Below are 115,343 nucleotides of genomic sequence, written 5' to 3'. Positions count from 1 at the left end.
GCAGCTCAATTGAAGGATGCTGATTGGATTATTGAAGTCGTCGTCGAAAATCTTGACGTAAAAAAACAGATTTTCTCACTCGTTGATGAATACCGGAAACCGGGAAGCATCGTGTCGAGCAATACGTCCGGTATCTCCGTCACAAAAATGGCGGAAGGCCGATCTGCCGATTTTAAAGCTCATTTCTTAGGAACCCATTTCTTTAATCCGGCCCGCTACTTAAAGCTTCTGGAAATCATTCCGATTCAGGAAACAGATCCTGACGTGCTGGAGTTTATGACTTCATTTGCAGAAAACACGCTCGGGAAAGGGGTCGTCATCGCAAAAGACACGCCTAACTTTATCGCCAACCGCATCGGTACGTACGGCCTGCTGGTCACGGTAAGAGAAATGCTTTCTTCCGGCTGCCGCATCGGCGAGGTGGACACGGTGACCGGGCCTTTGATCGGCAGACCGAAAAGCGCGACCTTCAGAACCCTTGACGTTGTGGGGCTTGATACTTTCGCCCATGTGGCAAAAAATGTGTATGATAAAGCCGACGGCGCTGAAAAAGACATGTTTAAGCTTCCTGAATTTATGAATGACATGCTGAAAAACAATTGGCTGGGCAGCAAATCAGGCCAAGGTTTTTACAAAAAAGAAGGTAAAACAATATATGAACTCGATCCGCTGACCATGACATACGGTGAGCGCTCGAAAATGAAGACACCCGCTTTAGAAGCCGCCAAACAGGCAAAGGGTGCCAAAGGCAAAATGAAAGCGCTTATATACTCTGATGACCGCGCCGGGCGCCTGCTTTGGAATATTACATCGCAAACACTCTTATACTCAGCCCGGCTTTTAGGTGAGATCGCTGATGATATCAAAGCAATTGATGACGCCATGAAATGGGGCTTCGGATGGGAGCTCGGACCGTTTGAGATGTGGGATGCCATCGGCGTCAGAAAATCAGCGGAGCGGCTCGAAGAAGAAGGCGCAGCACTCCCCGGCTGGGTGAAAGAAATGCTTGATCAGGGCCATGAAACATTTTATATGAAGGAAAACGGAACACCATTTTACTATTCAGACGGCCAATACAGGGCTGTGAAAGAAAATCCGAAACGGATCAGCCTGCAAACGTTAAAAGAAACAAAAGGCGTTATCACTAAAAACAGCGGAGCAAGTCTGATTGATCTCGGCGATGATGTCGCGCTGCTGGAATTTCATACGAAAAGCAACGCGATCGGCTTAGACATTATTCAGATGATTGACAATGCGCTTGAGGAAACGGAGCGGAATTATAAAGGTCTTGTCATCGGTAACCAAGGCAGACATTTCTGCGCGGGGGCAAACCTTGCGATGATTTTGATGGAAGCTCAGGATGATAACTTCATGGAAGTCGATTTTGTCATCCGCCGTTTTCAGCAGACGATGCTGAACATCAAATACAGCGCTAAACCCGTTGTCGCGGCGCCATTCGGGATGACACTCGGCGGCGGCACGGAAGTCTGTCTCCCGGCGGCACGCGTTCAGGCGGCGAGCGAATCGTATATGGGTCTTGTTGAAACCGGCGTCGGCCTTATTCCGGGCGGCGGAGGAAACAAAGAGCTGTACATGAATTATTTGGACGGCGGAAGTGAACTGATGGACGCAGCGATTAAAACCTTCGAAACAATCGCGCTTGCCAAAGTGTCCGGTTCGGCACACGAAGCCCGTGATATGAAGATTTTGTCCGCGGCAGACCGTATCAGCATGAATCAGGATCACCTGCTGCACGATGCGAAACAGCTGGCTGCTTCCTTATATGACAGCGGATACCGCCCGCCTGCCCGCAAAAAAGTGAAAGTCACCGGGGAAACCGGATGTGCGGCATTACTGCTCGGAGCAGACCAAATGAGACGGTCGGGTTATTTATCCGATCACGATATGAAGATTGCGAAGAAGCTGGCCCATGTCATTGCCGGCGGAAGAGTCCCGTTCGGCACGGAGGTTTCAGAAGAATATTTACTTGAGATTGAAAGAGAAGCCTTTTTAAGCCTCGCTGGCGAGGCGAAATCTCAAGCGAGAATGCAGCATATGCTCGTCAAAGGCAAACCTTTACGGAACTAGGAGGGTGTTTATGAGAGAAGCAGTCATTGTGGCCGGTGCGAGAACCCCGGTCGGTAAAGCGAAAAAAGGATCGCTTGCAGCCGTTCGTCCTGATGATTTAGGCGCGCTTTGTGTAAAAGAAACGCTGAAACGGGCAGGCGGATATGAAGGAAATATCGATGACTTAATTATCGGATGTGCAACACCTGAAGCCGAACAAGGATTAAATATGGCGCGGAATATCGGTGCGCTGGCGGGGCTTCCTCATACGGTGCCGGCCATTACGGTGAACCGCTACTGCTCTTCCGGGCTCCAATCCATCGCTTACGGTGCTGAAAAAATCATGATCGGCGCGGGTGACACCGTCATTGCGGGCGGTGCGGAATCCATGTCGCAAGTTCCGATGATGGGGCATGTGACCCGCCCGAATATCGTTTTGGCGGAGCATGCGCCTGAGTATTACATGAGCATGGGGCACACAGCGGAGCAGGTAGCCGAAACGTACGGCGTATCCAGAGAAGACCAGGATGCATTTGCCGTCCGCAGCCATCAGAATGCCGCAAAAGCCCTTAAAGAAGGGAAATTCAATGACGAAATCGTGCCGGTTGAAGTATCGCTGACAGAAGTCGGTGATGACCATAAGCCGCGGAAAAAACAATTTACCTTTTCTCAAGATGAAGGCGTTCGTCCCGGCACATCGGCTGACGTCTTGGCGAAGCTCCGTCCGGCTTTTTCTAAAACGGGAACCGTGACGGCCGGGAACTCTTCACAAACAAGTGACGGCGCGGCGGCTGTCATGCTGATGGATCGCGAAAAAGCATCGTCGCTCGGGTTGGCCCCGCTTGTCAAATTCCGTTCCTTTGCCGTAGGGGGCGTTCCGCCTGAGGTAATGGGGATCGGTCCGATTGAAGCCATCCCGCGGGCGCTCAAGCTTGCCGGACTCGAATTGCAGGATATCGGGCTTTTTGAATTGAATGAGGCCTTTGCTTCACAGGCCATTCAAGTCATCAGATCGCTTGGGATAGATGAAGAAAAGGTGAACGTCAACGGAGGCGCCATCGCGCTCGGACATCCGCTCGGATGCACCGGAACGAAGCTGACCCTGTCACTCATTCATGAAATGAAACGGAGAAACGAGCAATTCGGCGTGGTGACGATGTGCATCGGAGGCGGCATGGGCGCTGCCGGCGTATTTGAACTCATTTAAAAAAAGGGGGAAACGAACATGAAACAGGAAACGGTCAACGTCAAAAAAGGCGGCAGCTTTCTGATTGAAGAGACGGGATATGATCAAATATTCACTCCGGAGGACTTTACAGACGAACACAAAATGATCGGCAAAACGACAGAAGACTATGTCGTAAACGATGTGCTTCCTTATATCGATGAAATTGAAAACCATCAGTTCGAGCATTCGGTCAGACTGCTGAAAAAAGCCGGAGATCTCGGCCTCCTCGGAGCAGACGTGCCTGAAGAGTACGGCGGAATCGGCCTGGATAAAATCAGTTCAGCCTTCATTACGGAAAAGTTTTCACGTGCCGGCAGCTTTTCGCTGTCTTACGGCGCCCACGTCGGGATCGGCTCATTGCCGATCGTGTTCTTCGGAACGGAAGAACAGAAAAAAACCTATTTGCCGGACTTGGCTTCAGGACAAAGAATCGCGGCATACGCCTTAACTGAGCCCGGTTCAGGTTCAGATGCCCTCGGAGCGAAAACCACGGCTGTTTTGAATGAAGCGGGCACACACTATATTCTTAACGGAGAAAAGCAATGGATTACAAACTCCGCCTTTGCAGATGTCTTTGTCGTCTACGCTAAAGTGGACGGAGATAAATTTTCCGCATTTATCGTAGAAAAGAACTATCCGGGCGTGTCAACGGGCCCGGAAGAGAAAAAAATGGGGATTAAGGGTTCATCGACAAGAACGCTGATTTTAGATCAGGCGGAAGTCCCGAAAGAAAACCTTCTCGGCGAAATCGGAAAAGGACATGTCATCGCCTTTAATATTCTTAATATCGGGCGCTACAAGCTTGCCGTCGGCACAATCGGCGCTTCAAAACGGGTGATTGAGCTGTCTGCCGCTTATGCAAACCAGCGCCGGCAATTTAAAACGCCGATCTCAAGCTTCACGCTCACTCAGGAAAAGCTTGCGACGATGTCAGCTCGGCTTTACGCGATGGAGAGCTCTGTATACAGAACAGTGGGCTTATTCGAAGATAATATGAGCAGACTGACGGAAGAGGAGCAAAAAGACGGACGCGAAGTCGCGAAGTCAATCGCCGAGTACGCGATTGAATGCTCGCTCAACAAAATGTGCGGTTCTGAAACGCTTGATTATATTGCCGACGAAGGCGTTCAAATTCACGGCGGTTACGGATTTATGCAGGAATATGAAGTGGAACGCGCCTATCGCGACTCAAGAATCAACAGAATTTTTGAAGGCACAAATGAAATCAACCGCCTGATCGTAACGAGCACGTTCCTGAAAAAAGCCGTAAAAGGTCAGCTGCCGCTCTTTGAAAAAGCAAAAGCGCTCCAAGAAGAACTCATGATGCTGATGCCTGAAGAGCCGGGCTCAGAACCTCTTGAACAGGAAAAATACATTGTCAGACAGGCGAAAAAGATCGCCCTCTTGACAGCGGGTCTCGCGGCGCAGAAATACGGCAAAGAGATCGAAGGCGAGCAGGAAATCATGGTGAACATTGCCGATATTGTCAGCGCGCTGTACGCTTTGGAATCAGCCGTCCTCAGAACGGAAAAAGCAATTGCGGCGGACGGTGCCGAAAAAGCCGCGCAGAAGCTGTTATATACGGAAATCTTTGCCCAGGAAGCCCTTCAGAACATTGAAGCGCACGCCAAAGAATCACTGATCGCCATGGAGGAAGGAGATTCCCTCCGCATGATGCTTTCCGTGCTGCGCAAACTGACGCGCCTGACGCCGAAAAACCTCATTCAGAAAAAACGTGAAGCGGCAGCCGCCGTCTTCCGTGAAGAAAAATATACGGTCTGATCACATGCTGAAAGCGCTCCTTCATCAGGGGCGCTTTTTCATGAAGCAACGTTATAGGTTTTTACAAGTGATTGTGTTAAAATAACGACGATCATTTACAAGGGGTGAAGAAGATGTCGTTAAATTTTTACTGGTACCCTAAATGCGGAACGTGCCGTAATGCGAAAAAATGGCTGGAAGACCGCGGTAAGGAAATAAACGAAATACATATCGCGGAGGAAACTCCGTCGAAAGAAGAAATTAAAGACCTTTATGAAAAGAGCGGTCTTGAGCTCAAAAAGTTTTTCAACACGAGCGGAATGAAATACCGCGAGCTGAACTTAAAGGAAAAACTGTACCACATGTCAGAGGATGAACAGCTTGAACTCCTGGCATCAGACGGTATGCTCCTGAAACGCCCGATTACGACAGACGGCGAAAAAGTCACTGTCGGCTTTAAAGAAGACCAATTCGAAAAATATTGGATGTAATGCCAGGTTCAAAGAATTATGGTATCTTCTTATTATAAGAAAAAAATGGAGGGATTTAGATGAGCACACCGAAAGATATGCGTTATTCCAAAGAGCACGAATGGGTCAAAGTTGAGGACGGAAAAGCCCGCATCGGGATTACACATTTCGCGCAAGCCGAACTTGGCGACATCGTCTTTGTCGAGCTTCCGGAAGTCGGCGCCGAAATTAAAGCGGACGAGCCATTCGGCAGCGTGGAATCCGTCAAAACCGTATCCGAACTGTACGCACCGATTAACGGAACGGTGACGGAAGTGAACGAAGACCTTGATGACAGTCCTGAATTCGTAAACGAGTCTCCGTATGAAAAAGCGTGGATGATCGTCGTGGAACCGGCTGATGCTGAAGAAATCGAAAACCTCATGACTTCCGAGCAATATGACGAAATGACACAGGAAGACTGATCGGATAGCAAAGGGGCCATTTGGACATTCTATCTGTAACGGGAGGTGTCTAAAATGGCTTTTGATAAACAAAAGGTCGATGTGACGGAGAACGTTACGGGCCGCTTTCAAAACGGCCGGTTTTCCTTGTTTCATGAAAATGAAGCCATCGGCGAGATGACAGGCATAGACCAGTACGAGCTCAAACAAGGCTTTTCATTTGAAAATCAAAAATTTTATAAAACAGCCGATGTCATAAACGGCAGCGATCCGAAATATGTCGATTGCGATTATGAGAATGGCTGGTGTTAACAGTTGGCGGTGAATTTCACTGCCTTCTTTTTCAATCTCACGCTAAAACAATCGGCAGGTGACGCGCTTATGTACAACGGAGATGAAAAGGTCATTATCGTAGAAGGAAAATCTGATAAAATCAAAGTCAGGGAAGTGCTCATCGAACCCGCGGAAATCGTCTGTACAAACGGAACGATCGGCCAAACCGAACTGGAAGATTTGGCGGACCGCCTGTTTGACAGAGACGTCTATATTTTAACGGACGCAGATGACTCCGGAGAAAAATTAAGAAAACAGCTGAAACGGGAGCTTCCCGAAGCGCGCCATATTTATATAGACAGAACATACAGGCAAGTCGAGTCGTGCCCGGGCCATCATCTCGCATCTGTGCTGATCAGAGCCGGCTTTGATGCTGACACTGTATTTTTGAAAAAGAACGACCTGAGGTGGTAAACATGAAAGAACTCCAAGAAAATGAACTCGAATCGATTCAGGATGACGTTTATCTCCTGTATTTGTACACCCCGTTTTGCGGCACATGCCAGCTGGCGTCCAAAATGCTTACTGTCGTCGAAGAAATGCTGCCCGGCGCCGCCTTCTATAAAAACAACGTGAATTATTCCCCCGCATTCGCCAAAGCCTATCAGATTGAAAGCGTTCCGTGCTTTTTGCTGTTTAAAGGCGGAGAGCTTGTTGAGAAAGGATACGCCTTCCGCTCCGTTTCCTATTTATATGAGCTGATTAAACAAAAAACATCGCAAACGTTCCCGATGTGACAATATTTACAGGAAAATGTCGTGCGGTTTATAAAGGGTTCTGTCCGTTAAAAAGAGAAAGTGTATGTATGGCCATTAAAACGGGAGGTTATACGAGTGGAGAAAATAGAAGTTTCAGAGAATGACGGACAGCATCTGTTTTTGAAACCGCTATTAAACGCCTCAACGCTGCTGATTACATTCCAAGGAGAAACAGAAGCCTTAACGGTCTCAATTAACGGACAGGGAGAAATGAGAAAAACGTCGGTTTCAAAGGAAAAATCTAATTTGACCTTTTACGGAAACCAGACGGAAATCATCCATCTCCTGCATGGTGATGTCTCTTTGCAAAAGCTTATCCAAAGCGGAAAACTCAAAGTGAAAGGATCATTCAGAGCTCTGCTGAAGCTGGAGGCCATCCTCTGGCTGACAAACGGATTTTTTCAGGCGATCAGTAAACGGCCGTAACTGCCAATCTACTATGTGACAATAGCTTCCAATATTTATTTTATTGACTTTTTATCATTCGCCGTGCTATTCTACAGTAAGAATTTCCGGACGAAAATACGATATGTTTTCTCTTATCAAGAGAGGTGGAGGGAAGTGCCCTATGAAGCCCGGCAACCATCAACAATGTTGAAATGGTGCCAATTCACTCGAAGCGGTCTGCTTTGAAAGATGAGAGAAAGGCCTTTTTCAATAAGCCTTTCTGCTCATTTTTGCAGAAAGGCTTTTCTTTTGCGGAGAAACCCGGAAGATTTCTTAGAATAGTGTAAGGCGGGTGATTGCTTTGATCCATCTTCAAAATGTTTCAAAAATTTACAAAGCGAAGCATGGGGATGTCAATGCTGTCCAAGATGTCACTCTTGATATCAAAAAGGGCGAAATATTTGGAATTATAGGATATAGCGGAGCTGGTAAAAGTTCCTTAATCCGTCTCCTGAACGGCCTTGAAAAGCCGACGTCGGGAACCGTGGAAGTCGCGGGGACGGAATTAAATAAAGTAAGCAGCCGGGGGCTGAGAAAAGCGCGCCAGGAAATCAGCATGATCTTCCAGCATTTTAACCTTCTGTGGTCGCGCACCGTTCGGGAGAACATTATGTTCCCGCTGGAAATCGCAGGCGTGAAAAAAAGCGAACGGGTCCGCCGAGCTGATGAATTGATTAAACTGGTCGGATTAGAGGGGAAAGAAAAATCTTATCCGTCGCAGCTGAGCGGCGGTCAAAAGCAGCGTGTCGGCATCGCCCGGGCGCTCGCCAATAATCCGAAAGTCCTTCTGTGCGATGAAGCGACATCAGCGCTTGATCCGCAGACGACTGATTCAATTTTGGATCTTTTATCCGATATAAATGACAGACTCGGTCTGACGATCGTGCTCATTACCCATGAAATGCACGTCATCCGTAAAATCTGCAACAGAGTCGCCGTCATGGAAAACGGGAAAGTCGTTGAAGAAGGCGAAGTACTCCAAGTTTTCAGAAACCCGCGCGAACCGATGACCAAGCGTTTCGTTCAGCAGGTGACAGAACCGGAGGAGACGAAAGAAACCATCCAGCATTTTCTGCAGGAAACAGCGACAGGAAAAACGATTCAGCTTTCATTTGTCGGGCAGGCCGCTGAGCAGCCCCTCATTACGGAAATGATCCGAAACTTTGATGTGGACGTCAATATTCTGCAGGGGAAAATTTCACAGACGAAGGACGGAGCCTACGGTTCTTTATTCATTCATATTGACGGTCAGGAAAAAGAAGTAGAAAACGTGATCCGGTTCATCAAAGACAAACAGGTAGAAGCAGAGGTGATCACAAATGTTTGAAAAATGGTTCCCGAACGTTGATATAACCGAGCTGTGGACGGCCACATACGAGACCCTTTATATGACGGTCATCGCATTAGTTTTTTCATTTGTCATCGGAGCGATTCTCGGTCTTCTGCTCTTTTTAACGGGCAAGGGAAGCTTATGGGAAAATAAAATCATTAACACCGTGATTGCGGCGGTCGTTAATATTTTCAGGTCTATTCCGTTTCTTATTTTAATTATTCTGCTTCTCGGCTTTACTAAGATTTTGGTCGGATCGATTTTAGGACCGAACGCCGCATTGCCGGCGCTGATTATCGGCTCCGCGCCGTTTTACGCCCGTCTTGCGGAAATTGCGCTCCGGGAAGTCGATAAAGGAGTCATCGAAGCTGCCAGATCAATGGGAGCAAAGACATCGACGATTATCTTCAAAGTGCTGATTCCTGAATCAATGCCTGCTTTAATTTCAGGCATCACCGTTACAGCCATCGCCCTGATCGGATCTACCGCCATTGCCGGCGCCATCGGTTCAGGCGGACTCGGAAACCTTGCATATGTAGAAGGCTACCAGTCCAATAATACGGATGTAACGTTTGTAGCGACAGTATTTATACTCATCATCGTCTTTATCATTCAGATTATCGGTGATGTGATTACAAATATAATAGACAAAAGATAAGGGAGGATTTACATTGAAAAAGATTGTATTAAGTGCGCTGCTGCTTGTGTTCGCGGGAGTTTTGGCCGCCTGCGGATCAAACGGCTCAAATAAAAAGGAAATCGTCGTCGCCGCGACCAAAACACCGCATGCTGAAATCTTAAAAGAAGCGGAACCGCTCTTGAAGGAAAAAGGCTACACATTAAAAGTAAAAGTGCTGAACGATTACAAAATGTACAACAAAGCGTTAGCTGATAATGAAGTGGATGCGAACTACTTCCAGCACGTTCCTTACCTTGAACAGGAAATGAAAGAAAATAAAGATTACAAACTCGTGAATGCCGGAGCCGTTCACCTTGAGCCATTCGGAATTTACACGAAAAAATACAAATCACTGAAAGACCTGCCTAAAGGCGCGACCATCATCATGACTAACAATGTCGCTGAACAAGGCCGTATGCTGGCGATGCTTGAAAAAGCCGGACTGATCACACTTGATCCGAAGGTAAAAACGATTGAAGCCACTACGAAAAACATTACGAAAAACCCGAAAAACCTGACATTCAAAAAAATCGCCCCTGAATTAACGGCGAAAGCATATAATGAAGAAGAAGGCGATGCAGTCTTCATTAACGTCAACTATGCGATTCAAAACAAACTGAATCCGTTAAAAGATGCGATTCAAGTGGAATCAACGAAAAACAACCCGTACGCAAACATCATCGCCGTACGCAAAGGTGACGAAAAATCAGAGAAAATCAAAGCGCTTATGGAAGTGCTTCACTCTAAGAAAATCAAAGACTTTATTGAGAAAAAATACGACGGAGCCGTGCTTCCCGTATCTGAATAAAACGAAAACCCCGGATGAATCATCCGGGGTTTTTTTCGGGTATTAATCAGAGAACTGTCCATAATAAAAAGGAAGGTTAACTTATTGGAGGGAATGGCAGTGGCTCAATACCAGGATAACGGAAAAAGCGTGCATGACGCATTGAAACAATATAAAGAAGGTTTAGGCATATTCGAGCAAAAAATGCCGATGATGGGGCGGAAGTTTAATGAATTTACTGAACAGTGTTTCTCAGCGGATTCATTAACTGAAAAAGAGAAACAATTAATCGCTCTGGGCATCAGCATCAGCGCTCAAGATGAATTTTGCATGATTTATCATACGAAGGGCTGCCTTGACCAAGGGGCGACAGAAGAAAACATTCTTGAGGTCATCGGCGTCGCGGCGGCATTCGGGGGCGGTGCGGCTCTCAGTCAGGGAGTGACCCTCGTGCAGCAGTGTATTCAGGAATTCGGACATACGACGCATTAGAAAGAGCAATCGTGTGAATACCGTTTTTCAGATAAAGCGAGCGCCGGATTCCGGCACATTCGAAAGGATTCAGGGGCACACTCTCTTTGGCCGGAGCAGCGGATCATTGTTACAATAGAAACAAATAGATGAAGGGATTGATTCATTATCTGCACCAGCCACGAGAGACTGGACCTTGACTATACGCCTGAAATGGAAAAAGCGATGCAGAAGTCACACGGCATCGGCTACGAGGAATACGGACGGCGTCTTTCAAAAAGGATGGAAGTCGAACGGCAGAGGGAGCTTGAATATCAAAAAAGCAAGTTCCTCGCAGCGCAGCTTAATGAGAAAATCGGTCAGTAAAAAAGGGTGGATTTCCGCCCTTTTTCTGTTTCAAACAGCTTTAATTACGCCTTGATCTTTGATAAACTTTAGGAATGTTCCGGGTAATATAAAAAGTTGTATTTACTTTTCATTTGTTATAAAATTAGAATGAGAATAAATTGAGAATAATGATTATATATTTTGGAGGTATAGATATGGCTGCTTCAACATTAACGATCAAGGATCTTCACGTTGAAATCGAAGGAAAAGAGATCTTAAAAGGTGTAAACCTTGAAATAAAAGGCGGCGAATTCCACGCTGTCATGGGGCCGAACGGTACGGGTAAATCCACGCTTTCAGCAGCGATTATGGGACACCCGAAATACGAAGTTACAAAAGGCAGCATCACGCTTGACGGCAAGGATGTACTGGAAATGGAAGTGGACGAGCGCGCTCAGGCGGGTCTTTTCCTGGCGATGCAGTACCCAAGCGAAATCAGCGGTGTGACAAATGCCGATTTCCTTCGCTCTGCGATTAACGCACGCCGTGAAGAAGGCGATGAAATTTCTCTTATGAAATTCATCCGCAAAATGGACGAAAACATGGAGTTCCTTGAAATGGACCCTGAAATGGCGCAGCGTTACCTGAACGAAGGTTTCTCAGGCGGGGAGAAAAAACGCAACGAAATCCTTCAGCTTATGATGATCGAGCCGAAAATCGCCATTCTTGACGAGATCGATTCAGGTCTTGATATCGATGCGCTTAAAGTCGTTTCTAAAGGAATCAACAGAATGCGCAGCGAAAACTTCGGCTGCTTAATGATCACTCACTACCAGCGCCTTCTGAACTACATCACGCCTGATGTCGTTCACGTTATGATGCAGGGACGCGTAGTGAAATCCGGCGGCGCGGAGCTTGCACAGCGCCTTGAAGCGGAAGGTTATGACTGGATTAAACAAGAACTAGGCATTGAAGACGAAACTGTAGGCCAAGAAGCGTAAGCGTTAGGGGGATAATCATGACATTGGAAACGAAACTATCCGTAGATCAGGAATATGTCAAAGGCTTTTCTGAAAAGCATCAAGAACCTGCCTGGCTGAAAAACCTGCGCTTACAGGCTCTTGAAAAAGCTGAAGATCTGCCGCTGCCTAAGCCTGATAAAACAAAAATCACAAATTGGAACTTTACAAAGTTCAACAAGCATACAGTAGAAAATGCGCCGCTTGCTTCTTTAGAAGATTTAGCTGATGAAGCAAAAGCGCTGATCGATATCGAAAACGAAGACAAAACGTTATACGTGCAGCGTGACCAAACGCCCGCTTTCCTATCTCTTTCCAAAGAACTGAAAGACAAAGGCGTCATCTTTACGGACATCTTAACGGCTGCCCGTGAGCACAGCGACCTCGTTGAGAAGTATTTCATGAAAGACGGCGTTAAGGTCGACGAACATAAACTGACTGCGCTTCATGCAGCATTAATGAACGGCGGGGCATTCCTTTATGTTCCTAAAAACGTTCAGGTGGAGACGCCTGTTCAGGCCGTTTACGTTCATGAAAGCAATGACACGGCATTGTTCAACCACGTGCTGATCGTCGCTGAAGACCACAGCTCCGTGACTTACGTTGAGAACTACATCAGCACGGTGAATCCGAAAGAAGCTGTATTCAACATTATCAGTGAAGTGGTCACAGGTGATAATGCCAGCGTGACGTACGGCGCCGTTGACAACCTGTCAGCAGGCGTCACAACATACGTCAACCGCCGCGGAGCCGCGCGCGGACGCGACAGCAGAATCGAGTGGGCGCTCGGACTGATGAACGACGGCGACACGATTTCTGAAAACACGACAAACCTCTACGGAGACGGCACATACGGCGATACGAAAACCGTAGTTGTCGGAAGAGGAGAACAGACGGAAAACTTTACGACGCAGATCATCCACTTCGGTAAGGCTTCTGAAGGCTATATCCTGAAGCACGGAGTCATGAAAGATGCCGCATCTTCCATCTTTAACGGAATCGGCAAAATCGAGCACGGCGCGTCGAAAGCAAACGCTGAACAGGAATCCCGCGTTCTGATGCTGAGTGAAAAAGCACGCGGAGATGCAAACCCGATTCTTTTAATTGATGAAGACGATGTAACTGCAGGACATGCGGCATCTGTCGGCCGTGTGGACCCGATCCAGCTTTACTACTTAATGAGCCGCGGAATTCCGAAAGAAGAAGCGGAGCGCTTAGTCATCTACGGATTCCTTGCTCCGGTGGTAAAAGAGCTTCCGATTGAAGGAGTTAAGAAACAGCTCGTCTCCGTCATCGAAAGGAAAGTAAAATAATGAATATCACCGATATTCGTGAACAGTTCCCGATCCTTCATCAGCAAGTGAACGGACATGACCTCGTGTACCTTGACAGCGCGGCGACTTCCCAGAAGCCGCGTGCTGTCATTGAAGCAGTGGATCAGTATTACAGCAAATACAATTCCAATGTCCACAGAGGCGTTCATACTCTTGGCACGAGAGCGACAGACGGCTATGAAGGTGCGCGTGAAAAAGTCCGTAAGTTTATCAATGCGAAATCAATGGCTGAGGTCATTTTCACAAAAGGCACGACAACTTCACTGAATATGGTGGCGCTGAGCTATGCCCGCGCCAGCTTAAAACCCGGTGATGAAGTGGTCATCACCCAAATGGAGCATCATGCGAATATTATTCCGTGGCAGCAGGCAGTAAAAGCAACCGGCGCGACTTTAAAATATATCCCGATGCAGGAAGACGGCACGCTTTCGTTAGACGACGTCCGGCAGACTGTCACAAGCCATACGAAGATCGTGGCAGTCGCTCATGTGTCAAACGTGCTGGGCACGATCAACCCGATTAAAGAGATCGCCAAAATCGCTCATGACAATGGCGCGGTCATCGTGGTAGACGGGGCGCAAAGCACACCGCACATGAAAATCGACGTTCAGGACTTGGATTGCGACTTCTTCGCGCTTTCTTCCCATAAAATGTGCGGCCCGACGGGAATCGGCGTGCTGTACGGCAAGAAAGAACTGCTTGAGAATATGGAGCCGGCCGAATTTGGCGGCGAGATGATCGACTTTGTAGGGCTTTATGAATCAACTTGGAAAGAGCTTCCGTGGAAATTTGAAGCAGGCACGCCGATTATCGCAGGCGCGATCGGATTGGGAGCCGCGATTGATTTTCTTGAAGAGATCGGACTCGACGAGATTTCCCGGCATGAGCATAAGCTTGCAGCCTATGCGCTTGACCGTTTCGAGCAGCTAGACGGCGTGACGGTATACGGTCCGAAAGAGCGGGCGGGACTTGTGACATTTAATCTTGATGAGGTTCACCCTCATGATGTCGCGACTGTCCTCGATGCTGAGGGCATTGCGGTCAGAGCCGGACATCATTGCGCCCAGCCGCTCATGAAATGGCTGGATGTATCTGCTACTGCGAGAGCGAGTTTTTATCTGTATAATACAGAGGAAGAGATCGATAAGCTCGCGGAAGCCCTCCAAAAGACAAAGGAGTACTTTACAAATGTCTTTTAATGCAAATTTAGATACATTATACAGACAAGTGATCATGGATCATTACAAAAATCCGCGCAACAAAGGGGTTTTGGATGACAGCATCGTCGTCGATATGAACAACCCGACTTGCGGCGACCGGATCAGACTGACAATGAAGCTTGACGGCGATACCGTTCAGGAAGCGAAGTTTGAAGGGGAAGGCTGTTCTATCTCCATGGCTTCAGCTTCCATGATGACGCAGGCGATTAAAGGAAAAGATATTGATACCGCCCTTTCCATGTCTAAGATTTTCTCAGACATGATGCAAGGGAAAGAGTATGACGACTCGATAGATCTCGGGGATATTGAAGCTCTTCAAGGCGTTTCGAAATTCCCGGCCCGGATTAAATGTGCCACCCTTTCATGGAAAGCACTTGAAAAAGGAGTCGCTGGCGAAAAAGGCGGCAATTAAAAGATTGGAGTGAAAATGGATGGCTAAAAAAATGCCTGAAATTGGTGAATACAAGTACGGTTTTCACGATAAGGACGTTTCCATTTTCCGTTCAGAGCGCGGATTGACAAAAGAAATCGTAGAAGAAATTTCACGCATGAAAGAAGAGCCTCAATGGATGCTTGATTTCCGCCTGAAATCTCTTGAGCATTTCTACAACATGCCGATGCCGCAGTGGGGCGGGGATTTAAACTCTTTAAACTTTGACGAAATTACGTATTACGTAAAGCCGTCTGAGCGTTCAGAGCGTTCTTGGGATGAAGTGCCTGAGGAAATTAAACAGACATTCGACAAACTCGGTATTCCTGAAGCTGAGCAAAAATACCTTGCCGGTGTTTCTGCACAGTACGAATCCGAAGTTGTTTACCACAATATGAAAGAAGATCTTGAAGAGCAAGGCATCGTCTTCAAAGACACAGACAGCGCGCTGAAAGAAAATGAAGACATTTTCCGCGAGCACTGGGCGAAAGTCATTCCGCCGACTGATAACAAGTTTGCGGCGCTGAACTCAGCTGTTTGGTCCGGCGGATCTTTCATCTACGTGCCTAAAGGCGTGAAGGTTGAAACACCGCTTCAAGCTTACTTCCGCATCAACTCTGAAAATATGGGTCAGTTCGAACGTACGCTGATCATCGTTGACGAAGAAGCAAGCGTTCATTACGTAGAGGGCTGTACGGCTCCTGTGTACACAACAAACTCGCTTCACAGCGCGGTTGTTGAAATCATCGTCAAAAAAGGCGGCTACTGCCGTTATACAACAATTCAAAACTGGGCGAACAACGTTTACAACCTAGTAACGAAACGTACGGTTTGTGAAGAAAACGCGACGATGGAATGGGTTGACGGAAACATCGGTTCTAAATTGACGATGAAATATCCGGCTGTCATTCTGAAAGGTGAAGGCGCGCGCGGAATGACGCTTTCTATCGCTCTTGCGGGTAAAGGACAGCATCAGGACGCAGGCGCGAAAATGATTCACCTTGCACCGAATACGTCATCCACAATCGTATCAAAATCGATTTCGAAACAGGGCGGAAAAGTAACATACCGCGGTATCGTCCACTTCGGACGGAAAGCGGACGGCGCCCGTTCAAACATCGAGTGTGATACGCTCATTATGGATAACAAATCAACTTCTGATACAATCCCTTACAATGAAATCCTGAACGACAACATTTCATTGGAGCACGAAGCGAAAGTATCAAAAGTTTCTGAAGAACAGCTTTTCTACTTGATGAGCCGCGGTATTTCTGAAGAAGAAGCAACAGAAATGATCGTTATGGGCTTCATCGAGCCATTCACAAAAGAACTTCCGATGGAATACGCAGTTGAAATGAACCGTTTGATTAAGTTCGAAATGGAAGGCTCCATCGGTTAATAGTAAAACCCCGCCATATGGCGGGGTTTTTTGTTTATTGAATAGTGAAATTACCGTATTCGCTTGACCGGACATGAATCGGCCCGTTTAAATTGTAGTTCTTCTCTTTGACAATATCGCGGAAAACGTCGACACGGGCAACCGATTCTCTCCATTCATCCTGGGTGTCCTCATCTGACGGATTCATCAGATCGTCATAGCGCACATCCAAGAATTTATTGAGCCATTTCTTCTCGTCAGTTCCGTCTTTCGGTGACCCGCCCATTTTTTTGTTCGTGCGTTTAATCAGGGCATAAAAGGAGTCTGGATCATCGCCGTCGCCATGCTGAATCACCGTATCGTACATCACTGCTTTTGCCAAGGCCGTTTTCAGTCCGGCATTTTCTGAACGTTCCATCGCCGGCTGATAATACAAGCTGTCATTTACCTTATCCTGGGCAGCGCGGAAGGCTTTATCATTGCCAAGTGAGCGCCAGGCAGAAGCGAATCCTTTCAAATTGCTGATGTCATCGCTTTCGTCCTTCGCAAGACGCCGCAATTCAGGCAAATACTTTTTCAATTTGTTATTCGGCACCGCTTTCGTGTATACTTCGACTACTTCCAGCGCATCTCCGGTAGCCGTCGTAAAGCCGGCCCGCCCGCAAGTGTAACCTCTTCCATCATCCAACGCTTCAACATATCCGTATTGGATTTCCGTCTTTCCGTTTTCAAAGATGCTGGTCAGCTGTTCCGCCCGGCGCTTCTGATCCTTATTCAGCCCGGCCGCAAAAACCGTACCGCTCATCATCAGGGTAAAAAACATGGTGAAAATAAGTGACGAAACCGCCGTCTTCTTCCAAAAACCTGCTTTTTTCTTCAAGCTGATTTTCATTGCCATACCCCTTTCATATGTAAGTTACGCACTCAGTATACATGAGGGGGTTGTTTTTTTGTTGAAAACACACGAATTTGTCAATATTTTGAATCCTAAGCCCTATCCGGCGCTTCATAAAAAGAACGCACCTTCATCAGACAGACAATCCCGTTCTCGCGTCATTCTCATCTGTAACATAGTCAACGCGGTGAAACCCGCATTGTACAGCCTGCTGAAAAAGGGCTTCGAGCATGTCAGGGTCTTTGCAATATAACGTTACATACGAGCAATCTGCAATGAGAAGCACAAGTTCACAGGAACTCTCCAAATACTCCTCGTACGTATTGATTTCCGTTACCATCCCGCCCGGGAAAGCTTTCAATTCAGCAAAAATCATATAATAAGGGTATCCTTCCAGACGCTGACGGAGTTCTTGACCCTGAATGATGCGTTGATTTTGCGAAAACAGGTCTGTATCGATGCCTTCTTTGAATTCCGTATACGCCTCTCCATCACCGATAAACCACGTATAGGAAGAGATGGGGAACGGTTGTAATATATCTGCCGCAAACCGCCCGAATTCATTTGGGATGTCAAAAGTAATGCCGCGTTTCATATGGTCGTATCTCCTTTCGGCTTTTGCTAGAATAATATGGTATACCATTTGGATAAATATTGAAAGGGGTGGGTGTTATGACAACACGATACGGCATTGATGCGCCTTATGGAGCGTTTGGATTTATCTTTCTTGCGCTCCTTTATGCCGCTGCCACGTTATGCGGTATGATTCCTCCTTACTGGGGCTGGCTGACGGGCACCTTGTTTTTATTGCTTGGTCTTTGGATGCTCTTGTATTCAACGGCCATTAAACTTTTACACCGCCATCGCATTCTTGCGCTTTCCGGTTTAAAGCCGGACATGAAGGTGCTTGATATTGGGACGGGGCGGGGGCTATTAGCCATCGCCGCGGCTCAAAAAGGCGCTGACGTCTCAGCGATTGACAAATGGTCAGGCTGGGATCTGGGCGGAAACGGGAGAGACGCATTCGAAAAGAACAGACGGGCAGAAGGAGCGCCGGAAATTGATTTGTATGACGGACTCGCGCAAGACATGCCGTTTCCTGATAAAACGTTTGACCTTGTCATTTCGCATTTTACCGTACACAACATTTCAGGCAGAAAAGAGAGGGAACGGGCGATTGCGGAAATGGTGAGGGTGCTGAAGCCTGGCGGCACATTGGCCGTGTCAGATATAAAAAATACATCACAATACAGAGCAATTCTTGAGGAAAACGGCTTTCAGACAAGAACGTATTCCTTTTATTATACGTTTCCGTTTTCGAAACTCATCATTGCCGTCAGGACTCCGGTAGGAACCGGGCGCTCCATTTGTTAAAATAAATAAGACAAAACAGATAGAAAAGGTGTTACACATGAAGTCTTATTTGATTATCGGGGCCGGAATTCTCGGTGCGTCCGCGGCTTATCACCTCGCAAAGGCCGGGGCGGAAGTAACAGTCATTGACCGGAAACACCCGGGGCAGGCGACTGACGCCGCGGCGGGGATCGTCTGCCCGTGGCTGTCGCAGCGCCGCAATCAGGCATGGTATGCGATTGCAAAAGGCGGAGCTCGTTATTATGAACGATTGATACAGCAGCTTGAAGCTGACGGAGAAACAGAAACCGGTTATCAAAAGGTCGGAGCCGTCAGCCTCCATACGGATGAAAAAAAGCTCAGCCAAATGGAGGAAAGAGCTTATAAAAGAAGAGAGGACGCCCCTGAAATCGGTGACATTACAAGACTGACTCCGGAAGAAACGAAGGCGCTGTTCCCCGCGCTGTCGGAGGAATACGGGGCGGTTCATGTCAGCGGCGCGGCCCGGGTGAACGGGAGGGCGCTTCGTAAGGCGCTGTTAAACGCGGCCGTTAAGCACGGCGCGGCGGTTTACAATGAAGAAGCGTCAATATTGACAGAGGACGGTGCCGTCATCGGTGTGAAAACCGCAGAACGCACGCTTACTGCCGACCAGGTTCTCGTAACGGCCGGCGCTTGGGCGAGAGAGCTGCTTGAGCCGCTCGGCATCCGTTTTTCAGTATCATACCAAAAGGCACAGATCGTTCATTTAGAGCTTCAGGGAGAGGATACGGGCGGCTGGCCCGTCGTCATGCCTCCAAACGATCAATACATTCTCGCCTTTGACAGCGGCAGAATCATAGCAGGCGCGACTCATGAAAACGATACCGGCATGGATTTGCGGGTGACGGCCGGCGGTCTCCGCGAGATTTTTGCCAAAGCATTAACCGTGGCGCCGGGGCTTTCAGACAGTACTGTAATAGAGACAAGAGTCGGTTTCAGGCCGTTTACTCCCGGTTTTCTTCCCGTCATCGGCAAAGTGCCGAATATCAGCGGACTCCTCGTTGCCAACGGACTGGGCGCCTCAGGACTGACGAGCGGGCCGTATCTGGGGGCTGAACTGGCGAAACTCGCGCTCGGACAGCAGACGGAAATTGATTTAAGCCTTTATGATCCGGCCGGGGCGCTTGAATAAAAAATAGCTTTTGGCGCATTCTTATGATAGGATGGAGCTTTAATGAATAAGAGGACGTGACCCATTTGATAAAAATAAACCTTCCTGCTCCTGATGTAACCATTACGGAACGGCAGCAGTCACCGTCGGAGAATGAACCGGCGATTAAAGCGATTTACGGTTTCATTGATTTTCACCAAATTCCGAGAGACAAAGGCGGCATCTTTATGTTTTATAACATTCATGATGAGCTGCTGTTTGTCGGGAAAGCCCGTAAATTAAGACAAAGAATCAAAAAGCATTTTGAAGACAATGTGTCGCCTGTTAAACATCACAGAGACGAAGTGTATAAAATTGAAGTATGTGTCGTAAATGATCCGATGGAAAGGGAGATTTACGAAACGTACGCGATCAATACCCTTCAGTCGAAATACAACATTGAGAAAGTATTTTATAAATAAGAAAAACCGGAGCTTAAGGGCTCCGGTTTTCTTTATGTTTACAGTGCCAGCCACATCACGGCAATATGCACGATCAGCAGACAGTAAACGACGAGGAATAGCTGGACGACCTTTTTTCTGAATAACATGCAGATCATCATGAGCACGGGAAAAATCAGGACGCCGGCCGTTTTATTGATTGATGTATTCGGACGGTTCGACACGTCATAGTGAATGGCCATATCAGCAGGAAGAAACGGATAAAACACAATCGACAGAATAAAGGCGAGAACTACAGCTCCCCACAGCACTTTATCATTCATCAAAAACATATGAACACTCCCTTTATTTAGTGTGAAAAATTTCATTAGTTTCAGTATTTATCTTATGGGTGTTTCCGATCAGGTGATCGCTGATATTAAAAAGTCATCGCCGGATTATTTTAAAGAGTTGAAAGCGGCGGTCTACAGCGGCGATTATGAGAAAGTGAACAGCGTCATTGATCAAGGTTCGCAGATTATGGCGAAAGTGCTGAAAGAAGAGTTTGACAAAAAGAGCATGGACAAAGGAAAATCAACGGCCATCGGCCAATGCGCAACGGCTGTATGGGTATTTTTAAACGCGGCGGCCGCCATTGAGACGATCCTCTTGCGGTAGCGGCCATCATTTTGACAGTAGCAAGCGTTGACGAAGATTCCGACTTAGGAAAAGAGCAGCTCATCGCTAATGTCGTTGACCGCATTAACGCGCAACACTGAGGCTGAAGAAAGAAAACGCTAAGGAAACGAACCTTAGCGTTTTTTTGATTGAAGCATCTGTTTTAAATATGCTTCTGAATCAAAGCCGAGTTCCTCGTCGGCTTCTTTTTTCAGTTCAAGCTGAAGTCGCACGTACGTGTCATATTTTGGGCTGAGCTTTTGAAGAAGATTGCTGAAAGGCGATCCCTCCTTCAGCGCGGGCAGATCAGAAGCTGATTCTCCGACCTTGATCAGGCTTTCCCTGTATTCTTCATCTGTCTGCACTCTTTTCACAAGCTGAATGATGATGTTTTTATGAGTGTCCCAAGTGGCGGGGTCTCTCTCCAAAATCCGCTCGATAAATTGATCATGCTGTATTTTGTGCTGCTGGAGCTGAGCCGGATCCTCCTTGCCGACCAGCTGCATCATCGGGTGTGCAGCCGGAACTTCTTCCATATCATCCAATACTTTAATAAGCTCCGCCCATATCGTTTTTTTCTCATCTGTATCAATAGAAAAGTCGAGGAACGGTTCAAACAGCGCGGCGATAAATTCTCCGAAATCTCCCGGGAACAGTTTTTTCAGCTGAAGTCCCATATACTTCGGTTCATCTATTTTGACCTCGCCGATATCATGCAGAATTGAATCGACATTTTCCGCATCTTCCACGCGCTTGATCAGCATTTCAGTCAGTTTCCGTTCCTGCTCAAGCTCTTCAATCTGCCGGCTGAGCTTTTGATGCTGCCGGCGCAGTATATCATGCAGACTGCTGCCCTCTAAGAGGAACGCTTTAATATCGCTTACAGACAGTGCCAGCATTCGGAGGGCGGCAATCATTTTCAGCGTATTCACGTTCTGAGCGGAATACTCACGGTATCCGTTATCAGGGTTTTTGCTGACGGTGATTAAACCTTCCTGCTCATAATATTTGATGGCTTTTTTCGTGAGACCCGTCTGCCTGGCGGCTTCTTTTATATTCATTCTGAATCACTCCCTGCTTTTCATTCTAAACGTGTCTCTAAGGGTCAGGTCAAGAGAGGGCGGGAAATAAGACGGGTTTATTTTATATTTTGGAAATTTCAGAAAATATGATTGACAACGCACCTTTGTTGCGATTAATATAACGTTATATAATGTTATATAACATTATATAATAAAATACTGAGGAGTGAAGGATTTGAGTCAAACTGCCGCACAAGTGAATCACAAGGTTCAGGCTTTCTTGGATGATCTGAAAGGAAAAACGATTGACCACGTCTTTTTCGTCGCTTGCGGGGGTTCTTCAGCCATTATGTATCCGAGCAAGTACGTGTTTGACAGAGAGGCGAAAGCCATCAGCTCTGATCTCTACAGTTCAAATGAATTTATTCAGCGCAATCCCGTTCAGCTCGGAGAGAACTCTCTCGTGATTTTATGTTCTCAGTCAGGCAATACGCCGGAAACGGTGAAAGCCGCCGGTTTCGCCAGAAAAAAAGGCGCGCTTACGATTGCGATGACCTTTGAGCCTGATTCGCCGTTAGCGAAAGAAGCCGAATATGTCGCGGTGTATGACTGGGGTGAGAACGCACAGGCGATAAATATGAATTACGGGGTTCTGTATCAAATCGTGTTCGGCGCTTTACACGTGCTGGAAAACCATCCCGTGTTTGAACAGGCGATCGACGGACTCAATAAGCTCCAGACCGTATATGACAAAGCGCTCAAACAAGAAGCGGATCACGCAAAGGCATTCGCGAAAGCCCACGAAAAAGAAGATATCATTTACACGATGGCAAGCGGTGCGAACTACGGCGTCGCTTACTCCTACAGCATCTGCATTCTCATGGAAATGCAATGGATTCATTCCCACGCCATTCATGCCGGAGAATATTTTCACGGACCGTTCGAAATCATTGATGAATCCGTTCCATTTATTATCCTGCTCGGCTTAGACGAAACAAGACCCCTTGAAGAGCGGGCGCTTTCCTTCTCAAAAAGATACGGCAAAAAACTGACTGTGCTTGATGCGGCAGCATATGATTTTTCCGGAATTGACGATTCTGTAAAAGGCTATCTGGCTCCTCTCGTATTAAACCGGGTGCTCAGAAGCTATGCGGATGCGCTGGCGGAAGCAAGGAACCATCCGTTAAGCCAGCGGCGTTACATGTGGAAAGTCGAATATTAAGAACGCGCATTATATTTCACCGGACTATAATGATATATAACGTTATAGTCCGGTGACAAAGGAGGAAAAGCACCTGAAAAAGCTCATCTGCCTGTTCGTTCTGTTAGCCGTATGTCTGTCAGCCGCCGCCTGTTCAAGCCAAAGCAGTTCCTCTGACGGAAAAGTGACCTTGAAGTTTTTTCACAGGTGGCCGAAGGAGCCGGAAAAAAGCTATTTTGAAGAAGCGGTCAAAGAATTTGAAGCAACTCATCCGGATATTCATATCCAAACGGAAGCGGTCTTAAACGATTCTTATAAAGACAAGGTGAAAGTCATGCTCGGAACAACGAGCCCCCCTGATATTTTTTTTTCATGGAGCGACCGGTTTGCTTATAAATTCATCAAAGGAGATAAAGCCCTCGATCTGTCGTCTTACTATCAGCAGGATAAAGATTGGTCCTCACAGCTGGTGCAGTCACAAATCAAACCCTTTACGCATGACGGAAAACAGTACGGTGTTCCGTGGCAAATGGACGCTAAATCATTCTTTTATAATAAGGACATTTTTAATACATTACATTTGAAGCCCCCGGCGACATGGGATGAACTGATCACAGTCTCTGAGAAATTGAAAGAGAACGGATATATTCCGATCAGTTTCGGCACAAAAGCGCCTTGGACCATTTCTCATTATATCGGGACGCTGAACCAGCGTATGGTGGATGAAAAAACGCGGGCGAAAGATTACAGCCCGGAAACCGGGGAGTTTACGGACGAAGGCTATGTCAAAGCGCTTGAAAAGCTTCAGGAACTTCTGCCGTACTTTACAAAGCACGTGAACTCCGTTGATCACGAATACGTGCGCCAGCAGTTTACGAGCGGCAAAGCGGCGATGATTTATGCGGAAACGGCAGAAATTAAGCTCGTCGAACCGGTCAATCTGGGCTTGTTTCCTTTCCCGAAAATCAGCGGCGAAAAGGGATCTCCCCGTGCACTGACCGGATCTCCGGAAGGATTTATGATTTCCTCAAAAACGAAGCACCCGAAAGAAGCCATGGAATTTCTTCAGTTTTTAACCTCGAAAAAAATGGGAGAGAAGCTGATAAAAGACGTCGGTAAATACAGCGCGGTTCAAGGAACGGCGACAGAAAACAATTCCGCCCCGATCCAGCGCGAAGCCGTGCAGGATATCGTCCGCGCCGAAACAATGGTGCCGTGGTTTGATATGGATGTTGACGTTGAAATCGCCGATGTGTATGCGGCAGGCGTTCAGCAGATGCTCGGCGGCACAATGACACCGCGCGAGGTGATGAATTCCGTGCAGAAAGCGGCGCGTCAGGTCAAAGCGTCATCTGAATAGAACAGATTTCTTTGGAGAAAGGAGATGAGGATTTCCTTGGTCAGCCGAAAACGTTTCATTCCGTATCTGTTTCTCGCGCCCGCGCTGATTTTTCTGCTGTTCGTTTACATTCCGATTATTGAGAATGTGTTTTTCAGTCTGTTTGAATGGAGCTCATTTCAACCCGAAAAGACGTTTATCGGTTTGAAAAATTATATTGACCTGTTTCACGATCCCGTGTTTTTTACAGCACTCCGCAACAATGTGCTGTATGCGGTCATATCGCTGATTTGCCAGGTTGGCGGCGGCTTAATTCTGGCGGCCGTGCTGGAAGACAGATTGGTAAGAAAATGGTCGCCGTTTTTCCGCACGGTCTTTTTTCTTCCGGTCGTCATTTCCATGACCGTCATTGCGCTGTTGTTTGATTTTATTTATAACCCGGAAATCGGGCTTTTGAATCAGCTGCTGGAAGCCGTCGGACTTGATGAACTGACCCGGGCGTGGCTGGGCGATGAAAACACCGCTATGCTGTCTGTCATCTTTGTGTCTCAATGGCAGTCTGTCGGTTACATCGCCATGCTGTATATTGTCTCGATTCAGAGCATTCCCGCTGAATTATATGAATCGGCGCAGCTGGACGGAGCCGGAAAAATCCAGCAGTTTTTTCACATTACGGTGCCGCAGACGAAAGAAATGTCGTTTGTTGCTGTGGTGATGACGCTGACCGGCGCATTTACCGTATTTAATGAACCGTATATTCTGACCGGCGGAGGGCCGGGCAATGCTTCAGAAGTGCTGAGCACATTTTTGTATAAGAGTGCTTTTACAAAGGATATGATGGGCTACGCTTCTGCGATCGCGACGGTGGTGCTTTTGCTGACGCTTGCTCTGTCGCTTATTCAGATGAAATTCTTTAAGACCGGAAAGGAGGAGTAGCCGATGCTTCCTGAAAAGACGGACTTGCGTCATGCCCGTCAGGCCGTCAGAACAGGCGGAAAACCGAGAAAATGGTATGTCGGGGAAACGTCTGTGTGGCTGTTTCTCTTTATCTACCTCATTGCCGTTGCATATCCGCTGTTATGGATGGCGGTCAGCGCCTTTAAAAGCTCGGATGAGATTTTTGAGCACAGCTGGTCGCTGCCCTCTGTCTGGCATCCCGAAAACTTCGTATCCGCATGGAACCAAGGGATTTCCGCTTATTTTATGAACAGCGTCATTGTGACCGTGCTGACTTGTCTCATCACCGTATTTGTGAGCGCCTGGGCGGCATACGGGCTGGCCCGTTTTCAATTTAAAGGAAAAGGGTTTGTGCTGATCATTTGTCTTGGCGGTTTGATGCTGACGCCGCAGGTCAGTCTTGTGCCGCTGTACTCCATTATCCAGTCATTGGGACTGTACAATACGTATTGGGCTTTGATTCTTCCGTACGCAGCCTACCGTATTCCGTTTACCGTGATTCTGATCCGTTCCTATTTTTTGTCGATTTCCAAAGAGCTTGAGGAAGCTGCCTATCTGGATGGATGTACAAGTTTCGGAATATTTTTCAGAATATTCTTACCTATGAGCGTGCCGATTCTGGTGACATCAGGCATTTTGACGGCTTACCATACATGGAATGAGTTTATGTTTGCGATTATTTTTATCGATGATGAAAATTTACGGACGATTCCGGCCGGGCTGATGCAGTTCAGAGATGCGCTGCAGACGGATTGGGGCGTGCTGCTGGCCGGGCTGACGATTTCTGCTGCTCCGATCATCGCGCTGTTTTTATTGATGCAGAGATATTTTATCCGCGGCATTGCTGCGGGAAGCGTGAAAGGATAAGGAGGATGAAAAGATGAAACTGATAGCTGCCGGAGATAATGTAGTAGATTATTATCAGGATCAGGAGACGTTTTACCCGGGCGGAAATGCGTTAAATGTAGCCGTGCTTGCCCGGCGCTTAGGCCACGAAACTTCTTATATCGGGATTCTCGGCAGTGATGAAGCGGCGGATCACGTATTGAATGTGCTGAAACTGGAAAAGGTGAATGCCGATCTGATCCGCCGGGCATACGGAGAAAACGGGATGGCGGTCGTCACGCTTGATGAAAGAGGGGACAGGATATTTGCCGGATCAAATAAAGGCGGCGTGCAATCGCGTCTGACGCTCGCTTTTCAGGAGAATGACATCTCATTTATTGCCGGACATGATTTGCTGCATACGAGCGTATACAGCAGGATAGAACGTGATCTTCCGATGCTGAGCGGGCATGTGCCGATTTCCTTTGACTTCTCTGTAAAACGTGACGAAGCCTATTTAGAAGCGGTCTGCCCGTACGTGACGTATGCGTTTTTTTCCGGGAGTGATTTGAGTGAAAGTGAATGTGTGCGGCTTGCCGAAAAAGCCCGCGGTTTCGGAGCGAAAATCGTCTGTCTGACAAGGGGAGAATATGGCGCGGTGTTATCGGATGGGGAACGCGTCTATCATCAGCCGGTGGTAAGAGCTGATATAATAGATACATTGGGCGCGGGTGATTCTTTTATCGCCGGGTTTCTTACCGATTTTTTCGAGCATCAGGATATTCGGCGAGCGCTTACTGCGGCCGCCGGGACGGCTGCCAAAACATGCGGAGGGTTCGGAGCATTCGGTTACGGGCATCCCTACAGGCCGGGCGGCGGGAAAAGCAGTGAAAAAACGAGAATACGATAAGCATTGTCTCGTTTTTTATACTTGTTACGCATAGGGACTGTTAATGGTAAACGTGACGCGGTCGGTATGCATTAAAAACAGCGAGCTGTATATCGGCTGGTCTTTTGACATAAAAGCAGTTTTGTCAATTTCAAAAAGCGCATCCCCGATATCACAAGCCAGATAGCGGCTTTCTTCCTGCTTGGCGTATACGACATTTAACAGCTTCGTATTATGGGTGGGCACCACCTGATAGTGCTGTTTCAAAATGTCATGCATCGACACGCCGCCTTTAATATGCTTGCCGATGTCGGGAAATAAACTGAGCGGATAGTGGGCGATTTCGAATGAGAGCGGCTGGTCGTCGTGAAATAAAATGCGTTTTAATTCAAGAACGGGACTTTCGGAAGCGACGCGAAGTTTTTGGGCGATGGATTTAGGCGCTTCAATGATTTCATGGGAAAGAATCTGGTGTTTCGGTTTTTTCCCCGTTGATTCCATAAATTCAGAGTAGCCGTTGACCGCGATGAGCTCCCGCTTCAGTTTAGGGCTTTTAACGAACGTTCCCTTTCCCTGCTGCCGGACGAGCCAGCCTTCTTCCACAAGATCAAGGATGGCCTTCCTGACCGTTATGCGGCTGACGTTGTACGTTTCGCACAGCTCATTTTCGGTCGGCAGTTTTACGGACGGCGAATAAACGCCCTTCTTGATATCGTCCGCGATAATTTGTTTCAGCTGAATATATAAAGGTTTCGAGCTCCCGTTATTTAACAATGGGACGGACCTCCTTTGTCAAGTAGTAGTACTATTATATGTATTATGACGTTATAATACAAATTTGCTTTTCATTTATGAATCTGTCAGAAACCCCGAACATTTTTAACATAACAGAAAGATGTGGCGGTTTCCAGTATTGGAGGAGGTTTCGAATGGCATCATTAACATTTGACCATATCAAAAAAACATACGGCGCCCAATCGGCGGCAGTGAAGGATTTTCACTTAGATGTAAAAGATGAGGAGCTGCTGGTGCTTGTCGGGCCCTCCGGCTGCGGCAAATCTACGACACTCAGAATGATTGCCGGACTGGAGAGCATTTCTGAGGGGAAGCTTTATATCGATGGAGACGCGGTGAACGATCTGCCCCCGAAGGATCGCGATATCGCGATGGTTTTTCAGAATTACGCGCTGTATCCCCACATGACGGTGTTTGATAATATGGCGTTCGGTTTGAAGCTCAGAAAGCTGCCGAAAAAAGAAATCGCAGAGCGAGTCCGGACGGCCGCCGATATTTTGGAAATCGGGCATCTGCTCAAGCGGAAACCGAAGGCTCTTTCAGGCGGACAGCGGCAGCGGGTTGCGCTCGGCCGGTCGATCGTGCGGGAGCCGAAAGTGTTTCTGATGGACGAGCCGCTTTCCAACTTAGACGCGAAATTGCGAGTGACGATGCGCGCCGAAATCAGCAAGCTCCATCAGCGTTTGAAAGCGACCATCGTTTATGTGACGCATGATCAGACGGAAGCGATGACAATGGGCGACCGGATTGTCGTGATGAATGAAGGAGATATTCAGCAGGCCGCAAGCCCCCATGAGATTTATCATTATCCGGCGAATCTGTTTGTGGCGGGTTTTATCGGTTCTCCGAGTATGAATTTTATAAAAGGCGCCATTGAAGAAGGTCACGGGCAATGGTATTTTGCCGGTTCGTCCGTTCGTCTGCCCATTCCGAAAGAAAAAGCGGCCGTTCTTGTGCAGAAAGGATACAGCGGTAAGGAGATGATTGCGGGGCTGCGTCCGGAGCATTTGACGCTTGCCGGACAATCAGAGCACCCGCCTGAAGCGGTGTGCCGCGCTGTGGCGGAAGTATGTGAAAACTTAGGCGCGGAGATGTACGTTCATGCGGTGAGCGGAGATGACCGCATGACGATCCGTCTTGACGGCGCTTCACAGGTGAAACCCGGCGATGCCATTCTGCTTGCGGTCAATATGAACCGGGCCGTCTTTTTTGATGTCGACACTGAAAACGCCGTATATTGAAAAAGGGAGCCTGATGATCGGGGCTCCCTTATCACTTCTTATGATACGATTACCAGATTTCGTCCGCCCATTCCGGATGGTCGATAAACGGATTGCGGTTATGCTGATAGTCTTCGTAAATGATTTCGTTCCGCCGTTTTTCCTTACTGTCGACGGGGTCTTGTTGATTCCATTTGAGCAAAACGGACAGTTTTCCCATGTAAGGAGCTGAGCCGTTTCCGGTTTTATCATTCAGCTCAAGGTCAGGATACCCGTCGTCTCCTTCATAACGCACCGCCATGTAAAGCAGCATGCGGGCGACATCTCCTTTGACCTCATCGCGCGGCTCCCAGGAATCACCGTCGTAATAATTGCCCGGCGCTTTCGGGTATTCTGAGCCGCCGTTATCAAAATCCATGTTTCCTCTGGCACTGTTCACCTGGACGTCCGCAGGGCGCAGATGATGAATGTCCGTCCCAGGGCCGGCAGCTGTTCCGAAGTTTCCGTGTGACTTTGCCCACACGTGTTCACGGTTCCAGTCCCCGACGCTGCCGCCGTTTTTACTTTTGGCCCGTGATTCCTGGGTATAGAGCAAGATGACATTGTTCGGGTTTGCCGGATCTTCGTCAGTTTCCTTCAATGCATTCCATACTTGGCTGTAAGACAGCTTTGTATGTCCGCTGATGATGCGGTGCAGGGCGCTCTTTAAGGCTGTTCCGCTTTTTCCGGAAGCTTCTTTGTAATATGTGTCCGTATCCGCAGACGGAGTGATGACAGCTGAGGCAGTTTGCGGAAAAAGAGTTGTGCCGCCGGCAGTTGAAACCGCCATCCGGCTGTACAGATTCGTGTCAGCCGGCGCGCCCGCAGAGGCTGACGGCGCGGCCCATCCAAAAATGAAAAACAGGCAGACAATCGGCAGAAACCAAAGTTTTTTTGTCATGACTTGCCCTCCTTTACCTCTATTATCCAAAAAATAAATCTAATATTCTATCTTTTTTGAAAAATGGTTCCTTCGGCTTATTGGTCAAAGTATCCGGAAAATCATTAATTTTTTGGAAGATATGATAATGAACTCGTTATGCGCTCCTTCTATAATGAAGATCATCTTGTCAGTTTTTCAGTTTAAAAGGAGGGCGTGTATGGAACATCAGCAGCTTTCGGCGGCGAATATCGGGATTTCCGATGACATACAATGGCTGTCTCAATTCGGCGCTTCCGCTTCCGGCGGAGTGACGAGGCTTTTATATACGAAAGAATGGATGGACGCCCAGCTTGCCGTCAAAAAGAAAATGGAGGCGTTCGGGCTGGAAACGGCATTTGACGATGTCGGTAACGTATTCGGCCGGCTGAACGGCACAGAATCGCCTGATGAGGTGATTCTGACCGGGTCGCATATTGACACTGTTATTGACGGCGGCAAATATGACGGTGCGTTCGGCGTGCTGGCGGGCATGCTGGCGATCCGGCATTTGCATGAGACGTGCGGGCGTCCGAAAAAAACGCTGGAGGCTGTGTCGCTCTGTGAAGAGGAAGGGAGCCGTTTTCCCATCACCTATTGGGGCTCAGGCAATATCACCGGTGCTTTCTCGCTTTCAGATGCGGAAACGCCGAAAGACGCGTCCGGCATTTCTCTGAGAGAAGCCATGCGGCAGAACGGCTTCGGTGCAGGCCGTTATCCAGCACCGCTGCGCACTGATATCAAAGCCTTTCTGGAAATTCATATTGAACAGGGGCAAACGCTTGAACGATCAGGAAAGGATATCGGGATTGTCACCGGGATTGCCGGACAGAGACGCTATACCGTTACGCTTGACGGTGAATGCAACCATGCCGGCACCACTTCGATGAAATGGCGGAAAGACCCGCTCGCCGCGGGAAGCAGCATCATCCACGAACTCATGCTCTCAGCGGAAAGACAGCCGGAAGAGCTCCGCCTGACGTGCGGGAAAATGACGGTTGAACCGAATATGGCGAATGTCATTCCGGGCCGTATCCAGTTTTCCGTTGATATTCGCCACCCGGAGGAAGACGTGCTGGCAGCCTTCCATCAGAAACTGGTGTCGATTGTTGAAAACATCAGCCGCAGCAAAGGAGTCAGGCCCGTTATTGATGAATATATGAGGATAGAGCCGGTTCAAATGAATCAGACACTGACGCGAACCGCAGCGGAGGCTGCAAAAGAACAGGGGGCGGACCCGGAGAAAATCGTAAGCGGAGCGGGACATGACGCCCAGATGCTCGGCAGAACCTTTCCGGCCTGCATGCTGTTTGTGCCGAGCCGTGGCGGAATCAGCCACTCGCCGCTTGAATTCACACCCGCACATCAGCTTGAAACCGGCGTCCTTACGCTGGCGAATGTATTACATAAACTTGCCTATTAACGTAAAGGGGGAATCGGCATGCCGACCAGAAAAGAATTGTGCATTCCGCAAAGAACCATTATGACACCGGGACCGACAGAAGCTGAACCGAGAGTGCTGAGGGCGATGGGCGCTCCGATCATCGGCCAGTTTGACCCGGCATTTACCGGCATCATGAACGAAACGATGCAAATGCTCCGTGAATTGTTTCAAACGGAAAACCGCTGGGCCTATCCTATTGACGGTACATCAAGAGCGGGGATTGAGGCTGTTCTCGCAAGTGTGATAGAACCGGGCGACAGCGTGCTCGTTCCGATATACGGACGCTTCGGATACCTGCTGACTGAAATCGCCGAGCGGTACGGAGCGGACGTTCATACGATCGAGTGTGAATGGGGAACGGTCTTCCGGCCTGACGAGATTATCAGCGAGATGAAAAAGATTTCCCCGAAAATCGTCGCTATGGTGCACGGAGAAACATCAACGGGGCGGATTCACCCGCTGAAAGAAATCGGGGAAGCGTGCCGCGCCCAAGACGCACTCTTTATCGTGGATGCCGTGGCCACGATCGGAGGCTGCGCCGTAAAAACGGATGAATGGAAGATTGACGCAGTCATCGGGGGAACGCAAAAATGCCTATCGGTCCCCTCCGGAATGGCTCCGATTACTTATAATGACCGGACGGCAGCTGTCATTGCCGCGCGTAAAAAGGTAGAACGGGGCATTGCGACGGCAGCTGACGGCAAAATGCTGTCCGGTCATCGGCCGATTACGAGCAACTATTTTGATCTGAGCCAGCTCGAGGATTATTGGAGTGAAAGAAGGCTAAATCACCATACAGAAGCGACAGCAATGCTTTATGCGCTGCGGGAGGGTGTGCGTCTTGTCCTGGAAGAAGGACTTGAAGAACGGTTCCGCAGGCATCGGCGTCATGAAAAAGCGCTTATGGCGGGACTTGCAGCGATGGGCCTTGATTTATTCGGCGATCCGGAGGCGAAGCTGCCTGTCGTCACATGCGTGAAGATTCCGCCGGAAGCAGACGGCGAATCGATCAGAAGGATGCTTTTGTCTCAATTCGGAATTGAAATCGCCAGCTCATTCGGTCCGCTGCAGGGGAAAATTTGGAGAATCGGAACGATGGGCTACAGCTGCAGAAAGGAAAATGTGCTGTTTGTGCTGGCCGGACTTGAAGCGGTTCTGATCAGACACGGTGTTGCCGTTAAAGCCGGGGAAGCGCTGCAGGCGGCCCTTAACATATATGATCTGCCGGCTGAAACCGGTGTGCTGTCATGAGACATGAAAACGAGATTGAAATCATCTGGACTTTTTTCCCTTTTGCCCGTTATACTGAATGGTATAAAAAATGACAAATATGGAATGATCATCTGTTTGTCTGGGGAGAAGGTAAGAAATCATGGCGTACATAGGCCGATTGTCAATTTTAATGCTGAATATGTTTATTGCGATGCTTGGAATCGGATTGATTATTCCGATTATGCCCACCTATATTACCGAATTCGGAGCGACGGGCAGCACGATGGGTCTGCTTGTTGCGGCGGCGGGGCTTACACAGCTTTTATTCGCGCCTATTGCCGGGGAAATAACCGACAAATACGGACGGCGGAAACTGATTATTTTCGGCATCGCCGCCTTTGCCGTGTCACAATTGATCTTCGCCTTTGCCGGAAGCCTGTGGCAATTGTTCGCATCCCGCCTTTTGGGCGGAATGGGCGCGGCGTTTTTAATGCCGTCAATGTTCGCTTACATAGCGGATATTACGACCGAAGAAGAACGCGGGAAAGGAATGGGGCTGTTCAGCGCGGCGATGACGCTCGGTGTCGTCATCGGGCCCGGTGTCGGAGGCTATTTGGTTCATTACGGCATGTCTGTGCCGTTCATCGTGTCTGCAAGTCTTGCCTGCTTTTCAAGTGTGCTTTCATTTTTCTTTCTGCCCGAAACGCTGGGACGTGAAAAGCAGCTGGAAGCCCGGGCAAAAACGGAAAAACGTGAGCATCTGTTTAAGCAAATGTCACGCGCGCTCAAATCGCCGTTCGCGTTTATGCTGATTCTGGTTTTTGTGCTGAACTTCGGAATTATGAACTTTGAATCCGTTTTCGGCCTTTACGTTGACCATAAACACGGATTTAAAGCCTCTGATATTGCCTTTATTATTACGGCTGCGGGTCTCATCGGCGTGTTTGTGCAGGCGGTCGGCGTCAGTTATCTCGTCCGCAGGTTCGGGGAAAAGCGCGTCATTAACGTGACGTTGATCGGGGCTGCTGCAGGACTTGTGTGGTGCCGGTTTGCGGGTTCATATTGGGCCGTTTTTGCCGCGGCAATCTTTTTCCTGACGCTGACATCGCTGCTCCGGCCGGCGGTTAATACGATGCTGTCGAAGCTCGCCGGTGACCAGCAGGGGTTTGCCGGAGGGATGAACACCTCATTCATCAGCTTAGCGAATATCGCCGGACCGTCAGCCGCCGGTTTTCTCTTTGACGTAAATATGGAATTTCCGTATATGCTGGGAGCGGCCATTCTCACCATCAGTTTTCTGGCCGCGCTTGGCTGGGGCAAAAAGACACAGACCCGACCGTTCACGCAGCAAGGATAGAATCAAAAGCCTCCGGGTATCCGGAGGCTTTTTGCTGATTGCTGTTTATTCTTTGGCTGTCTGTAATGAGGATATGAAGCAGGCTGACAGTAATAAAGTGGCCGAATACACCTTTTTGGTGAGTTCCGTACCCACGGCTACATCCGTGATTTTCTGCAATTCCAGAATACAAGCAGTCGAGAAATAAATAAGGCAGAAAGTTGACACGGCAACAGAAGCTCTTGGAAAGCCAATAACAGATTGATACGCACAGAAAAAACGGCTTTTCGGCTAAAAAATCACAACAAACTCCATCATTTACCAAAATAAATGAGAACTGAGGAGAAAATGAGGAGGAGGCTTTTGTTCTTATCAGATGTCGTTTTTAAAAGTTATTTAAAAATTTCATACTATGTCTTTTTAAAACTCATCGTATTCTTATCTAGTTTTTGCAACCAAAAGATTATTTAGTCTTTAAAAATCGGAAAATATGGGTTAGAATGTATAATAGTCTTGTGTTTACAAGTATAATTATTAATGGAGGGATTTATCATGAGAAGTAAAACTAAGAATATTCTAGCAGTATTGTTAGCAGGTATTATGACTTTTGGCCTGATTATAGGATTAAGTCAATCAGCGCAAGCAGTAAGCAAAACAACGAGCTTTACTTACAATACTGGAACTGTTTCTGCAAAATCATATATACATACATCAGATAACTACAAAAACGTTAATGCCACAGTTGAATTGGGAAGATCAGGCACATGGGAGACCGCAGCTTATTGTAAATTATACCTTCAGCGGTATACAAGCGGTTCATGGAAGACTATTGATACTGCTTCCGGTAATGCATCATACGGAAAAAAATTGAATGTTACTTTTACAAATATCGCTAAAAAATCTGCTTCAACTCGTGTAAAAGTGAAACTTTATAACAATTGGAAACACTCAGAACTAATTCAAACTGTAAATTCAAGTAAATGGAAACGCTAATATCTAAAACTTGATTTCGACTGATTAGTAATAATTATTCTTCTAAATTAATTAATGTTTAGAGGCTGAAAATTTTCTAAATGTACTTAGGATGCAGGGGACCCCTGCATCCTTTTCATTGAGTATTACAACCTGATAGCCAAATAGGATGAGCAGGAGCAGAATGTGGTAGTTCTTTAATGCGTCATGGTGTGAAAATGCATGGAAAGCCCAAGCAGGAGAAGCGAGCACCCGTATGATTCCATCTTTCTCCGAGCTGCATCTGTTCGCTGAGAAGTCGAGCCGCCCGTCTTCGTTTTTCCTTCCGAACATGGAATCTCACCGACGACTGTATCCCATGTATGATTTTGAGATTGGAAGGTAATGTGAAACAGCTAGGGAAATCTGCATCTAAACCAGATTCGGTATCGAGGGGGCTTGTTTGTGAAATACAGAAGCGGCTATGTCACGAACCTGTTCCGCGGCACTATAGTCTTCGCGCGGCTCTCCGTACGATCCTCTGTCCCGCCGATTTATAAATGGACAAATAGCAGCTGGCTGCTGTCATCTCGCAGGACTGTATATTCATTCCAGTGATGGAGATCAGGCGGTAATTATCATTAAGATGCAAAAAATCTGCCAAGCATAGGCCGATACCGATTGATGCGCCCCACATGGTTTTCAGCAAAGTGGCAGGGCCGCACGTCAGTAAATCAATTGTTAAAAGGCAAGAAAGCTCATCGGGCCTCAAATTTATTACGCGCCCGCCGAATAAGGCATTGTAATCGCTCTTGCATATATGGCAGCTACATACTGTGAGCTGATTGTAAGCATGGCTAGTATTATTGTTTTTCTCTAATTTCAACCCCTCATTTTTCCGAATGTGATGTTTAAAACACGTTAGTATGCGGAAGACGGGGTGGCATCAGGCTTTATCACTGAAATATTCGTATTTTTTTGGCGGAAACGCCAATGAGAGTGGAATTCATTTGAGGGTAGCAGCAATTCCTTAACCGATCAGCCGCTGCATTCTCAGCGCGAGCCGCAGGCGCATCGTCGTCTCCGGATCTTTTAAGCTTTTGCCGAGCAGTTCCTCGCATTTTTCTAAACGATAGATCACCGTATTTCGATGGACGTACAGGCGCTTAGCCGTTTCTGAAATCTGGCAGTGGGTCTCCAGATAAACAGACAGCGTATGAAGCAGGCTTTGGTCCTCCTTTTGCCGGTCGGCCAGGCTTTGGAGGGTGGCTTGGTAAAATTTCTTCACATCTTCCGCCGGAAGCAGGCGGAGCAGCTCCGGCACGTCTTTGGCATGATAGATTTGAATAAACTCCGCGCTTCTGGACAAATGCCCGGATGAAATGGCGTCTGAAGCTTCAGTAAAAGCGTCAGGGACGTCGATCAGCTTTTGGCATATGTTTGAGATGCCGAAGGAGACAGTCCGTTTAAACTGCGTCCGGACCTGCTTTTGAAACTGCTCCAAAAAGCTGATGACAGACGCGTGCATTTCATTCCAGCTGTCTGTCGCTTCAATTAAAAGAATACCGACATTTCCTTTAATAAAGAGATGAGGGGGAAATGGGAAGGATGACAGCTCCCCTTCAAGCAGATCAAATACATGATCGGAAACGAGCTGATTTTCGGTAAAGCTGATCGTTTTCTCATTTCGGTCAAGCTTTCCGCAAATGCACATGTATTTCTGATCCCAGCGGAGCCGGAATTCTTTGGCGCGGCTTTTGATTTCTTCATGGCCGGTAAACGAGCGGTCGATGAAATTGCTGAAAAATTCATTGCGCGCCCGTCTGCTGAATTGTTTGACGGCATTTTCTTTCAGCAGTTCAAAGGAAATGACGTTAGCCGCCTGTTCAATAGTCAAAATCATGCCTTTATCAGCGGTCTGCACCAGCTCCGGTATCACCAGATAACCGCAGTTTTTTTCAACATTCAGAATCGGCAGGACAGAATACGCCTTTCTGTCGGACAGCATGGAAAAGCAGGTGAAATAAGGCCCGGAAAGGGAATAACAGATGTTTTTCAATAAAGACGTGTCAATGGGTATGCGGTGGGACGATGATAAGAGTTTTGTATGCTGATCCAAAAGCAGCACGGGAAGCCGGAGAATGTCTGAGAGCTTCTTAAGCAGGGATTGCAGCCCTTTGCCGCTCATGATGTGGTTTGTGAATTTTTTATGGGCGTAAATGGCCTGCTGGAGCTCATTTGAACGCATATCAAGAATATGGCTCAGTGTGGCGTTGACGATATCTCCGAGCCTGATGTCTTCCGGCAGCTCAATAATCGGAAATTCATACCGGTCGGCAAGCTCCGCGGCATCTTTCGGAATGACATTAAGATAACGCTTCGTTTTGATCCCCAGTCCCGCGCAGCCCCGTTTTGCCATGAGGCGGATCAAATCTTTCAACAGCTGCGGGCGGTCCTTCAAGTGGTAAGCCGTCGTGACGAGCAATTCGTTTTTATGTAAAAAATCAGCGATGTCCGGCGCATCCATCATGTTGACGTGCTGCACCTCCCTCCAGCCGCCGGATTTGCCTGCGATTAATGCGGCCCGCTCATAAGCGGGAATCTTCATCACGTCATAAATGTTCATCAGTCAGTCTCCTTTCAGGTTCTAAAGACAACCATTGGTTAATATGAATAAAAATCATCAAAAATTATAGCGGTTTTGCTGATGTATTACGATCATAGTAGCAGTAAACTGGCAATCATAGACGCATGTTGTGATAAAAACTGACAGAAAATCGTCATCCTTACAGGGAGGAAGATAAAATGGCCTATGACGTAATTGTAAAGGGTGCGAAAGCTGTGCGAAAAGGCGGAACAGAGCGGGCTGATATCGCCGTCAAGGACGGGAAAATCGCCTTGATCGGGCCCGGCATTGACGAAAACGCGGAACAAGTGGTGCAGGCGGACGGCATGTATGTGTTTCCGGGAGCGGTCGATTGTCACGTGCATTTCAATGAACCCGGCCGCGAAGAATGGGAAGGCATTGAAACCGGCTCAAACATGCTGGCTGCCGGCGGCTGTACGTCTTATTTTGATATGCCGCTTAACTGCATCCCTTCGACGGTAACTGCTGAAAACCTGCTGGCAAAGGCGGAAATCGCCGAACGGAAGTCAGCGGTTGATTTTGCGCTTTGGGGCGGTTTGATGCCCGGATATACCGAACATATCCGGCCGATGGCAGAAGCGGGGGCAATCGGGTTTAAAGCGTTTCTGTCTAAATCGGGAACGGATGAATTTCAATCAGCCGATGAACGGACTCTTTTAAAGGGAATGAAGGAAATCGCGGCGTGCGGCAAGGTTTTGGCCCTGCACGCAGAAAGCGACGCCCTCACCCGATTCCTTGAAGCCGAGTACGCGCTCCAAGGGAAAATTGATGTCCGCGCTTACGCTTCCTCCCGTCCGGAAGAGGCCGAATGCGAGGCTGTGCAGCGGGCGATTGAATATGCAAGAGCGACGGGATGCGCGCTTCATTTTGTACATATCAGCACGAAACGGGCCGTGCTCTCCATTCAGCAGGCGAAAAAAGACGGATTGGATGTCACCGTTGAAACGTGTCCGCACTACTTATTATTCAGCTTTGAAGACTTCCTCAAAAAAGGGGCGGCCGCCAAATGCGCTCCGCCGCTCCGCTCAGAGGCTGATAAAGAGGAATTGATCGGGGTTTTGGCAGAGGGCCTGATTGATATGGTGTCTTCGGATCATTCTCCCTGTCATCCGTCTTTGAAACGCGAGGATAATATGTTCCTGTCGTGGGGCGGGATCAGCGGAGGCCAATTTACGCTTCTCGGCATGATTCAATTAGCGATCGATCATGGGATTCCGTTTGAACATGTGGCCCGATGGACGGCCGAAGCACCTGCCAAGCGCTTCGGGTTAACGAATAAAGGCCGGCTTGAAGAAGGATTTGACGCTGATTTTGCCATCGTCCGGCCGGAACCTTTTACCGTCACAAAAGAAACGATGTTTTCCAAACATAAGCAAAGCCTGTATGAAGGCCACACCTTTCCATACCGAATTGCTGCAACCTACAGTAAGGGGCGCTGTGTGTATCAGGATGGCGGCCGTAAGCAGAGCGGGGCTTTCGGAACATTCCTGAAGCCTTCTGAAATAAAAGAGCCGATTCTCTGATGAGAATCGGCTCTTTTTTGTCGTTTGGAAAGCGGGTCTCGTGGTATCTTTTTATAAAAAGGAGTAAAGCACATTGTATGATCAAATCTTGAACATATTAACGGCATCCTGGCCGCGCAAGACTAGTACAAAATGGACGGAAGATTGCCCGGCCAAAGGCCAGTGCGGCGTAACGGCTTTAGTCATCCAGGATGTTTACGGCGGTGACATTCTCAAAACAAAAACCGGCGCAAGCTGGCATTTTTATAACCGAATAGACGGGGAGATATATGATTTCACGAGCGGTCAGTTTTCAGAGCCGATCGTCTATCAGCACATTCTTTCTTCCAGAGATGAGGCATTTTCGGACACCAATGAACATCAGTACCGGTTCCTGAAAAGTGCATTCAGAAAAAACATGGAAACAGAAAGAGAAAAACACCTGTGATAAACTAGAGTGAGAGGTGAAGGATTGTGATTTATATCGGACTGACGGGGTGGGGGGATCATGACAGCATCTATCCGCCTAAAACAGCGGGCCCGCAAAAACTGCAGGTGTATTCCTCCCATTTTCCCATCGTTGAGCTGGACGCGAGCTTTTACGCGATACAGCCCGCCCGCAATAATGAAAGATGGGTCAAAGAGACGCCGGAATCTTTTCAATTTGTCATTAAGGCATATCAAGGAATGACGGGCCATCAGCGCGGCGATATTCCCTATGAATCGAAGGAAGAAATGTTTGAGGCGTTTAAGCTGTCATTATCGCCGTATATAGAGCATGGAAAGCTTGCCATGGTGCTGTTCCAATTCCCGCCGTGGTTTGACTGCAAGAAAGAAAACGTCGCATATTTAAGATGGTGCAGGGAGCAGATGGGCGATATCCCGTGCGCGCTTGAATTCCGCAACCGGTCTTGGTTTTCCCCGCCATTTTATGAACAGACGCTTTCCTTTATGAAGGAGGAAGGCTGGATTCACAGCATATGTGACGAGCCACAAATCGGCGAGGGCAGCATTCCGACCGTCCTGAAAGCAACGGATGAAGAAAAAACGCTTGTCCGTTTTCACGGGCGGAACAAGCAGGGCTGGATCAAACCAGACGGCGGACAAAACTGGCGTGAGGTCAGATATTTATACCGCTATAACAAACAGGAGCTCAAAGATTGGAAAAACAATCTTCAGGAGCTGAAAAAGCAGTCGCGCAATCTGTATGTGCTCTTCAACAATAACTCAGGCGGAGACGCCGCCGATAACGGCCTTGAGATGCTTGAAATGTTAGATATCTCATATACCGGGCTTGCTCCGAAGCAGCTCGACCTATTCAGCTAGAAAAGAGGTTTCAAGACACATGTCTTATCTTATTTTGATCATATTAGGATTTATCGCGGGAACGGTCGGCAGCCTGATCGGGCTTGGGGGAGGAATTATCATCGTGCCGGCAATGCTCTATTTAAGCACGATGACTCCGTTTTTCCATGACGTAACACCGCAGACTGCCATCGGCACGTCCCTTTTGGTGATTATTTTTACGGGCCTGTCATCAACTCTGGCCTATATGAAATATAAAACCGTTGACTACAAAAGCGGACTGATCTTTTTTATCGGTTCCGGCCCGGGAAGCATCATCGGCGCGTATTTGTCTAAACTTTTTAATGCGCATACGTTTTCCGTCTGGTTCGGACTTTTTATGATTTTGATTTCCATTACATTAATGCTGAAGGCGAAAGCAAAACCGGTCAATAAAGCGCATAAAGGCATGATCCGGACATATGAGGATGAATCGGGTGAGCTTTATACATATTCGTACCGTATTTTCACCGGTATCGTGATTGCCTTTTTCGTCGGTTTATTGGGCGGTCTTTTCGGCATTGGCGGCGGCTCTCTTATGGTTCCGGCCATGATGCTGTTATTTTTGTTCCCGCCGAAAGTGGCTGTGGCGACGTCAATGCTCATTATTTTCTTATCCTCCGTGACGGGTTCCGTGTCACATATCGCAGAGGGCCATGTCAATTGGCTGTATGCGCTGTGCCTCGTTCCGGGCGCGTGGTTCGGCGGCAAAATGGGCGCGTGGGTCAATAAGCGGGTGCAGACGAAAACGATCGTGCTTTTCATGCGGGTCGTCTTGATTTTGATCGGCTGTGAATTGATTTATCAAGGGATATTCAGCTAAAAGGTAGGAGAGATGGTATGTTAGAGAAGCTCCGTTTATATCATACGAATGATTTGCACAGCCATTTCGAAAATTGGCCGAAAATTGTACATTATATTAAGCAGAAGAGAAATGAACATGAAAAAGACGGGGAGGAAACACTCGTATTCGACATCGGCGATCATATGGACCGATTCCAAATGATAACGGAAGCGACCTTCGGCAAAGCGAATGTCGACTTGTTAAACCGGCTTGAGATCGATGCGGCTGCCGTCGGGAATAATGAAGGAATTACGCTGCCTCACGATGAGCTGGCGGATTTATATACCCATGCCGCGTTTCCCGTCATTGTGTCCAACCTGTTTGACGCGGACGGACAGCGGCCGGAATGGGCCGAGCCCTACGTGATCAAAACACTGAAAAACGGGATGACCGCCGGCATACTCGGCGTCACGGTGCCGTATTATCCCGTCTATCAAAAACTCGGCTGGACGGTGACGGATGCGGAAAAAAGCATTCAAGAATCACTTGACGATATCAAGGGCAAAGCGGACATCATCATTCTGCTTTCTCATTTAGGCCTGATCGATGACCGGGCCGCAGCGGAAAAATTTCCGGACATCGATGTCATTCTTGAATCACATACGCACCACCTTCTTGAGGACGGACAGGACATAAACGGTGTATTGCTTGCATGTGCGGAGAAATACGGGAACTATGTCGGCTGTGTCGAGCTGACAATAGAAAGTGAATCACGAACCATTGTCAGCAAACAGGCATCTGTACAGAAAATGGCTGATTGGCAAGGGGAATGTGAAGATACGGCGGCTTTTCTGAAAGAGAAAGAACGGGAAGCGGAAAACCTGCTCTCCGAACAAGTGGCCAACCTGAATGAAGAAGCCGGCGTGAAGTGGTTTGAGGAATCGCCCCTCCCGCTTCTATTAGCCGAGGCGCTGAAAAGCTGGTGCGGCTGTGAAGTCAGCATGGTGAATTCAGGCGTTATTTTGGGGCCTTTACAGAAGGGGCCTGTCACAAAGCTTGACCTGCACCGTATCTGCCCTCATCCGATCAATCCGGTGGCCGTTCGTCTTTCAGGCAGGGAACTCCAGGAAACAATCAGCCAGGCCGCCTCGGAACAAATGGAGCAGCTGCGGATTAAAGGCCTCGGCTTCCGCGGGGAAGTGATGGGCAGGATGGTATATGCCGGAGCGGAGGCAGAGGCCGGCATTCTTGAAGACGGTGTGACGCATCTCCTCAATGTGAAAGTGAACGGAGAAGAGATTGATCCGGAGCGGATATACTCGGTTGCCGTTCTCGATATGTTTACACTCGGAAAGCTGTTCCCTTACATCCGCGATTCAAAAGAAAAGCAATACTTTATGCCGGAGTTTTTAAGGGATCTGCTCGCCTGGAAGCTCGCGCAGCAGCCGTAATGTCATGTAGCTGCCCGCCGTTCCATTTCACCCGAATGAGTGAAAGCGGGACTTTTTAAGAGTGAAAATAAAATACTATGTCCCCTCTTACAAGCATACATTGTGATATGTAAGGGGGGATTTTTCTTGCCTAGATACCGGAGCGCTCTTCGCAAGAGAGGGCCTTTGCCTTTTCGATATGTGCTTCTTCTGTCGTTTGCTTTTTTTATCATATCGACGGTCATCAGCCTTTGGATGATCAACTCCTCAATCAAACCGGTGCTGATGAACATAGGAGAAATGGAAACCAAACGGGTGGCGACAGAGGTCATTACGGAATCCATTGAAGAATACATGTCTCACAGCGACAATGTGAAAGATATGGTCGATATGAAAACGGATGAAAACGGAAAAGTCACAACGATGGATTTTAATACACAAATGGTCAACAGTATGAAGGCGAAAGTGACAAAGCAGCTTCAGGCTCATCTGAAGGAAGCGGAGTTGAACAATAAGCAGCATGAAACGGAAAAAGGCGCGAAAACGGCCGATGAAATTATGATCGATATTCCCTTAGGGCAGGTCACGGGAAACAGCATTCTCGGAAATCTGGGGCCGAAAATCCCCGTGCGCTTTAACCTGATCGGTGATGCGTTAACTGATGTGAAAACAAAAATAAAGCCGTACGGCATTAACAATGCCCTGATCGATATCAGTATTTTTGTGGAAATAAAAGTGAAGGTCATTATTCCGTTTGCCAGTAAGACATCAGTCGTGACAAATAATATTCCGGTCTCCATTAAAGCGATTCAAGGAGAGGTGCCGCAGTTTTATAACGGAAGCGGCGGGTCAGGTGTGACGCCTTCCGTCCAGCTGCCGAGTGAAAAACAGAAGAAAGATAAATAAAAACACACAGCCGCAATCTTTCCTGGCGGCTGTGTGTTTACTTTTTCCTGCGGATTTCTTTTCGTTCCCATGCCCTTAAATGGGGATACGGATCAAAAGACCATTCCGATCTGCCGTTATCTTTATACATCCCGTAGTGAAGATGCGGCGGGAATTTTCCCGCGGTGCCCGGCGGTCCGTACCCGGAACTGCCGACAGAGCCGATCACCTCTCCGGGTTTGACGATCTGGCCTTTATGCACACCTTTTGCAAAGCCGTTCAGGTGAGCGAAGTAGTGATACGTGTTATTGATATCCCTGATGCCGATTCTCCAGCCGCCGAAACGGTTCCAGCCCTTCATTTCAACAATACCGTAGCAGGTCGATCTGACGGGGAGCCCGTAATGAGCGAACAGATCCGTTCCTTCGTGAATCCGGCGCCCGCCGAAACCCCGTGCGGCGCCCCATGTGCTGCGGTAGCTGTAATCCGTCTTCACGGGAAGCGGAAAAGCGTGCTCTCCGAGATCAAGGCGGCCGAACGTTTTAAACAGTTTCATGAATTCGGTGATAATGCCGACCGTCTGATCGCGGCGGTAATAATTCCAGAGACCGATGCGGATATGGTCAAGATCGGTTCCGAATCCCGCTAAATACTGAGCAAATGTATAAAGGATATCCTCATCATTGCTTACCTCGGCTTTTCCGTCGCCGTCGCCGTCCAGGCCGATCCCGTCAAATACTTTAATGCTGAGAGGCGCATCGTCCTTAGGATTTGGATTTTCAGGGCCGCTCCACAAATGATCCGGAATATAAATGCTGATGATTCCCGCTTTTTCCGGCAGATCCTTTCGGTTTGAGCGGACATTTTCTTCATATTGATCAACTGCCGCAAGCACATACCAAGGAATCTGCGTGACTGCTTCGGCTTTGCGGTACAACTGCATCCGTTCACCGTAAACAGGAGCCGATTGTTCTTTCCCGCTTGCAGCCGGACAGAAAACTGATAAAAGGAGAAGAGCAGATAACAGAACTTTCACAACATGATCTCCTTTCAGGATTGAATACAAATAGTTTGCGGCAACAATCCGAGAAAATGTAAGTAATTCTCTTCCCTTGTCGAGAAATTTTTCCTATGTTAAAGTGACTATTGAATAGAAATCCGCAAGTTTTATATCCATCGTGAAATAGAAATTTTTCGCACACGAACATGAATAAAGGGATAATGGAGATGATGGGGAAATGGCAAAGAAAGACGAGCATCTGAGAAAGCCGGAATGGCTCAAAATAAAGCTGAACACGAATGAAAACTATACGGGTCTGAAAAAATTAATGCGTGAAAATAATCTGCATACCGTATGTGAAGAAGCAAAATGCCCGAACATCCATGAATGCTGGGCTGTCAGACGTACGGCGACGTTCATGATTCTCGGTTCCGTCTGTACGAGAGCATGCCGTTTCTGCGCTGTAAAAACGGGACTGCCGACTGAGCTGGATCTGCAGGAACCGGAACGCGTAGCTGATTCCGTCGCGCTGATGAATTTAAAACACGCCGTCATCACGGCCGTAGCGCGTGATGATCAGAAAGACGGCGGAGCAGGCGTCTTTGCGGAAACGGTCCGGGCGATCCGCAGAAAAAGCCCGTTCACGACAATTGAAGTGCTGCCATCCGATATGGGCGGAAATTACGACAACCTGAAAACATTAATGGATACCCGTCCTGATATTCTGAACCACAACATTGAAACCGTCCGCCGCCTGACACCGAGAGTCCGGGCCCGCGCAACATATGACCGTTCTTTGGAATTCTTGCGCCGTGCGAAAGAAATGCAGCCTGACATCCCGACGAAATCAAGCATTATGATCGGTCTCGGCGAAACGAAGGAAGAAATTATTGAAGTGATGGACGACCTGCTTGCGAACAATGTCGACATCATGGCGATCGGCCAATACCTGCAGCCGTCGAAAAAACATTTAAAAGTCCAAAAATATTATCATCCGGACGAATTTGCCGAACTGAAAGAAATCGCGATGCAAAAAGGCTTCAGCCACTGTGAAGCAGGCCCGCTTGTCCGTTCTTCCTACCATGCGGATGAACAAGTGAACGAAGCGTCTAAAAAACGCCAGGCCCAAGCATAAGATAAGCCGAAAAAACCCAAAACGCCGCAGGTTTTGGGTTTTTTGTGATGGAGCCGTTTTTGCAGGGAAAAAGTCATTCTTGAATAAGGATCGTCTGAACCGCTACACTGGATATAAAGAGGAAAAATTCTCCGTCCGTCCGAACCGTCTCATTTTGCAATTGATGGACAGAAGTCAATGAATTATGATAGTAAAGAGTGATAAAAGAGGTGAAGACATGATTCTTATTCAAAATGCCGAGTTTGAACTCGTACACGATTTTAAAAACGGCTTTAATGAAGAAGCGTTCAAAGCCCGCTATTCGGACATATTAAATAAATATGATTACATTGTGGGAGACTGGGGATACAGTCAGCTGCGGCTCAAAGGCTTCTTTGATGACCAGAATCAAAAAGCAACCTTTGAAACGAAAATCAGCACATTGGACGAATACATTTACGAATACTGCAATTTCGGCTGCGCGTATTTTGTTTTAAAACGAATCAGAAAATAATTGATGCAGAAGGGGATGCTGTCACGTGTATTTTGTTGACAGAAATAATATCGAACAAACACTCCGTTTTTTTGAGACCCAGCTGGCGCTGTTTGACAGCACGCCTGCATGGGAGAGCGAGATCGAAAAAAGGGCGCTTGAGCGGATCAGCCATCTTATGATCGAATGCATTCTCGATGTCGGAAATGATATGATTGACGGCTTTATCATGCGCGATCCGGGGAGTTATGACGACATCATGGATATTCTGACGGATGAAAAGGTGGTAGCTGAGGATGAAGGGAATAAGCTGAAGCAACTGATCTCTTCCAGAAAGCAGCTTGTCCAGGAATATCAGCACGCCGATCATCAGGAGCTGTTTACGCTGATCACGTCAAACAAAGATGTGCTGAAAGCCTTTCCGGCCCGTGTAAGAACCTACCTGGAAACAGAATTAGGGCCTGTTTCCGCATTTAAATAACAACGAGTGAGAAAATCCACAGGAGTGTTGAGTATGAAGGATTATAAAGGATATTTGATAGATTTGGACGGCACAATGTACAACGGGACGGAAAAAATCGAAGAAGCGTGTGAATTCGTGAGAACGCTTAAAGCGCGCGGCATTCCGTATTTATTCGTGACGAACAATTCTTCCCGGACGCCGAAGCAGGTGGCGGACAAGCTGATGAGCTTTGACATTCCGGCATCTGAAGAGCAGGTCTTCACGACGAGCATGGCGACTGCGCAGCATATCGCCCAGGAGAAAAAAGACGCGTCGGTGTATGTGATCGGCGAAGAAGGCATCCGTCAGGCCATTGAAGAAAACGGGCTGAGCTTCGGAGAAGAAAACGCGGACTTTGTCGTTGTGGGAATCGACCGCGGCATTACATATGAAAAGTTGGCAACGGGATGCCTTGCGATCAGAAACGGCGCCCGGTTCATTTCAACAAACGGCGACGTTGCCATTCCGACTGAAAGAGGGCTTTTACCAGGGAACGGTTCGCTCACATCCGTTTTGACGGTGTCAACGGGCGTTGAGCCTGTCTTTATCGGCAAGCCTGAATCCATTATTATGGAACAGGCGATGCGTGTGCTCGGAACGGATATTTCCGAAACACTCATGGTCGGCGATAACTATGCAACGGATATTATGGCCGGCATCAATGCGGGCATGGATACGCTGCTGGTTCATACCGGAGTGACAAAGCGTGAGCATATGGCAGATTACGGCCAGAAGCCGACATATGCGATTGACTCTTTAACCGAATGGATTGAACATCTATAAAAAAAGGGACGGCCATGACGGCCGTCCTTATTCTGTATTTCTTGCGCTGTGAGCAAGCCGGCTTGAAGCCGCTGCTGCGATTGCGCCGACGATATCATCAAGAAACGTATGGCATTCGCCCGTAGATTTATCATTTAACCGCCCGAGAATACCGGGTTTTTCTTTGTCAATGTAGCCGTAATTCGTAAAGCCGATTGAGCCGTATATATTCACGATAGAGAAGGCGAGCACCTCGTCAACCCCATACAGGCTTTCATCAATCGCCAGAATGGTCTGAAGCGGTTCAGACAGCTTTTTTTGTTCGGCGAGCACATCTAATTCTATTCCCGTTAAAATGGCGTTTTGCACTTCGCGTTTTGCGATGACACGGTCCACATTGAGCCTGCATACTTCCATCGTCAAATCAGGATGATATTTTTTTTGAAGGAAATACACCAGCTCGGCAATATCGTCCGTCTCAACCCCCCGTTCTTTTAAACGCACCCTGGCGACAGCTTCCACCTGATTCAGTTGTTCCTTTTCTGACATTTGCTTCACCCAATCTTTTTTTACTAGTTTATACAACACTCTTCCGATGTGTACGATGTTTCTCCACTTGATTCAAAGGATTACAATATGTATTCATAATTCCGCCGGCGTATGACTACGATGTGAATAGCTCTAATTTTTCAGGCAGGTGATTATGATGAAAAGCATCATTAAAGAAAAATACGGCATCCACGTCAGACAGCTTTCCGTTTATCAGAAATACCAATGCTTCCAGACGCCTAATTCCTTCTTTCTTATAATTCCCGTTTCCGGGTTTTCGCAATCAGAGCTGACGGAGCTTTACTACATGAGTCAGTATTTACAAGAACAAAGTGACCCATACGTTTCAGTGTTTATCTTTACGAAGGAAGGAGAACTGACCTTTGAGGACGAAGGCAAAACGTATGCGCTCTTAAAAGCGCCGATTCCCGTCTCAAACCGGTCGTTTTCCGTCGGAGGGGAGCTTGCCGAATTTCACAGAAAAGGGCGGGGTTTTCCGTACGAAGTGAAAGAAGCGGGCAGGATCGGCCAATGGAAGGACTTATGGGGAAAACGGGTGGATCAGCTGGAATCATTCTGGATGCAGAAAATTCATATGTCTCCGCTTGAACCGTTCGAAAAGAAAATGATCGAAGCATTTCCTTATTATTCAGGCTTAGCGGAAAACGCCATTCAATATTTAGTGGATACGGAGCTGGATGACAATCCCGGCGCAGAAGACTCGGGGACAATCTGCCATCAGCGGATGGAACGGGATACCTGGTCGGAGGAATCATTGATCCGCATTCCGGGCGATTGGGTATTCGACCATGCTGCCCGTGATATTGCGGAATATATGCGCAGCACATATTTGTATCATCGTGACGACCTGCTCAAAGATGGGTTTTTGTTTCTGCAGGAATATGAGCAAATTACGCCGTTATCCTCCTTTTCCAAACGCCTGTTTTACAGCCGCCTGCTGTTTCCGCTCCATTTCTTCGAGACGGTGGAGAGCTATTACATTTCTCATGATTCTGAAAAGCAGTATTACGAAGAGCAGCTTGACTACATTCTTGCCGACTGCACCCGCTATGAACAGTTTTTACAGACATGTCACAACATGATGAATGTCAGGTCGGCGCAGGTTTTTGTCCCGCCTGTGGCGTGGCTCGGGAAAGGAATCAGTTCGTAAGAAAATATGACGTAAAAATATTTAGAAAATAGGGAATCTTGTCATATCAGTGTGTTAAGCGTTTTCATAGCCGTAGAAACAATATTCAGCCGCTTGTCAAAACAAATGCGGGCTTATATAATATTTGTAACTTAAATGTCTGTGAAGGGTTAACAATTGTCCTTTTCTAGTGGACAAAAGGAAGAAAGGTGGAGTTTCTCTTTGGAAGCGATTCGTATTGGACTGTTAGGACTGGGAACCGTGGGAAGCGGAGTCGTCAAAATTATACAAGATCATCAGGATAAGCTTATGCACCAGGTCGGCTGTCCGGTGACGATCAAAAAAGTGCTAGTTAAAGATATTGATAAAAAACGAGACGCAGACCTGCCGAAAGAAGTGCTGACGACAGAAGTCTATGATGTGATCGATGACCCTGAAGTCGACGTGATTATTGAAGTCATCGGCGGTGTCGAACAGACGAAGCAATATCTTCTTGATGCCTTGAAAGCGAAAAAACATGTTGTGACCGCAAATAAAGATCTGATCGCCGTATATGGCTCAGAGCTTTTAGCCGCCGCAAAGGAAAATGGCTGTGACTTGTATTATGAAGCGAGTGTCGCCGGCGGAATCCCGATTTTACGCACGCTCGAAGAAGGCCTTTCCTCTGACCGGATCACAAAAATGATGGGAATCGTCAACGGAACGACGAACTTCATCTTAACGAAAATGATTAAAGAAAAAAGCCCGTATGAAGAAGTGCTGAAGGAAGCGCAGGATCTCGGATTCGCGGAAGCGGACCCGACCGCCGATGTAGAAGGGCTCGATGCCGCGCGCAAGATGGCGATTTTAGCCCGTCTCGGCTTCTCTATGAATGTCGATCTGGACGATGTCAAAGTAAAAGGAATTTCCCGGATAACGGATGAAGACATCAGCTTCAGCAAACGGCTCGGCTATACGATGAAGCTGATCGGCATCGCCCAGCGTGATGACAATAAAATCGAAGTCAGCGTTCAGCCGACACTGCTGCCGGATCATCACCCGCTCTCTGCGGTGCATAACGAGTTTAATGCCGTTTACGTGTACGGAGAAGCCGTCGGCGAAACGATGTTTTACGGCCCCGGAGCCGGAAGCATGCCGACTGCGACATCGGTCGTTTCCGATCTGGTCGCGGTCATGAAAAACATGCGTCTCGGCGTAAACGGAAACAGCTTTGTCGCCCCGCAGTTTGAAAGAAATCTGAAGCAGCCGTCTGATATCTATGCCCAGCAGTTTTTAAGAATTCACGTCAAAGACCAGGTCGGCTCTTTTTCAAAAATCACATCGGCCTTCTCAGAGCGCGGCGTCAGCTTTGAAAAAATTCTGCAGCTGCCGATCAAAGGCCATGACGACCTCGCGGAAATCGTCATCGTCACGCATCATACATCGGAAGAAGATTTCAGTGACATTCTGCAAAACTTAAATGACCTCGAAGTCGTACAAGAAGTAAAAAGCACATATCGCGTAGAAGGGAACGGTTGGAGCTAATGTGGAAAGGACTCATCCATCAATATAAAGAATTTCTGCCGGTGACGGATCAGACGCCGGCCCTGACATTGCATGAAGGCAACACGCCGCTGATTCACCTGCCGAAACTTTCCGAAAAGCTCGGAATTGAACTGCATGTGAAAACAGAGGGCGTTAATCCGACGGGATCCTTTAAAGACCGCGGCATGGTCATGGCGGTCGCCAAAGCGAAAGAAGAAGGCAATGATACCATCATGTGCGCCTCTACAGGGAACACATCCGCGGCAGCTGCGGCATACGCGGCGAGAGCCGGCATGAAATGCATCGTCATCATCCCGGACGGAAAAATCGCCTTCGGAAAACTTGCGCAGGCCGTCATGTACGGTGCGGAAATCATCGCGATTGACGGAAACTTTGACGACGCGCTGGCCATCGTCCGGTCGATTTGCGAAAAATCACCGATTGCATTAGTGAATTCAGTAAACCCTTACCGGATTGAAGGGCAAAAAACAGCGGCCTTTGAAGTATGCGAACAGCTCGGCGAAGCGCCGGACATTCTGGCGATCCCGGTAGGAAACGCCGGGAATATCACGGCCTACTGGAAAGGGTTCAAAGAATACCATGAGAAAAACGGCACCGGACTTCCGAAGATGCGCGGTTTTGAGGCGGAAGGTTCTGCGGCTATCGTCCGCGGCGAAGTCATTAAAAATCCAGAGACCGTTGCGACGGCAATCCGAATCGGGAATCCTGCCAGCTGGGACAAAGCGGTGCTCGCTGCGGAAGAATCAGCCGGAAAAATTGATGAAGTCACAGATGAAGACATTCTTCACGCTTATCAGCTGATTGCCCGTGAAGAAGGCGTGTTTGCCGAACCGGGCTCCTGTGCATCCATCGCCGGCGTTTTGAAACAGGTAAAATCCGGTGAAATTCCAAAAGGCAGCAAAGTTGTCGCAGTTTTGACCGGAAACGGCCTGAAAGATCCGAACACGGCTGTAGACGTATCTGACATAAAACCGATTACGCTGCCGACAGATGAGGACAGTATTCTGGAATACTTAAATGGAGCGGCGCGTGTATGAATGAGGCGGAGATGCTGTTTTCCATTACGGTTCCGGGAAGCACCGCCAACTTAGGGCCTGGGTTTGATTCCGTCGGGATGGCGCTCAGCAGATATTTGAAGCTTTCGGTTTTCCGAAACGATGAATGGCAGTTCTCGGCGGAAACCGAAACTGTCGCGGGCATCCCTCAAGGAACGGACAACCTCATCTATCAAGTCGCCAAACGGACGGCTGACCGCTATCAGAAAGAGCTGCCGCCCGCCCATGTCAAAGTATGGAGTGACATCCCCCTTGCGCGGGGTCTCGGAAGCAGCGCGGCCGCTATCGTCGCCGCCATTGAGCTTGCGGATGAGTTATGCGGCCTGCAGCTGTCGGAAAGCGACAAGCTGCACTTAGCCAGTCTTGAAGAGGGGCATCCTGATAATGCCGCTGCTTCTCTTGCAGGAGGGCTTGTGATCGGCCTTCACGAAGAAGGTGAAACACATATCGTGCGTGTGGCCGAAGCGGATATCGACGTTGTGGCAGTGATTCCGTTTTACGAAGTTCTGACCAGGGACGCAAGAGACGTGCTCCCGAAAGAGCTGCCGTACCGGCACGCCGTTAAAGCAAGCGCCGTCAGCAACCTTCTCGTTGCTGCGATCATGTCAAATGACTGGGCGCTCGCCGGGAAAATGATGAGAAAAGACATCCTCCATCAGCCGTACCGCGCCATGCTTGTTCCTGAGCTTTCAAAGGTGGAACATGCGGCCGAAATGAAAGGCGCTTACGGAACGGCGCTGAGCGGAGCGGGACCGACGATTCTTGTCCTAATTGAAAAAGGAAAGGGAGAAGAGCTGAGAAAACAGCTTTCTGAGCATTTCCCCCACTGTGAGATTGCGGCGCTTACCGTCCCGTCAGAAGGAAGCGTAATTGAACGGAATCCTTTAGAACAGGTGAAAAGTGTATAATGATAAAAAAGCGTTCTTCCCATCAGAGAAGGACGCTTTCTTTTTCTGGAGAAGGATTTTTATTTAGGGAAGCGAAATAAAAAAGAAAAGGAGGAGAAACGATTGAAAAAACTCATAACCGAGGAGGACATTGCGACTCTCGTATCCGTGACAGACCCGCAATATGCCCCTGACGGCAGAAGAGCCGCTTACGTCCGGACAACAGTCAATCATAAGCGTGATTCCTATTCCTCAGCCATTATGATATATGACACAGAATCCGGCATCTCAAACCCGTGGACTTTCGGGGACAACAGAAATACAAGTCCGCGGTGGTCACCTGACGGACGGCGCCTCGCCTTTGTTTCTGACAGGGAGAACGGCGTCCCTCAGCTGTACATCATCGACGCTGCCGGCGGAGAGGCAAAGCAGGCGGCCGATATTCCTTGGGGCGTATCAGATCCGATATGGGCGCCCGACGGCAGATCCGTGCTTGTGTCCGTCAGTCTGACATCAGCGGAGCGCGCCGATGAGAAAGAAAAAAAGAAGCATGACGAGTATGAGCCGGTTGACATTCAGTCATTAACATATAAACGTGACGGGAAAGGCCTGCTGAACGGAAGCTGGGCCCAGCTTGTGCTGATTCATCTTGAAACGGGGGAGATTCAGCAGCTGACGGATCATGAAGCGGATCATTATGACGCGGCCTTTTCACCGGATGGCAGGCAGCTTGCGTTTACCGCCAATTTATGCGAGCTGGGTGACGCCGGAAAGCCGAGCGATGTCTATCTGATGAATCTGGCGGATGGAAGCCTGAAGCAGATTACGCCGCACCGCGGTTCTTTCGGTTCCTGCGTGTTTTCACCGGACGGTTCTTATATCGCGATGCTGGGCCATGAAAATGAATTTCGCAATGCGACTTTAGAGAAAGCATGGCTGTACGACGTGAAAACTGAGCGGCTCTCCTGCCTGACCGACATGCTGGATGTTCATTTGAGCGATGCGCTGATTGCGGATTCAATCATAGGAGGAGTGACGCCCCGGCCGGTATGGACAAACGACGGGCAGGGTTTTTACGTTCTCGGGAGCGAGCAGGGAAGCACCGGTATTTATTATATCTCGATTGACGGCCTCGTCTATCCGATCCGATTAGAAGAAGAGTATGTGAACGGTTTTGCTTTTCATCCTGATCAGAAAAGCTGTATCGCTGTCATTGCCAAACCCGCACAGCCTTCCGAGCTTTACAGCATTTCGCTCGAAGATGGGGAAGAGAAGCAATTGACATCCGACAATGATCGGTTTATTGAGGAGCGCATCATATCCGTTCCGGAAAAGCTGCAATATGAAACAAAGGACGGGCTGACGGTAAACGGCTGGTTTTTAAAGCCCGCCGTTTTTGAAGAGGATCAAACTTATCCGCTCATTCTATACATACACGGCGGGCCTCACATGATGTACGGCCATACGTATTTTCACGAATTCCAAGTGCTGGCCGCACAAGGATATGCTGTCGTGTATGTCAACCCGAGAGGAAGCCATGGCTACGGACAGGATTTTGTCAATCGTGTCAGGGGTGATTACGGAGGCGGAGATTACTGTGATGTCATGCAGGCGGTGGATGAAGCTGTTCAGGCGTATCCGTTTATTGACAGCGGCCGTCTCGGTGTGACGGGCGGAAGCTACGGAGGGTTTATGACGAATTGGATTGTCGGACAGACAGACCGTTTTAAAGCAGCCGTCACGCAGCGCTCCATTTCAAATTGGTTCAGCTTCCACGGTGTCAGCGATATCGGTTTCTTTTTTACCGACTGGCAGCTCGGGCATGATTTGTTTGAGGAAGCGGATAAGCTTTGGGATCGTTCTCCTGTAAAATATGCGTCCCGCGTTTCGACGCCGCTTTTGATCCTGCACGGTGAACGAGATGACCGCTGTCCGATAGAGCAGGCGGAGCAGCTTTTTACTGCATTGAAGAAACTGAACAAAACGACGTCGTTCATCCGATTTCCGAAAGCTACGCATGAGCTGTCGAGAAGCGGCCATCCGGAACAGCGGATGAAACGCATCCGTTATATTTGTTCATGGTTTGATGACTATTTGTAAAAAATAAAAAACCAGGCTGTCATGCAGCCTGGTTTTATGATTAAAATACTTGTTCTACTTCAACGACACCCGGTACTTCTTCAAGAAGGGCGCGTTCGATTCCGGCTTTCAGCGTAATCGTTGAACTTGGGCAGCTGCCGCATGCGCCAAGGAGGCGAAGCTTTACAATGCCTTCGTCTACATCAACAAGCTCACAGTCACCGCCGTCACGAAGCAGAAACGGACGTAATTTATCCAATACTTCCTGTACTTGCTCTTTCATTTCAACCTCAGTCATGAGATTCGCTCCTTTCATATACATAAAACCATTATATTCACAGTAACGGTAAAAATCTAATGTTTGGTTTGCAAAGCTGCTTTCCCCATTATAGCATATTTAAACTTGAACATAAAAACCGTTTTTTATACAAAAGCTGCCCCGTCCTTTGTATACTGGTGTAAAGGGGATGATATACATGACAAAGCCGGTTACGCTCAGTGTTTACGGCGCTGAAACGCTTTGCGCAAGCTGCGTGAATATGCCGAGCGCCAAAGATACGTTTGAATGGCTGGGGGCGGCGCTGCAACGGAAATATCCGGAGCAGCCTTTTCACATGCGGTATATTGATATTGACGCACCGCCTCAGCAAAAGGAGACAGAAGAGCTTGCGGAGCGCATCAGAAACGATGAATTTTTCTATCCGCTCGTGCTGGTGGAGGATGTCATTGTGGGGGAAGGGAATCCGCATTTAAAAGATATATATGAAGAAATGGAAAAGCGCGGCTATGTTGCGGGCTCTTAAAAATGGCCGCTGATCGCAATCAGCGGCTTTTTTCTTATCAGCCGTTATGATGCTTGTACATCCATAAAAGGCCTGATTTTAATAAACGGGGCACACGCCCGATGAGCGGACGGTCGTTGACAAGACCGAAGCCCGCTTTTTTTCCGAGTGAACCGAGAACGCCTTTCAGCTTAAATTGCGGCATTGTTTCCGGCAGCTCTTCATTGTTCCAGCGTTTCAGGAGGATCTGCACAATTTGTTCCGCCTGTGCTTCAGCCAGCTGGGCGCTCGGCGCATGCGGCAGGCTCGCGCAATCACCGACGACGTAAACATGCTCATCGCCCGGAAGGTTGTGATGCGGTGTTAAAATGATGCGCCCCTGCGGATCTTTTTCAGCGTCCAGTTCTCTGACGGCTTTATTCGGCTGAATTCCCGCCGTCCACACGATGGCATCGGCCGCTATTCCTTCATCATGATTATAAACGATCCCGTCTTCCACTTTTGTAATATTCGCATTATTGATAATGGTGACGCCGTGTTCTTCAAACCATTTCTGAACATACTTGCTGAGTCTTTTCGGAAAGCTTGATAAAATCAGGTCGCCCCGGTCAAATAACATAATCTTCAGATCGTCACGGCTCTCTCTTAATTCACTGGCAAGCTCCACGCCGCTTAATCCCGCTCCGACGATAGCGACAGATGCATTGGCGCCGAGGTTGTTCAGCTTTTGATAGGCTTCGCGTGACTGATCAATGGTCTGAATGCTGTAAGTATGTTCCGGCGCGCCGGGCACGTTATGATACTTATCCTCGCAGCCCAGTCCGATCACCGCGTCATCGTAAGAAATCGGTTCGCGGTCATGAAACAGAACCTGTTTGTTTTTCGTGTCGACGGAAGCCACCTCACCGTATTGAACATCCAGATTCGGATGCTCAGGAAAAGACACCCTGATATGATGATCAGAAATCGTGCCGGCGGCGAGCGCATAATATTCTGTTTTTAAGCAGTGATACGGGTTTCTGTCAATCAGCGTGATGGATATATCTGACGGAAGCTGGTTCGGCAGTAAGCGGTGCAGCACCCGCATGTTTCCGTAACCCCCGCCGATCAAGACCAATTTTTTCATAATGATTCCCCTTTTGCCCGAAAAATATGGTAGTCAATGTTGTTACAAAATAACGAACTATGTAAAATAACATCTAGAATTATATCGAATTTGATCTAAAACCACAATAATAGTTTTAAAATAACCTACAAATTGACCAGAAAACACGTAATAGTAAAACCTTTAACCTGAATTAATATGTTACGATAACATTGAACGTGAAACCGGATCTTTGACGAATAGAGGAAATTCCGTTAGGATAAGGTACATATGTGAGGTGAAACCGCATGAATCCGATGATTGAATTCTGTGTCAGCAACTTAGCGCGCGGTTCCCAGGAAGCACTTGAGATCTTAGAGAAGGATCCGAACTTGGACGTGCTTGAATACGGCTGTTTAAGCTATTGCGGGAAATGCATGGAGTCCCTGTTCGCCCTGGTCAACGGCGAAGTGGTCACGGGAGGCACGCCTGCTGAACTGGTTGACAACATATATACATTCATAGAAGAAAATCCGATGTTTTAATCAGAGGCTCCGAACGGGGTCTCTTTTTTATTGCGCCCCGGGTTTTGGCAAAATAAAAAATTTGTAGACAGCAAAAATAAATATTGTTATCTTAATAAAGACTTTTTTTAAATAAAATTTTAGAGGTGGATTCATTGAATATCGTTTGGGGGCTGCTCGGGGCAGTTGCTATATTAGCCATTGCTTTTTTGTTATCAGAGAAGAAAAGCAAAATTAACCTGCGAACCGTCATTGTCGGTTTATGTTTACAAATGGCCTTCGGATTCATCGTATTAAAGTGGGACGCCGGCCGGGCCGTATTTTTATGGTTCTCAAGCCGTGTGCAGCTTCTCATTGATTATGCGAACGAAGGCATCAGCTTTATTTTTGGCCCGCTGTTAAAAGTGGGCAGCAGCCCGGCTTTTGCGCTGAGCGTTCTGCCGGTCATTATCTTTTTCTCAGCGCTGATTGCCGTTTTGTATCACTTGAAAATCATGCAGCTCATCTTTCGCGTCATCGGAGGCGGACTGTCAAAACTTCTTGGGACAAGCAGAACGGAATCGCTTGCGGCGGCTGCGAATATTTTTGTCGGACAGTCTGAATCACCGCTTGCCATTAAACCGCTGATTGCGGGATTGACCCGTTCCGAGCTGTTTACGATTATGACGAGCGGCCTTTCGGCTGTAGCGGGTTCGACGCTTTTCGGTTACGCCCTGTTAGGCATTCCGATCGAATACCTGCTGGCGGCCAGCTTTATGGCGGCTCCCGCCGGTCTCGTGTTCGGAAAAATTTTAATACCTGAAACGGAAAAAACGCAGACGATAAAAGGCGATTTTAATATGGACGAAGAAGGCGAAGGCGCCGCTAATGTGATTGATGCAGCGGCAAAAGGCGCGTCCACGGGCCTTCAGATTGCTCTAAATGTCGGCGCCATGCTGCTTGCGTTTGTCGCGCTCATCGCCGTAGTGAACGGAATTCTCGGCGGAATCGGCGGCTGGTTCGGTTTCAAACATATTACATTAGAATCCATTCTCGGTTACGTGTTTTCACCGATCGCATTTGTAATCGGCGTTCCTTGGCATGAAGCGCTTGGAGCGGGAAGCTATATCGGACAGAAACTTGTGCTGAATGAGTTTGTCGCTTATTCAAACTTCGGGCCGCATATTGCGGACTTTTCTAAAAAAACGTCTACGATTATCAGCTTTGCGCTGTGCGGATTTGCCAACTTCTCTTCGATTGCGATTATGCTCGGCACACTGGGCGGTTTGGCCCCAAGCCGCCGTTCGGACATTGCGCGCCTCGGATTAAGAGCGGTTATTGCGGGAACACTCGCAAACCTTCTCAGCGCGGCGATTGCCGGCATGTTTATTTAGTAAACGATAAAAGCTCCCTGCATATGCAGGGAGCTTTTATGTATGAAAAACGGGGGATATTTGTATTGTGTCCGAGCAGAAGAGCTTTTATACTAAGTAAAAGAAAAAAAGTTGGAGGCCGATATGAATTCATTCCGTTTTACCAAGATGCACGGTCTTGGAAACAGTTATATATATGTAAATCAATTTGAAGAACAGCTGCCGGAAGAACGGCTGGCTGAGATTGCCGTTAAAGTGTCCAGCATTCACACGGGCATCGGCTCTGACGGAATGATCCTCATCTGTCCGTCAGAAAAAGCGCCCGTCAAAATGCGGATTTTTAATAATGACGGCTCAGAAGGGAAAAATTGCGGCAACGGCCTTCGCTGTGTGGCAAAGTACGCATACGAACATAAGCTGACAGAAGAAACGTCCTTTTTCATTGAGACGCTTTCAGGTCTTGTGAAAGCAGACATTACAGAGGACAACGGGATTGTGCGTGAAGTCGCCGTTGATATGGGCGAACCGCGCCTCACCAAAAAAGAGCTGCCGATGCTCGGCAATGAAGATGAACGGACGATCGATGAAACCTTTGTTTTTGGAGAAACGGAGCTTTCCGGAACAGCCGTATCAATGGGAAACCCCCATATTGTTTTTCCGGTTGCGGATATCAATCAAGCGCCTCTTACAACGCTCGGTCCCGTCATTGAAAAAGACCCGAGATTCCCGGAAGGCGTCAATGTCGAATTTGTGGAAACCGTCAGCGCCGATGAACTTCATTTCCGCGTATGGGAACGCGGCTCCGGCATTACACAGGCTTGCGGAACAGGCGCCTGTGCGGCGGCTGTCGCATCCGTATTGAACGGTGTTTCCGAACGAAACCGGGATATCACCGTTCATTTAGCGGGAGGCGACCTTGTGATTAATTGGCAGGACAACGGGCACGTGCTGATGACGGGCCCCGCCGAAACCGTATGCAGCGGCGTCTATTATTTGTAAACAGCTCGTTTGAGAAATACTCTCCTCAAGGTTTATAATAGATACTAGCATCGTTTTTAAAAAAGGAGGTCTACCTATGAGTGTTCCAGTAACCATCACTGAAGCAGCGGCTTTGCATATAAAAGATATGATGAAAGAGCATGAAGAAGAAAACGCGTTTCTCCGTGTGGGCGTAAAAGGCGGCGGCTGCAGCGGCCTGTCTTACGGAATGGGATTTGAGCACGAAAAAGGCGAAAAAGACAGCATGTTTGAACAGCACGGAATCACCGTTTTGGTCGACAGCGAAAGCCTTGATATTATGACCGGCACGATCATTGACTTCAAACAGTCCATGATGGGCGGCGGTTTCACCATTGACAACCCGAATGCCATCGCTTCCTGCGGCTGCGGTTCATCTTTCCGCACGGCCAAAAACGCCGGTACGCCGGAAGAGTGCTAAGGGTCAACCCGCCATTATTAGGATGAAAAAATATGACGTCTTTCTTTCCGGTGGCGCTTGCACCATTGTTAAAAAAGGCGTTTATCTGTTTAATAAAAGGAAAACCCGCTCAACAGAAGCGGGTTTTCCTTTTTCAAAGAGGTTATTCAATTGTATGTTTCATCGCATTGTACATATTTGCCGTATGTTCATCGGCTTTATCCCGTGACATGCGCAGCCGTTCTTCTGAAGAACCATATCCGATTTCTTGTTTGCCCTCTTTCAGTCCTTTAAAAATCCCATCAGCGAATTCATCCAGCGGTTCTCCTTGAGTATGCAGCCCTGCTCCGCCTAAATCTGTATTCACCGCCGGAGGCGCAACTTCAATCACTTCTACAGATGAATCAGAAAGCTGATGTCTCAGACTCATTGTAAATGAATGAAGCGCCGCTTTCGTTGCTGAATAGATCGGTGCAATGGCAAGCGGTGTAAAAGCCAATCCCGAAGAGACATTAATGAATGCCGCATCTTCTTTTCCGGCAAAAAACGGAGCGAACAGCATAGACAGGTGGAAGGGAGCTTCAATGTTCGTTGTGATTTCTTTATTGAAATAGTCCCAATTGTCCTTCGCATCCGCTTTCAGCACATGAAAACGTTGTTGAATCCCCGCGTTGTTTACTAACACATTCACTTCCGGATAATTTTCTTTCACCCATTCAAACAGTGATATACGTTCAGATGGAATGCTCAAATCACTGACATATGTAATAAGATCCGGGAATGTTTCCTTTGCTTTTTGAAGAGCGTGCTCACGCCGTCCGGTCACGATGACTTTATTTCCCGCTTTTAAAAACCGTTCTGCGAAAGCCAATCCTATTCCGGCATTTCCGCCTGTAATCAGTATTGTATTTCCCGTCAGTTTCATATTAACTCCTCTTTTCCGATTGTTTTTACATTTCTTTGTCAACATTTCAGCTTTGATCCAATCAATATATTCATCCCGCAAATAGGCATGAAATAAGACAGCAATGATTCTGTAAAATTGATTTTTAGATCATCGGGAAACCCGCCAAAACTATTCTTTCCTTGTCACAATATGATGATACGGCTTAAAGCACGGTTTAAGTCAACAAAAGAACCTTGTGCTTCCGTTTCGGTTACTCACATCAGACATAGGTCACGAAAGGAAAGGTGAACGTAAAGTCTTGGAATTTTCTTGATGCGATAAAGCGTACCGTATCATATGGGTGAGAGGCAATTAAAAAAACGTTTCTGATCAAAACAAAAGGACGGCGATGCATATGCAGGAAGGAAACAGCGTTGATATCAGGCCGCTCAGCTTGAATGATGCAGAGCAGGAACTGGTTTTGCAGACGGAAAACCGCATGTTTTTTGAACGGTTTGCCATGTCGAGACAAGAGGATTTTTATACGCTGGAAGGCCGGAAAAAACGAATTGAACAATCACTGAAGAATGCGGAAAATGATACTGAATACAGCTTCGGCATTTTTCTTCAGGATCAGGCCCTGATTGGCACGATCAGCCTTTTTCAGGTGGTTCGGGGTTCCCTCCAAAGCGCTTTCATCGGTTACTTTTTAGATGGTGAACATAACGGAAAAGGCTATGCGACGAAGGCTGTTAAGCTGGCAGTCGATTATGCATTCAATGAGCTGGAACTGCATCGGATAGAAGCCGGAGTCATGCCGCACAATAAGGCGTCAATCCGGGTGCTCGAAAAAGCTGGCTTTCATAAAGAAGGCATTGCGAGAAAAAATGTAAAAATAAATGGAAAATGGGAAGATCATCAGGTGCTGGCGATCATACATCCGGAGGATACATGACGATATCCTCCTTTTTTATATCCTGCGTCTCTTTCGACAGATTCTTCCTAAAACTTCAAATCAATTGTCTAAATCATACTTTTTGCAAATTCAAAAAAAAATAAAGGGTAGATAGCACCAAAAACTCTGAAAGATGTGCTCTTTGTCAACACGTTCTAAAGTCATATTTTTCGAAAGGATATTGATTTTTTGATAGGATTAAACTAAATTGTAAAAGTATAGAATAGTTAATTTATTTTGTAAGAAAAGGATGATAATATGATAGGTCAATTGAGCAATAAAAAAATATTTTTAAGTTCTTTTTTCATCATTTTGATCTGTTCATTACTCTTCCAATTCAGTATTTCAGATAAAGTTCTGCAGTCGTATTATTCTTCCGTCGGAGAAAATACCTACGATATCGGGGAGAAAAGTGTTCGTACGATTGTCATGTTTCTGCAAGGGTTTATGATCTTCACAACTTTTGTGGAAATTCTGATAGGCGGATTTCTGTTATTCGTTGCCGCTTTTATTCTCGGTACAAAAAAACCGAAAAAAATATATTTGCTTCTATATACGCTGACTTCTTTAATCTCGGCATTTAAAATGTTGATTCTTTCAGTTGTTAACTACTTAACGGCTGATTCCTCGCTTATATATTCTGCCGGCGGCACCAGCTTGAGTCTGCAGCTGCTGGAGCCATTTCTGCTCATATCAATCGCGGCTCTTTATGCTGCTGCGGGAAAACTGACCGATCTCAGTAAAGGCAAGAGAATCATTTTGACTGGATGTTTTGTTTTACTAAAACTCTTTACTATTTTCTTAAACTATTTTATGGCGGATAAAATTTAGCTCGGGAGAGAGTCAATTAAGCTGAATTTTATTATAAATTAAAAAAACAGAGTAGGGAGATGTTATGATGAACTTAGTAAAATCTAATAAAAAGTCTTTCATTTTGTTTGGCGCGGCTCTTGCTGCAGCAACATTGGTTTATGCACTATTATTAACGGGAACTGAATTAAACGTGGCGGCGGCTCATGCATTCTCAGCCAATGCTGAATTAGCTTCTACTCTCGGCATCTCTACAGCAGCAGCTAAAAAAGCAATTGATATTATTGATGCGGCATCAACAATTGCTTCTATCATTTCTCTTATCGGTATCGTTACAGGCGCAGGCGCGATTTCTTATGCAATCGTTGCAACAGCAAAAACAATGATTAAGAAATACGGCAAAAAATACGCAGCTGCTTGGTAAAATCGATCAATAAATAATTGCTCTTTTTGTACAAGCTGCAAAAAGAGCCTCTCTCCCAAATACATATGTAAGGATTGAAAGTATGATAGTCAAACAAATTGCGGCTCTTATCAAATATAATACCCTGTCATCGTTTCGAAAAAGAAAGGAAGATTGGGGCATTCCTCAACTCAACAGCAAACTGCTGTCTGCCATTATTATTTCTCTGTTATGTTTATATCTCGTTTTCCTGGGATGCGGTGTTGTATTCGGGACAAAACTGATTCAGCTGCCCCTCAGCGCATGGGGGCAATTTGTTTTAATCGCCGTTTCACTTGAGCAGCTTTTTTGGGCTGCCGGCTTCTTTAAAGAACACCACAATGCCTTTCTGCTGGATACGCGCAAGGTCATTCATCAATTAAAAAAGGTTCGTTTTTTACAGCTGTTTTCTGTTTTTGCCGGCCAGGCGATCAAAAAAACCATTTTCGTATGGTATCTTTTTGTTTTTCCGGTCTTTTTGTTTTTATCAAGCGCAGGCATGACCGGGTCTGCGGCGGTCATCGTATTTTTCTTGGGCTTCGTTTATTTTCTTCTCAATTTATTTTTATCTATGCTGTTTTCTTATGTTGTTTATCTTCTTACAAATATGTGGAGCAAATTGTTTTACTTGAAAATCATGAAAGGCATTTTATTCAGCGTCAGCTTGCTGGTTCCGCTTGCAATTGGGTATGCCGTTTATCTTCTCGTATTTGGGGAGTATACCGCAAAGGATATTTCAAGCTTTACGGAGTCACCGGCTTTCCGGAACATCCTCATGAATACGCCGTATGTATGGTTAGCATTCCGCCCACATTCCGTGCTCGTTTTCGCTGCGGTGTTTGCGGCCGCCGTCCTTTTAACGGCGGGGATGTTTAAACTGTGGTCGGCCACGCTGAAGAAAATGGACCTTATTCCTTATATGTTTTTGACAAACGCAGATTTTGCGCCAAAGCTGAAATTATATAGAAATAACAAAATATTTCATGCCGTTTTTCAAAAGGATCTGCTGTTTTTATCGAGAATTGACGGGTTTTTTATCAGGAACTTCGGCAGTATGCTGTATTTGTTCATGCTGTTTTTAGGTTTTTGTATTCCGCTTCTGTCGCATCATTTTATCGGGTATTCGGCAGCCGCCATCGTGTCTGCGGCGGTTATCATTGCGAACTTTTCGTATCAGCTCGTCGGAGATGCGCTCAAAACAGTATTATCAGTTGACGGGGAAATAAAAAATCAGCATTTGTTTCACCGGAATATCAAACATGCGTGGCAGCTGGTGTTTCCGAAAGTATGTATTTATAATCTCGCCGCTCTTATCTATTCGTTCATCATCACCATTTTGATTACGGTGTTTTTTCCGTCTTCCGCTGCGCTGACGATTTACTTGTTTATTGTGTTTTTATGTTCGGGTTTTTTATACAGTCTTGTCCAGATTTCAAGCACCGCCCTGTATCCTAAGAAAAACTGGGAGCATATGTACGAAATTGGAGAAGCGGGGAAAGCAAAGACGTATAACAACTTATACGGGTCTTTCATTTTCATTGTGTCGCTTCAAATCGCTGCGATCACGTCGTATTTTATCTATAAAAAGCCGGAACTTGAAATGATGCTTATTCATTCTGCATCAGGTATTTTTGTCCTGTTCACACTATTAAACTATGGAGTCATGTTTCTGTTTCTTCGCAGAATCAATATGGCGGAAAGGTTTGCGAACAATGATTAAATTAGTGAATATACAAAAAAACTATAGTGAAAAACAGGTGTTGAAAGATATTTCGTTTGAGGTGAAAAAAGGCTCAATTTATGCTTTGCTGGGGACTAATGGAGTCGGGAAAACAACGACTTTGAAAATCATTTCGGGCCTGCTTAAACCGACTTCAGGCAGCGTCATGATTGACGGTAAGGAACTGGATTCAGAAGAGGGGGGGCAAATATCGGCTGATATCGGTTTTGTGCCCGACCATGCCTTTTTATATGATTATTTAACGGGAGTCGAATACTTGCGTTTTACAGCGGAAATGTTTCAAGTGCCGTCTCAGCGGACAAATGAGTATATAAAGAATATGTTAGAGACGCTGAAGCTTGCTCAAGACGGAAATCAGCTGATTAAAACATATTCACATGGAATGAAACAAAAATTATCAATTGCGGCCGCGCTCATTCATCAGCCAAAGATATTAATTCTTGACGAACCGCTGACGGGCATTGATTTAATCAGCGGTAAAACGATACGGACGTTATTAAAGGAATACGTCAAACAGGGACATACGGTCCTGTTATCGACTCACTTGCTGGAGCTGGCGCATTCGCTATGCGATACGATCGGTATTATACATGAGGGCGTTTTTGCGGCGGAGTATCAGTCATCCGAGCATTCATTAGAAGAGATTGAAAAATTGGCTGAGAGTATTTATACATGATGAACCGCATGTTGCCGGCAATCAGGACGTCCGCCATTCCGTTAACCGCATCATTGCTGTTTTTTTCAGGCGGTGTGATCGCTGCGTTTTTTTTCGATCACTTTGTTTCAACAGCGTCTTACAACGGCTCGTCAGGCGCGGTTGAACTGCTGAAAAACAATGCAATCGCTTGTCTGTTTTTAGCCGCGGGGTTTTTTACCTTTGGGTTGACCTCAATCTTTTATTTATTCACCAACGGGTTTATTTTAAGCGGCTCTATTATAGAAAATCTTCATAGCGGGGTTCCTTTTTATCAGATTTTTTTACTGCTAATTCCTCATGGTATATTTGAAGTTCCTGCGTTATTATTAAGTGGCGCCATTGGTTTTAAGGGCGTTGAATTGGTCATCAGGCTGTGTTTTTCTAAGGAAAAAAAGATAATGGCTTCAATGTTCAGGCATATTGGAATATTGGTGCTCATAATTATTTGTCTGCTGATCGCCGCTGCCATTATTGAAGCTTACATCACACCAATTTTTAAGTAAAAGGGGCAGAAATCATATGAGAAGTAAATTATCATTAATCGGTGTGCCGATTGTTATGATTATCGGTTATATCATTTCTTTATCCTTTGAGTGGCTGTTTCCTGTTCTTACTTTTGGGGTGGCAGGACTATATCTCTTTATATTTGCTCCGGTGCAAAATAAATTCATTCGTTACATCTTTTTGTTTATTTTTGTGATTAATCTGTTGGCCAGTGCGGCTCTTTATTTCGGTATTTAATGAAAAAAATGACATTCATATTGAATGTCATTTTTTTATTTTTTGCGGCTCTGCTGCGTGTTAAAATCTGTCGCCGTTGAAAATAGAGTTTTTTACGATCACGTAGTCGACATTGCGGATGGCTTCGAGTGTATTGCCGCCGGCGTAAGAGATGGAAGATTGCAGATCCTGCTCCATTTCAACCAGCGTGTCCTGTAAAGACCCTTTATGCTCGACATGCATTTTTTTGCCTTCGACGTTTTTCTTTTCGCCTTTTTGAAATTCAGAAGCGGAGCCGAAATATTCTTTGTACAGCTTTCCATCGATTTCGATCGTTTGTCCCGGTGATTCTTCGTGGCCGGCGAATAATGATCCGATCATGACCATGGATGCGCCGAATCGGATGGATTTCGCAATATCGCCGTGTGTGCGGATGCCGCCGTCAGCAATGATCGGTTTGCTCGCCGCTTTTGCGCACCAGCGAAGCGCGGCTAATTGCCATCCGCCGGTTCCGAAGCCGGTTTTAATTTTGGTGATGCAGACTTTCCCGGGGCCGATTCCCACTTTTGTCGCGTCAGCGCCCGCGCGTTCCAGCTCCCTTACGGCTTCAGGCGTCCCGACATTCCCTGCGATGACAAAGCTTTCCGGGACATGTTCTTTAATAAATTGGATCATGCTGATCACGGCATTGGAATGGCCGTGCGCGATATCAATGGTAATATAATCCGGCACAAGCTCCTGTGCTTTCAGCTCCCGGATGAATTCATAATCATTTTCCTTCACGCCGACACTGATGGAAGAAATCAGTCCGCGCGCTTTCATATCCTGGACAAAAGCCAGGCGTTTTTCCGGTTCGAAGCGGTGCATGATATAAAAATACCCGTTTTCCGCGAGCCAGGCCGCGATGTTTTCATCTATTATCGTCTGCATGTTGGCCGGCACGACCGGAAGTTTAAACGTGTGTCCGCCCAATGTAACTGATGTATCACATTCAGATCGGCTGTCCACAATGCATTTTGCAGGAATCAGCTGAATATCTTCGTAATCAAATACATTTTCCATATATAACACCCCTAAAAGCGAATAATAGAATTAAATAAAATTAAAATGTTCGTCTTTTTATAATGTACTTTGTTTTGTCAGGAATGTCAAATGATTTCATGCTGCCTCATATGCGGTCAGCTTGTCATCCATTTGCAGTTTGGTTATCATAGTAGTATTGGGTGTTGTAAGACATTTGTTACGATAGATAGATTTGCAAAGAAGGGAGGGGCCGGTGTGGAACAAAAACAGCCCGGGCACAGCCCGAAAGCCCAGAAAATTCAGGACCGGATTATTTTAGGCACGATTTGGGTCGTGTCGGCGCTTGTCATTGCGCTCGTTGTCGGAACCGTCATGAATTATATTTGGATGTTTAAATAAAAAAGAGTCTGTGCCGGTATGACACAGACTCTTTTTTATATTATTTTTCAAACATGCTTGTAGAATGCAGAGGCTGGACGCGCGCTTTCGGGTCCATGTAAGCCTTCGCGTTGTTCACGGCTGTCGGAGCTTCGCCGAAACCGCTGGCGATCAGCTTGACTTTGCCTTCATATGTGCAGATATCTCCGGCGGCAAAGAAGCCTTCAATATTCGTTTCCATCGTGCTTTTGACGACGATGGAATTTTTCTCGATGTCAAGGCCCCAGTTTTTAATCGGGCCGAGAGAAGAAACAAAGCCGTAGTTTACGATCAGGTCATCAATTTCGATGATTTCTTTACGGTCGCCTTTCACTTCTTCGAGAACGAGCTGTTCGATCCGGTCTTCACCGACAAGTTCAGCGGGAACAAACGGTGTCAGCACGTTGACTTTAGAATTATGAAGGTTTTCGACACTGTGCTCATGCGCGCGGAATTTATCACGGCGGTGGATGATGCTGACTTCTTTCGCGATCGGCTCAAGCATGAGCGCCCAGTCAACCGCGGAATCGCCGCCGCCCAGAACGGCAACGCGTCTGCCTGCGAATTGATTGAGGTCGTCAATGAAGTAGTGCAGGTTTTTGCCCTCATATTGTTCCGCTGATTCCAGCTCAAGCTTTCTCGGCTTAAATGCGCCGTTTCCCGCGGTGATAATAACCGTTTTTGAATAATGCGTTTCTGAATTCGTGACAAGCTTAAACACACCGTCCGCCTGTTTTTCAACAGATTCAACGGCCTGCTCTAAGCAGATGGTCTGATCGAACTTTGCCATTTGCTCTTTTAAATTGTTCACAAGTTCTTGGGCGCGGATTTTCGGGAATCCGGCTACATCATAAATATATTTTTCAGGGTACAGCGCGCTGAGCTGGCCGCCAAGCTGAGGCAGGCTCTCGATGATTTTGACGCTCGCCTGTCTCATTCCCCCGTAAAAAGCGGTAAACAGGCCGACCGGGCCGCCGCCGATGACCGTAATATCATAAACCTTTGAATCCTCTTGCATACCAAATTGCCTCCTAATTGAAAATTGTTATTAATTATAACATACAATTTAAAAGGATGACGAGTGCCGAAAACCGCCCGGCCGCTTCATTCTTGAAAAAAATTGCGGCCGCCGCTAATATGGGGACAAATTCCAATCTGTTTTTTCCTGAATGTTTTCTGATTCTTCCGGATAGTATGGTGATATGCAGACATGTGCGGTTTTCTAAAAAATTTTATATTTCATTTCATAAAATCCCGCCAATAAGCTGAAGCTAATACAAATGTTGATTTGATTATGCGTCTAACAGCAAAAAAAAGAAGGTGGATGTGATGGCATTGAATAAACCCAAAATCGTGGTTTTAGGTGCAGGTTATGGTGGATTAATGACAGTAACAAGGCTTCCGAAGCATATCGGGGCAAATGACGCTGACATTACTTTGGTCAATAAACACAATTATCATTATGAAACGACATGGATGCATGAAGCGAGCGCAGGAACGCTGCATCATGACCGCTGCAGATATCAAATAAAAGATGTAATCAATGAATCACGGGTCAAATTTGTGCAGGATACCGTAAAAGCGATAGATGTGCAAAATAAAAAGGTGACGCTTTCACAAGGGGACATCCCTTATGATTATCTTGTCATCGGGCTTGGCGCCGTCCCTGAAACATTTGGGATTAAAGGCTTAAAAGAATTCGCTTTTCCGATCGCGAATATTAATACGTCGCGCCAGCTGAAAGACCATATTGAGCTCCAATTTGCGACATACAATACGGAGGCCGAAAAACGCCCTGACCGCTTAACCATCGTTGTCGGCGGAGCGGGCTTTACGGGAATTGAATTTCTCGGTGAGCTTGCGAACCGCAAGCCGGAGTTATGCAGATATTATGATATAGATGAAAGTCTCGTCCGGATCGTCTGTGTCGAGGCCGCCCCGACGGTTTTGCCGGGATTTGATCCGGAGCTTGTCGATTACGCCGTTCAATACCTTGAGAGCAAAGGCGTTGAATTTAAAATCGGCACCGCGGTTCAAGAATGCCGCGCAGACGGTGTCACAGTCGGCAAGAAAGATGAAGAGCCGGAAGAAATCAAATCGCAGACCGTTGTCTGGGCGGCGGGCGTGCGCGGGCATCCGATCGTGGAGGAAGCGGGTTTTGAAAATATGCGCGGCCGTGTCAAGGTCAACCCTGATCTTCGGGCGCCGGGACATGATGACGTTTTTATTCTCGGCGACAGCTCGCTCTTTATCAATGAAGAGACGGAACGGCCGTACCCGCCGACTGCTCAGATCGCGATGCAGCAAGGAGAAACGGTCGCCAAAAATCTGGGCGGTTTGATTAAAGGAGGCCAGCTTGAAGAGTTCAAGCCTGACATTAAAGGAACCGTCGCCTCCCTCGGTGAGCATAACGCCGTCGGAGTCGTATACGGCAGGAAGCTCAAAGGCACGCCGGCGTCCTTTATGAAAAAGGTCATTGACAACCGCTCGCTCTTTATGATCGGCGGGCTGGGCCTGACGCTGAAAAAAGGGAAGTTTAAATTCTTCTGAAAACCCGCGGCCGCGGGTTTTCTCTTCTTTTAAAAAAGAGCGCTATCAAAAGAATGTAAAAGAAAAAAATAAATGTTTTCGCTTACATGAGTTATTTTGTTACATATTCTGACTTGGTGCTTGACAAGTAAATATGATATATTATCAGAAAATTAAGAAAAAGGGTGATCCGCATGAAAACGACAGCAAAAAGCACGGCGGCGTGTCCGTTCTGCTCAGGTAAAGGGTATTTTCAATTGCTTCTTGGCGGCTCCGAAACATGTCCCTCCTGCCAGGGAAGCGGCAAAGAGAGACGCTGATTTTTCCAGACGTTGACTTTTTTACCGCCCCCGAGGTACACTGAAAGTGCTGTAGGGGGTGGATGTTTGTGATTAGTTTGCCGGTTGTCCTGATCTCAATCGTACTATTTTTCGTACTGTTTTTCGGCATAGGCTTTCTGTTGAACATGCTGCTTAGAATGTCGTGGATTATGGCTGTTGTCTATCCGATTGTATGCCTTTTCATTATCAGCAATAAAAAGATGATCAGTTACGTGCAGGCGCCGGGGGAATCCTTTCAAAGCCTGTTTCAGCGCATCATGTCATTAGCGGTTGCGGATGTCGTGATTTTGGCGGGCGGACTGGCGGGAGCCATCATGTCAGGCATTGCCATAAAGGCGCTCAGAAAAAGAGGATATCAAATGTTTTAAGCCGCTTTCTTATTCGAGAAAGCTTTTTTTGTGCCGCGGCGCTTTTTGTATAGCACCCCACCGAGTTGGGAACAATGACTCGGAGGAGAGTGATTTCAGATTGACGATAATCAGACGCGTATTCATGATCGTGCTCTTTTTGGGCGCATGCCATGCGACATACTTTTCCATAACCGGTGTTGAAGCAAAGGATCTGACAAATTGGATGACGGAACATCGCGGCGCCGTTTTGAAAAACATCGGCACTCCGTTTCAATCCTTACAGAATCAGCCGGAAAAGAAGGCATCAGGCAGGATAAAACCGCTGGAAGAAGCTTTTGACTGGGAACGCTATCCGTCACAAAAGGTGACGGCCACCGGTTATACCGCCGGAGCGGAATCTACCGGAAAATCTCCCGGGCATCCGCAGTACGGAATTACATATTCAGGCGTGAAGGTCAAACGCGATTTATATTCAACTGTTGCGGCCGATCCGTCTGTTTTCCCGATCGGGACGATTCTGTTTATACCGAATTACGGTTACGGGGTTGTCGCCGATACAGGCTCAAAAATTAAAGGCAGCCGCCTTGACCTCTACTTTGACACCGTCAAGGACGTCTATAACAATTGGGGCAAAAAAACACTTGATGTCTACATGATTAAAAAAGGGAACGGCACAGTGACCGAGGACGAACTTGTAAAGCTGAACGAAACAAAGTCGATGCAAGTGTTCAGAAATCAATACAAAACGGTAAAAGAATAAAAACGCTTCAGCATCCGCTGAAGCGTTTTTTACATAAAGAAATAATCTAAAATCAATGTCAGCACAATACCGGTGACGCCGCCGAAGAACACTTCAATCGGCTGATGGCCGAGCAGTTCTTTCAGTTTCTTCTGTTTTTCTTTCTCTTCCGCTTTCTGAAAGTCCTTCGCTTCGCTGACAAACCGATTAAAGTCGATGACCAGTTTATTAATGACCGTCGCCTGTTCACCCGCATGCCGCCTGACACCTGTAGCGTCGAACATCGTAATGACGGCGAAAATCGCGGCGATTGCAAACAGGGGCGAGTCCAGTCCCTGTTCCAAAGCGACTCCGGTTGACAGCGCGGTGACGGCGGCGGAATGGGAGCTCGGCATGCCGCCGGTGCTCGTCACAAGAGACCAGTCAAGTTTTTTGGATACGATAAATTGAATAGGCACTTTTACAACTTGGGCAAAAATAATGGCGGCAAAACTCGCCAGTAAAGGAAAATTCATAAGTACATCCATATGCAACATCCTTTCTGTATCTGCTGATTCCGATCGTATCGAAAAACTGCAGAAAACGCCCTTAGTTTGGTAAAATAAAATCAATGAAAAATGTTTTTTCATTATACCACTTTACATAACAAATACCCACATAAGGAGTGTGTACTCATGTTTTATGCATCTGATCAACTGCGGCATCCCGAAACACTGGTCATCGGTCTTTTTCAAAAAAGCACGCTGAACGGATTTACGAAGGAATTGGATGATAAATTGGACGGTCATCTGACCCAGCTGTTAAAGGATGGTGATGTGTCCGCCAAACGCAATCGTGTATCAAAAGTATACCCTCCGGCTGCGACCGGTATGAAACGTATTTATTTTATCGGCCTGGGAAGAGAAGCGGATTATTCGTTTGAAGATACGAAAGAATGCTTTGCACGAGTATTTCAGCAGGTTCATCAAGATAAAAAACAGGAAGTATCCGTTTTGCTCGATACATTCGTCTCCGGGGAAGTGCCTGCCGCCGATGCCGCTCATGCGCTTTCAGAAAGCTGTCTGCTTGCGGTTTACGAAGTGCAGGATTATAAACATAAATCAAATGAGCCGGATCAGGAACTGAAATCAGTCTGCGCCGTGACCGAAGAAGACCTGAGGGAAGTGCAGGCCGGCCTGAACGTCGGAGCGGCATACGGCCAAGGGACGAATTCAGCCCGCACGCTTGTGAATATGCCGGGTAATATGCTGACGGCCACTGATTTGGCGTCATATGCCGCCGAGCTTGCGGCAAAATACGATTTCGAGTGTGAAATTTTAGAAAAAGATGAAATGGAAGAGCTCGGCATGGGCGGACTGCTTGCTGTTAACAAGGGCTCATCCGAACCGCCGAAAATGATCGTTCTGAAGTATCAGGGCAAAGATCAGTGGGAAGACGTTATCGGCCTGGTCGGTAAAGGAATTACCTTTGATACGGGCGGATATTCAATTAAGCCGAAAACCGGCATCGTCGGCATGAAAAGCGATATGGGAGGGGCCGCCTCGGTATTAGGGGCAATGGAAATTATCGGCGAACTGCGGCCTGAACAAAACGTGCTCGCTGTCATACCGTCTACGGACAACATGATTTCGTCCGATGCTATGAAGCCGGATGATGTCATCGTTTCGCTCAGCGGAAAAACCATTGAGATCCTGAACACCGATGCGGAAGGGCGTCTCGTGCTTGCCGACGGCATCACATACGCCAAGCAGCACGGAGCCTCTGTCCTTGTAGACGTCGCAACGTTAACGGGCGGTGTCATTGTTGCCTTAGGGAACGAAATGACGGGCGCCATGACCAATCACGCCGCGTTTTATGAACAGGTGGCGGAATCGGCGAAAGAATCCGGCGAGCCGATCTGGCAGCTTCCGATTACAGAAAAGGATAAAAAACGGGTGAGAAACAGTCAGATGGCTGATTTGAACAATTCTCCGGGAAGAGAAGGCCACGCGATTATGGCGGGGGCATTCATTGGTGAATTCGCGGAAAACACGCCGTGGGTTCATCTCGATATTGCGGGAACCGCAACGGCGAATAAAGCGACATGCTTCGGCCCTGCCGGCGCAACAGGCGTCATGGCAAGGACGTTGGCTGTTTTGACTGAGCGCTTTACGCCCGAAAGATAACAGCATCCCGCTGCCTTGATGCAGCGGGTTTTTTGATTTCCAAAATCTTTAGTTGACTAAAGCGCAGAATATATGGTAACTTTAATTATCTACTACATTAGCAAACTAAAGGATTTTTGGAGGGACTCATCAATGAATGCTGTTGTTGTCGCAGTATTGCTTATGCTCGTCTTAAGCCTGCTGCGTGTCAATATTATTATAGCTTTAATGATCGGCGCGCTTGCCGGCGGGCTGACCGGCGGCTTAGGCCTCGGAGAGACGGTGAAGGCTTTTACGGACGGTCTCGGCGGAAATGCCACCGTCGCAGTCAGCTACGCGCTGCTCGGAGCATTTGCCGCGGCGCTGACAAAGACGGGGCTTCCCGATGCAATGGTGGAAGCGTCTGTCAAACTAATCGGAAAAAAGGAAGATTCGCGGAAAAAAGCACTGTCAAAAGTGTTAATCGTACTGATTATTTTAATCATATCCTGTTTCTCGCAAAACGTGGTGCCCGTTCACATTGCGTTTATTCCTGTATTGATTCCGCCGCTTTTAAAAATATTTAACGAACTTGAAATAGACCGCAGGCTGATCGCGTGTGTGATGACATTCGGACTGACTGCGCCGTATATCGTTCTGCCTGTCGGATTCGGACAGATTTTCCAGGGGATGCTGAGAGATAATATGGCGTCAGCCGGTTTAAAGGTGCCGCTCAGTGATATCCCGTATGCTTTAATCATCCCGACGGCCGGGATGGCGGTCGGTTTAATTTTAGCCGTCATCGTCTTCCGGAAACCGAAGAAATATGAGACGAAGGAGATTGCCGGACTATCGTCTTCTCCTTATACGAAAAAAAGCATTGCCATCGCCTTGATCTCCATTGCCGTGTCGCTTGCCGTTCAGCTCTATCTGTCACAGGTGCTCGGAGTGGAAGGTATGATCATGGGCGCGCTTGCCGGCTTGTTTACGCTGTTTATCAGCGGAGTCATGAAGCGCAATGAAGCGGATAAGCTGATCACAGACGGCATGATTCTGATGGCTTTTATCGGGTTTGTCATGCTTGTTGCGGCCGGTTTTTCAAATGTATTGAATAAAACGGGTGATGTGGCTTCCTTGGTCAAAGCATCAACAGGCCTTATCGGCCACAGCCAATCATTAGGCGCGCTCCTGATGCTGGTGGTCGGTTTATTAATCACGATGGGAATCGGATCATCATTTGCAACCGTACCCGTTATTACGACCATATTCGTTCCGCTGTGCGCTCAGCTCGGATTCAGCCCGATGGCGACGATCGCCGTAATCGGAGCGGCCGCCGCGGTCGGCGATGCGGGTTCTCCTGCAAGTGACAGTACGCTCGGGCCGACGTCAGGCCTCAGCGCCGACGGACAGCACCACCACATTTGGGATACGTGCGTACCGACATTTCTTTTCTATAACATTCCGCTTGTGATATTCGGCTGGATTGCCGCGCTTGTTCTGTAAAAAAAGGCTCCCGGAAAGGGGAGCCTTTTTGTATGCTGAGAACATCTTACGCCGGATTTCTGCTGAACCCCGTCGCTTTATGAATAGACCTGTAAACGGCAGGCGCGATTGATGCCAATAACAGTGCTAAAACGATATCTTTTATGAAAAACCATATCATGTAAAACCAGGCCATTCCGTAGCTGATCGGAGCATGAAGCCATAATTTCAGCGCAATATACGTATAGGTCGTGCCAATGATATAAATGACGGCGGTACCGATTAAAGAGGCCCATGCATAATGCAGGCGGCCGGGTTTTTTTGTTTTTTCCAGCAGCCATCCGGCTGCAAATGCCGCTGGAATGTAAGCGAGAATAAATCCGCCGCTCTTTCCGATAAACGGCGCAAAGCCTGCTGAGAATTGAGCGAAAACAGGCGCCCCCGCGAGTCCGGCCAATGCGTATACCGTCATTGCAATGGCTGCCCGTCTGGCGCCGAGAAGCATCGCGGCTAACAGACAGAAGAAAGGCTGCAGTGATAACGGAATTCCCGCAACTTGCAAAAAAGGAGCCATTGATGTAATGTTGGCGCCGACGGCCATCAGTGCGGCAAACATGCCGATAAGCGCCATATCGCCCGCGCGAAGGTTGCGTTGTTTCATTTGTTTTTCCCCCTTACACTTGTACCAGATTAGCGTAATCGAAGGGTGATTGATTGTCAACAAAGATTTAATACAGGTTTACTAAATGGAGGGAGCCATATGTTTTTCGGGAAAACGAAACAAACAAAACAGTCGGAACGGATTCCGCCAAACCAAAATGTCACAACGAAGTTTCCCGTGCTTCACGCCGGAAATGTTCCTTATTATGAAGATATGTCAAAATGGAATCTGCAAGTGTACGGGCTTGTTGACCGTCCTATGCTGTTAAGCTTTGAAGATATCAAAGCCTTTCCTGAAGCCGAAGTGAAAAATGATATTCATTGCGTCACGGGCTGGTCCCGTCTTGATAATATCTGGCAGGGAATACGCGCCAAAGACATCGCTGAGAAAGCGGGCGTGCACAAAGAAGCGGGGTTCGTCATTCTGCACGCTGAAGAGGGCTGGACGGCCAACCTGCCGCTTTCTGATTTTACGCGGGAAACATCCCTGCTGGCATATGCGCATAACGGCGAGCCGTTAACGCCAGAGCACGGCTATCCGCTCAGAGGCGTTTTCCCCCATCTTTATTTTTGGAAAAGCGCAAAATGGCTGCGCGGCATTCAGTTCACAAAGGAAAACCACCCCGGCTTTTGGGAGAAAAACGGCTACCATATGAGGGGAGATCCATGGAAGAATGAGCGCTTTACATGGGATTAAGCCCCTATCACTATATAGTTCTTAGGTACCTTATTGAAATAAGGTGCTTTTTTTATATCAAAAATCCATTGACTTTGTTTGGCAAAAAACCTATTATTTGAGGTGTCTTTTGATATTGAAAATCATTATCAATAAGCATAGATAAAGCAATTGCCGCAAAGGGGATGAACACATAATGGACGGAAAACAAATAAAGCGGGGTTTCGCGCCGGCCGGCCGATACGCGGTTCCGGGCACAGAAGTAAGAGAAATGCGCTCAAAAGGAGGCCGTACGTATCGTATCTTTGTCTCTTTTCCTCAGGAAGAACCGCCTGCATCCGGCTTCCCCGTCATATACCTGCTCGATGCGAATTCCGTATTCGGCACAATGGCCGAAGCTTTGCGGGTGCAAAGCCGACGGCCTGAAAAAACAGGCGTTGTTCCGGCGGTGATTGTCGGAATCGGCTACCCGACAGATCAGCCGTTTTCCGCCGAACGTCACAGTGATTTTACGATGCCGCTTTCTGAATCAGAACTGCCGGTGCACCCGCGCGGTGCGGCATGGCCCGAACAGGGAGGGGCGGAAGCGTTTCTGAGTTTTATAGAAGAAGAAGTAAAGCCCGCGATGGAGCGGGATTATCCGATCGACAGAGGCAGGCAGACGATTTTCGGCCATTCGCTGGGCGGTCTTTTTGTGCTGCAAGTGCTTTTGACGAGGCCGGACATGTTCCAGACCTATGTTGCCGGGAGTCCGTCAATTCACTGGAACAAGCGTTTTATTCAGGAAAAAGCGGAACGTTTGTCAGACCGGCTCTCTGCGGAAAATCTTCAAGTCAGCGTATTGCTGGCTGCGGGAGAAATTGAAAAAACACATAAAAGTAGAATCCCGCAGCACGCAGAGGCGCTGTACTCTTTATTATCCGGATTTGAAGATGATGGAGTCCGTGCTGAATACAGCGAGTTTGAAGGAGAGGGCCATATTTCTGTCCTGCCCGTTTTAATCAGCAGGGCCCTGCGTTTCTGCCTGAATCCGGGAGGACCGCATACCCCGTATTCTCCCGCATGAGAAAAAACAGGCCCTTCGAACTAAATGCGGCTGATTCTAATTTTCTAATTGACTGCGTGTTTTGATTTGGATATGATTGTCTTGAATCATAGTTGATAATGATAATCATTATCAATATAGAAAGGGAATGATAATATGGACGCATTGGGAATGAAAGGGAAAACGGCCGTTGTCACCGGCGCCGCTCAAGGCATCGGAGAAGCAACAGCGCTTGCCCTTGCTGAACAAGGCGTAAATGTGGCAGCTATAGATACAAATGAAGACCTGCTTCTCGGGCTTACTGACAGACTTCGGCAAAAAGGCGTGCAGGCGCAGGGGTTTGCCGCAGATGTATCTGACAGTGCGGCTGTCAATGATATCATCGCCGCCGTTGAACGCGACATGGGGCCTATTGAAATATTGGCGAACGTTGCGGGCGTGCTGCGGCCGGGTCCGGTGCAATCCCTCAGTGATGAAGATTGGGATCAAACATTTTCAGTTAATTCGACCGGCGTATTTCATGTGTCGCGGGCTGTAAGCCGGTACATGATTGAGCGGAAAAAGGGCGCCATCGTTACGGTCGGTTCGAATGCAGCCGGCGTTCCGCGTGCTTCCATGGCGGCTTATGCGGCGTCAAAAGCGGCTGCCGTCATGTTTACGAAATGCCTCGGACTGGAGCTTGCGGCCCATCATATCCGCTGCAACATCGTATCTCCGGGTTCAACGGAAACCGACATGCAGCGGGCGCTGTGGCAGGACGAGAACGGAGCCCGGGGCGTCATCAGAGGTTCGCTTGATACATATAAAACGGGAATTCCGCTTCAAAAGCTGGCGAAGCCTTCTGATATTGCAAATGCCGTTTTGTTTCTGGCTTCTGAACAGGCAAACCATATTACGATGCATGATTTATGCGTTGATGGCGGCGCTACTTTAGGCGTTTGATGTAACGAGAAGGAGGGACAAACATGACAAATCAACATTTATTGGCGGAAGTGTCTGCAAAAGAGGTGCTGGACGCTTACAAGCCCGGGGCGTTCTTTTTAGCTTCTCCGAAAAGTACGATGCTTGCGGAAGGAATGTTTGCGGAAGTGCCTGATACAGACGCGGAAAATCAGCTGGATTCACTGCCTGAACGCGTGAGACAGACGCTTCTTGAGGCAAAGCAAGCCGGCATCAAACATCCGATTGCGGCCGGCGCCATTCCTTTTGACGGCAGAAAAGCTTCCCGGCTTTTTGTACCGAAGAATGTCCATACGGCAGGCCCGCTTTCGTTTGCGGAATCGTCCGCAGAAAAGCCGCAATCCAATACATATGACATCCGTCCCGTTCCGGAGCCTGAGGGCTTTATGAGCGGTGTGGAACAAGGCGTATTCAGCATTACGGACGGTCCGCTCAGCAAAATCGTGCTGTCAAGGACGCTTCATCTGACCGCTGAAAAGGATATCGACATTCCACAGGCCGTCAAGCATTTGGCGCAACACAACCCGCGCGGCTATACATTCGCTGCGGATGTGACGGGAACGTCAGAAACAAGAAAAACGCTTTTCGGCGCAAGTCCTGAACTGCTGCTGTCCAAAAACGGAACATCGATTCTGTCCAATCCGCTGGCAGGTTCCAGACCTCGCAGCACAGATCCCGCCGAGGATCAGAGAAGAGCGGAAGAACTGCTGCAATCAGCAAAAGATCTGCATGAACATGCCGTAGTCGTGGCCGCCGTGGCCGCCGCCCTTAAACCGTTCTGCCGTGTGCTTGATGTGCCGGAAAAACCGTCACTCATTAAAACTGAGGCGATGTGGCACCTGTCCACCGAGGTGAAGGGAGAGCTGCGTGATCCGTCAACGACATCACTTGAGCTGGCCATCGCCCTGCATCCGACACCCGCGGTATGCGGAACGCCGACGGATGCGGCGAGAGAAGCGATTCAGGATATTGAGCCGTTTGACCGCAATTTCTACACGGGAATGGCGGGCTGGTGTGATGCTGAGGGTAACGGAGAATGGATTATCGCACTCCGCTGCGCCGAAGCGGAAACAAGGTCTCTCCGGCTCTTTGCGGGTGCCGGGATTGTCGCCGGATCAAAGCCGCAGGATGAACTGGACGAGACCTCGGCCAAATTCCGCACCATGCTCCGGGCGATGGGGCTTTACCAAGATGAGTTGTAAAAAAGGAGGGAACGGATCGTGCTGACTGGATTTACGCCATGGCCGGAAGAATGGGCTGACAAATACCGAAAAGACGGCTGCTGGAAGGGTGAGACGTTCGGAGGAATGCTGAAAGAGCGCGCGGCTTTATACGGAAATCAAACTGCCGTGACGTGTAAAGATGTACATTGGACCTACAAAGAATTAGATGAAAGGGCAGATCGTTTAGCGGCGGGGCTGCATAAGCTCGGAATTCAAAAGGAAGACCGCGTTGTCGTTCAGCTGCCGAATATCGCTGAGTTTTTTGAAGTGATTTTCGCGCTGTTCCGGCTGGGAGCGCTGCCCGTTTTCGCGCTGCCTTCTCATAGAAGCAGTGAGATTACGTATTTCTGCGAGTTTGCAGAGGCGAAAGCATACATCATTCCTGATATGCATTCAGGTTTTGATTACAGGGCGCTTGCCAGACAGGTGAAAGACAAACTTCCGGATTTGGCGCATGTCATTGTGGCCGGCGAAGCTGAAGAGTTTCAGGAACTGAGCAGCCTGCATAGAGAGCCTGTTCAGCTGGAAGATATAAGCCCGGCGGAAGTCGCCTTTTTACAGCTTTCAGGAGGCAGTACGGGGCTGTCCAAGCTGATTCCGCGAACACACGACGATTACATATACAGTTTGCGCATCAGCGCGGAAATATGCGGCTTGGATCAACACAGCGTTTATTTGGCCGCTCTGCCGACAGCGCATAATTATCCGCTCAGCTCGCCGGGTGTGCTGGGAACTTTATATGCCGGAGGCCGGGTTGTTCTGTCACCGACGCCGAGCCCGGATGACTGCTTCCCGTTAATTGAAAAAGAACGTGTCACGATTACAGCGCTCGTCCCGCCGCTTGCGATGGTGTGGATGGACGCATCAGGTTCGCGAAGTGATGATTTATCAAGCCTTCAAGTGCTGCAGGTGGGAGGCGCCAAATTCAGCGCTGAGGCGGCCCGCCGCGTAAAGAGCGCTTTCGGATGCACCCTTCAGCAGGTTTTCGGAATGGCGGAAGGATTGGTGAATTATACGAGACTGGATGATCCTGAAGAGATCATTGTCAATACGCAAGGCAGACCGATGTCACCTTTTGATGAGGTAAGGGTTTTAGACGATGACGGGCGGGATGTCGCCCCCGGTGAAGCGGGACATTTGTTTACACGCGGCCCTTACACGATTCGCGGATATTATAAAGCGCCTGAACATAATGAAAGATCATTCACAGCCGACGGATTTTATCAGACCGGCGATATCGTCAAACTGACGGCGGACGGCTATATCATCGTCGAAGGACGTGCGAAAGATCAAATCAATCGGGGCGGTGAAAAAATAGCCGCTGAGGAGGTGGAAAATCACCTTCTTGCGCATCCTGCCGTTCATGATGCGGCCATGGTTTCAATGCCGGATGATTTTCTCGGGGAGCGATCCTGTGTGTTCGTCATCCCAAAAGGAGAAGCGCCGAAACCGGGAGAGCTGAAAGCATTTTTGCGTGAGCGCGGACTGGCGGCATATAAAATCCCCGACCGGATTGAATTTATCGCTTCTTTCCCGAAAACCGGCGTCGGCAAGGTCAGTAAAAAGGATCTTCGCGAAACGATCGCCCAAAAAGTAAAGCCGGCTGAAATCAAACAATCTTAAAAAAGGAAGTGTTTACATTGGCTATACCGTCTATTCCCGCATATGCGCTGCCGACAGCGTCAGATATGCCTGAAAATAAAGTATCGTGGACGCTGAATCCGAAACGTGCGGTGCTTCTGATCCATGACATGCAGAATTATTTCGTCGATGCTTTTGCGAAAGGTGAAGCTCCGATCACAGAGGCGTCTCAGAATATCAAAAAAATAAAAGAGCAATGCAAAGCACTCGGCATTCCGGTGGTGTATACCGCGCAGCCGGGCAGCCAAGACCCGGCGGACCGTGCGCTGCTGACGGATTTTTGGGGGCCGGGGCTAAAAAGCGGGCCTTATGAAGAAAAGGTCATTCCGGAGCTTGCCCCGGATGATCAGGACATTGTCCTCACAAAGTGGAGATACAGCGCGTTTAAACGGACGAATCTCCTTGAGATCATGCGTGAAAGCGGCAGAGACCAGCTCATGATTACGGGAATTTATGCACACATCGGCTGTCTCGTCACAGCCTGTGAAGCATTTATGGATGATATCCAAAGCTTCTTTATCGGAGACGCCGTTGCTGATTTTTCTTCAGAAAAACATAAGATGGCCATCGAATATGCGTCTCAGCGCTGCGCTTACACAGCTTTGACAAACGAAGTGCTGGAGCTGCTGGGCGGCGCGCCGGTTTCTGGAGGAGAAGAGAAGGTTTCCGCCGTATTGACAAAAGACCGGGTGCGGGAACAAATTGCGGCGATTCTTCAAGAATCACCGTCTGATATTCCGGATCATGAAGACCTGCTGGACAGAGGTCTTGACTCCGTCAGAATCATGAGCCTTGTCGAACTATGGCGCCGTGACGGAGCTGAAGTGACGTTTGTGGAACTGGCGGAGAACCCGACGCTGGAAGAGTGGTGGAGACTTCTTTCTTCCCGATCTCAAAAAGTCTTGCCGAATGCAGATTATTTATAAAGGGAGAGAATAGAATGCATGATACACAACAGCTGCCTCTGACAGGCGCACAGGCCGGTATCTGGTTTGCGCAGCAGCTTGATCCTGATAATCCGATTTACAATACAGGCGAGTACGTTGAGATAAACGGCGCGATCGATGTGAACATATTTAAAACCGCTCTCGAACGCGTGCTGACGGAAGCCGCGTCATTACACGCCCGCTTCGAAGAGGGAGCAGACGGGCCGAAGCAGATCATCAATCCTCCATTTGAGGTTGCGATCGATGTCATAGATGTGAGTTCAGAAGCTGTTCCGAAGCAGGCCGCACTCAGACTCATGCAGACAGATTTGGCTGAGCCCGTTGATATGGCGGCTGGGCCTTTGTTCCGCGACATTTTATTTCAGGCGGGACCGGAACGCTTTTTCTGGTATCAGCGCATTCACCACATTGCGATAGACGGCTACGGTTTTTCACTGCTGGCACGGCGTACGGCGCAAATGTACACCGCAATACGGGAAGGACGTCCGGATAACGGGCGCTCCTTCGGTTCTTTGGAGGATCTGGTAAAAGAAGATCAAGAATACCGCGCGTCTGATCAATTCCTGAAAGATCGGGAATTTTGGATGGAGAAATTTGCGGATGAACCTGATGTCGTCAGTTTGGCAGAAAGAGCGCCGCGAACGTCAACACGTTTTCGGAGAAGCACGGCTTATCTTTCTGAAACGGCTTTACAGCATGTAAAAGCGATTCCGAACTGGCATGAAGCCGTCACGGCCGCAGCGGCGGTATATGTCTACCGGATGACAAACGCAGGGGATATCGTGCTCGGTTTACCGATGATGGGGCGGATCGGCTCGATTTCACTGAATATTCCGAGTATGGTCATGAATCTGCTGCCTTTGCGGCTTTCTCTCCGCCCGGATATGAATTTTCATGAGGCCGTCAGCCAAGTGGCAAAAGAAATCCGAAACATCCGGCGCCATCAGAAATACCGCCATGAAGACATGCGCCGCGATCTTAAATTGCTCGGAGACAATCGCAGGCTGTTCGGCCCGCAAGTCAATGTGATGCCGTTTGACTACGCGCTTGATTTCGCCGGAGCGCGGGGGACCGTCCATAATTTATCAGCAGGGCCCGTTGATGATTTGTCAATTAACGTTTACGACAGAGCGGACGGAAGCGGAATGCGTGTGGACTTTGATGCGAATCCGGAAGTGTACAGCGCCGAAGATATTGAAAACCATCAAAAACGATTCCTGCTTCTGTTGGAATCCGCTGTGAAAGACCAGACACAAAAAATCGGCACACTCAACCTTCTGCTTGAAAGTGAACGTCTCCGCGTACTGGAAAGCTGGAATGACACGCGCAAGGCCGAGAAGCAGAAAAGTCTGCCGGAGCTGTTTTACGAACAGGCCGTAAAAACACCGGACCGGCCGGCAATCATCACCGAAAACGAAGAGCTCAGCTATGCCGAATTGAACAAGCGCGCGAACCAGCTCGCCGGCATGCTAAAGGAAAAGGGGCTCGGACCGGAACAATTTGCCGCTTTGCTGCTTCCGCGGTCACAGGATTTGGCCGTGAGCATGCTGGCCGTTTTGAAAACGGGAGCCGCATACCTGCCGCTTGATCCTGATTTTCCTTCTGAGCGGATCACATACATGCTCAAAGATGCACAGCCTGCATGCCTGATTACAACGATGGAATTATCCGGCCGCATGCCGGAAGACAGTGATGCAAAAAGGATCATTCTCGATGACCCGGATACGGTAAAAACCGTTGCCGCTCAAAATGCTGACTGTCCTGCTCAGACGGAATGTTCGCCTTTGCACCCCGCTTATATCATTTATACATCGGGCTCAACGGGCAAACCGAAAGGCGTAGTCGTCACATTAAAAAGCGTAAGCAATTTCCTCTTATCCATGCGGGAAATGTTCCCGCTCGGCGAACAAGACCGCCTGCTTGCCGTTACGACTGCGGCGTTTGATATTTCCGGACTTGAGCTCTTCCTTCCGCTCATCAGCGGGGCGGGGTGCGTCATCGCACGTAAAGAGACGATTCAGGAACCGCGGGCGCTTGCGCACATGATTCACTCATACGGTATTTCAATCATGCAGGCAACGCCGACATTGTGGCATTCATTAGTCACCAATGAACCGGATTCTCTCCGGGCGCTGCAGGTGCTTGTCGGAGGTGAGGCGCTTCCGAACGCGCTTATGCATGCTCTGCTTGAATCAGGCTGTACGGTGACGAATCTGTACGGGCCGACTGAAACAACAATCTGGTCGGCCGCACAGCCGCTTGCAAAAGACCATACAGGGGCGCCTCCGATTGGAAAGCCGATTTGGAACACGCGGGTATATGTGCTGGACGCCGCATTGCAGCCCGTCCCGCCGGGAATCGCGGGCGAGCTTTATATCGCGGGGGAGGGGCTTGCCAGAGGTTATTATAACCGTCCTGATTTAACAGCTGAAAGATTCATTGCCGATCCGTACGGGCCCGCGGGCGCGAGGATGTACCGGACGGGAGATCTCGTGCGCTGGCGTGAGGACGGCTCGCTTGATTATATCAGCAGAGCCGATCACCAAATTAAAATCCGCGGGTTCCGGATAGAATTAGGAGAAATTGAGTCAGTGCTGTCGAAATATCCGGGTATTTCGCAGGCCGCCGTCATTGTCCGTGAAGACCAGCCCGGAGATAAGCGGCTGGCGGCTTACGCTGTCGCGGATCAGCCCCTTGATATCGGCAGACTTCGTGAATATATGGGCGAAAGCCTGCCGGATTATATGGTGCCGGGCGCGTTTGTACAGCTGGAAGAATTGCCGCTGACACCGAATAAGAAGCTCGATCGCAGCGCTCTGCCTGCACCTGATTTTTCCGCTGTCCTGTCTGACAGAGGGCCGCGGACGCCGCAGGAAGAAATATTATGCGATCTGTTTGCCGAGGTTCTCGGTCTCGCGCGGGTCGGAATTGATGACGGGTTCTTTGAATTGGGCGGACATTCGCTCTTAGCCGGACGCCTGATGAGCCGGGTCCGGGAGACGATGGGCGCAGAGCTTGGCATCGGCCGTCTGTTTGATACGCCGACCGTTGCCGGGCTCGCCGCACAGCTTGACACCGCAAAGAGTGCGCGGCCTAAGCTCAAGCCGTTTGACCGGCCGGAGCACATCCCGCTGTCATTTGCGCAGCTGCGTCTATGGTTTCTCTACTGTCTTGAAGGGCCAAGCCCGACTTACAACATTCCGGTGATTGTCCGCATGTCAGGCAAGCTTGACCAATCAGCGCTGAAACACGCCTTTTCCGATGTTGTCAGCCGTCATGAAAGCCTGCGCACCGTTTTTCCGGAAAATAAGGGATCATCTCATCAGCTCATTTTATCTGCTGAAGAAGCCCGCCCTGTGTTTACAGTGACACGTGCAGACAAAAACGAGCTCCAAGACATGCTTGCCGCTGCGGCACGATATCGGTTTGATCTCGCTAAAGAGCCGGCCGTCCGGGCTGAGCTGTTTGATCTTGGTGACGGCGAGTATACGCTGATGATTCTCCTGCATCACATCGCAGGTGACGGCTGGTCCTTGAATCCGCTCATGCGTGACTTATCCATAGCCTATATCGCCCGGCAAACAGGTGAAAAAGCAGAATGGGCGCCGCTGGCGGTTCAATATGCGGATTATGCGCTTTGGCAGCAGCAGCTTTTAGGCAGCGCGTCTGATTCTGAGAGCTTAATTGCGCGCCAGCTGGATTTCTGGAAGAAAACGCTTGAAAATGTACCGGATCAGCTGGAGCTGCCGTCTGATTTTCCGCGTCCCGCTGAATCAAGCTACAGGGGCGGCGTCATTCCGGTCAACATCGGCCAAGAGCTTCATGCCCGTCTTCTCTCACTTGCCAGAAATCAGCGCGTAAGCCTGTTTATGGTGCTTCAATCAGGGCTTTCCGCGTTACTGACCCGGCTCGGTGCAGGGACCGATATTCCGATCGGCAGTCCAATAGCCGGCCGCAGTGATGACGCATTGGGAGACCTTGTGGGTATGTTCATTAATACACTCGTACTGAGAACCGATACCTCTGGCGATCCGAGCTTTTGTGAGCTCCTTGAAAGGGTCAGAGAAATGAATCTCGCAGCATATGAACATCAGGACGTGCCGTTTGAACGTCTCGTGGAAGAATTGAATCCGGTTCGTTCCCGGTCAAGACATCCGCTGTTCCAAGTGATGCTCGCATTCCAAAATACGCCTGACCCTGTACTCAGTCTTCCTGATATGGAAACAAGCCTGCAAATCAGCAGTGTCGGATCGTCCAAATTTGATTTGACGCTGGAATTGGCTGAACAGCGCCATGACGACGGCACGCCTGCCGGTATTGAAGGCCTGCTGGAGTTCAGTACGGACTTATTTAGAAAAGAAACGGCTGAAGCACTTGCCGGACGCCTGCTTCTTCTGCTCGAAGATGCCGCGTCACATCCGGAAAAACCGATCGGAAGCTTAACCATTCTTTCTGATGAAGAGCGCCGGAAGCTTTTGCCGGTTAAACGTGCAAAACAGCATATTCAGCCTCGGCAGACACTGCCTGAACTGTTTGAAATACAGGCCGCCGCAAAATCGGATGAAACGGCGGCAGTATTTGAAGAGAGCGGTCTCACTTATAAAGAGCTGAATGAAAAAGCCAATCAGCTCGCGCACATGATGATTGCCCGCGGCGTCGGCCCGGAGCAGTTTGTCGCACTGGCGCTGCCGCGTTCTTTAGATATGATTGTCGGGCTGTTAGCCGTCCTGAAGACGGGGGCAGCGTATTTGCCGCTTGATCCTGATTATCCCGCGGACCGCATTGCTTTTATGTTACATGATGCCAAGCCTGTATTTATGCTCACCAACCGTGAAGGCGCAAGTAAGCTCTCTATCGAAAGCGGCATGCCGGCCTTCATCCTGGATGATCCGCAGAATAAAGAAACACTTGAGCGATATGCCGTCAAGAACCCTGCGGACGCTGACCGGATTCGTCCGCTGTCGCCGCTTCACCCGGCCTACGTCATTTACACGTCGGGATCAACAGGTGTGCCGAAAGGCGTCATCATTCCGCACAGCAATGTTATCCGGCTGTTTGAGTCGACGCGGCATTGGTATCACTTTCATTCTGATGATGTATGGACGATGTTTCACTCCTACGCTTTCGATTTCTCTGTCTGGGAAATGTGGGGGCCGTTGCTTCACGGCGGACGTCTCGTCGTCGTGCCGCATGACATCAGCAGATCGCCGTCAGCGTTTTTACATCTCCTCGTGAAAGAGCGGGTGACCGTGCTTAACCAAACGCCGTCAGCGTTTTACCAGCTGATGCATGCGGAAAAAGAACACAAAGAGCTGGGGCGTCAGCTCGCACTCAGATATATCATCTTCGGCGGCGAGGCGCTTGAGCTGAGCCGGCTTGAGGATTGGTACAGCCGCCACGCGGACAATCAGCCGGTGCTCGTGAATATGTACGGCATTACGGAAACGACGGTGCACGTCAGTTACCTTGAATTAGACAAAAACATTGCCGAACTGAGAGCAAACAGCCTCATCGGCTGCGGCATTCCTGATCTGAACGTATATGTGCTTGATGACCGGCTGGAGCCTGTGCCCCCGGGCATCACGGGCGAAATGTATGTGGCCGGAGGAGGCGTGGCACGCGGCTACTTAGGGCGGCAAAGCCTGACCGCCGAACGCTTTGTGGCTGATCCGTACGGCCCGCCGGGAACGAGAATGTACCGGACGGGGGATTTAGCCCGCCTGCGGACGGACGGTTCTCTTGATTATATGGGCAGGGCGGATCACCAGATTAAAATCCGCGGCTTCCGGATTGAATTGGGAGAAATCGAAGCGGTTCTCGTCAAACATCCGGATGTCGAGGATGCCGCCGTAGTCGTCCGTGAAGACCGGCCGGGAGATAAACGGCTGGCCGCCTACCTTGTCCGATCTGCCGGCAGCACCTTGGACACGGGAAACATGCGCCGGTTTGCCGAAGAAAGCCTGCCGGATTACATGATTCCCTCGGCTTTTGTCCAAATGAATGAACTGCCGCTGACACCGAATGGAAAGCTTGACCGAAAAGCGCTCCCTGCGCCTGACTTCCAAACGGAGGTCACCGGCCGGGGGCCGAGAACGCCGCAGGAAGAAATGCTGTGTGAGCTGTTCGCAGAGGTGCTCCACCTGCCGCGTGTCGGTATTGATGACAGATTCTTTGATTTAGGCGGCCATTCTTTGCTTGCGGTTCATTTAATGAGCCGTATTCGGGAAGCGATGGGAGCCGAGCTGAGTATCGGAACATTATTTGAAGCTCCTACAGTGGCAAGCCTTGCTGAAAGACTTGAGTCAGGAACGGGCGCAAGCGCGCTTGATGTTCTTCTTCCGCTCAGAACGGCAGGAGAAGAAACACCGTTGTTCTGTGTCCATCCGGCCGGCGGTCTCAGCTGGTGTTATGCCGGGCTGATGTCTTCTTTAGAGGCTGATTATCCGATATACGGCTTACAGGCGAGAGGCATCGGAAAAAAAGAATCGCTTCCGCAAAGCCTAGATGACATGGCGGCGGATTATATTGAAAAAATCCGCACCGTGCAGCCGAAAGGGCCGTACCGTCTGCTCGGCTGGTCTCTCGGAGGGAATGTCATTCAGGCCATGGCGACACAATTACAGAGCCGGGGTGAAGAGGTTTCGCTTTTGGTGATGCTTGACGCGTATCCGAATCATTTTCTGCCGATAAAAAATGCGCCTGATGACGAGGAAGCCGTCATCGCGCTGCTTGCCCTGGGAGGGTACGACCCGGACAGCCTCGGGGATCAGCCGCTTGATTTTGACACCGCGCTGACCATTCTCCGCCGTGAGGGAAGCGCATTAGCCAGCCTGGACGAGTCAGTGATGATGAATCTGAAAGACACGTACATTAATTCTGTCGGGCTGTTAGGAACATACAAGCCGAAGCCGTTCCACGGAGATGTGCTGTTCTTCAGATCAACGATTATTCCGGAGTGGTTTGACCCGATTGAGCCGGATACTTGGAAACCGTATATTACGGGGAAAATCGAGCGGTATGACTTAGACTGCCGCCATAAAGATATGTGCCAGCCGGGCCCGCTTGCCGACATTGGCGCGATTCTGGCAGAGAAATTAAACGGACGGCGTACAGTCCGGTAAAGAAAGGAAAGAGATGATATGACAAATCCATTTGAACGGGAAGACGGCTCATACCATGTGCTCGTCAATGCTGAAGGCCAGTACTCACTGTGGCCGGCCTATCTGGATGTGCCGGGCGGCTGGGAAATACGCCTCACGAATGAAACCCGCCCCGTTTGTCTCGAATATATTGAAACAAACTGGCGTGATATGAGGCCGGAAAGCCTGAAACAGGCCGAAGCCGCTAAAAAGTAATAAGAAAAGCCTGCCGTTATTTCGGCAGGCTTTTTATGCGGACATCAGCCGTTAAGCTGTGTATGATCACAAAATGTATAAGGGTGGCCTTCTTCATTCGTGCACCATGACTGAGACAGAAAAGCCAAAAAGACCGCGGCCCACTGGTCTGCAAACTGGATTAAAATACCTCCGTCGTGCCACGTTCCGTTATCCTTCTTCCAGCGTGTATCAATTGGGTTTCCCTGATTCATATGAATATTATGCATGCCGTTTGTCGGCTTGAACCCGAAAATCTTATCAGCGCCCGGCTCCGGCCCGAATTTAGAGCCGTAAATATAGACGGTGGCTTTTTCTGATTTGGCTTTTTGCATGTACGTCTCAATAAAGTCATTTAAGTCATTATCCGGACCGGTGACTTCATGCGGGAGGGGCACCATGTTCCGGGGATCAAACAATCCGTCGCGGACATAATCCAGCGCCAGCTCACGGCTGGTTTCATCAATTGGGGTATATCCATACGGAATGTTGGGCAGCAGGGTGATCGCGCTTGCGTCAAAATGATCGCGTGCCGCATACAGAACCTCTGATTCTTTTGAACTTGACATGACATTGATCGCACAGCGATAGCGCGTATCAGGCTCGCCTAGCACCTCGACTTGAAAATGCGGAGAATCATCATCTGTTTCCCTTCTCATATCTGACACAGTGCCTTTTAATACACCATAGTGCTGAACAGCCATATGAATCCTCCTTTTTCTTCCGGGATATGAATTGATATTCGAGACAGGGGGCCGTTTTTCCTTTTATGAGAAAGAAAAAGAGGACAGCCCGCTGATCAGGCTGTCCTCTTCATATCTATTAAGCTTTTGCAGCCGAACCTTGCATTGCTTTTTCAGCAGGCACGTAGTCATAGCCTAAGTCTTTGGCTACCGCTTCATACGTGACATGTCCGTTAGCCGTATTTAAGCCCGCTTTAAGCGCAGGGCTGTCTGCAATGGCTTGTGCCGCGCCTTTATTGGCGATTTGAAGCGCGTAAGGAACGGTTACATTCGTTAATGCGAGCGTAGACGTACGCGGTACGGCGCCCGGCATATTGGCGACAGCGTAGTGAACGACGCCGTGTTTTTCGTAAGTCGGATTATCGTGGGTTGTAATATGATCAACGGTCTCCACAATGCCGCCCTGATCGATGGCAACATCAACAATGACGGAACCCGGTTTCATTTGTTTAACCATTTCTTCCGTAACGAGAGTCGGCGCTTTGGCTCCCGGGATGAGCACGGCGCAGATCAGAAGATCCGCTTCCGCGACGGAATCCGCAATATTTACAGGGTTTGACATCAATGTTTTAATCTGATGCCCGAAAATATCATCAAGCTGACGCAGGCGGTCTGCGTTCAAATCGATCATTGTCACATCGGCACCGAGTCCGACAGCCATTTTCGCGGCATTTGTTCCGACGCCGCCCCCTCCGATGATCGTGACTTTTCCGCGGGATACACCCGGTACGCCGGCTAATAAAATTCCTTTTCCGCCCTTTGGTTTTTCAAGAAACTGAGCTCCGATTTGCGCGGCCATTCTGCCGGCCACTTCGGACATCGGCGTAAGCAGCGGAAGAGAACGTCCGTCCGTTACCGTTTCGTACGCAATAGCTGTCACGCCTTTTTCTGTAAGCGCTTTAGCTAATTCCGGCTCTGCAGCTAAATGAAGGTAAGTGAATAAGACCAGACCTTGACGGAAATACGCATACTCTTCAGCCAGCGGTTCTTTTACCTTCATGACCATTTCCGCATCCCATACTTGCTTTCTGTCCTCCAGAATTTCCGCCCCTGCTGATACATAATCTTCATTTGTAAAGCCGCTTCCGAGTCCCGCTCCGGATTCCACAAGAACCCGATGGCCGTTTCCGATAAGCTGTGAAACGCCTCCAGGTGTTAATGCCACTCGATTTTCATTGTTTTTGATTTCCTTTGGAACCCCGATAATCATGTCTGTTTCCCCCAATGTTTGTGTGATGCTTCAAGTGTAGCGCGATTTTTGCGAAAATTCTTTGTTTGAAACAGAAAATAAAAAAACACGGATTTGTGAAATTTCACGAATCCATGCTGCGAAGTTTGATATCAAGGTAAATCGTAAACTTTTCATTCACATTTTTTAAGTCGATTTCTGCGATATGGCTGATTCTTTTCAGCCTGTAATTCAATGTATTGACATGGATGTTAAGCGCTTTAGCGGCAGTGTTGACGTTGCTGTCGGCATCAATAAAATGTTCGAGCGTTTTTACCATATCGGCTTGGTGCTCCCTGTCATACTGCTCAAGCTTTGAGAGGGAATAGTTCATATAGCCGCTGTGCTTGCGTTTTTCATCCAACACATCCAGGTACTGATAAATGCCGAGTTCCGAAAAGCTGAAAAGGTGTTTGGTTTCTCTCACAAACCGCTCTTTCGCTTTTAATACGGAAAGCGCTTCCTGATAGGAGCGGTAAACATAAGAAATCGATTCGTAAATACCGCCGACCGCAATCGATGCATCCTCAATTTTATATCGTTCCTTCAGCTGTTTTTGAATATGAAGGGCGAAGTGCTTTACATCTTTAAAAGGCTGATCGGTTTTCGGCGCGGCTAATAAGATTAATTCATTTGAATCGACAGTCGCCAGCATGACATGAATCTGCTGTGTCGTTTCCTGCAAATATTGCAGCTGCTGTTCCGTCTTTTCAGTCAGCTCATCATGTAAACGGATGATCATGACGCTGAACACGGACGGCAGCGCCATTCCGAGCTTATGAAACCCTTCGGCCATTTCGGCTTCCTGATAAATATGGCCGGTCAGCATTTTCCAAAAAAACTCCTGGCCCCGCTCTTCGATTTTCGTTTTGCGGATCTGCAGGTGCAAAAGTTTGTTCCGCACCGCTTTGGCTGCCAGCTGAAGTGTCTTCAGATCCTCGTCATTGAGCTTTTTTTTGATCTCAAGCGCCCAAATAAATCCGAGAACCTGACTGTTTTTCCAGATGGAAATCGCCACGCGGTTGCTCAGGCCCACCTCGTCAATTTCTTTCACTTTGATCGGCTGGTCCGTTTTTAAAAGAGCCGGAATGGTTCCGTCTTTCCAGAGTTTGTTGATGACTTTTTCCGGCACCCTCCGCCCGATAATCGTCGACGTCCGGGCCGGATCTGTACAATCGCTGTGCGTGCTGTATGCAAGCAGTTTATGATTAACGTCTTCTATTGTAATGGGGCATTGAAGAACTTCACTGATATGGTCGGCAACATCTTCAAGCCTGTCGAAACTGTACTTAAATGGATCCTTTGGATTGGTCATCTGTATCCCTACTTTTTCATAGCTTCATATCTTGATCTTACCATCTTGCTTTTCAGACTGAAAGGCATCTTTGCAGGGAAATAGACTAGGACAATAAGATCATTCGATGAAAACGAAAATAATAAGAAAATCATACTACTTCATTTACAAAATGTGTAAATATACCGAAAAATCCAATATATCATAAGACTCATTTTGTAAAATTAAAACAGATTTGTTTGACTGTGCCGAATGGTTGTTTTTATAATAATGACGTTCAAAAAATAAGTGAATTAGCCCATATTTAGGCTGATGACACAGGAGGGTATAAGGAATATGTCTGGATTAATTCGTGTCACACCCGAAGAGCTAAGAGCGATGGCTAAGCAATATGGCGTTGAAAGTCAGGAAGTCATGAATCAGGTTGACCGCCTGAACCGCATGATTTCTGATTTGAAAGGCATGTGGGAAGGTGCTTCAAGTGAAGCATTTGCAGATCAATATGAGCAGCTGAAACCTTCATTTATTAAAATGTCTGAATTGCTTCAAGATGTGAATCATCAGCTCGATCAAACGGCAAATACGCTTGAGTCTACTGACCAAGATATCGCTAACCAAATTCGCGGATAATAAGATGAATGAAGAAACGGAGCGCCTGATTCAATCAAGAAGACGGCGCTCTTTCTATGTAAGGGTGATATGAATATGTATATCGATATTACAATAGATTTAACACATTATAACGGCAGCGTCTTCGATCTCAGATTGTCAGATTACCATTCTGTGAAAAAAGTCATCGATATTGCCCGGCAGGCTCAGCATGTATCCGTTCCGCCGCGTGAAGGCTATTGGATCAGAGTGGTCAATAAAGAAACGGTTTTTTCCGGAGAACAAAAGCTATCTGACTGCGGCATTACGAACGGAGACCGTCTTGAAATTTTATGAAAGGACATGGTGGAATGACAGGTCATAACAGATCTTATTTAGAAACAGAATTAGACGCCGTCCGGGAAGAAACCGAATCAGGCTTCACGTTCACCTTCCAGCGGGAAAAAATCAAGCTTCTTGACGGGCTGGAAGCAAACGTGATTAAAGATGCTGATCCTTTTTTTCAAAAAGAGGTCTCAGTTTCAGAAGACGAAGTAACCATCACAATCAAACCTCCTTCTTCTTATCAGGCTTTCCGCTATATAAAAGGAAAAGATAAAAAAAGCAGGTGGCAATTTGCCTACCGTCTCGTCCAAGCCGTGAAACAGCATAAGCTGAAACGTCTCAATCTGATTGCCGCCCCTGAAAATATCGTGTTTGATAAAGCGCTGACGCCTTACTTTCTTCATTACGGCGTAAAGGAGAGCCTTCCGCCTTATGAGGAAGATAGAGAAAGGGTGTTAAAAGAGCTCAAAGCCTGTGCGGCGCTTGTAGCTGACGGGGCGTACACCTTCGATGAATATTTGAAGTACAAGGAGACGCTTCACTTCTCTCCTGAGGTGAAAAGCGTGCTAGAGGCGGAGACGATTGAAGAACTGGAAGAAACCATTCAAACCGCAATTGATTCCCTCGAAGAAAGGGACAAGACATACATAAAACTGCCGAAAAAGAAATGGAAAATCCAAAGATACGCCGGGCTGGCGCTTGCAGTCCTCCTTGTGCCGACACTTCTTTACTCCTTATACGTTCTGTTTTTCGCCCAGCCAAAGCAAGAGGCAATTACAGAAAGCAACCGCTATTTTTTAAATCAGCAGTACAGCAAAGTCATTGACACACTCGCCAAATACGATGCGGAAAGCCTCCCGGAATCTGTGCAGTACGAGCTTGCTTCCTCTTATGTGGCAGTTGAAAATCTGAGAGAAGAACAGCGGAAAAATATCGGGAATCTGGTCACGCTGCAATCAGACCCGAAGCATTTCCTTTATTGGATTGATATCGGCAGAGGGGAAAATGAAGAAGCCATCAAAATCGGCCGCAATCTTGAGTACAACCCGTACATCTGGCTCGGACTTACAAAATATAAACAGCAATTATTAGCGGATGACAGTATGAAAGACGACGAAAAGCAGAAAGAACTGGACGCCGTGGAAAGCGAGCTTGCGAAGGCGAAAAAAGAGGCGGAGGAGCAGCATAAAGAAGCGGAGGAAAACGGTGACACCGCCGAAGCTTCCGCCGGACAGGATGAAAGCAAACAAGACAAAGCAAAAGATAACAAAGAGAACGACAAGAAAGATGAGAAAAAAGATGAAAAAAAATAACAGCACACATCAAATGGCCGCAGGTAACGATCAGGCTGTCAGGAGGTTCGCCATATGAGTCTGTTATGGGTCTTTTACCGAGAGCACGTACAAAAGATTCAGCTGTCTGAACTCCCGCCGTCTCAGCCGATTACGATCGGTCCGGATATGAAAGATACAATCACGGTCGGTACACTTCCGTTACGGCAAAACGCCGCAACCCTTTATCGAAAAGAAACAGATCGTTATGATGTTTTCCTGGGAAATAACTGTGCCGGCGAATTGACAATAGGAAATGAAATACCCTGCCGGATTGAAGAAGAGACGATGCGGCTTCTGCTCACCCCTGACAAAGAAGAATCCTCCGTTTATTTTATCGGCGGGAAGGATGAGATCGTTTTCTCATCAGAAACAGAGGAAGCGGATATATACAAAGAGCCGTCCTCCGCTCAAACAGGGGCTTTTTATCTGCGAAAGTCGGGAGGATGCTGGTCTGTCGTCCCTGATGGCCAAGACGTTTATGTGAACGGAAAACTTGCAGAAGCTCCCGAAAGGCTCCGGACGGGAGATGAGCTGCTGTGGAATTTTCTGCGTGTGAGGCTGACGGAGGACGACCTTTTAGAAGTCGTTCATCATGAAAAGCTTCAAACCGGTTTAACCAAAACGGTAAAACCAAGCACCGAAATGAAAAAGAAATACCCGCAATATCGAAGAACGCCGCGCATGGTCTACGATCTTCCAGAAGACCGCGTTTCATTCAGCTTTCCCTCGCAGGAAAGCGAACAGAATAACCGGGGGCTGTGGCTCGTCATTCTGCCTCCTTTGGTCATGCTGATTGTAATGGGGGTTGTCGCCATTATACAGCCGAGGGGCATATTCATCCTTGTCTCTTTGGCGATGTTTATGATGACTCTCATTACCTCCACCGTGCAGTATTTCCGTGAAAAAAACCAGCGGAAAAAACGGGAGGAAAAACGGGAGCGTGTGTACAAGCAGTATTTAGAAAGCAAGCGGAAAGAGCTTCAGACGCTGTCGGAAAAACAGCTGCAAGTGCTGACGCATCATTTTCCCCCGTTTGAAAAAATGAAATATTTAACTTCTGAAATCAGCGGCCGCATTTGGGAGAAATCGCTGGAAAGCAGGGATTTTCTGATGCTTCGGCTTGGAACGGGCACGGTCCCGGCAAGCTACGAGATTTCAATGAGCGGCGGAGACCTGGCGAACCGTGATGTGGATGACTTGATGGAGCAGTCGCAGCACATGCAGCGTGTGTATAAAGATATCCGCCATGCGCCCGTGACCGTTGATTTACAAGAAGGGCCGATGGGGCTTGTCGGGAAACCCCAGATCGTCAAAAATGAAATTCATCAGCTGATCGGCCAGCTCGCGTTCTTCAACAGCTACCATGACCTGCGATTTGTCTTTATCTTTCATGAGGACGAATATAAGGAATGGGAATGGATGAAGTGGCTGCCGCAATTTCAGCTGCCTCATATGTACGCGAAAGGATTTATTTACAATGAACAGACCCGCGATCAATTGTTATCGTCCATTTACGAGCTGCTGCGGGAGCGGGATTTGGAAGAAGATAAAGAAAAGAAGATCTTCCAGCCGCATTTTGTCTTTGTCATCACAAATCAGCAGCTGATCGCAGAGCACGTCATTTTAGAATACATCGAAGGCCGGCATGAGCATCTCGGCATCTCGGCAATCATCGCCGCGGAAACGAAGGAAAGCCTGGCAGAAAACATTCACACCCTCGTCCGCTACATTAATGAAGATGAGGGAGACATTCTCATTCAGCAGAAAAAAGCGGTGCAGATCCCGTTTAAGCTGGACAGGCATGAACGGACAAACAACGAGCGGTTTTCCCGGACGCTTCGGACATTGCACCATCAGGCCGGAATGACGAATTCCATTCCTGAAACGGTCTCATTTCTGGAGCTGTTTCATGCGAAGGAAGTAAAAGAAATCGGCATCAGACAGAAGTGGGAGACAAGTGAGTCTGCAAAATCGCTGGCTGTTCCGATCGGCTATAAAGGAAAAGACGACATCGTCTATTTAAACCTGCATGAAAAAGCGCACGGGCCGCACGGATTGCTGGCGGGAACGACCGGCTCCGGGAAAAGTGAATTTCTGCAAACGTACATCCTGTCATTGGCCGTTCATTTCCACCCGCATGAAGCGGCGTTTTTGCTGATTGACTATAAGGGCGGAGGAATGGCCCAGCCGTTCCGCAAGATGCCGCACCTTCTCGGGACCATCACGAATATTGAAGGAAGCAGAAACTTCAGTATCAGGGCGCTTGCATCCATTAAGAGCGAGCTGAAAAAACGGCAGCGTCTGTTTGATCAATATCGCGTCAATCACATCAATGACTATACAAAGCTGTATAAACAGGGAGAAACGGAGATTCCGATGCCGCACCTGTTTTTGATTTCAGATGAATTCGCCGAGCTGAAAAGCGAAGAGCCTGACTTTATCAGGGAGCTTGTCAGCGCGGCCCGCATCGGACGGAGCCTTGGTGTGCATTTAATTCTCGCCACGCAAAAGCCGGGCGGCATCATTGACGACCAAATATGGAGCAACTCACGCTTTAAGGTCGCGCTGAAAGTGCAGGATGCAAGTGACAGTAAAGAAATCCTGAAAAACAGTGATGCGGCGAATATTACGGTCACCGGACGCGGCTACTTGCAAGTCGGAAATAACGAAGTGTATGAGCAGTTCCAGTCTGCCTGGAGCGGCGCCCCTTACATGGAAGATGTATACGGCACCGAGGATGACATTGCCATCGTTACCGACACCGGCTTAATTCCGCTGTCTGAGGTGGATGCGGATGATGCGGCGAAAAAAGACGCCCCGGCAGAAATAGAAGCCGTAGTCGAAGAAATCGAGCGGATTCAAAATGAAATGGGCATTGAAAAGCTGCCGAGCCCGTGGCTTCCGCCGCTTGCCGAACGTATCCCGCGCACGCTTTACCCTGCGCAGGAAAAAGACCGCTTCTTCATCGCCTGCGTTGATGAGCCTGATCAGCAAAGACAGGCGCCTCTCGCTTATACGATGATGGATGACGGCAACATCGGCATTTTCGGCTCATCCGGCTACGGCAAGTCAGTGGCTGCCATCACCTTCCTGATGAACTTCGCGGAAGGATACACGCCGGAAGAGCTTCATATGTACATCTTTGATTTCGGAAACGGCACGCTTCTGCCATTGGCAAAGCTTCCGCACACCGCAGACTATTTCTTAATGGATCAAATGAGAAAGATCGAAAAATTCATGATCCGCATCAAGGAAGAAATCGAGCGGCGGAAACGGCTGTTCAGAGAAAGAGAAGTCAGCCATATCAAAATGTACAATTCGCTCAGTGAAGAAGAGCTGCCGTTTATATTTATCACAATTGACAATTTTGACATCGTCAAAGATGAAATGCATGAATTAGAAACGGAATTTATCCAGATTTCACGCGACGGGCAAAGCTTAGGCATTTACTTCCTGCTGACCGCAACGAGGGTAAACGCCGTCCGCCAGTCGCTGTTAAACAACATAAAAACGAAAGTCGTCCATTATTTAATGGATCAGTCAGAAGGATACTCCATTTACGGGCGTCCGCCGTTCAGTCTCGAACCGATCCCGGGCCGTGTGATGATCCAAAAAGAAGAACTGTATTTCGCGCAAATGTTTCTTCCGGCTGAAGCGGAAAATGACCTCGAGATGTTCCAGGCGCTGAAAGCCGATGTCAAAGCATTAGCTGAGCGCCACGCCGGAACAGCCGGCCCAGACCCGATTCCGATGCTTCCGGATAGGCTGACGGCCGGCGAATTTTCACTCCGTCTCGGCCCGGATCAAGAGCCGTTCCGCATTCCTGTCGGGCTTCATGAGGAAAAGGTCAGCCCTGTGTACTTTGATCTGGGCAAAAATAAGCATTGCCTTATCTTAGGCCAGACACAGCGGGGAAAAACAAATATCCTGAAAGTGATGCTGAATCACCTGCTGCGTGAAGGTACGGAACAGGTCGGGCTGTTTGACTCGATTGACCGCGGACTGTCGCAGTATGCGCAGGAAACAAAGGTCAGCTATCTGGACACAAAAGAAGACGTCCGGCAGTGGATCGAAACGGCAGAAGCCATTTTCACGGAGCGCGAAGCTCAGTATGCGCAGGCCGTCAAAAATGGCGATGTCCACAAACTCAGTTTCTCTCCGGTCGTGTTAATGGCCGACGGCATTACAAGATTCCAGCAGACGATCGACACCGCCATTCAGGACAAACTGGCGTTGTTTATGAAATCTTACGCGCATGTGGGCTTCAGTTTTATCCCGGCGGGCAATCACAGCGAATTCTCAAAAGGCTATGATTCCTTAACGACGGAAATGAAACAGATCCGCCACGCGATGCTGCTTGTGAAAAAATCCGAACAAAATGTCATTCCGCTGCCTTACCAAAGGCAGGAACCGGACATTCAGCCGGGCTTCGGCTATTTGGTTGAAAACGGGAAGGAGCAAAAAATCCAAATACCTTTATGTTCAGCGGAAAGGGAGGCCGTCAGATGACTGAACAACGAAAAAGCCTGATCAAATTAATAGCCGCGGTCGTCATCATTCTGCTGCTGCCGGTGCTGTTTTTCCGGTTTATCGGCGATGACCCGGGAAAACAAAAAATCAACGCCACCCGCCAAATCGCAGTCGTGAATGAAGACATGGGCTTACAAACAGATGAAAATGAGGAAGAGGAATCCGTCCATTTCGGCAAAGAAGTAGCGGCCGCTCTCGGCGGCCGTCCGGATTATTCATGGACGGTTGTCAACAGGAGTGCGGCTGAAAACGGTCTGGCGGCTAAGAAGTATGACGCCGTCGTTTACATTCCATCCGATTTTTCAAAAGATATCTTAAGCTATGACAAGGAGCGTCCGCAAAAAGCCACGCTGACATTCAATATTCAAAGCAACCTGAACGCCGTCAACAAAGAAAAGGTGCAGCGTGAGCTAGAAGACGCCCAAAAATCAATGAATAAAAAAATGTCGGCATTATATTGGAATTTCGTCTCGCAAAAAGTGAACAATGTCCGAGGCGATTTTGACAAGATCGTCAATAAAGAATCAGAGTTTCAAAACGTCATGTACAACTTTTACAAGCCGAGCTCCAATGACTTGGCAGGTGAAATCAAGCGGCAAAAAGACCTGATTGACGAACTGAAAAAATCAATGAATGAAGCGCAGGGCGCGGCAAAAGAAAAATTGACTTCGGCAGATGAAGCCAAAACCACGCTCAAAGACTTTGCCGATACGGTCGAGCGCTATAAACAATATCAAGAAAATCAGAAAAAACTGCTGATGGCCGCGCAGGAACAGAATCAAAAGCAAATCACAACCGGACTGAATGCCATTAAAGCACAGCAGGCCGCCAACCAGTTCAGCACGATGATGAGCGGGCTGTCTTCAGGCATAAACCAGGCGAAGACACAGCTTGACCAGACAGGATCGGCTCTTTTGGCCGCCCAACAGGTGAGAGAAGCGCAGGTTCCTGATCAGGAACGCGGGATGGCGAATATTCAATCCAATTTACTGGACAATTATTTGACTCAATATAAAGCTCAAGCAAGATTTGAAACACTGAACAGTATCCAAACCCTTATGAAAAGGGATCGGCCGGCATTAACCGTTCCGGAAAAGGACCCGGGTGATGACGGCTCGGATGAACCGAAAGAAGAAGAAAAACCGGAAGAAGAAAAACCCGGCGATCTGAAAATTGACCTTGACGATCAGCGTGACGAGTTAAAACGCATCTCCGCTGAAATCAATCACATTTCTGACGGATTAAAAGAACCGGAAAAAGAAAATCCGGCCCCTGAAAAACCGGGCCAAGGCGATGACGGTGAAAACTCCGGCGATACCGATCCGAATAACGGAACGAATCCCGGAGAAGACGGAAAAACGGAAGACGGCACAAAAGAAGAGCAGCCTGCTTCCGATAACACTGGCGATCAGGAGCCAAAAACCGTCCAGACCGCGACAGCCGCTAAAAACGTCACTCCGTCTGCTGATGAGCCGGCGGACGATCCGAACGATTCTGAAGGGGACGGCGGCACGGACATATCTGAGGCGAAAGAAAGGCTGAACCAAGCCGCAGAGCGGATTCAGCAAATTGAAAAAGAGCTGGAAGAAAAACAGCAAACTCATAATGAAGAACTGAAAAAACGTCTCGATGCTCTTGATGAAGAAATCCAAGGCCTTAAAAAGCAGATTGCCAAAGTTGAAGAACGGGCGGAGAAATTACAGGAAGATCTTGAAAAAACAGTAGAAAAGAGAGAACAAGACTTCAATACCGTTTACAGAATGATTGTAAGAACAGAACAGAACATTCTGAACTACCCGTCATTGGATGGCGGCCGCAAATCTGCTCTTGAACAGATATTTGCCGCTGACATTAATACAAAAGAAATATCCGATTTAATGAGTTACTATAATGATTTATCCCTGTATGAGGCGACACTCTATCACTCTCTTGACGCGGGCTCGCTGCCTGATGTGAAAAACAGGGTGCTGAAAGCCCAGCAAGGCGAAGTCCAAACCGTTCTTGCCATCAAACCGGTGGAAACGGCAAGCTGGGAAAACCTGAAAAATAACAAGATGCAGACAGATGAAGACATCAGCAATTTCATTAAAGGCATGACCGAATTCTCGGATAACTACAGTACCTATATCAGAGATGAACAAGCCGGAGTGCTCGATGAGCTCGCCAGCATTTCAGACAGCGCGGCGAAAGCATCCGATCAGCTGGCTGAAGGCGCCGTGCAGGAAGCGGCCGCGTTCAGCGGAGACGGATTAACCGGAACGATGGCGCTCGGCGCTCAGGATACCGTCGGCCGCGAAGTCCTGCAAATGTCTGACACGATGGGCCATCTGTCAGAACGCCAGTCCGGCATCATCAGCTATACCGACAATATGCAGCAAAGCGTAAATGACGTCCAGCAAAAAGCGGACACCTTAAACAGCAACTGGGGCAAAAACGTCAATTCCACGAAATTGATCAGAAATGACGTGTACGGCATTTTAGGGAACGCGCTCGTTGACGGACAGGAAAACGGCTACGTTTATGATTATCTCGCCAACCCGCTTAAAATCAGCGGAGAGGTGCCGGAAGACCGGGTTCAGAATGTTCCGCCGGTCGTCATTTTGGTGATCGTCCTGATCAGCAGTCTTCTGATCGGCTATTTCAGCTCGTATTATCAGCAGGCGCCGCTTCTTGTCAAAGGCGCGCTCTTTGGGATTTTAAACATTATGGTCGGATTGATGATCAGTCTGTTCGGTCTGAATATCTACTCGCTTCCGGACGATCAGACCATTAAATGGTCAGTCTTTACGATTCTCTTGCTTGCGGCGAGTTCAGCTTTTATCCGGGCAGCCTTTGTCTTCGGCTCGATTACCGGATGGATCGCATCATCAGCGCTCATTCTCTTTTATGTGGCGCCTTTAATCGACCTGATTATGCCGAACTTCACCTTTGACAGTCCGGTTTCGAAAGTCTATATCGATATTCAATACGGAACGGGCCACCTGTTTGCGATGGGGGTAACGGTTCTTGCGATCATTACGCTGATTGCGGCGGCGCTTCCGCTCGTCATTCGGCTGTTTGCGGAAAAAACGGAGGAAAGTGATCAGTCTTATGAGGCGTAACACGTTCATGGAAAAAGGATTGCTGCTGTTTGCTCTCTCCTTTTTCCTTTTCCTTCCCCAAGCCGCAGCCGCGAATGAGGAAAATACTGATGTCAAGCCGAATGAATATGAAAAGAAAGACATTGAAATTCGTACGGATTACCTGCACGACGATGCCTACTCCGAGGAAAAAACGGCGCTTCCGAAAGAACAGAAGGATATTACGTTTGATCAGCAGGCCGAAAACCCGGATGACAAACTGATATCAAAGTTGTTTACATCGTCAGACACGGAGCCGAATACGATCAAAGCGCAATCGAAAAAACTGGGTATCACATTTGCCGAGCCTGCGGTGCGGCATACCTCGGCAGATATGGAAACGGAAGAGAAAAAGACTTCTTATCTGCTTCCTGTCATTTATGCCGTTTTGATCCTCCTCGGGATTGCGGCGATGATCTATCTGATCCCGAAAGTCACGGCGCAGGAAAAGGCAAAGCGGTAAACGGATCGCTTGTGTTTGCGGGAAGACAGCCCGTAAAATAAGAAAAAAAGGAGGAGTTTCATGCAGTTTTTTCTTATAACAGGCGCGTCAAAGGGCTTGGGCCGGGCGCTTACGGAACAGGCGCTTCAAGAAGGAGCCGAAGTCGCCGCGCTTTCAAGAACGATAAGCGGGGAAAAGCGTGAGGGGCTGACAGAATACAGTGTTGATTTAACCGATCTGGCAGATACCGGCCGGCAGATGAAGGCGATTCTTGATCAAGCAGAGGAGAAGGGATACTCCGCCGTCACACTGATCAACAATGCCGGAATGGTGGAACCGATCAAGCGGGCGAAAGAGGCTTCCGCCGAAGAATTGAACCGCCATTACACCCTTAATCTGACGGCGCCCGTTTTGCTCAGCCAAATGTTCACAAAGCATTTCGAAGCGTTCAGCGGCAGCAAAACAATTGTCAACATCACATCGGGCGCGGCGAAAAATCCTTATAAAGGCTGGAGCGCGTATTGCAGCTCAAAAGCGGGGCTTGATATGTTTACGAGAACATTCGGGTTTGAACAGGAAGATGAAGAGCTGCCGGTCCGCATGATCTCATTCTCGCCGGGAGTGATGGATACAGACATGCAGGCTGTCATCCGTTCTTCGTCAAAAGAAGATTTCCATGACATCGAACGGTTCCGCAATCTGAAAGAAACGAAAAACCTCAGAAGTCCTGAATACATCGCCGGCGTCATTCACTCACTGATCGCGGGCGAGCCGGAAAACGGACGGATATACGATATTAAAGAATTTTTGTAGAGCAGCGTTCACGCTGCTTTTTTTTGTTTGTACAATCACTTCGGTGTCCGGCGGCATATGATGAATGAAACAACGTATAAGGGGTATAAGAAATGTATCAGATGAATTGAGTTTCTTCTCGATTTATGTTAGGATTCTAAAAATATAAATAAGGAGGGGTTTCCATGAGAAATGTAACGTTAATGGATGTCTTCACCCATCCAATCGCACAAAAGTATTTACAGCGTTCCGGTGTCGCCCATGCGATCGCCTGCGCGTTTCATGCATACCGTCTTGCCGTAAAAGCAGGTGTCAGCCCGGATCTTGCGGCGAAAGCGGCCTTACTGCATGACGTCGGCCATTATGAATGGTACACAGACGGCAAATGGGATTATGAAAAGTACAGAAGAAACGATATCCATGCCATTAAAGGAGCGGAACGGGCGCATAAGCTGCTCATCCGGCTCGGTGAAGAACCGAAAGCGGCGAAGGACATTGCGCTGGCGATTCTGCTTCACACCGATTCCTATCTGCCTGAAGGCGAACTGGACAAGAATACGCTCCAGCAAATCGTGAAACAAGCGGATGAACTCGATGAAGAACCCGGCGGACATCACCATTACCGCCAAATGGATCACACGGCCGCGCTCAAACAAATCCAAAAGCTTGATCAGTTAATTGACCAAGCCCAATATCCCATAAGAAGTTCAGTCTAGGCCACTCATGCGGCCTTTTCCGCTTACATAACTCCGCATGCTCACTAACACCTTTTCCGCTCCGATAGACGTACTGTGTCAAAGCCTTTGTCCGCTGCATATGCTGAAGGAAAACATAGTAAAGGGGATCAGCGAAAATGGCCCATCAAGGAAGCCCGCAAATCGTCTCGTTAGTGGATCCTTACGTTTATCAGACCATCCATAAGCTTATCGGCTCAAGGTTTATCATTCAAACCGTCAGACGCATTGTCAGAGGACGGCTGATTGATGCCACTCCGGATCACATCGCCATTGAAGAAACGCATGACCGTGTATTTTATATCAGAAACCGCCATGTGGTTTCCGTCATGCCTGATTATACCGAACGCGTGTAACAGCCCGAATAAGGCGCAAACCGGAGGCGGCCCTATAGAACCCCGGTGCGTCTTCTTTTTTGAGATACATAGATGCACGGCGGCTTTTTTTGGTACAATCACAGTACAAGTTCACATGACAATAGGAGGAAACCGCTTGTTGAAATCAAAGGTCCATTTTTGGACGCTGCAAATTTTGCTCGTTTTGCTCATTATTTACGTATCAACGAAAGTCTCGTTTATTTTTCAGCCGTTTTTCGGTTTTATCACCACTCTGTTTTTTCCGATTTTGATCTCGGGCATTTTGTTTTTCATTTTTAATCCGATCGTACGCCTGCTTGAGAAAAAAATCCCCCGGACATTGGCGATCCTGCTCATTTATCTCGTTTTCATCGGCCTGATTGCCTTTATGTTCACCGCGATCGGACCGATTGTGGCTTCCCAGGTCACGGGGCTGATTAACAATTTCCCTGATTACATTCATCAGATTCAAGTCTTGACGGCGCAATTATCCCATTCCAAATGGTTTACGTGGATGATGACGCAGGATTATGTGTCGATAGAAAAAATCCAGCAGTCTCTGACGGGATTTTTACAAAGCCTTCCGCAAAATATTACGGCAAGCCTGTCGGCCGTGTTCGGCGTCGTTACGAATATCACGCTTGTCGTGATCACCGTTCCGTTCATTTTGTTTTATATGCTGAAGGACGGCCGGCGGTTTCCGCTCTTGGCGGTTAAAATCCTGCCTACTTCCTACCGGGCGGAAGGTCGGAAAATATTTAATGACTTATATGTCACATTGGCCGCCTATTTCCAAGGCCAGCTGTTGATTTGTCTCTTTGTCGGAACGGCATGCTTTATCGGATATTCGATCATCGGCCTGCAGTATGCGTTAATTCTCGGGATGGTGATCGCCGTCACCAATATTATTCCGTACCTGGGGCCGTTTCTCGGGGCGGCGCCCGCGGTGATTATCGCGTTTATGGATTCGCCGGCTAAGGCGCTGTTTGCCGTTATTGTTGTCGTTGTCGTCCAGCAGCTTGACGGGAACCTGCTTTCTCCGCTTGTCATCGGGAAACGGCTCAATACCCACCCGCTCACCATTATTCTTCTGCTTATCGGAGCGGGCAGTTTCGGCGGCATTCTCGCAATGATTCTGGCCGTGCCGGTTTACGCGGTTTTAAAAGCTTTTGTCTTAAATATCGTCCGGCTTATCAAACTTCGTCAGCGGTCAAAGCTAGAAGACAGCCGCAAGCCGAAATAAAAACGGGCACAACTCCCGATGCAGCGCATAAAATGCTGTAAAGAAAAGCGGAGGTGTGGGTATGCCTGCAATTGTGGGACCGATTTATATTATGAGTTTAGCCGGAGACGCTGCGGCGAGCTTCGGTGACGTGTTTGCCATTTCTCCCAAAGCCGTTGACCACTCAGGCGCGGGGGCAGGGGCGTTTCATTCCGGAGATTTTGTCAAAGTCACTAATAAATTCAGCAAAACGCGCTTTGAAGACATCGATGTGTTTGACGAACCTGATTGGTTTAACGCGTGACAGCCTCCTTTTAGGAGGCTGTCGCTTTTTTGTAGTATAATAGAATCAGTCTTTATAAAAGGGGAATTTTTTATGAAAATCAGAAAAGCGAATATTACCGTGCAGTCCGGAATGATCGGTGATGTATATCTGCATGAAAATAAAAAAGAACAGCATACCCTTGTAGCCGTTCCGGAACTTGAGTGGAGCACGATCATTTCCTATGAGGAAGAGAAAAAGGCGCTGGCGCAGCGGCTTTTACAATCATTCAGCAAGCTGATTGAAGAAGAACCCGCCGGAGAGCTCGCCGGCAAGATCTCCCATTGGGTGGCTGAAATGTAACGAAGCGGTTTACCGCGTCCCGTCCGGGGCGATAATTGTAAAACAAGCTGAGGAGGGACAGGCCGATGAGCGACAAAACGGTTGACCTTTATTTACAGCAGGGGATGTACGGCCCTCTGCAGACGAAACCGGATGAACGCCATTTATTTTTAGGCTCGCTGCGTGAAAGAGTCATCATTGCCCTGACGAAGGGGCAGGTGCTGCAAAAGCAGCCGTATGAAGAAGTGAAACAGGCGCTGAAAAGCCGAAAAGACGCGGTGCTCTATATAAACGGAAGGCTCCCGTATCATGCTTATTCACCATATATGAAGCTTGCCGCACTTGCCGGTGTCCGAAGCTCCGTCATATCGGATCTTCAATTCGAAACGCCGCTCGGCCTGGTTTTTGCCGCCGATTATGCCGTGAACCTTGACGGCATTTACGTACAGGATGACATTTTTCAGCGCTCACTCCTGAAATCTTAAAAGGGCAAAACACCGTTTGTCATTTTACAATGCCAATTCACTTACAAGTGGAGATAGGATATAATGGTTCTCATATGAATGGCGGGGAGGCCGGCTATGAAAAAAGCATTTATATGCATTGATTATACGAATGATTTTGCAGCAGAGAACGGGGCATTAACCTGCGGAGAACCCGCGAGACAGATTGAAGATACGATTGTCAGTTTGACGCAAGCATTTATAGAAAACGGTGATTATGTTGTCTTTGCGGTTGATTCGCATGATGCAGACGATGACTTTCATCCCGAGACACGCCTTTTTCCTCCGCATAATATCAACGGCACGGAGGGCAAAGAGCTGTACGGAAGGCTATCGCCTCTTTATGAGAAACATAAACACGCAAAAAACGTAAATTATATGGAAAAAACGAGATATTCTGCTTTTGCGGGAACGGATTTAGAGCTGAAACTGCGGGAACGGCAGATCACTGAGCTGCATCTTGCGGGCCTGTGCACGGACATCTGCGTTCTTCACACGGCGGTTGACGCCTACAACAAGGGCTTTCAGATCGTCATTCATCAAAACGCTGTGGCCAGCTTTAATCCGGAAGGGCATGAATGGGCCCTGTCCCATTTTAAGAACAGCATCGGAGCGCAAGTGGCAGAGTAAGGAAGGGGAAAACAATTTTGGTGGAGCATGGTTTTAAAGACGACAGTTTGTCTTTACATACAGATCTTTATCAAATTAATATGGCCGAAACGTACTGGAGAGACGGCATTCATGAGAAAAAAGCGATTTTTGAGCTTTTTTTCAGAAAGCTTCCCTTTGAAAACGGCTATGCGGTATTTGCGGGCTTAGAAAAAGCAATCGAATACTTGGAGAACTTCAAATTTACCGACAGCGATCTGAATTATTTAAAAACGGAATTGCACTATGCTGATGATTTCATTGATTATTTACGGGATCTTTCTTTTACCGGATCTCTTTACAGCATGAAAGAAGGCGAGCTCGTTTTTAACAACGAACCGATTATGCGGGTCGAAGCGCCCCTGATCGAAGCCCAGCTGATTGAGACGGCTCTGCTTAACATTGTGAATTACCAAACATTAATCGCCACGAAAGCGGCCCGCATTAAAGGCGTTGTCGGTGACGAAGACGCCCTCGAATTCGGAACGCGGCGCGCCCATGAAATGGATGCGGCTATGTGGGGAGCGAGAGCGGCTTTGATCGGCGGCTTCAGCGCAACGAGTAATGTAAGAGCCGGAAAGCGTTTTAATATACCGGTATCCGGCACGCACGCTCATGCGCTCGTACAAGCGTACCGCGATGAATATACGGCATTTAAGAAATATGCGGAGACCCATAAAGACTGCGTGTTTCTCGTAGATACGTACGATACGATCCGTTCGGGTATGCCGAATGCGATTAAAGTCGCAAAGGAATTCGGCGATCGGATCAACTTCATCGGCATCCGCCTGGACAGCGGGGACTTGGCGTACCTGTCAAAAAAAGCGCGTGAAATGCTTGATGAAGCGGGTTTCACAGACGCAAAGGTCATTGCTTCAAGCGATCTTGACGAGCACACGATATTAAACCTGAAATCACAAGGAGCGAAAATCGATACGTGGGGCATCGGCACGAAGCTGATTACCGCATACGATCAGCCGGCTCTCGGCGCGGTTTACAAGCTTGTCGCCATTGAAGAGGACGGCAAATTGACCGACACCATTAAAATTTCTTCAAACCCTGAAAAAGTGACAACGCCGGGAAGAAAGAGAGTATACCGGATTATCAACAAGCTGAATCACCACTCGGAAGGTGATTATATCGCGCTTTATGACGAGCGGGTAAATGATCAGAAACGCTTAAAAATGTTCCATCCCGTCCACACGTTCGTCAGCAAATTCGTCACTGATTTCTATGCGAAAGACCTGCATGAGCCGATTTTTGAAAACGGCGTTTTATGCTATGATAATCCCGAAATTACCGACATCCAGCAATACGTGCAGGATAACCTCAAACTTCTGTGGGAGGAATACAAACGGATCAGCAAGCCGGAAGAATATCCGGTCGATTTAAGCGAAGACTGCTGGAGCAACAAGATGCAGCGGATTCATGAAATCAAAAGCGAGCTGAAACGGGAACTTGAATAGAAGACAAAGCGGCCTTTCCTTTCTCTGGAAAGGCCTTTTTGTTGTGATAATATTTTTCACATTTAGACAAATTTCGTCAAGTTATTTGATATACTTATGTTCGAAGGCCGCATCTAAGGGGGTAAATGAATGAAGGTGTTTGTTGCGAGACAGCCTATCTTCAACAGAAACGAACAGGTTGTTGCTTATGAACTTCTTTACCGGGAGAGCGAAGAGAACCGTTATTCGGCCGCTGACGGAGATAAAGCTACGACGGATCTCATTATTAACAGCTTTATCAACATCGGAATCGAAAAGCTGACTGAGGGGAAACGCTGCTTTGTGAATTTTACAGAAAGCCTGATGTTTTCAGATCTCCCTACCTCCTTTGATCCTGACCAGCTTATTATCGAAATTCTTGAGGACATACCGATCACTCCGGCACTCATCTCAAGATGCAGACAGCTGAAGAAATTAGGATATACATTAGCACTTGATGATTTTTACGCCATCAATCCGGAAAATGAAGAGTTAGTGGAACAGCTGATGAAATATATTGATATTTTAAAAATCGATTTTTTGCAATCCTCGCGTCTGGAGCGCAAAAAAATCATTCAGACGTACAGCTGTAAAAGTCTGATTTATTTAGCGGAGAAAGTGGAGACGAGAAAAGATTATAAACAGGCGGCCATAGACGGCTTTCACCTGTTTCAAGGATATTTTTTCAGTGAACCGCGTGTCATCAGCGGAAATGATCTGACGTTTCATTTTCATTCTTACTACCAGCTTTTAAGCGAATTAAACAATGACCAGCCCAATATACAGCGCGTGACGGAATACATAGAGCGGGACGTCAGCTTATCGTATCAGATTCTGCGTTTTTTAAACGGATCGCAAACAAGGCTGAAAAAAAAGATAGACAGCATCCAGCAGGCCATCATGATGCTTGGGCTGAATGAGATTAAGCGCTTGATTTACATTCTTTCATTCAGAGATTTAACGGCGAAAAGCCACTCAAGCCAAAAAGAAATCATTAAGATTTCCTTAATCAGGGCCAAACTGTGCGAACTGCTGGCGAAAAGAACCGGAAGGCCCCAGCCCTCTTCTTACATGCTGATCGGCATGTTTTCGCTCATCGATACGCTTCTTCACAGGGAGCTGGAGGATATCATCAAAGAACTGCCTTTAATCGATGAAGTCGGACAGGCGCTGCTCGGTTATGAAAACGATTATTATAAGATGCTCGCGTTCGTCAAAGCCATTGAATGCAACAACTGGGACTGTGACGAGTGGGGAAAAGAACTGAACAAAGAAGAAGCGTATGAATGTTACTTACAGGCGATCGAATGGTGCCGGCAGCTGATCGTGGATTGAGCCGCTTTAAGCCGACCACCTGAGGGCGATGATAAACCGGCTTTGCTCTCTGACCAGACTGACACGGATGCCGTCGGGATTATACGTCACGTCAAAGTCAGTTTTGATGCCGGTCTGCTTAATGAGCCGCTTGACCGCTGCGGTGTCAGATGATTGCGCTGCGGTGAGGATACGGCGCGCAAGCTCTTTTGACGCCGACAGCCGCGCAAGGAGCAGGCGCGCATCCTCCAGCATGCCCGCAGCTTCTTTTGCGGACGCTGTCAAAATATCTGCGTGAACCGGGGGACTGGGCGCAGGATGCCGGTATGGCGCGGCGAAAACAGGGAAGCATGGATACAAATAATGCATACGGCGGCCTCCTTCCTGAGAAAACATTCGTTATATATGAGTATAGGCGGCGTGATAACGAGTTATGACATGCAAAAGACCACAATGCGGGGGTTGCGGTCTTTTTGGTGTTTGTCGGTGGTTATGCGACGCTGTTCGCCCATTCTGTTTTGAAATTGCGACGGCAGGGACTATAGTCCCTGCCGGTTTGTCGGAAAACCGTTAAAAAAACAGCAGAACCGCCAGATTGGTCTGCTTCATCCTAAACGTCTGCCTTTCTGGTAGTTATATAGTCCTGTTCGCTAAATGCTTCATTCGGGACTATGGGATTACCCCGGTTTGCGGTGTCACGCAGATACTTTTACACATACTTTTCGGTGAAAAATCCCGCAAAAACGTTTACACTATTAGTAACAGATCAAATACCTAGGACTCGTTCACCATACACAATTCATTGATCTTTCAAAAAAAGGAGTGTGGAAACGGTGGAAAACAAATTAGAAGAAGTAAAGCAATTATTATTCCGACTTGAAAATGATATCAGAGAAACAACCGACTCATTACGAAACATTAACAAAAGCATTGATCAGCTCGATAAATTCTCATATGCAATGAAAATTTCTTAAAAAGACTTGGAAACAAGTCTTTTTTTTGTGCATTTGTTATACAATTAATGGATAAAGTATTATATGATTGTTAAAAAACAATAAACATGCTGTATTTGAACAAAAGGGTTTAGTAAAATAAAGTGAGGGATTCATATAGCTAAGAAATTAACTCTAGAAGCAGAAGATGTAAAGGACACAATAAACCATATTCTCAAAAAAAATGATGTGAATAAAGAAGTAAGTAAACATGTTGTGAATTTTGCTGATACAAAAAACAACTTTCCATTTGCTGAGTTAGCTTTAGATCATTATTTGGCTTTTGGAGGGAATGATTTTGAAGAAATACTAGATTTAGGAACAGGGATTGAACTGCTTATCTTAGCGGCTGATATTTTTGATGACATACAAGATAAGGATCGTCCAAATGCAGAATGGATGAAAATGGATCAGGCTGTATCTTTAAATATTGCAACCTTAATTTATACAATAGCTCTCCAAGTTATATCATCTCGAGATCCGGAAGGATTATTACTCAAGACAGCTCTAAAATATACAGTTCAAGCTATGGAAGGGCAACACATTGATTTGGTTGATAATACTTTAACTGAAAATCAATGCATTGAAATGATTAAGAAAAAGTCAGGGGCTTTGACAGCTTTAGCAAGTATGCTGGGTGCTGTACTTGCAACTAAACGTTATCAATCAGATGTGGAGCAGTATGCTTTCTATATAGGGGTTGCAGCTCAATTAAAAAATGATTTATTTGAGATAATGTATGTGAATAATACGGAAACCTTTTTCAAAAAGACAAATTTGGCAATTCAGTTCTTAGAGAAAAAATTCAACACAGTATCCACAGAATTGTTAAACAACAACTTTCAACAATCAGAGTTAAAACGGCTTCTCTTAGACTCTGGTGTTATCCATTATATGTCAGTGATGATTAATGTATATAATTTGAAAGTGAAAAATGGACTCGAAAATTTAAATTTGACTTTAGAGAACAAAAACTATTTAATTAAAAAAATTTGCGAAAATGAGAAGGTGGATAAAAATGCAGGAAATAGTAAATTATTTAGTTCGTAATCCCGAAATTGTTCAAAAATTGAGAAGAGAAGAAGTCAGTATCATAGGTTTAGATAAAGAAGAGGTGAAAGGGGTATTGCTTGGATTTGATCAATTAATCTCAATGAGTTCAAAAGACGAGATATATTGGAAACCGTCATGAAACAGGGGTAAATATGAAGTTATCTAAAAATACGTATTCCATTTTATTAATTTTACTCAGCTTGTCTTATATTTTCTATTTAACTTATATAAATGTAAATAATTTATTTGTAGGAGCCACCGCAAATGTTAATAATAAGAATCAAATAGAGATTACCAAAGTATCAGATTACACAATGGCATATTATGCTGGTGTTAAAAAAGGTGACATTGTAATTAAAATTAATCAGAATAAGAGCGTTGAACCAAAAGATTTAAAACAAAATACATTGAAAAACGTAAGGTCTATGACAGTTGAAAGATCTGGTGAAATAGTTGATCTGAAAAATTTAAGTTTATTAAGTGAAGACAACTTATTTGTTTATTTAATACCTGTTATTTTTTTCTTTGTATGCCTTAGTTGTATTATCCTTATTTTAAAAATTAATAAGGAGCAAGATTCAGTTTCAGCTTTTATATTGATCATCTTTTTACTCACTACTGGTATAGCATATGTAAGTGCGGGAGGTTCATCAAAAGGAGATATAATAAGCCGATACGTAAATGTCATAACTTTAATATCCGTACCGGTAAATTATCTCTTGTTTATTTATCAATATATCAAAGAATTTGGATACAAGATTTTTAACGGGAAAGTTTTTGTTGCTTTATATACAGTCCCTGTTATTAATATAATACTAGAGTTTTTTAGGCATTGCTTTGAAAGAGGAGTAGTGGGGAAAGTTAATTTAGTATCAATATCTCTCCTTTATTTGATAGCTTTATTTTTCATTACTGTAGGTTTAATAAAGTACAAAAAAACAGAGCAAGCAAATATTCTTAAGACTTTTCTTTTAATTAATATTTTTGCTTTCTCACCATTTGTATTTTTGTATGTGGCACCCTACATCATTTTTAATGACTATTATGTTTCTTCTTTTTTAGTTGCGCCTTTTCTTTTATTAATTCCTTTTTCTTTAGTTTATCAATTTATGACTAATAAAATCTATGAAATTGATTTTATTATTGGGCGGTTGAAATATTATAGTCTTTTAGCTGTCACTCCTACTTTACTTATTATTACAATTTATGATCTTGTACAAGATCCAAACTCAGAGTTTTATACGTTTAAACTAACTTTGCTGACATATATTATTATGTTGGCTGTGTTTTATTCAAAAGAGATCTTAGATTTTCGTTTCCGTTTAAAGCGTTTTTCTGAAAAACATAATTATCAGGACAGCATATTCAAGTTTACTCAAATAATTAAAGGAGCTTCATCCTTAAAGCAAGTATTCACTGAACTTGAATCTACTCTACTTGAAGTTTTGATGGTTAGTAAAGTATGTGTTTTAGAGGTAGAAGGAGACTTAAATGTAAGGTATTTTTTTAATGATAATGAGAAAAAATTATGGGAGCTGTATTCTCATCAATTAGCTGAAACGACAAGTGAAATTGGCAAGATAGTTCAGGTGGATAAAGGGTTTTTAATGAAAATAGGGGAACGGGGCACTAAATCATACATTGTACTGTGTTTATCATTTATGAATACTCCGAAACTAACTTGGGATGAGATTTCTTGGTTAAAAACCTTATCATTCTACACCAGTATTACGATGGAGAATGTGCTTAAAATCGAAGAACTTATGAATCATCTCGAAGATTTAAAGAAACAAGAGACAAACCCGGTCTGGCTAAAAAAGCTGATGTTTACGATCGAGGAAAAGCAGCGTTCGGATTTGGCCCGTGATCTGCATGATTCAGTGCTGCAGGACTTGATTTCTTTGAAGCGCCAGTGTGAGCTGTTTCTGGCCGATTTTAAGAAAGAGGAGCCTTGCCACATAGAGGTGCAGGACAAGCTTCATCAGATGAATGAGCAGATGTCGGATGTCATTTTGATGACCCGGGAGACGTGCCATGAGCTTCGTCCTCAGCTGCTGTATGATTTGGGCCTGGTCAAGGCGGTATCCAAGCTTGCCGCACAGCAGCAGGAGCGTGCGCCGTTTCATATCCGTCTGAATACGGGCCGGTTTACGGCGGCGCTGGATTTGGATACGCAGCTGAATTTGTACCGCATTATTCAGGAATTTCTTTCGAACGCCATG

Annotated in this window: 115 protein-coding genes and 1 riboswitch (2 of these 116 only partly in view); of the genes, 95 read left to right on the top strand and 20 right to left on the bottom strand. The window is 47.6% G+C overall.

The genetic code is table 11. The features are described from left to right. From ACKTRM_RS15255 to sufB, 19 genes are all read left to right on the top strand, one after another. Positions 1-2,088 carry the 3' portion of a 3-hydroxyacyl-CoA dehydrogenase/enoyl-CoA hydratase family protein gene (locus ACKTRM_RS15255; protein WP_012118387.1) on the top strand. 282 nt of this gene lie to the left of the window's left edge, so 2,088 of the gene's 2,370 nt are visible here — the last part of the coding sequence; its start codon lies beyond the left edge, outside the window; the stop codon is at positions 2,086-2,088. Positions 2,089-2,098: 10 nt separating this feature from the next. Next, positions 2,099-3,274, top strand: coding sequence for an acetyl-CoA C-acetyltransferase (locus tag ACKTRM_RS15250; protein ID WP_012118386.1), 1,176 nt, complete (start codon positions 2,099-2,101; stop codon positions 3,272-3,274). An 18-nt stretch (positions 3,275-3,292) separates the two neighbouring features. After that, the gene (locus tag ACKTRM_RS15245; protein WP_007613612.1) at positions 3,293-5,077 is read left to right on the top strand and encodes an acyl-CoA dehydrogenase family protein; all 1,785 of its coding nucleotides are present in this window, start codon (positions 3,293-3,295) and stop codon (positions 5,075-5,077) included. A 113-nt stretch (positions 5,078-5,190) separates the two neighbouring features. After that, a complete protein-coding gene (locus ACKTRM_RS15240) occupies positions 5,191-5,547 on the top strand; it encodes an arsenate reductase family protein (RefSeq protein WP_003151843.1) in 357 nt (118 codons plus the stop codon). 59 nt (positions 5,548-5,606) lie between these two features. After that, complete coding sequence (gene gcvH, locus ACKTRM_RS15235; RefSeq protein ID WP_003151844.1) at positions 5,607-5,990, top strand: glycine cleavage system protein GcvH; 384 nt, start codon at positions 5,607-5,609, stop codon at positions 5,988-5,990. A gap of 54 nt (positions 5,991-6,044) precedes the next feature. Further along, positions 6,045-6,281: a YusG family protein gene (locus ACKTRM_RS15230; RefSeq protein ID WP_012118385.1), complete on the top strand. Its 237-nt coding sequence runs from the start codon at positions 6,045-6,047 to the stop codon at positions 6,279-6,281. Positions 6,282-6,350: 69 nt separating this feature from the next. Beyond that, positions 6,351-6,716, top strand: a complete 366-nt coding sequence (locus ACKTRM_RS15225; RefSeq protein WP_007410083.1) for a toprim domain-containing protein — start codon at positions 6,351-6,353, stop codon at positions 6,714-6,716. A 2-nt stretch (positions 6,717-6,718) separates the two neighbouring features. Then, complete coding sequence (locus ACKTRM_RS15220) at positions 6,719-7,039, top strand: thioredoxin family protein (RefSeq protein ID WP_003151847.1); 321 nt, start codon at positions 6,719-6,721, stop codon at positions 7,037-7,039. 96 nt (positions 7,040-7,135) lie between these two features. Beyond that, positions 7,136-7,486 carry an SCP2 sterol-binding domain-containing protein gene (locus ACKTRM_RS15215; protein ID WP_007410085.1) on the top strand — a complete coding sequence of 117 codons (351 nt, stop codon included), beginning with the start codon at positions 7,136-7,138 and terminating at the stop codon, positions 7,484-7,486. 110 nt (positions 7,487-7,596) lie between these two features. Next, positions 7,597-7,703: riboswitch (SAM riboswitch) on the top strand. 105 nt (positions 7,704-7,808) lie between these two features. After that, on the top strand, positions 7,809-8,834 hold the full coding sequence (gene metN, locus ACKTRM_RS15210) for a methionine ABC transporter ATP-binding protein MetN (RefSeq protein ID WP_003151850.1): 1,026 nt from the start codon (positions 7,809-7,811) through the stop codon (positions 8,832-8,834). Then, complete coding sequence (locus ACKTRM_RS15205) at positions 8,827-9,495, top strand: methionine ABC transporter permease (protein ID WP_012118383.1); 669 nt, start codon at positions 8,827-8,829, stop codon at positions 9,493-9,495. Before metN ends, ACKTRM_RS15205 begins: the two co-directional genes overlap by 8 nt. Positions 9,496-9,508: 13 nt before the next feature. Next, the gene (gene metQ / locus ACKTRM_RS15200; RefSeq protein WP_012118382.1) at positions 9,509-10,324 is read left to right on the top strand and encodes a methionine ABC transporter substrate-binding lipoprotein MetQ; all 816 of its coding nucleotides are present in this window, start codon (positions 9,509-9,511) and stop codon (positions 10,322-10,324) included. A gap of 93 nt (positions 10,325-10,417) precedes the next feature. Then, entirely contained in the window at positions 10,418-10,795 is a 378-nt protein-coding gene (locus ACKTRM_RS15195; protein ID WP_029973602.1) for a carboxymuconolactone decarboxylase family protein, read from the top strand. A gap of 192 nt (positions 10,796-10,987) precedes the next feature. After that, positions 10,988-11,140: a hypothetical protein gene (locus tag ACKTRM_RS15190; RefSeq protein ID WP_003151857.1), complete on the top strand. Its 153-nt coding sequence runs from the start codon at positions 10,988-10,990 to the stop codon at positions 11,138-11,140. A 176-nt stretch (positions 11,141-11,316) separates the two neighbouring features. Beyond that, a complete protein-coding gene (gene sufC, locus ACKTRM_RS15185) occupies positions 11,317-12,102 on the top strand; it encodes a Fe-S cluster assembly ATPase SufC (RefSeq protein WP_003327022.1) in 786 nt (261 codons plus the stop codon). Between the two features lie 17 nt (positions 12,103-12,119). Beyond that, on the top strand, positions 12,120-13,433 hold the full coding sequence (gene sufD / locus ACKTRM_RS15180; RefSeq protein ID WP_007613603.1) for a Fe-S cluster assembly protein SufD: 1,314 nt from the start codon (positions 12,120-12,122) through the stop codon (positions 13,431-13,433). Next, the gene (gene sufS / locus ACKTRM_RS15175) at positions 13,433-14,653 is read left to right on the top strand and encodes a cysteine desulfurase SufS (protein ID WP_007410089.1); all 1,221 of its coding nucleotides are present in this window, start codon (positions 13,433-13,435) and stop codon (positions 14,651-14,653) included. Before sufD ends, sufS begins: the two co-directional genes overlap by 1 nt. Next, positions 14,643-15,086 carry a Fe-S cluster assembly sulfur transfer protein SufU gene (gene sufU / locus ACKTRM_RS15170; protein WP_003151877.1) on the top strand — a complete coding sequence of 148 codons (444 nt, stop codon included), beginning with the start codon at positions 14,643-14,645 and terminating at the stop codon, positions 15,084-15,086. Before sufS ends, sufU begins: the two co-directional genes overlap by 11 nt. A gap of 19 nt (positions 15,087-15,105) precedes the next feature. Continuing rightward, positions 15,106-16,503 carry a Fe-S cluster assembly protein SufB gene (gene sufB / locus ACKTRM_RS15165; protein ID WP_007410090.1) on the top strand — a complete coding sequence of 466 codons (1,398 nt, stop codon included), beginning with the start codon at positions 15,106-15,108 and terminating at the stop codon, positions 16,501-16,503. Between the two features lie 34 nt (positions 16,504-16,537). On the opposite strand, the gene csn is transcribed toward sufB, so the two are convergent. Both csn and ACKTRM_RS15155 read right to left on the bottom strand, forming a co-directional pair. Then, positions 16,538-17,374 carry a chitosanase gene (gene csn, locus ACKTRM_RS15160; protein WP_012118380.1) on the bottom strand — a complete coding sequence of 279 codons (837 nt, stop codon included), beginning with the start codon at positions 17,372-17,374 and terminating at the stop codon, positions 16,538-16,540. A 136-nt stretch (positions 17,375-17,510) separates the two neighbouring features. Further along, a complete protein-coding gene (locus tag ACKTRM_RS15155; protein ID WP_012118379.1) occupies positions 17,511-17,972 on the bottom strand; it encodes a DUF2691 family protein in 462 nt (153 codons plus the stop codon). A 77-nt stretch (positions 17,973-18,049) separates the two neighbouring features. On the opposite strand from ACKTRM_RS15155, the gene ACKTRM_RS15150 reads away from it, so the two are divergent. The 3 genes from ACKTRM_RS15150 to ACKTRM_RS15140 all read left to right on the top strand — a co-directional run bounded on the left by ACKTRM_RS15150 (position 18,050) and on the right by ACKTRM_RS15140 (position 20,344). Then, a complete protein-coding gene (locus ACKTRM_RS15150) occupies positions 18,050-18,751 on the top strand; it encodes a class I SAM-dependent methyltransferase (RefSeq protein WP_023357122.1) in 702 nt (233 codons plus the stop codon). A 37-nt stretch (positions 18,752-18,788) separates the two neighbouring features. Then, entirely contained in the window at positions 18,789-19,904 is a 1,116-nt protein-coding gene (locus ACKTRM_RS15145) for an NAD(P)/FAD-dependent oxidoreductase (protein WP_012118377.1), read from the top strand. A 65-nt stretch (positions 19,905-19,969) separates the two neighbouring features. Then, complete coding sequence (locus ACKTRM_RS15140; RefSeq protein ID WP_007410094.1) at positions 19,970-20,344, top strand: nucleotide excision repair endonuclease; 375 nt, start codon at positions 19,970-19,972, stop codon at positions 20,342-20,344. Between the two features lie 38 nt (positions 20,345-20,382). Here the strand turns inward: ACKTRM_RS15140 and ACKTRM_RS15135 are convergent, their stop codons facing one another. Further along, positions 20,383-20,655 carry a DUF1648 domain-containing protein gene (locus ACKTRM_RS15135; protein WP_007410095.1) on the bottom strand — a complete coding sequence of 91 codons (273 nt, stop codon included), beginning with the start codon at positions 20,653-20,655 and terminating at the stop codon, positions 20,383-20,385. Between the two features lie 73 nt (positions 20,656-20,728). On the opposite strand from ACKTRM_RS15135, the gene ACKTRM_RS15130 reads away from it, so the two are divergent. Next, entirely contained in the window at positions 20,729-20,980 is a 252-nt protein-coding gene (locus tag ACKTRM_RS15130; protein WP_225367681.1) for a hypothetical protein, read from the top strand. A gap of 134 nt (positions 20,981-21,114) precedes the next feature. Here the strand turns inward: ACKTRM_RS15130 and ACKTRM_RS15125 are convergent, their stop codons facing one another. Continuing rightward, on the bottom strand, positions 21,115-22,041 hold the full coding sequence (locus ACKTRM_RS15125) for a MerR family transcriptional regulator (RefSeq protein WP_012118376.1): 927 nt from the start codon (positions 22,039-22,041) through the stop codon (positions 21,115-21,117). Positions 22,042-22,237: 196 nt separating this feature from the next. Here ACKTRM_RS15125 and ACKTRM_RS15120 point away from each other — a divergent pair, with 196 nt between their 5' ends. The 5 genes from ACKTRM_RS15120 to ACKTRM_RS15100 all read left to right on the top strand — a co-directional run bounded on the left by ACKTRM_RS15120 (position 22,238) and on the right by ACKTRM_RS15100 (position 27,234). Further along, complete coding sequence (locus ACKTRM_RS15120; RefSeq protein WP_012118375.1) at positions 22,238-23,224, top strand: SIS domain-containing protein; 987 nt, start codon at positions 22,238-22,240, stop codon at positions 23,222-23,224. A gap of 73 nt (positions 23,225-23,297) precedes the next feature. Next, positions 23,298-24,563, top strand: coding sequence for an ABC transporter substrate-binding protein (locus ACKTRM_RS15115; protein ID WP_041482268.1), 1,266 nt, complete (start codon positions 23,298-23,300; stop codon positions 24,561-24,563). A 24-nt stretch (positions 24,564-24,587) separates the two neighbouring features. Then, positions 24,588-25,478 carry a carbohydrate ABC transporter permease gene (locus ACKTRM_RS15110; RefSeq protein WP_012118373.1) on the top strand — a complete coding sequence of 297 codons (891 nt, stop codon included), beginning with the start codon at positions 24,588-24,590 and terminating at the stop codon, positions 25,476-25,478. Between the two features lie 3 nt (positions 25,479-25,481). Next, positions 25,482-26,366: a carbohydrate ABC transporter permease gene (locus tag ACKTRM_RS15105; RefSeq protein WP_003151895.1), complete on the top strand. Its 885-nt coding sequence runs from the start codon at positions 25,482-25,484 to the stop codon at positions 26,364-26,366. Positions 26,367-26,379: 13 nt separating this feature from the next. Next, a complete protein-coding gene (locus ACKTRM_RS15100) occupies positions 26,380-27,234 on the top strand; it encodes a PfkB family carbohydrate kinase (protein WP_007613586.1) in 855 nt (284 codons plus the stop codon). Between the two features lie 24 nt (positions 27,235-27,258). On the opposite strand, the gene ACKTRM_RS15095 is transcribed toward ACKTRM_RS15100, so the two are convergent. Then, positions 27,259-27,987 (bottom strand): GntR family transcriptional regulator, encoded by a 729-nt coding sequence (locus ACKTRM_RS15095; protein WP_012118372.1) that lies wholly within the window; start codon positions 27,985-27,987, stop codon positions 27,259-27,261. A gap of 155 nt (positions 27,988-28,142) precedes the next feature. On the opposite strand from ACKTRM_RS15095, the gene ACKTRM_RS15090 reads away from it, so the two are divergent. Continuing rightward, a complete protein-coding gene (locus ACKTRM_RS15090; RefSeq protein WP_012118371.1) occupies positions 28,143-29,249 on the top strand; it encodes an ABC transporter ATP-binding protein in 1,107 nt (368 codons plus the stop codon). Between the two features lie 49 nt (positions 29,250-29,298). On the opposite strand, the gene ACKTRM_RS15085 is transcribed toward ACKTRM_RS15090, so the two are convergent. Then, positions 29,299-30,168, bottom strand: coding sequence for an endonuclease I family protein (locus ACKTRM_RS15085; protein ID WP_012118370.1), 870 nt, complete (start codon positions 30,166-30,168; stop codon positions 29,299-29,301). Between the two features lie 199 nt (positions 30,169-30,367). On the opposite strand from ACKTRM_RS15085, the gene allC reads away from it, so the two are divergent. The 4 genes from allC to ACKTRM_RS15065 all read left to right on the top strand — a co-directional run bounded on the left by allC (position 30,368) and on the right by ACKTRM_RS15065 (position 35,171). After that, positions 30,368-31,609, top strand: a complete 1,242-nt coding sequence (gene allC, locus ACKTRM_RS15080; RefSeq protein ID WP_012118369.1) for an allantoate deiminase — start codon at positions 30,368-30,370, stop codon at positions 31,607-31,609. 18 nt (positions 31,610-31,627) lie between these two features. Beyond that, positions 31,628-32,881 (top strand): pyridoxal-phosphate-dependent aminotransferase family protein, encoded by a 1,254-nt coding sequence (locus ACKTRM_RS15075; RefSeq protein WP_012118368.1) that lies wholly within the window; start codon positions 31,628-31,630, stop codon positions 32,879-32,881. 121 nt (positions 32,882-33,002) lie between these two features. Continuing rightward, a complete protein-coding gene (locus ACKTRM_RS15070; RefSeq protein WP_012118367.1) occupies positions 33,003-34,199 on the top strand; it encodes an MFS transporter in 1,197 nt (398 codons plus the stop codon). A 531-nt stretch (positions 34,200-34,730) separates the two neighbouring features. Beyond that, positions 34,731-35,171: a hypothetical protein gene (locus ACKTRM_RS15065; RefSeq protein ID WP_041482215.1), complete on the top strand. Its 441-nt coding sequence runs from the start codon at positions 34,731-34,733 to the stop codon at positions 35,169-35,171. Between the two features lie 988 nt (positions 35,172-36,159). Here ACKTRM_RS15065 and ACKTRM_RS15060 read toward each other — a convergent pair. Next, on the bottom strand, positions 36,160-37,755 hold the full coding sequence (locus ACKTRM_RS15060) for a PucR family transcriptional regulator (protein ID WP_012118361.1): 1,596 nt from the start codon (positions 37,753-37,755) through the stop codon (positions 36,160-36,162). 179 nt (positions 37,756-37,934) lie between these two features. On the opposite strand from ACKTRM_RS15060, the gene ACKTRM_RS15055 reads away from it, so the two are divergent. The 6 genes from ACKTRM_RS15055 (at position 37,935) to yunB (ending at position 43,742) form a co-directional block, all read left to right on the top strand. Then, positions 37,935-39,299 (top strand): allantoinase, encoded by a 1,365-nt coding sequence (locus tag ACKTRM_RS15055; protein WP_012118360.1) that lies wholly within the window; start codon positions 37,935-37,937, stop codon positions 39,297-39,299. Positions 39,300-39,372: 73 nt separating this feature from the next. Further along, complete coding sequence (locus tag ACKTRM_RS15050) at positions 39,373-39,726, top strand: YunG family protein (RefSeq protein WP_012118359.1); 354 nt, start codon at positions 39,373-39,375, stop codon at positions 39,724-39,726. 26 nt (positions 39,727-39,752) lie between these two features. Continuing rightward, positions 39,753-40,604 (top strand): DUF72 domain-containing protein, encoded by an 852-nt coding sequence (locus tag ACKTRM_RS15045; protein ID WP_012118358.1) that lies wholly within the window; start codon positions 39,753-39,755, stop codon positions 40,602-40,604. A gap of 19 nt (positions 40,605-40,623) precedes the next feature. After that, on the top strand, positions 40,624-41,445 hold the full coding sequence (locus ACKTRM_RS15040) for a sulfite exporter TauE/SafE family protein (protein WP_007613562.1): 822 nt from the start codon (positions 40,624-40,626) through the stop codon (positions 41,443-41,445). Positions 41,446-41,462: 17 nt separating this feature from the next. Further along, positions 41,463-42,857, top strand: coding sequence for a bifunctional metallophosphatase/5'-nucleotidase (locus ACKTRM_RS15035; protein WP_012118357.1), 1,395 nt, complete (start codon positions 41,463-41,465; stop codon positions 42,855-42,857). A 126-nt stretch (positions 42,858-42,983) separates the two neighbouring features. Continuing rightward, positions 42,984-43,742, top strand: coding sequence for a sporulation protein YunB (yunB, locus tag ACKTRM_RS15030; protein ID WP_012118356.1), 759 nt, complete (start codon positions 42,984-42,986; stop codon positions 43,740-43,742). Positions 43,743-43,779: 37 nt separating this feature from the next. On the opposite strand, the gene lytH is transcribed toward yunB, so the two are convergent. Continuing rightward, on the bottom strand, positions 43,780-44,757 hold the full coding sequence (gene lytH / locus ACKTRM_RS15025) for an L-Ala--D-Glu endopeptidase (RefSeq protein ID WP_012118355.1): 978 nt from the start codon (positions 44,755-44,757) through the stop codon (positions 43,780-43,782). Positions 44,758-44,959: 202 nt separating this feature from the next. On the opposite strand from lytH, the gene lipA reads away from it, so the two are divergent. The 4 genes from lipA (at position 44,960) to ACKTRM_RS15005 (ending at position 47,613) form a co-directional block, all read left to right on the top strand. After that, positions 44,960-45,856: a lipoyl synthase gene (lipA, locus tag ACKTRM_RS15020; RefSeq protein ID WP_003151923.1), complete on the top strand. Its 897-nt coding sequence runs from the start codon at positions 44,960-44,962 to the stop codon at positions 45,854-45,856. 217 nt (positions 45,857-46,073) lie between these two features. Next, the gene (locus ACKTRM_RS15015; protein ID WP_003151928.1) at positions 46,074-46,349 is read left to right on the top strand and encodes a YutD family protein; all 276 of its coding nucleotides are present in this window, start codon (positions 46,074-46,076) and stop codon (positions 46,347-46,349) included. A 25-nt stretch (positions 46,350-46,374) separates the two neighbouring features. Next, positions 46,375-46,809, top strand: coding sequence for a DUF86 domain-containing protein (locus ACKTRM_RS15010; RefSeq protein ID WP_012118353.1), 435 nt, complete (start codon positions 46,375-46,377; stop codon positions 46,807-46,809). A gap of 33 nt (positions 46,810-46,842) precedes the next feature. Then, positions 46,843-47,613, top strand: a complete 771-nt coding sequence (locus ACKTRM_RS15005; protein WP_007408728.1) for a TIGR01457 family HAD-type hydrolase — start codon at positions 46,843-46,845, stop codon at positions 47,611-47,613. Between the two features lie 27 nt (positions 47,614-47,640). Here ACKTRM_RS15005 and ACKTRM_RS15000 read toward each other — a convergent pair whose 3' ends face one another. Beyond that, positions 47,641-48,141 (bottom strand): phosphatidylglycerophosphatase A family protein, encoded by a 501-nt coding sequence (locus ACKTRM_RS15000; protein WP_012118352.1) that lies wholly within the window; start codon positions 48,139-48,141, stop codon positions 47,641-47,643. Positions 48,142-48,295: 154 nt separating this feature from the next. Here ACKTRM_RS15000 and yutH point away from each other — a divergent pair, with 154 nt between their 5' ends. From yutH to ACKTRM_RS14975, 5 genes are all read left to right on the top strand, one after another. Next, complete coding sequence (gene yutH / locus ACKTRM_RS14995) at positions 48,296-49,312, top strand: spore coat putative kinase YutH (protein WP_094032802.1); 1,017 nt, start codon at positions 48,296-48,298, stop codon at positions 49,310-49,312. Between the two features lie 201 nt (positions 49,313-49,513). Next, on the top strand, positions 49,514-50,815 hold the full coding sequence (locus tag ACKTRM_RS14990) for a homoserine dehydrogenase (protein WP_003151938.1): 1,302 nt from the start codon (positions 49,514-49,516) through the stop codon (positions 50,813-50,815). Next, positions 50,815-51,873, top strand: a complete 1,059-nt coding sequence (gene thrC / locus ACKTRM_RS14985; protein WP_007408726.1) for a threonine synthase — start codon at positions 50,815-50,817, stop codon at positions 51,871-51,873. The genes ACKTRM_RS14990 and thrC overlap by 1 nt, the downstream gene beginning before the upstream one ends. Then, a complete protein-coding gene (gene thrB / locus ACKTRM_RS14980; protein WP_012118350.1) occupies positions 51,870-52,799 on the top strand; it encodes a homoserine kinase in 930 nt (309 codons plus the stop codon). The genes thrC and thrB overlap by 4 nt, the downstream gene beginning before the upstream one ends. Positions 52,800-52,901: 102 nt before the next feature. Beyond that, positions 52,902-54,878, top strand: a complete 1,977-nt coding sequence (locus ACKTRM_RS14975; RefSeq protein ID WP_012118349.1) for a S9 family peptidase — start codon at positions 52,902-52,904, stop codon at positions 54,876-54,878. A gap of 40 nt (positions 54,879-54,918) precedes the next feature. On the opposite strand, the gene ACKTRM_RS14970 is transcribed toward ACKTRM_RS14975, so the two are convergent. Next, complete coding sequence (locus tag ACKTRM_RS14970) at positions 54,919-55,254, bottom strand: NifU family protein (RefSeq protein WP_169510385.1); 336 nt, start codon at positions 55,252-55,254, stop codon at positions 54,919-54,921. A gap of 79 nt (positions 55,255-55,333) precedes the next feature. Here ACKTRM_RS14970 and ACKTRM_RS14965 point away from each other — a divergent pair, with 79 nt between their 5' ends. After that, a complete protein-coding gene (locus ACKTRM_RS14965) occupies positions 55,334-55,660 on the top strand; it encodes a YuzD family protein (RefSeq protein WP_012118348.1) in 327 nt (108 codons plus the stop codon). Positions 55,661-55,697: 37 nt separating this feature from the next. Here ACKTRM_RS14965 and ACKTRM_RS14960 read toward each other — a convergent pair whose 3' ends face one another. After that, on the bottom strand, positions 55,698-56,765 hold the full coding sequence (locus tag ACKTRM_RS14960; protein ID WP_012118347.1) for an NAD(P)/FAD-dependent oxidoreductase: 1,068 nt from the start codon (positions 56,763-56,765) through the stop codon (positions 55,698-55,700). Between the two features lie 266 nt (positions 56,766-57,031). Between ACKTRM_RS14960 and ACKTRM_RS14955 the strand changes: the two genes are divergently transcribed. From ACKTRM_RS14955 to ACKTRM_RS14940, 4 genes are all read left to right on the top strand, one after another. Next, on the top strand, positions 57,032-57,268 hold the full coding sequence (locus ACKTRM_RS14955) for a YuzB family protein (protein WP_007408721.1): 237 nt from the start codon (positions 57,032-57,034) through the stop codon (positions 57,266-57,268). A gap of 134 nt (positions 57,269-57,402) precedes the next feature. Continuing rightward, the gene (locus ACKTRM_RS14950) at positions 57,403-58,620 is read left to right on the top strand and encodes a NupC/NupG family nucleoside CNT transporter (RefSeq protein WP_012118346.1); all 1,218 of its coding nucleotides are present in this window, start codon (positions 57,403-57,405) and stop codon (positions 58,618-58,620) included. Positions 58,621-58,743: 123 nt separating this feature from the next. Beyond that, on the top strand, positions 58,744-59,598 hold the full coding sequence (gene dapF / locus ACKTRM_RS14945) for a diaminopimelate epimerase (RefSeq protein ID WP_012118345.1): 855 nt from the start codon (positions 58,744-58,746) through the stop codon (positions 59,596-59,598). Positions 59,599-59,674: 76 nt separating this feature from the next. Then, positions 59,675-60,037, top strand: a complete 363-nt coding sequence (locus tag ACKTRM_RS14940) for a HesB/IscA family protein (RefSeq protein ID WP_003151967.1) — start codon at positions 59,675-59,677, stop codon at positions 60,035-60,037. Positions 60,038-60,179: 142 nt separating this feature from the next. On the opposite strand, the gene ACKTRM_RS14935 is transcribed toward ACKTRM_RS14940, so the two are convergent. Continuing rightward, positions 60,180-60,941: an SDR family oxidoreductase gene (locus tag ACKTRM_RS14935; RefSeq protein WP_012118344.1), complete on the bottom strand. Its 762-nt coding sequence runs from the start codon at positions 60,939-60,941 to the stop codon at positions 60,180-60,182. Positions 60,942-61,317: 376 nt separating this feature from the next. Between ACKTRM_RS14935 and ACKTRM_RS14930 the strand changes: the two genes are divergently transcribed. From ACKTRM_RS14930 to ACKTRM_RS14900, 7 genes are all read left to right on the top strand, one after another. Further along, complete coding sequence (locus tag ACKTRM_RS14930) at positions 61,318-61,857, top strand: GNAT family N-acetyltransferase (RefSeq protein WP_012118343.1); 540 nt, start codon at positions 61,318-61,320, stop codon at positions 61,855-61,857. 258 nt (positions 61,858-62,115) lie between these two features. Next, positions 62,116-62,688, top strand: coding sequence for a hypothetical protein (locus ACKTRM_RS14925; protein ID WP_012118342.1), 573 nt, complete (start codon positions 62,116-62,118; stop codon positions 62,686-62,688). 67 nt (positions 62,689-62,755) lie between these two features. Next, entirely contained in the window at positions 62,756-63,091 is a 336-nt protein-coding gene (locus ACKTRM_RS14920; protein WP_003151973.1) for an uberolysin/carnocyclin family circular bacteriocin, read from the top strand. Positions 63,092-63,173: 82 nt separating this feature from the next. Then, complete coding sequence (locus ACKTRM_RS14915) at positions 63,174-64,829, top strand: hypothetical protein (RefSeq protein ID WP_012118341.1); 1,656 nt, start codon at positions 63,174-63,176, stop codon at positions 64,827-64,829. Further along, positions 64,822-65,526, top strand: a complete 705-nt coding sequence (locus ACKTRM_RS14910) for an ABC transporter ATP-binding protein (protein WP_012118340.1) — start codon at positions 64,822-64,824, stop codon at positions 65,524-65,526. Before ACKTRM_RS14915 ends, ACKTRM_RS14910 begins: the two co-directional genes overlap by 8 nt. Then, positions 65,523-66,050 carry a stage II sporulation protein M gene (locus ACKTRM_RS14905; RefSeq protein ID WP_041482213.1) on the top strand — a complete coding sequence of 176 codons (528 nt, stop codon included), beginning with the start codon at positions 65,523-65,525 and terminating at the stop codon, positions 66,048-66,050. The genes ACKTRM_RS14910 and ACKTRM_RS14905 overlap by 4 nt, the downstream gene beginning before the upstream one ends. A gap of 16 nt (positions 66,051-66,066) precedes the next feature. Continuing rightward, positions 66,067-66,288 (top strand): DUF5970 family protein, encoded by a 222-nt coding sequence (locus tag ACKTRM_RS14900; protein ID WP_003151978.1) that lies wholly within the window; start codon positions 66,067-66,069, stop codon positions 66,286-66,288. A 60-nt stretch (positions 66,289-66,348) separates the two neighbouring features. Here ACKTRM_RS14900 and guaC read toward each other — a convergent pair whose 3' ends face one another. Beyond that, positions 66,349-67,329: a GMP reductase gene (gene guaC, locus ACKTRM_RS14895; RefSeq protein WP_012118338.1), complete on the bottom strand. Its 981-nt coding sequence runs from the start codon at positions 67,327-67,329 to the stop codon at positions 66,349-66,351. A gap of 216 nt (positions 67,330-67,545) precedes the next feature. Between guaC and ACKTRM_RS14890 the strand changes: the two genes are divergently transcribed. Continuing rightward, positions 67,546-67,689, top strand: coding sequence for a hypothetical protein (locus ACKTRM_RS14890; protein ID WP_003151982.1), 144 nt, complete (start codon positions 67,546-67,548; stop codon positions 67,687-67,689). A 40-nt stretch (positions 67,690-67,729) separates the two neighbouring features. On the opposite strand, the gene yumC is transcribed toward ACKTRM_RS14890, so the two are convergent. Then, positions 67,730-68,725 (bottom strand): ferredoxin--NADP reductase 2, encoded by a 996-nt coding sequence (yumC, locus tag ACKTRM_RS14885; RefSeq protein WP_003151984.1) that lies wholly within the window; start codon positions 68,723-68,725, stop codon positions 67,730-67,732. Between the two features lie 311 nt (positions 68,726-69,036). Here yumC and ACKTRM_RS14880 point away from each other — a divergent pair, with 311 nt between their 5' ends. From ACKTRM_RS14880 to ACKTRM_RS14865, 4 genes are all read left to right on the top strand, one after another. Further along, positions 69,037-70,257, top strand: coding sequence for an NAD(P)/FAD-dependent oxidoreductase (locus ACKTRM_RS14880; RefSeq protein ID WP_012118337.1), 1,221 nt, complete (start codon positions 69,037-69,039; stop codon positions 70,255-70,257). A 173-nt stretch (positions 70,258-70,430) separates the two neighbouring features. After that, positions 70,431-70,556, top strand: a complete 126-nt coding sequence (locus tag ACKTRM_RS14875; RefSeq protein ID WP_007408708.1) for a YuiA family protein — start codon at positions 70,431-70,433, stop codon at positions 70,554-70,556. 68 nt (positions 70,557-70,624) lie between these two features. Then, a complete protein-coding gene (locus tag ACKTRM_RS14870) occupies positions 70,625-70,945 on the top strand; it encodes a YuiB family protein (RefSeq protein ID WP_003151989.1) in 321 nt (106 codons plus the stop codon). A 100-nt stretch (positions 70,946-71,045) separates the two neighbouring features. After that, positions 71,046-71,687 carry a 3D domain-containing protein gene (locus ACKTRM_RS14865; RefSeq protein WP_012118336.1) on the top strand — a complete coding sequence of 214 codons (642 nt, stop codon included), beginning with the start codon at positions 71,046-71,048 and terminating at the stop codon, positions 71,685-71,687. A gap of 29 nt (positions 71,688-71,716) precedes the next feature. Here the strand turns inward: ACKTRM_RS14865 and ACKTRM_RS14860 are convergent, their stop codons facing one another. Then, positions 71,717-72,193, bottom strand: a complete 477-nt coding sequence (locus ACKTRM_RS14860; protein WP_012118335.1) for a divergent PAP2 family protein — start codon at positions 72,191-72,193, stop codon at positions 71,717-71,719. 147 nt (positions 72,194-72,340) lie between these two features. Here ACKTRM_RS14860 and ACKTRM_RS14855 point away from each other — a divergent pair, with 147 nt between their 5' ends. Together ACKTRM_RS14855 and ACKTRM_RS14850 are read left to right on the top strand one after the other, a co-directional pair. Further along, positions 72,341-73,831: a leucyl aminopeptidase gene (locus ACKTRM_RS14855; RefSeq protein ID WP_007408704.1), complete on the top strand. Its 1,491-nt coding sequence runs from the start codon at positions 72,341-72,343 to the stop codon at positions 73,829-73,831. 132 nt (positions 73,832-73,963) lie between these two features. Then, positions 73,964-75,292 carry a Na+/H+ antiporter NhaC family protein gene (locus tag ACKTRM_RS14850; protein WP_012118334.1) on the top strand — a complete coding sequence of 443 codons (1,329 nt, stop codon included), beginning with the start codon at positions 73,964-73,966 and terminating at the stop codon, positions 75,290-75,292. Positions 75,293-75,338: 46 nt separating this feature from the next. Here ACKTRM_RS14850 and ACKTRM_RS14845 read toward each other — a convergent pair whose 3' ends face one another. Further along, the gene (locus ACKTRM_RS14845) at positions 75,339-75,932 is read right to left on the bottom strand and encodes a biotin transporter BioY (RefSeq protein WP_007408702.1); all 594 of its coding nucleotides are present in this window, start codon (positions 75,930-75,932) and stop codon (positions 75,339-75,341) included. Between the two features lie 99 nt (positions 75,933-76,031). Here ACKTRM_RS14845 and ACKTRM_RS14840 point away from each other — a divergent pair, with 99 nt between their 5' ends. The 8 genes from ACKTRM_RS14840 (at position 76,032) to ACKTRM_RS14805 (ending at position 89,778) form a co-directional block, all read left to right on the top strand. Next, positions 76,032-76,628 carry a sulfite oxidase-like oxidoreductase gene (locus tag ACKTRM_RS14840; protein ID WP_012118333.1) on the top strand — a complete coding sequence of 199 codons (597 nt, stop codon included), beginning with the start codon at positions 76,032-76,034 and terminating at the stop codon, positions 76,626-76,628. Between the two features lie 175 nt (positions 76,629-76,803). Continuing rightward, positions 76,804-77,673 (top strand): alpha/beta hydrolase, encoded by an 870-nt coding sequence (locus tag ACKTRM_RS14835; RefSeq protein WP_012118332.1) that lies wholly within the window; start codon positions 76,804-76,806, stop codon positions 77,671-77,673. Between the two features lie 135 nt (positions 77,674-77,808). Then, positions 77,809-78,594, top strand: coding sequence for a 2,3-dihydro-2,3-dihydroxybenzoate dehydrogenase (locus tag ACKTRM_RS14830; RefSeq protein WP_023357112.1), 786 nt, complete (start codon positions 77,809-77,811; stop codon positions 78,592-78,594). A 23-nt stretch (positions 78,595-78,617) separates the two neighbouring features. After that, on the top strand, positions 78,618-79,814 hold the full coding sequence (gene dhbC, locus ACKTRM_RS14825) for an isochorismate synthase DhbC (RefSeq protein WP_012118330.1): 1,197 nt from the start codon (positions 78,618-78,620) through the stop codon (positions 79,812-79,814). Positions 79,815-79,832: 18 nt separating this feature from the next. Beyond that, entirely contained in the window at positions 79,833-81,458 is a 1,626-nt protein-coding gene (locus ACKTRM_RS14820; protein WP_012118329.1) for a (2,3-dihydroxybenzoyl)adenylate synthase, read from the top strand. A gap of 17 nt (positions 81,459-81,475) precedes the next feature. Continuing rightward, positions 81,476-82,402 carry an isochorismatase gene (locus ACKTRM_RS14815; RefSeq protein ID WP_012118328.1) on the top strand — a complete coding sequence of 309 codons (927 nt, stop codon included), beginning with the start codon at positions 81,476-81,478 and terminating at the stop codon, positions 82,400-82,402. Positions 82,403-82,416: 14 nt separating this feature from the next. Beyond that, positions 82,417-89,544: an amino acid adenylation domain-containing protein gene (locus ACKTRM_RS14810; protein WP_012118327.1), complete on the top strand. Its 7,128-nt coding sequence runs from the start codon at positions 82,417-82,419 to the stop codon at positions 89,542-89,544. A gap of 18 nt (positions 89,545-89,562) precedes the next feature. After that, positions 89,563-89,778, top strand: coding sequence for an MbtH family protein (locus ACKTRM_RS14805; RefSeq protein ID WP_012118326.1), 216 nt, complete (start codon positions 89,563-89,565; stop codon positions 89,776-89,778). 44 nt (positions 89,779-89,822) lie between these two features. Here the strand turns inward: ACKTRM_RS14805 and ACKTRM_RS14800 are convergent, their stop codons facing one another. The 3 genes from ACKTRM_RS14800 to ACKTRM_RS14790 all read right to left on the bottom strand — a co-directional run bounded on the left by ACKTRM_RS14800 (position 89,823) and on the right by ACKTRM_RS14790 (position 93,082). After that, a complete protein-coding gene (locus tag ACKTRM_RS14800) occupies positions 89,823-90,500 on the bottom strand; it encodes a YukJ family protein (protein ID WP_012118325.1) in 678 nt (225 codons plus the stop codon). A gap of 118 nt (positions 90,501-90,618) precedes the next feature. Beyond that, positions 90,619-91,749, bottom strand: coding sequence for an alanine dehydrogenase (ald, locus tag ACKTRM_RS14795; RefSeq protein WP_003152011.1), 1,131 nt, complete (start codon positions 91,747-91,749; stop codon positions 90,619-90,621). A gap of 103 nt (positions 91,750-91,852) precedes the next feature. Further along, complete coding sequence (locus ACKTRM_RS14790; protein WP_012118324.1) at positions 91,853-93,082, bottom strand: PucR family transcriptional regulator; 1,230 nt, start codon at positions 93,080-93,082, stop codon at positions 91,853-91,855. Positions 93,083-93,397: 315 nt separating this feature from the next. Here ACKTRM_RS14790 and ACKTRM_RS14785 point away from each other — a divergent pair, with 315 nt between their 5' ends. The 16 genes from ACKTRM_RS14785 (at position 93,398) to ACKTRM_RS14710 (ending at position 111,097) form a co-directional block, all read left to right on the top strand. Further along, positions 93,398-93,691 (top strand): WXG100 family type VII secretion target, encoded by a 294-nt coding sequence (locus ACKTRM_RS14785; protein ID WP_003152013.1) that lies wholly within the window; start codon positions 93,398-93,400, stop codon positions 93,689-93,691. Positions 93,692-93,766: 75 nt separating this feature from the next. Then, on the top strand, positions 93,767-94,006 hold the full coding sequence (locus ACKTRM_RS14780) for an EsaB/YukD family protein (RefSeq protein ID WP_003152015.1): 240 nt from the start codon (positions 93,767-93,769) through the stop codon (positions 94,004-94,006). Positions 94,007-94,020: 14 nt separating this feature from the next. Continuing rightward, the gene (essB, locus tag ACKTRM_RS14775; protein ID WP_012118322.1) at positions 94,021-95,307 is read left to right on the top strand and encodes a type VII secretion protein EssB; all 1,287 of its coding nucleotides are present in this window, start codon (positions 94,021-94,023) and stop codon (positions 95,305-95,307) included. Between the two features lie 54 nt (positions 95,308-95,361). Further along, positions 95,362-99,837: a type VII secretion protein EssC gene (essC, locus tag ACKTRM_RS14770; RefSeq protein WP_012118321.1), complete on the top strand. Its 4,476-nt coding sequence runs from the start codon at positions 95,362-95,364 to the stop codon at positions 99,835-99,837. Then, the gene (gene esaA / locus ACKTRM_RS14765; RefSeq protein ID WP_012118320.1) at positions 99,834-102,959 is read left to right on the top strand and encodes a type VII secretion protein EsaA; all 3,126 of its coding nucleotides are present in this window, start codon (positions 99,834-99,836) and stop codon (positions 102,957-102,959) included. Before essC ends, esaA begins: the two co-directional genes overlap by 4 nt. A gap of 7 nt (positions 102,960-102,966) precedes the next feature. Continuing rightward, positions 102,967-103,440, top strand: a complete 474-nt coding sequence (essA, locus tag ACKTRM_RS14760) for a type VII secretion protein EssA (protein WP_012118319.1) — start codon at positions 102,967-102,969, stop codon at positions 103,438-103,440. A gap of 60 nt (positions 103,441-103,500) precedes the next feature. Beyond that, the gene (locus ACKTRM_RS14755) at positions 103,501-104,232 is read left to right on the top strand and encodes a (S)-benzoin forming benzil reductase (protein ID WP_012118318.1); all 732 of its coding nucleotides are present in this window, start codon (positions 103,501-103,503) and stop codon (positions 104,230-104,232) included. Between the two features lie 164 nt (positions 104,233-104,396). Continuing rightward, positions 104,397-104,927 carry an HD domain-containing protein gene (locus tag ACKTRM_RS14750; RefSeq protein ID WP_007613450.1) on the top strand — a complete coding sequence of 177 codons (531 nt, stop codon included), beginning with the start codon at positions 104,397-104,399 and terminating at the stop codon, positions 104,925-104,927. 137 nt (positions 104,928-105,064) lie between these two features. Next, complete coding sequence (locus ACKTRM_RS14745; RefSeq protein ID WP_003152023.1) at positions 105,065-105,301, top strand: DUF2642 domain-containing protein; 237 nt, start codon at positions 105,065-105,067, stop codon at positions 105,299-105,301. A gap of 136 nt (positions 105,302-105,437) precedes the next feature. After that, positions 105,438-106,544, top strand: coding sequence for an AI-2E family transporter (locus ACKTRM_RS14740; protein ID WP_023357110.1), 1,107 nt, complete (start codon positions 105,438-105,440; stop codon positions 106,542-106,544). Positions 106,545-106,605: 61 nt separating this feature from the next. Continuing rightward, entirely contained in the window at positions 106,606-106,827 is a 222-nt protein-coding gene (locus ACKTRM_RS14735) for a spore germination protein (RefSeq protein WP_007408682.1), read from the top strand. A 72-nt stretch (positions 106,828-106,899) separates the two neighbouring features. Next, entirely contained in the window at positions 106,900-107,148 is a 249-nt protein-coding gene (locus ACKTRM_RS14730) for a YueH family protein (protein WP_003152028.1), read from the top strand. Positions 107,149-107,213: 65 nt separating this feature from the next. Further along, positions 107,214-107,612, top strand: a complete 399-nt coding sequence (locus tag ACKTRM_RS14725; protein ID WP_003152031.1) for a YueI family protein — start codon at positions 107,214-107,216, stop codon at positions 107,610-107,612. A 96-nt stretch (positions 107,613-107,708) separates the two neighbouring features. After that, complete coding sequence (locus tag ACKTRM_RS14720) at positions 107,709-108,260, top strand: cysteine hydrolase family protein (protein ID WP_003152033.1); 552 nt, start codon at positions 107,709-107,711, stop codon at positions 108,258-108,260. A gap of 17 nt (positions 108,261-108,277) precedes the next feature. Further along, positions 108,278-109,744, top strand: coding sequence for a nicotinate phosphoribosyltransferase (locus tag ACKTRM_RS14715; protein ID WP_014418767.1), 1,467 nt, complete (start codon positions 108,278-108,280; stop codon positions 109,742-109,744). Positions 109,745-109,873: 129 nt separating this feature from the next. Further along, on the top strand, positions 109,874-111,097 hold the full coding sequence (locus ACKTRM_RS14710) for an EAL and HDOD domain-containing protein (protein ID WP_007408678.1): 1,224 nt from the start codon (positions 109,874-109,876) through the stop codon (positions 111,095-111,097). 6 nt (positions 111,098-111,103) lie between these two features. On the opposite strand, the gene ACKTRM_RS14705 is transcribed toward ACKTRM_RS14710, so the two are convergent. Then, positions 111,104-111,445, bottom strand: a complete 342-nt coding sequence (locus tag ACKTRM_RS14705) for a hypothetical protein (RefSeq protein WP_012118316.1) — start codon at positions 111,443-111,445, stop codon at positions 111,104-111,106. 464 nt (positions 111,446-111,909) lie between these two features. Between ACKTRM_RS14705 and degQ the strand changes: the two genes are divergently transcribed. The 4 genes from degQ to ACKTRM_RS14685 all read left to right on the top strand — a co-directional run. After that, positions 111,910-112,050: a degradation enzyme regulation protein DegQ gene (gene degQ / locus ACKTRM_RS14700; protein WP_003152043.1), complete on the top strand. Its 141-nt coding sequence runs from the start codon at positions 111,910-111,912 to the stop codon at positions 112,048-112,050. Positions 112,051-112,257: 207 nt separating this feature from the next. Beyond that, positions 112,258-113,118 carry a polyprenyl synthetase family protein gene (locus ACKTRM_RS14695; protein ID WP_012118315.1) on the top strand — a complete coding sequence of 287 codons (861 nt, stop codon included), beginning with the start codon at positions 112,258-112,260 and terminating at the stop codon, positions 113,116-113,118. After that, positions 113,087-113,260, top strand: coding sequence for a competence pheromone ComX (gene comX, locus ACKTRM_RS14690; RefSeq protein ID WP_012118314.1), 174 nt, complete (start codon positions 113,087-113,089; stop codon positions 113,258-113,260). Before ACKTRM_RS14695 ends, comX begins: the two co-directional genes overlap by 32 nt. A 13-nt stretch (positions 113,261-113,273) precedes the next feature. Continuing rightward, positions 113,274-115,343 carry the 5' portion of a histidine kinase gene (locus tag ACKTRM_RS14685; RefSeq protein ID WP_012118313.1) on the top strand. 231 nt of this gene lie beyond the right edge of the window, so only the first 2,070 of its 2,301 coding nucleotides appear in the window; the start codon lies at positions 113,274-113,276; its stop codon lies beyond the right edge, outside the window.

The organism is Bacillus sp. D7-8 (assembly GCF_052055895.1).
Lineage (GTDB): Bacteria > Bacillota > Bacilli > Bacillales > Bacillaceae > Bacillus > Bacillus velezensis.
This window is presented reverse-complemented; position numbering and strand designations above follow the sequence as displayed.

Excerpts from the sequence above, each read along its gene's own strand:
- yumC (WP_003151984.1), bottom strand. The coding sequence starts at position 68,725 with ATGCAAGAGGATTCAAAGGTTTATGATATTACGGTCATCGGCGGCGGC.
- ACKTRM_RS15240 (WP_003151843.1), top strand. The coding sequence starts at position 5,191 with ATGTCGTTAAATTTTTACTGGTACCCTAAATGCGGAACGTGCCGTAAT.
- ACKTRM_RS15040 (WP_007613562.1), top strand. The coding sequence starts at position 40,624 with ATGTCTTATCTTATTTTGATCATATTAGGATTTATCGCGGGAACGGTC.
- ACKTRM_RS15190 (WP_003151857.1), top strand. The coding sequence starts at position 10,988 with ATGGAAAAAGCGATGCAGAAGTCACACGGCATCGGCTACGAGGAATAC.
- ACKTRM_RS15155 (WP_012118379.1), bottom strand. The coding sequence starts at position 17,972 with ATGAAACGCGGCATTACTTTTGACATCCCAAATGAATTCGGGCGGTTT.
- ACKTRM_RS15085 (WP_012118370.1), bottom strand. The coding sequence starts at position 30,168 with ATGACAAAAAAACTTTGGTTTCTGCCGATTGTCTGCCTGTTTTTCATT.
- ACKTRM_RS14935 (WP_012118344.1), bottom strand. The coding sequence starts at position 60,941 with ATGAAACTGACGGGAAATACAATACTGATTACAGGCGGAAATGCCGGA.
- ACKTRM_RS14955 (WP_007408721.1), top strand. The coding sequence starts at position 57,032 with ATGAATCCGATGATTGAATTCTGTGTCAGCAACTTAGCGCGCGGTTCC.
- dhbC (WP_012118330.1), top strand. The coding sequence starts at position 78,618 with ATGACAAATCAACATTTATTGGCGGAAGTGTCTGCAAAAGAGGTGCTG.
- ACKTRM_RS15065 (WP_041482215.1), top strand. The coding sequence starts at position 34,731 with ATGAGAAGTAAAACTAAGAATATTCTAGCAGTATTGTTAGCAGGTATT.
- ACKTRM_RS14710 (WP_007408678.1), top strand. The coding sequence starts at position 109,874 with ATGAAGGTGTTTGTTGCGAGACAGCCTATCTTCAACAGAAACGAACAG.
- ACKTRM_RS14800 (WP_012118325.1), bottom strand. The coding sequence starts at position 90,500 with ATGGCTGTTCAGCACTATGGTGTATTAAAAGGCACTGTGTCAGATATG.
- essA (WP_012118319.1), top strand. The coding sequence starts at position 102,967 with ATGGAAAAAGGATTGCTGCTGTTTGCTCTCTCCTTTTTCCTTTTCCTT.
- ACKTRM_RS14850 (WP_012118334.1), top strand. The coding sequence starts at position 73,964 with ATGAATGCTGTTGTTGTCGCAGTATTGCTTATGCTCGTCTTAAGCCTG.
- ACKTRM_RS15135 (WP_007410095.1), bottom strand. The coding sequence starts at position 20,655 with ATGTTTTTGATGAATGATAAAGTGCTGTGGGGAGCTGTAGTTCTCGCC.
- ACKTRM_RS14720 (WP_003152033.1), top strand. The coding sequence starts at position 107,709 with ATGAAAAAAGCATTTATATGCATTGATTATACGAATGATTTTGCAGCA.
- ACKTRM_RS14750 (WP_007613450.1), top strand. The coding sequence starts at position 104,397 with ATGAGAAATGTAACGTTAATGGATGTCTTCACCCATCCAATCGCACAA.
- ACKTRM_RS14845 (WP_007408702.1), bottom strand. The coding sequence starts at position 75,932 with ATGAAACAACGCAACCTTCGCGCGGGCGATATGGCGCTTATCGGCATG.
- csn (WP_012118380.1), bottom strand. The coding sequence starts at position 17,374 with ATGAAAATCAGCTTGAAGAAAAAAGCAGGTTTTTGGAAGAAGACGGCG.
- sufD (WP_007613603.1), top strand. The coding sequence starts at position 12,120 with ATGACATTGGAAACGAAACTATCCGTAGATCAGGAATATGTCAAAGGC.
- ACKTRM_RS15220 (WP_003151847.1), top strand. The coding sequence starts at position 6,719 with ATGAAAGAACTCCAAGAAAATGAACTCGAATCGATTCAGGATGACGTT.
- ACKTRM_RS14940 (WP_003151967.1), top strand. The coding sequence starts at position 59,675 with ATGAGTGTTCCAGTAACCATCACTGAAGCAGCGGCTTTGCATATAAAA.
- ACKTRM_RS15125 (WP_012118376.1), bottom strand. The coding sequence starts at position 22,041 with ATGAATATAAAAGAAGCCGCCAGGCAGACGGGTCTCACGAAAAAAGCC.
- sufB (WP_007410090.1), top strand. The coding sequence starts at position 15,106 with ATGGCTAAAAAAATGCCTGAAATTGGTGAATACAAGTACGGTTTTCAC.
- ACKTRM_RS15245 (WP_007613612.1), top strand. The coding sequence starts at position 3,293 with ATGAAACAGGAAACGGTCAACGTCAAAAAAGGCGGCAGCTTTCTGATT.
- lipA (WP_003151923.1), top strand. The coding sequence starts at position 44,960 with ATGGCAAAGAAAGACGAGCATCTGAGAAAGCCGGAATGGCTCAAAATA.
- essC (WP_012118321.1), top strand. The coding sequence starts at position 95,362 with ATGAGTCTGTTATGGGTCTTTTACCGAGAGCACGTACAAAAGATTCAG.
- ACKTRM_RS14725 (WP_003152031.1), top strand. The coding sequence starts at position 107,214 with ATGAGCGACAAAACGGTTGACCTTTATTTACAGCAGGGGATGTACGGC.
- guaC (WP_012118338.1), bottom strand. The coding sequence starts at position 67,329 with ATGGAAAATGTATTTGATTACGAAGATATTCAGCTGATTCCTGCAAAA.
- ACKTRM_RS15060 (WP_012118361.1), bottom strand. The coding sequence starts at position 37,755 with ATGAACATTTATGACGTGATGAAGATTCCCGCTTATGAGCGGGCCGCA.
- ACKTRM_RS15195 (WP_029973602.1), top strand. The coding sequence starts at position 10,418 with ATGGCAGTGGCTCAATACCAGGATAACGGAAAAAGCGTGCATGACGCA.
- ACKTRM_RS14910 (WP_012118340.1), top strand. The coding sequence starts at position 64,822 with ATGATTAAATTAGTGAATATACAAAAAAACTATAGTGAAAAACAGGTG.
- thrB (WP_012118350.1), top strand. The coding sequence starts at position 51,870 with ATGAATGAGGCGGAGATGCTGTTTTCCATTACGGTTCCGGGAAGCACC.
- ACKTRM_RS14960 (WP_012118347.1), bottom strand. The coding sequence starts at position 56,765 with ATGAAAAAATTGGTCTTGATCGGCGGGGGTTACGGAAACATGCGGGTG.
- sufS (WP_007410089.1), top strand. The coding sequence starts at position 13,433 with ATGAATATCACCGATATTCGTGAACAGTTCCCGATCCTTCATCAGCAA.
- ACKTRM_RS14920 (WP_003151973.1), top strand. The coding sequence starts at position 62,756 with ATGAACTTAGTAAAATCTAATAAAAAGTCTTTCATTTTGTTTGGCGCG.
- dapF (WP_012118345.1), top strand. The coding sequence starts at position 58,744 with ATGAATTCATTCCGTTTTACCAAGATGCACGGTCTTGGAAACAGTTAT.
- ACKTRM_RS14905 (WP_041482213.1), top strand. The coding sequence starts at position 65,523 with ATGATGAACCGCATGTTGCCGGCAATCAGGACGTCCGCCATTCCGTTA.
- ACKTRM_RS14855 (WP_007408704.1), top strand. The coding sequence starts at position 72,341 with ATGTTTTATGCATCTGATCAACTGCGGCATCCCGAAACACTGGTCATC.
- ACKTRM_RS15225 (WP_007410083.1), top strand. The coding sequence starts at position 6,351 with ATGTACAACGGAGATGAAAAGGTCATTATCGTAGAAGGAAAATCTGAT.
- ACKTRM_RS14860 (WP_012118335.1), bottom strand. The coding sequence starts at position 72,193 with ATGGATGTACTTATGAATTTTCCTTTACTGGCGAGTTTTGCCGCCATT.
- ACKTRM_RS14965 (WP_012118348.1), top strand. The coding sequence starts at position 55,334 with ATGACAAAGCCGGTTACGCTCAGTGTTTACGGCGCTGAAACGCTTTGC.
- ACKTRM_RS15145 (WP_012118377.1), top strand. The coding sequence starts at position 18,789 with ATGAAGTCTTATTTGATTATCGGGGCCGGAATTCTCGGTGCGTCCGCG.
- ACKTRM_RS15150 (WP_023357122.1), top strand. The coding sequence starts at position 18,050 with ATGACAACACGATACGGCATTGATGCGCCTTATGGAGCGTTTGGATTT.
- ACKTRM_RS14785 (WP_003152013.1), top strand. The coding sequence starts at position 93,398 with ATGTCTGGATTAATTCGTGTCACACCCGAAGAGCTAAGAGCGATGGCT.
- ACKTRM_RS15000 (WP_012118352.1), bottom strand. The coding sequence starts at position 48,141 with ATGTCAGAAAAGGAACAACTGAATCAGGTGGAAGCTGTCGCCAGGGTG.
- ACKTRM_RS15205 (WP_012118383.1), top strand. The coding sequence starts at position 8,827 with ATGTTTGAAAAATGGTTCCCGAACGTTGATATAACCGAGCTGTGGACG.
- ACKTRM_RS15015 (WP_003151928.1), top strand. The coding sequence starts at position 46,074 with ATGATTCTTATTCAAAATGCCGAGTTTGAACTCGTACACGATTTTAAA.
- ACKTRM_RS14880 (WP_012118337.1), top strand. The coding sequence starts at position 69,037 with ATGGCATTGAATAAACCCAAAATCGTGGTTTTAGGTGCAGGTTATGGT.
- yutH (WP_094032802.1), top strand. The coding sequence starts at position 48,296 with ATGATGAAAAGCATCATTAAAGAAAAATACGGCATCCACGTCAGACAG.
- ACKTRM_RS14735 (WP_007408682.1), top strand. The coding sequence starts at position 106,606 with ATGCCTGCAATTGTGGGACCGATTTATATTATGAGTTTAGCCGGAGAC.
- ACKTRM_RS15090 (WP_012118371.1), top strand. The coding sequence starts at position 28,143 with ATGGCATCATTAACATTTGACCATATCAAAAAAACATACGGCGCCCAA.
- ACKTRM_RS14730 (WP_003152028.1), top strand. The coding sequence starts at position 106,900 with ATGAAAATCAGAAAAGCGAATATTACCGTGCAGTCCGGAATGATCGGT.
- ACKTRM_RS14900 (WP_003151978.1), top strand. The coding sequence starts at position 66,067 with ATGAGAAGTAAATTATCATTAATCGGTGTGCCGATTGTTATGATTATC.
- esaA (WP_012118320.1), top strand. The coding sequence starts at position 99,834 with ATGACTGAACAACGAAAAAGCCTGATCAAATTAATAGCCGCGGTCGTC.
- ACKTRM_RS14835 (WP_012118332.1), top strand. The coding sequence starts at position 76,804 with ATGGACGGAAAACAAATAAAGCGGGGTTTCGCGCCGGCCGGCCGATAC.
- ACKTRM_RS15055 (WP_012118360.1), top strand. The coding sequence starts at position 37,935 with ATGGCCTATGACGTAATTGTAAAGGGTGCGAAAGCTGTGCGAAAAGGC.
- gcvH (WP_003151844.1), top strand. The coding sequence starts at position 5,607 with ATGAGCACACCGAAAGATATGCGTTATTCCAAAGAGCACGAATGGGTC.
- ACKTRM_RS14780 (WP_003152015.1), top strand. The coding sequence starts at position 93,767 with ATGTATATCGATATTACAATAGATTTAACACATTATAACGGCAGCGTC.
- ACKTRM_RS14840 (WP_012118333.1), top strand. The coding sequence starts at position 76,032 with ATGTTTTTCGGGAAAACGAAACAAACAAAACAGTCGGAACGGATTCCG.
- comX (WP_012118314.1), top strand. The coding sequence starts at position 113,087 with ATGCAGGAAATAGTAAATTATTTAGTTCGTAATCCCGAAATTGTTCAA.
- thrC (WP_007408726.1), top strand. The coding sequence starts at position 50,815 with ATGTGGAAAGGACTCATCCATCAATATAAAGAATTTCTGCCGGTGACG.
- ACKTRM_RS14925 (WP_012118342.1), top strand. The coding sequence starts at position 62,116 with ATGATAGGTCAATTGAGCAATAAAAAAATATTTTTAAGTTCTTTTTTC.
- ACKTRM_RS14805 (WP_012118326.1), top strand. The coding sequence starts at position 89,563 with ATGACAAATCCATTTGAACGGGAAGACGGCTCATACCATGTGCTCGTC.
- ACKTRM_RS14830 (WP_023357112.1), top strand. The coding sequence starts at position 77,809 with ATGGACGCATTGGGAATGAAAGGGAAAACGGCCGTTGTCACCGGCGCC.
- ACKTRM_RS15070 (WP_012118367.1), top strand. The coding sequence starts at position 33,003 with ATGGCGTACATAGGCCGATTGTCAATTTTAATGCTGAATATGTTTATT.
- ACKTRM_RS15230 (WP_012118385.1), top strand. The coding sequence starts at position 6,045 with ATGGCTTTTGATAAACAAAAGGTCGATGTGACGGAGAACGTTACGGGC.
- ACKTRM_RS14930 (WP_012118343.1), top strand. The coding sequence starts at position 61,318 with ATGCAGGAAGGAAACAGCGTTGATATCAGGCCGCTCAGCTTGAATGAT.
- ACKTRM_RS15250 (WP_012118386.1), top strand. The coding sequence starts at position 2,099 with ATGAGAGAAGCAGTCATTGTGGCCGGTGCGAGAACCCCGGTCGGTAAA.
- ACKTRM_RS14755 (WP_012118318.1), top strand. The coding sequence starts at position 103,501 with ATGCAGTTTTTTCTTATAACAGGCGCGTCAAAGGGCTTGGGCCGGGCG.
- ACKTRM_RS14810 (WP_012118327.1), top strand. The coding sequence starts at position 82,417 with ATGCATGATACACAACAGCTGCCTCTGACAGGCGCACAGGCCGGTATC.
- ACKTRM_RS15100 (WP_007613586.1), top strand. The coding sequence starts at position 26,380 with ATGAAACTGATAGCTGCCGGAGATAATGTAGTAGATTATTATCAGGAT.
- ACKTRM_RS14705 (WP_012118316.1), bottom strand. The coding sequence starts at position 111,445 with ATGCATTATTTGTATCCATGCTTCCCTGTTTTCGCCGCGCCATACCGG.
- ACKTRM_RS14915 (WP_012118341.1), top strand. The coding sequence starts at position 63,174 with ATGATAGTCAAACAAATTGCGGCTCTTATCAAATATAATACCCTGTCA.
- allC (WP_012118369.1), top strand. The coding sequence starts at position 30,368 with ATGGAACATCAGCAGCTTTCGGCGGCGAATATCGGGATTTCCGATGAC.
- ACKTRM_RS15035 (WP_012118357.1), top strand. The coding sequence starts at position 41,463 with ATGTTAGAGAAGCTCCGTTTATATCATACGAATGATTTGCACAGCCAT.
- ACKTRM_RS15005 (WP_007408728.1), top strand. The coding sequence starts at position 46,843 with ATGAAGGATTATAAAGGATATTTGATAGATTTGGACGGCACAATGTAC.
- ald (WP_003152011.1), bottom strand. The coding sequence starts at position 91,749 with ATGATTATCGGGGTTCCAAAGGAAATCAAAAACAATGAAAATCGAGTG.
- ACKTRM_RS15105 (WP_003151895.1), top strand. The coding sequence starts at position 25,482 with ATGCTTCCTGAAAAGACGGACTTGCGTCATGCCCGTCAGGCCGTCAGA.
- ACKTRM_RS14790 (WP_012118324.1), bottom strand. The coding sequence starts at position 93,082 with ATGACCAATCCAAAGGATCCATTTAAGTACAGTTTCGACAGGCTTGAA.
- ACKTRM_RS15110 (WP_012118373.1), top strand. The coding sequence starts at position 24,588 with ATGAGGATTTCCTTGGTCAGCCGAAAACGTTTCATTCCGTATCTGTTT.
- essB (WP_012118322.1), top strand. The coding sequence starts at position 94,021 with ATGACAGGTCATAACAGATCTTATTTAGAAACAGAATTAGACGCCGTC.
- sufC (WP_003327022.1), top strand. The coding sequence starts at position 11,317 with ATGGCTGCTTCAACATTAACGATCAAGGATCTTCACGTTGAAATCGAA.
- ACKTRM_RS14875 (WP_007408708.1), top strand. The coding sequence starts at position 70,431 with ATGAAAACGACAGCAAAAAGCACGGCGGCGTGTCCGTTCTGCTCAGGT.
- sufU (WP_003151877.1), top strand. The coding sequence starts at position 14,643 with ATGTCTTTTAATGCAAATTTAGATACATTATACAGACAAGTGATCATG.
- ACKTRM_RS15075 (WP_012118368.1), top strand. The coding sequence starts at position 31,628 with ATGCCGACCAGAAAAGAATTGTGCATTCCGCAAAGAACCATTATGACA.
- ACKTRM_RS14745 (WP_003152023.1), top strand. The coding sequence starts at position 105,065 with ATGGCCCATCAAGGAAGCCCGCAAATCGTCTCGTTAGTGGATCCTTAC.